The organism is Lentzea alba (assembly GCF_011067745.1).
Lineage (GTDB): Bacteria > Actinomycetota > Actinomycetes > Mycobacteriales > Pseudonocardiaceae > Lentzea > Lentzea alba.
The window spans coordinates 399939-515281 of record NZ_JAAMPJ010000004.1 but is presented as its reverse complement, the minus strand read 5'-3'; the positions used below and the strand labels follow the sequence as shown (position 1 = coordinate 515281).

107 protein-coding genes (2 of these 107 cut by a window edge) are annotated in these 115343 nt (G+C 69.4%); 46 read left to right on the top strand and 61 right to left on the bottom strand.

Going from position 1 to position 115343, the window contains the following annotated elements; all coding sequences use genetic code 11:
* Positions 1 to 937, bottom strand: partial view of a cysteine--1-D-myo-inosityl 2-amino-2-deoxy-alpha-D-glucopyranoside ligase gene (mshC, locus tag G7043_RS18120; RefSeq protein WP_166046825.1) — the 5' portion only. 302 nt of this gene lie to the left of the window's left edge; 937 of the gene's 1239 nt are visible here — the first part of the coding sequence; it begins with the start codon at positions 935 to 937; its stop codon lies off the left edge, out of view.
* Between the two features lie 134 nt (positions 938 to 1071).
* Here mshC and G7043_RS18115 point away from each other — a divergent pair, with 134 nt between their 5' ends.
* From G7043_RS18115 to ctaD, 5 genes are all read left to right on the top strand, one after another.
* Complete coding sequence (locus G7043_RS18115; RefSeq protein WP_166046824.1) at positions 1072 to 5334, top strand: glycoside hydrolase family 2 TIM barrel-domain containing protein; 4263 nt, start codon at positions 1072 to 1074, stop codon at positions 5332 to 5334.
* A gap of 72 nt (positions 5335 to 5406) precedes the next feature.
* Positions 5407 to 6273, top strand: coding sequence for a slipin family protein (locus tag G7043_RS18110; RefSeq protein ID WP_166046823.1), 867 nt, complete (start codon positions 5407 to 5409; stop codon positions 6271 to 6273).
* A 58-nt stretch (positions 6274 to 6331) separates the two neighbouring features.
* A complete protein-coding gene (locus tag G7043_RS18105; RefSeq protein ID WP_166046822.1) occupies positions 6332 to 10237 on the top strand; it encodes an AAA family ATPase in 3906 nt (1301 codons plus the stop codon).
* 279 nt (positions 10238 to 10516) lie between these two features.
* On the top strand, positions 10517 to 11842 hold the full coding sequence (locus tag G7043_RS18100) for an esterase/lipase family protein (protein ID WP_166046821.1): 1326 nt from the start codon (positions 10517 to 10519) through the stop codon (positions 11840 to 11842).
* A gap of 37 nt (positions 11843 to 11879) precedes the next feature.
* A complete protein-coding gene (gene ctaD / locus G7043_RS18095; RefSeq protein ID WP_166046820.1) occupies positions 11880 to 13643 on the top strand; it encodes an aa3-type cytochrome oxidase subunit I in 1764 nt (587 codons plus the stop codon).
* On the opposite strand, the gene G7043_RS18090 is transcribed toward ctaD, so the two are convergent.
* Positions 13644 to 14456 carry an SCO6745 family protein gene (locus G7043_RS18090; RefSeq protein WP_166046819.1) on the bottom strand — a complete coding sequence of 271 codons (813 nt, stop codon included), beginning with the start codon at positions 14454 to 14456 and terminating at the stop codon, positions 13644 to 13646.
* 173 nt (positions 14457 to 14629) lie between these two features.
* On the opposite strand from G7043_RS18090, the gene G7043_RS18085 reads away from it, so the two are divergent.
* Complete coding sequence (locus G7043_RS18085; RefSeq protein ID WP_166046818.1) at positions 14630 to 15166, top strand: DUF4240 domain-containing protein; 537 nt, start codon at positions 14630 to 14632, stop codon at positions 15164 to 15166.
* A 5-nt stretch (positions 15167 to 15171) separates the two neighbouring features.
* Complete coding sequence (locus G7043_RS18080; protein WP_166046817.1) at positions 15172 to 15690, top strand: DUF4240 domain-containing protein; 519 nt, start codon at positions 15172 to 15174, stop codon at positions 15688 to 15690.
* Here G7043_RS18080 and G7043_RS18075 read toward each other — a convergent pair.
* From G7043_RS18075 to G7043_RS18065, 3 genes are read right to left on the bottom strand one after another with little or no spacing between them, the layout of a single operon-like run.
* Positions 15658 to 16029, bottom strand: a complete 372-nt coding sequence (locus G7043_RS18075; protein WP_313887944.1) for a hypothetical protein — start codon at positions 16027 to 16029, stop codon at positions 15658 to 15660. The two genes, G7043_RS18080 and G7043_RS18075, sit on opposite strands and share 33 nt — an antisense overlap.
* A complete protein-coding gene (locus tag G7043_RS18070; RefSeq protein ID WP_166046816.1) occupies positions 16026 to 17954 on the bottom strand; it encodes a vWA domain-containing protein in 1929 nt (642 codons plus the stop codon). The genes G7043_RS18075 and G7043_RS18070 overlap by 4 nt, the downstream gene beginning before the upstream one ends.
* Positions 17951 to 19342, bottom strand: a complete 1392-nt coding sequence (locus G7043_RS18065) for a sigma 54-interacting transcriptional regulator (RefSeq protein ID WP_166046815.1) — start codon at positions 19340 to 19342, stop codon at positions 17951 to 17953. Before G7043_RS18065 ends, G7043_RS18070 begins: the two co-directional genes overlap by 4 nt.
* 155 nt (positions 19343 to 19497) lie before the next feature.
* On the opposite strand from G7043_RS18065, the gene G7043_RS18060 reads away from it, so the two are divergent.
* Both G7043_RS18060 and G7043_RS18055 read left to right on the top strand, forming a co-directional pair.
* Entirely contained in the window at positions 19498 to 19923 is a 426-nt protein-coding gene (locus G7043_RS18060) for a YcxB family protein (protein WP_166046814.1), read from the top strand.
* Positions 19924 to 19995: 72 nt separating this feature from the next.
* A complete protein-coding gene (locus G7043_RS18055; protein WP_166046813.1) occupies positions 19996 to 20793 on the top strand; it encodes a hypothetical protein in 798 nt (265 codons plus the stop codon).
* Here the strand turns inward: G7043_RS18055 and G7043_RS18050 are convergent.
* The 5 genes from G7043_RS18050 to fabG form a co-directional block, all read right to left on the bottom strand.
* Entirely contained in the window at positions 20790 to 21524 is a 735-nt protein-coding gene (locus G7043_RS18050; RefSeq protein ID WP_166046812.1) for an ABC transporter permease, read from the bottom strand. The genes G7043_RS18055 and G7043_RS18050 overlap by 4 nt on opposite strands.
* On the bottom strand, positions 21521 to 22243 hold the full coding sequence (locus G7043_RS18045) for an ABC transporter ATP-binding protein (protein ID WP_166046811.1): 723 nt from the start codon (positions 22241 to 22243) through the stop codon (positions 21521 to 21523). The genes G7043_RS18050 and G7043_RS18045 overlap by 4 nt, the downstream gene beginning before the upstream one ends.
* A 34-nt stretch (positions 22244 to 22277) precedes the next feature.
* On the bottom strand, positions 22278 to 23303 hold the full coding sequence (locus G7043_RS18040) for a ferrochelatase (protein ID WP_166046810.1): 1026 nt from the start codon (positions 23301 to 23303) through the stop codon (positions 22278 to 22280).
* A 128-nt stretch (positions 23304 to 23431) separates the two neighbouring features.
* The gene (gene fabI, locus G7043_RS18035; protein WP_166046809.1) at positions 23432 to 24199 is read right to left on the bottom strand and encodes an enoyl-ACP reductase FabI; all 768 of its coding nucleotides are present in this window, start codon (positions 24197 to 24199) and stop codon (positions 23432 to 23434) included.
* A gap of 46 nt (positions 24200 to 24245) precedes the next feature.
* On the bottom strand, positions 24246 to 24950 hold the full coding sequence (fabG, locus tag G7043_RS18030; RefSeq protein ID WP_166046808.1) for a beta-ketoacyl-ACP reductase: 705 nt from the start codon (positions 24948 to 24950) through the stop codon (positions 24246 to 24248).
* Between the two features lie 108 nt (positions 24951 to 25058).
* On the opposite strand from fabG, the gene G7043_RS18025 reads away from it, so the two are divergent.
* Positions 25059 to 27638 (top strand): FAD-binding and (Fe-S)-binding domain-containing protein, encoded by a 2580-nt coding sequence (locus G7043_RS18025; RefSeq protein ID WP_242642369.1) that lies wholly within the window; start codon positions 25059 to 25061, stop codon positions 27636 to 27638.
* Here G7043_RS18025 and G7043_RS18020 read toward each other — a convergent pair.
* Positions 27618 to 28907: an MFS transporter gene (locus G7043_RS18020; protein WP_166046806.1), complete on the bottom strand. Its 1290-nt coding sequence runs from the start codon at positions 28905 to 28907 to the stop codon at positions 27618 to 27620. The genes G7043_RS18025 and G7043_RS18020 overlap by 21 nt on opposite strands.
* 116 nt (positions 28908 to 29023) lie before the next feature.
* Here G7043_RS18020 and G7043_RS18015 point away from each other — a divergent pair, with 116 nt between their 5' ends.
* The 4 genes from G7043_RS18015 to G7043_RS18000 are packed head-to-tail and all read left to right on the top strand — an operon-like array spanning position 29024 to position 32381.
* Positions 29024 to 29683 (top strand): response regulator transcription factor, encoded by a 660-nt coding sequence (locus G7043_RS18015; RefSeq protein ID WP_166046805.1) that lies wholly within the window; start codon positions 29024 to 29026, stop codon positions 29681 to 29683.
* On the top strand, positions 29684 to 30988 hold the full coding sequence (locus G7043_RS18010) for a sensor histidine kinase (RefSeq protein ID WP_166046804.1): 1305 nt from the start codon (positions 29684 to 29686) through the stop codon (positions 30986 to 30988).
* Positions 30985 to 31848 carry a TAXI family TRAP transporter solute-binding subunit gene (locus tag G7043_RS18005; protein ID WP_166046803.1) on the top strand — a complete coding sequence of 288 codons (864 nt, stop codon included), beginning with the start codon at positions 30985 to 30987 and terminating at the stop codon, positions 31846 to 31848. The genes G7043_RS18010 and G7043_RS18005 overlap by 4 nt, the downstream gene beginning before the upstream one ends.
* Complete coding sequence (locus G7043_RS18000) at positions 31845 to 32381, top strand: dihydrofolate reductase family protein (RefSeq protein WP_166046802.1); 537 nt, start codon at positions 31845 to 31847, stop codon at positions 32379 to 32381. Before G7043_RS18005 ends, G7043_RS18000 begins: the two co-directional genes overlap by 4 nt.
* On the opposite strand, the gene G7043_RS17995 is transcribed toward G7043_RS18000, so the two are convergent.
* The 5 genes from G7043_RS17995 to G7043_RS17975 all read right to left on the bottom strand — a co-directional run bounded on the left by G7043_RS17995 (position 32378) and on the right by G7043_RS17975 (position 36605).
* Complete coding sequence (locus G7043_RS17995; RefSeq protein WP_166046801.1) at positions 32378 to 33343, bottom strand: VWA domain-containing protein; 966 nt, start codon at positions 33341 to 33343, stop codon at positions 32378 to 32380. The genes G7043_RS18000 and G7043_RS17995 overlap by 4 nt on opposite strands.
* Positions 33340 to 34221, bottom strand: coding sequence for a DUF58 domain-containing protein (locus G7043_RS17990; protein WP_166047086.1), 882 nt, complete (start codon positions 34219 to 34221; stop codon positions 33340 to 33342). Before G7043_RS17990 ends, G7043_RS17995 begins: the two co-directional genes overlap by 4 nt.
* 62 nt (positions 34222 to 34283) lie before the next feature.
* Positions 34284 to 35333, bottom strand: coding sequence for an AAA family ATPase (locus G7043_RS17985; protein WP_166046800.1), 1050 nt, complete (start codon positions 35331 to 35333; stop codon positions 34284 to 34286).
* 61 nt (positions 35334 to 35394) lie between these two features.
* Entirely contained in the window at positions 35395 to 35925 is a 531-nt protein-coding gene (mobA, locus tag G7043_RS17980) for a molybdenum cofactor guanylyltransferase (RefSeq protein WP_166046799.1), read from the bottom strand.
* Entirely contained in the window at positions 35922 to 36605 is a 684-nt protein-coding gene (locus G7043_RS17975) for a TetR/AcrR family transcriptional regulator (protein ID WP_242642368.1), read from the bottom strand. The genes mobA and G7043_RS17975 overlap by 4 nt, the downstream gene beginning before the upstream one ends.
* Positions 36606 to 36680: 75 nt before the next feature.
* Between G7043_RS17975 and G7043_RS17970 the strand changes: the two genes are divergently transcribed.
* Positions 36681 to 37589, top strand: coding sequence for an ATP-binding cassette domain-containing protein (locus G7043_RS17970; protein WP_166046797.1), 909 nt, complete (start codon positions 36681 to 36683; stop codon positions 37587 to 37589).
* On the top strand, positions 37586 to 38329 hold the full coding sequence (locus G7043_RS17965; protein ID WP_166046796.1) for an ABC transporter permease: 744 nt from the start codon (positions 37586 to 37588) through the stop codon (positions 38327 to 38329). The genes G7043_RS17970 and G7043_RS17965 overlap by 4 nt, the downstream gene beginning before the upstream one ends.
* On the opposite strand, the gene G7043_RS17960 is transcribed toward G7043_RS17965, so the two are convergent.
* Entirely contained in the window at positions 38316 to 39188 is an 873-nt protein-coding gene (locus tag G7043_RS17960; RefSeq protein WP_313887943.1) for an oxidoreductase, read from the bottom strand. The genes G7043_RS17965 and G7043_RS17960 overlap by 14 nt on opposite strands.
* Positions 39189 to 39215: 27 nt before the next feature.
* Between G7043_RS17960 and G7043_RS17955 the strand changes: the two genes are divergently transcribed.
* Positions 39216 to 39557 carry a DUF2203 domain-containing protein gene (locus G7043_RS17955; protein ID WP_166046794.1) on the top strand — a complete coding sequence of 114 codons (342 nt, stop codon included), beginning with the start codon at positions 39216 to 39218 and terminating at the stop codon, positions 39555 to 39557.
* Here G7043_RS17955 and G7043_RS17950 read toward each other — a convergent pair.
* Positions 39554 to 40456 carry a hypothetical protein gene (locus G7043_RS17950; RefSeq protein ID WP_166046793.1) on the bottom strand — a complete coding sequence of 301 codons (903 nt, stop codon included), beginning with the start codon at positions 40454 to 40456 and terminating at the stop codon, positions 39554 to 39556. The genes G7043_RS17955 and G7043_RS17950 overlap by 4 nt on opposite strands.
* A 90-nt stretch (positions 40457 to 40546) precedes the next feature.
* On the opposite strand from G7043_RS17950, the gene G7043_RS17945 reads away from it, so the two are divergent.
* From G7043_RS17945 to G7043_RS17935, 3 genes are read left to right on the top strand one after another with little or no spacing between them, the layout of a single operon-like run.
* Complete coding sequence (locus G7043_RS17945; protein WP_166046792.1) at positions 40547 to 41095, top strand: cysteine hydrolase family protein; 549 nt, start codon at positions 40547 to 40549, stop codon at positions 41093 to 41095.
* Positions 41092 to 41994, top strand: a complete 903-nt coding sequence (locus G7043_RS17940) for a GlxA family transcriptional regulator (protein WP_166046791.1) — start codon at positions 41092 to 41094, stop codon at positions 41992 to 41994. Before G7043_RS17945 ends, G7043_RS17940 begins: the two co-directional genes overlap by 4 nt.
* Positions 41995 to 42013: 19 nt before the next feature.
* Positions 42014 to 42574: a cysteine hydrolase family protein gene (locus tag G7043_RS17935; RefSeq protein WP_166046790.1), complete on the top strand. Its 561-nt coding sequence runs from the start codon at positions 42014 to 42016 to the stop codon at positions 42572 to 42574.
* On the opposite strand, the gene G7043_RS17930 is transcribed toward G7043_RS17935, so the two are convergent.
* A complete protein-coding gene (locus G7043_RS17930; protein ID WP_166046789.1) occupies positions 42558 to 43196 on the bottom strand; it encodes an epimerase in 639 nt (212 codons plus the stop codon). The two genes, G7043_RS17935 and G7043_RS17930, sit on opposite strands and share 17 nt — an antisense overlap.
* 33 nt (positions 43197 to 43229) lie before the next feature.
* Between G7043_RS17930 and G7043_RS17925 the strand changes: the two genes are divergently transcribed.
* Positions 43230 to 43673: a GNAT family N-acetyltransferase gene (locus G7043_RS17925; RefSeq protein WP_166046788.1), complete on the top strand. Its 444-nt coding sequence runs from the start codon at positions 43230 to 43232 to the stop codon at positions 43671 to 43673.
* Here G7043_RS17925 and G7043_RS17920 read toward each other — a convergent pair.
* The gene (locus tag G7043_RS17920; RefSeq protein ID WP_166046787.1) at positions 43654 to 44172 is read right to left on the bottom strand and encodes a TetR/AcrR family transcriptional regulator; all 519 of its coding nucleotides are present in this window, start codon (positions 44170 to 44172) and stop codon (positions 43654 to 43656) included. The genes G7043_RS17925 and G7043_RS17920 overlap by 20 nt on opposite strands.
* A 49-nt stretch (positions 44173 to 44221) precedes the next feature.
* Between G7043_RS17920 and G7043_RS17915 the strand changes: the two genes are divergently transcribed.
* From G7043_RS17915 to G7043_RS17905, 3 genes are all read left to right on the top strand, one after another.
* The gene (locus G7043_RS17915) at positions 44222 to 44698 is read left to right on the top strand and encodes a GNAT family N-acetyltransferase (RefSeq protein WP_207311287.1); all 477 of its coding nucleotides are present in this window, start codon (positions 44222 to 44224) and stop codon (positions 44696 to 44698) included.
* A 111-nt stretch (positions 44699 to 44809) separates the two neighbouring features.
* The gene (locus G7043_RS17910; protein WP_207311286.1) at positions 44810 to 47359 is read left to right on the top strand and encodes a glycoside hydrolase family 9 protein; all 2550 of its coding nucleotides are present in this window, start codon (positions 44810 to 44812) and stop codon (positions 47357 to 47359) included.
* Positions 47360 to 47450: 91 nt separating this feature from the next.
* Positions 47451 to 47888 carry a PLAT/LH2 domain-containing protein gene (locus G7043_RS17905; RefSeq protein ID WP_166046784.1) on the top strand — a complete coding sequence of 146 codons (438 nt, stop codon included), beginning with the start codon at positions 47451 to 47453 and terminating at the stop codon, positions 47886 to 47888.
* A 43-nt stretch (positions 47889 to 47931) separates the two neighbouring features.
* Here G7043_RS17905 and G7043_RS17900 read toward each other — a convergent pair whose 3' ends face one another.
* From G7043_RS17900 to G7043_RS17890, 3 genes are all read right to left on the bottom strand, one after another.
* Entirely contained in the window at positions 47932 to 49230 is a 1299-nt protein-coding gene (locus G7043_RS17900; protein ID WP_242642433.1) for an NlpC/P60 family protein, read from the bottom strand.
* A gap of 305 nt (positions 49231 to 49535) precedes the next feature.
* On the bottom strand, positions 49536 to 51050 hold the full coding sequence (locus G7043_RS17895; RefSeq protein WP_166046783.1) for a class I adenylate-forming enzyme family protein: 1515 nt from the start codon (positions 51048 to 51050) through the stop codon (positions 49536 to 49538).
* Between the two features lie 9 nt (positions 51051 to 51059).
* Positions 51060 to 51869, bottom strand: a complete 810-nt coding sequence (locus G7043_RS17890) for an SIR2 family NAD-dependent protein deacylase (protein ID WP_166046782.1) — start codon at positions 51867 to 51869, stop codon at positions 51060 to 51062.
* Positions 51870 to 51886: 17 nt separating this feature from the next.
* Between G7043_RS17890 and G7043_RS17885 the strand changes: the two genes are divergently transcribed.
* The 3 genes from G7043_RS17885 (at position 51887) to G7043_RS17875 (ending at position 55255) form a co-directional block, all read left to right on the top strand.
* On the top strand, positions 51887 to 52348 hold the full coding sequence (locus G7043_RS17885; RefSeq protein ID WP_166046781.1) for a hypothetical protein: 462 nt from the start codon (positions 51887 to 51889) through the stop codon (positions 52346 to 52348).
* A complete protein-coding gene (locus G7043_RS47640; RefSeq protein WP_207311285.1) occupies positions 52345 to 53868 on the top strand; it encodes a flagellar basal body protein FliL in 1524 nt (507 codons plus the stop codon). The genes G7043_RS17885 and G7043_RS47640 overlap by 4 nt, the downstream gene beginning before the upstream one ends.
* Positions 53869 to 53950: 82 nt before the next feature.
* Positions 53951 to 55255 carry an FAD-dependent monooxygenase gene (locus G7043_RS17875; protein WP_166046780.1) on the top strand — a complete coding sequence of 435 codons (1305 nt, stop codon included), beginning with the start codon at positions 53951 to 53953 and terminating at the stop codon, positions 55253 to 55255.
* On the opposite strand, the gene G7043_RS17870 is transcribed toward G7043_RS17875, so the two are convergent.
* From G7043_RS17870 to G7043_RS17860, 3 genes are read right to left on the bottom strand one after another with little or no spacing between them, the layout of a single operon-like run.
* Positions 55175 to 57961 (bottom strand): BTAD domain-containing putative transcriptional regulator, encoded by a 2787-nt coding sequence (locus G7043_RS17870; protein ID WP_166046779.1) that lies wholly within the window; start codon positions 57959 to 57961, stop codon positions 55175 to 55177. The two genes, G7043_RS17875 and G7043_RS17870, sit on opposite strands and share 81 nt — an antisense overlap.
* On the bottom strand, positions 57961 to 58593 hold the full coding sequence (locus G7043_RS17865; RefSeq protein WP_166046778.1) for a hypothetical protein: 633 nt from the start codon (positions 58591 to 58593) through the stop codon (positions 57961 to 57963). The genes G7043_RS17870 and G7043_RS17865 overlap by 1 nt, the downstream gene beginning before the upstream one ends.
* The gene (locus G7043_RS17860) at positions 58590 to 59300 is read right to left on the bottom strand and encodes an ATP-binding cassette domain-containing protein (RefSeq protein ID WP_166046777.1); all 711 of its coding nucleotides are present in this window, start codon (positions 59298 to 59300) and stop codon (positions 58590 to 58592) included. Before G7043_RS17860 ends, G7043_RS17865 begins: the two co-directional genes overlap by 4 nt.
* 19 nt (positions 59301 to 59319) lie before the next feature.
* On the opposite strand from G7043_RS17860, the gene G7043_RS17855 reads away from it, so the two are divergent.
* The 3 genes from G7043_RS17855 (at position 59320) to G7043_RS17845 (ending at position 61165) form a co-directional block, all read left to right on the top strand.
* The gene (locus G7043_RS17855) at positions 59320 to 59733 is read left to right on the top strand and encodes a hypothetical protein (RefSeq protein WP_166046776.1); all 414 of its coding nucleotides are present in this window, start codon (positions 59320 to 59322) and stop codon (positions 59731 to 59733) included.
* A 163-nt stretch (positions 59734 to 59896) separates the two neighbouring features.
* On the top strand, positions 59897 to 60625 hold the full coding sequence (locus tag G7043_RS17850) for a MarR family transcriptional regulator (protein ID WP_166046775.1): 729 nt from the start codon (positions 59897 to 59899) through the stop codon (positions 60623 to 60625).
* 105 nt (positions 60626 to 60730) lie between these two features.
* The gene (locus G7043_RS17845) at positions 60731 to 61165 is read left to right on the top strand and encodes a hypothetical protein (protein WP_242642366.1); all 435 of its coding nucleotides are present in this window, start codon (positions 60731 to 60733) and stop codon (positions 61163 to 61165) included.
* A 42-nt stretch (positions 61166 to 61207) separates the two neighbouring features.
* Here G7043_RS17845 and G7043_RS17840 read toward each other — a convergent pair whose 3' ends face one another.
* Entirely contained in the window at positions 61208 to 61873 is a 666-nt protein-coding gene (locus tag G7043_RS17840) for an alpha/beta fold hydrolase (protein WP_166046774.1), read from the bottom strand.
* Positions 61874 to 61967: 94 nt separating this feature from the next.
* Here G7043_RS17840 and G7043_RS17835 point away from each other — a divergent pair, with 94 nt between their 5' ends.
* Positions 61968 to 62816, top strand: coding sequence for an AraC family transcriptional regulator (locus G7043_RS17835; protein ID WP_166046773.1), 849 nt, complete (start codon positions 61968 to 61970; stop codon positions 62814 to 62816).
* 119 nt (positions 62817 to 62935) lie between these two features.
* Positions 62936 to 65755 carry an aconitate hydratase gene (locus tag G7043_RS17830; protein ID WP_207311284.1) on the top strand — a complete coding sequence of 940 codons (2820 nt, stop codon included), beginning with the start codon at positions 62936 to 62938 and terminating at the stop codon, positions 65753 to 65755.
* 51 nt (positions 65756 to 65806) lie between these two features.
* Here the strand turns inward: G7043_RS17830 and G7043_RS17825 are convergent, their stop codons facing one another.
* On the bottom strand, positions 65807 to 67837 hold the full coding sequence (locus G7043_RS17825) for an ATP-binding protein (RefSeq protein WP_166046771.1): 2031 nt from the start codon (positions 67835 to 67837) through the stop codon (positions 65807 to 65809).
* A 97-nt stretch (positions 67838 to 67934) separates the two neighbouring features.
* Between G7043_RS17825 and G7043_RS17820 the strand changes: the two genes are divergently transcribed.
* Positions 67935 to 68360 (top strand): DUF1761 domain-containing protein, encoded by a 426-nt coding sequence (locus G7043_RS17820; protein ID WP_166046770.1) that lies wholly within the window; start codon positions 67935 to 67937, stop codon positions 68358 to 68360.
* Here the strand turns inward: G7043_RS17820 and G7043_RS17815 are convergent.
* The 11 genes from G7043_RS17815 to G7043_RS17765 form a co-directional block, all read right to left on the bottom strand.
* Complete coding sequence (locus G7043_RS17815; RefSeq protein WP_313887941.1) at positions 68357 to 68788, bottom strand: PH domain-containing protein; 432 nt, start codon at positions 68786 to 68788, stop codon at positions 68357 to 68359. The genes G7043_RS17820 and G7043_RS17815 overlap by 4 nt on opposite strands.
* Positions 68785 to 69282: a 6,7-dimethyl-8-ribityllumazine synthase gene (gene ribH / locus G7043_RS17810; RefSeq protein WP_086665621.1), complete on the bottom strand. Its 498-nt coding sequence runs from the start codon at positions 69280 to 69282 to the stop codon at positions 68785 to 68787. Before ribH ends, G7043_RS17815 begins: the two co-directional genes overlap by 4 nt.
* On the bottom strand, positions 69279 to 70541 hold the full coding sequence (locus G7043_RS17805) for a bifunctional 3,4-dihydroxy-2-butanone-4-phosphate synthase/GTP cyclohydrolase II (protein WP_166046769.1): 1263 nt from the start codon (positions 70539 to 70541) through the stop codon (positions 69279 to 69281). The genes ribH and G7043_RS17805 overlap by 4 nt, the downstream gene beginning before the upstream one ends.
* Complete coding sequence (locus G7043_RS17800; RefSeq protein WP_166046768.1) at positions 70538 to 71158, bottom strand: riboflavin synthase; 621 nt, start codon at positions 71156 to 71158, stop codon at positions 70538 to 70540. The genes G7043_RS17805 and G7043_RS17800 overlap by 4 nt, the downstream gene beginning before the upstream one ends.
* A gap of 8 nt (positions 71159 to 71166) precedes the next feature.
* Positions 71167 to 72150 carry a bifunctional diaminohydroxyphosphoribosylaminopyrimidine deaminase/5-amino-6-(5-phosphoribosylamino)uracil reductase RibD gene (gene ribD, locus G7043_RS17795; RefSeq protein WP_166047078.1) on the bottom strand — a complete coding sequence of 328 codons (984 nt, stop codon included), beginning with the start codon at positions 72148 to 72150 and terminating at the stop codon, positions 71167 to 71169.
* 14 nt (positions 72151 to 72164) lie between these two features.
* Complete coding sequence (gene rpe, locus G7043_RS17790; protein ID WP_207311283.1) at positions 72165 to 72815, bottom strand: ribulose-phosphate 3-epimerase; 651 nt, start codon at positions 72813 to 72815, stop codon at positions 72165 to 72167.
* Positions 72816 to 72841: 26 nt separating this feature from the next.
* Entirely contained in the window at positions 72842 to 73339 is a 498-nt protein-coding gene (locus G7043_RS17785) for a flavoprotein (RefSeq protein WP_166046766.1), read from the bottom strand.
* 263 nt (positions 73340 to 73602) lie between these two features.
* On the bottom strand, positions 73603 to 75087 hold the full coding sequence (locus G7043_RS17780; protein WP_166046765.1) for an RsmB/NOP family class I SAM-dependent RNA methyltransferase: 1485 nt from the start codon (positions 75085 to 75087) through the stop codon (positions 73603 to 73605).
* Positions 75088 to 75253: 166 nt separating this feature from the next.
* A complete protein-coding gene (fmt, locus tag G7043_RS17775) occupies positions 75254 to 76180 on the bottom strand; it encodes a methionyl-tRNA formyltransferase (RefSeq protein WP_166046764.1) in 927 nt (308 codons plus the stop codon).
* 2 nt (positions 76181 to 76182) lie between these two features.
* Positions 76183 to 76731, bottom strand: coding sequence for a peptide deformylase (gene def / locus G7043_RS17770; RefSeq protein WP_086661814.1), 549 nt, complete (start codon positions 76729 to 76731; stop codon positions 76183 to 76185).
* A 47-nt stretch (positions 76732 to 76778) separates the two neighbouring features.
* Complete coding sequence (locus G7043_RS17765) at positions 76779 to 76928, bottom strand: hypothetical protein (RefSeq protein WP_166046763.1); 150 nt, start codon at positions 76926 to 76928, stop codon at positions 76779 to 76781.
* A 129-nt stretch (positions 76929 to 77057) separates the two neighbouring features.
* On the opposite strand from G7043_RS17765, the gene G7043_RS17760 reads away from it, so the two are divergent.
* Genes G7043_RS17760 through G7043_RS17750 form a run of 3 tightly spaced genes read left to right on the top strand, consistent with a single transcriptional unit; the run spans position 77058 to position 79310 of the window.
* A complete protein-coding gene (locus G7043_RS17760; protein ID WP_166047076.1) occupies positions 77058 to 77651 on the top strand; it encodes an RNA polymerase sigma factor in 594 nt (197 codons plus the stop codon).
* Positions 77651 to 78781, top strand: coding sequence for a hypothetical protein (locus G7043_RS17755; protein WP_166046762.1), 1131 nt, complete (start codon positions 77651 to 77653; stop codon positions 78779 to 78781). The genes G7043_RS17760 and G7043_RS17755 overlap by 1 nt, the downstream gene beginning before the upstream one ends.
* 10 nt (positions 78782 to 78791) lie before the next feature.
* Entirely contained in the window at positions 78792 to 79310 is a 519-nt protein-coding gene (locus tag G7043_RS17750; RefSeq protein ID WP_166046761.1) for a DinB family protein, read from the top strand.
* Between the two features lie 14 nt (positions 79311 to 79324).
* On the opposite strand, the gene ggt is transcribed toward G7043_RS17750, so the two are convergent.
* Positions 79325 to 81094 (bottom strand): gamma-glutamyltransferase, encoded by a 1770-nt coding sequence (gene ggt, locus G7043_RS17745; RefSeq protein ID WP_166046760.1) that lies wholly within the window; start codon positions 81092 to 81094, stop codon positions 79325 to 79327.
* 66 nt (positions 81095 to 81160) lie between these two features.
* Between ggt and G7043_RS17740 the strand changes: the two genes are divergently transcribed.
* Positions 81161 to 81625 (top strand): hypothetical protein, encoded by a 465-nt coding sequence (locus G7043_RS17740; RefSeq protein WP_166046759.1) that lies wholly within the window; start codon positions 81161 to 81163, stop codon positions 81623 to 81625.
* 56 nt (positions 81626 to 81681) lie between these two features.
* On the opposite strand, the gene G7043_RS17735 is transcribed toward G7043_RS17740, so the two are convergent.
* The 4 genes from G7043_RS17735 to G7043_RS17720 form a co-directional block, all read right to left on the bottom strand.
* Positions 81682 to 84015: a primosomal protein N' gene (locus tag G7043_RS17735; protein WP_166046758.1), complete on the bottom strand. Its 2334-nt coding sequence runs from the start codon at positions 84013 to 84015 to the stop codon at positions 81682 to 81684.
* A gap of 30 nt (positions 84016 to 84045) precedes the next feature.
* Positions 84046 to 85263: a hypothetical protein gene (locus G7043_RS17730; protein ID WP_166046757.1), complete on the bottom strand. Its 1218-nt coding sequence runs from the start codon at positions 85261 to 85263 to the stop codon at positions 84046 to 84048.
* 9 nt (positions 85264 to 85272) lie between these two features.
* Complete coding sequence (locus G7043_RS17725; RefSeq protein WP_166046756.1) at positions 85273 to 87219, bottom strand: phosphocholine-specific phospholipase C; 1947 nt, start codon at positions 87217 to 87219, stop codon at positions 85273 to 85275.
* 92 nt (positions 87220 to 87311) lie between these two features.
* The gene (locus G7043_RS17720) at positions 87312 to 88640 is read right to left on the bottom strand and encodes a S8 family peptidase (protein ID WP_166046755.1); all 1329 of its coding nucleotides are present in this window, start codon (positions 88638 to 88640) and stop codon (positions 87312 to 87314) included.
* A 136-nt stretch (positions 88641 to 88776) separates the two neighbouring features.
* Between G7043_RS17720 and G7043_RS17715 the strand changes: the two genes are divergently transcribed.
* The 3 genes from G7043_RS17715 to G7043_RS17705 all read left to right on the top strand — a co-directional run bounded on the left by G7043_RS17715 (position 88777) and on the right by G7043_RS17705 (position 92659).
* Positions 88777 to 89520 (top strand): hypothetical protein, encoded by a 744-nt coding sequence (locus G7043_RS17715; RefSeq protein ID WP_166046754.1) that lies wholly within the window; start codon positions 88777 to 88779, stop codon positions 89518 to 89520.
* A gap of 49 nt (positions 89521 to 89569) precedes the next feature.
* Positions 89570 to 92095, top strand: coding sequence for an AfsR/SARP family transcriptional regulator (locus G7043_RS17710; RefSeq protein WP_166046753.1), 2526 nt, complete (start codon positions 89570 to 89572; stop codon positions 92093 to 92095).
* Between the two features lie 66 nt (positions 92096 to 92161).
* Positions 92162 to 92659: a calcium-binding protein gene (locus tag G7043_RS17705; protein WP_166046752.1), complete on the top strand. Its 498-nt coding sequence runs from the start codon at positions 92162 to 92164 to the stop codon at positions 92657 to 92659.
* Here G7043_RS17705 and G7043_RS17700 read toward each other — a convergent pair.
* From G7043_RS17700 to pyrR, 13 genes are all read right to left on the bottom strand, one after another.
* A complete protein-coding gene (locus G7043_RS17700) occupies positions 92649 to 95540 on the bottom strand; it encodes a hypothetical protein (protein WP_166046751.1) in 2892 nt (963 codons plus the stop codon). The genes G7043_RS17705 and G7043_RS17700 overlap by 11 nt on opposite strands.
* Positions 95541 to 95624: 84 nt before the next feature.
* Complete coding sequence (metK, locus tag G7043_RS17695) at positions 95625 to 96827, bottom strand: methionine adenosyltransferase (RefSeq protein ID WP_166046750.1); 1203 nt, start codon at positions 96825 to 96827, stop codon at positions 95625 to 95627.
* Positions 96828 to 96865: 38 nt separating this feature from the next.
* On the bottom strand, positions 96866 to 98119 hold the full coding sequence (coaBC, locus tag G7043_RS17690) for a bifunctional phosphopantothenoylcysteine decarboxylase/phosphopantothenate--cysteine ligase CoaBC (RefSeq protein ID WP_207311282.1): 1254 nt from the start codon (positions 98117 to 98119) through the stop codon (positions 96866 to 96868).
* Between the two features lie 222 nt (positions 98120 to 98341).
* Complete coding sequence (rpoZ, locus tag G7043_RS17685; RefSeq protein WP_045313812.1) at positions 98342 to 98620, bottom strand: DNA-directed RNA polymerase subunit omega; 279 nt, start codon at positions 98618 to 98620, stop codon at positions 98342 to 98344.
* A 3-nt stretch (positions 98621 to 98623) separates the two neighbouring features.
* Positions 98624 to 99220, bottom strand: coding sequence for a guanylate kinase (gene gmk, locus G7043_RS17680; RefSeq protein ID WP_390827286.1), 597 nt, complete (start codon positions 99218 to 99220; stop codon positions 98624 to 98626).
* Positions 99217 to 99534 carry an integration host factor, actinobacterial type gene (gene mihF / locus G7043_RS17675; RefSeq protein ID WP_030471603.1) on the bottom strand — a complete coding sequence of 106 codons (318 nt, stop codon included), beginning with the start codon at positions 99532 to 99534 and terminating at the stop codon, positions 99217 to 99219. The genes gmk and mihF overlap by 4 nt, the downstream gene beginning before the upstream one ends.
* Positions 99535 to 99831: 297 nt before the next feature.
* Entirely contained in the window at positions 99832 to 100644 is an 813-nt protein-coding gene (gene pyrF, locus G7043_RS17670; RefSeq protein ID WP_166046749.1) for an orotidine-5'-phosphate decarboxylase, read from the bottom strand.
* On the bottom strand, positions 100641 to 103943 hold the full coding sequence (gene carB, locus G7043_RS17665; RefSeq protein WP_166046748.1) for a carbamoyl-phosphate synthase large subunit: 3303 nt from the start codon (positions 103941 to 103943) through the stop codon (positions 100641 to 100643). Before carB ends, pyrF begins: the two co-directional genes overlap by 4 nt.
* 1 nt (position 103944) lies before the next feature.
* Positions 103945 to 105087: a glutamine-hydrolyzing carbamoyl-phosphate synthase small subunit gene (gene carA / locus G7043_RS17660; RefSeq protein WP_166046747.1), complete on the bottom strand. Its 1143-nt coding sequence runs from the start codon at positions 105085 to 105087 to the stop codon at positions 103945 to 103947.
* A complete protein-coding gene (locus G7043_RS17655; RefSeq protein ID WP_166046746.1) occupies positions 105054 to 105542 on the bottom strand; it encodes a PH-like domain-containing protein in 489 nt (162 codons plus the stop codon). Before G7043_RS17655 ends, carA begins: the two co-directional genes overlap by 34 nt.
* A complete protein-coding gene (locus G7043_RS17650) occupies positions 105539 to 106819 on the bottom strand; it encodes a dihydroorotase (protein ID WP_166046745.1) in 1281 nt (426 codons plus the stop codon). The genes G7043_RS17655 and G7043_RS17650 overlap by 4 nt, the downstream gene beginning before the upstream one ends.
* Complete coding sequence (locus G7043_RS17645) at positions 106816 to 107748, bottom strand: aspartate carbamoyltransferase catalytic subunit (RefSeq protein WP_166046744.1); 933 nt, start codon at positions 107746 to 107748, stop codon at positions 106816 to 106818. The genes G7043_RS17650 and G7043_RS17645 overlap by 4 nt, the downstream gene beginning before the upstream one ends.
* Entirely contained in the window at positions 107745 to 108317 is a 573-nt protein-coding gene (gene pyrR, locus G7043_RS17640; RefSeq protein ID WP_166046743.1) for a bifunctional pyr operon transcriptional regulator/uracil phosphoribosyltransferase PyrR, read from the bottom strand. The genes G7043_RS17645 and pyrR overlap by 4 nt, the downstream gene beginning before the upstream one ends.
* A 257-nt stretch (positions 108318 to 108574) precedes the next feature.
* On the opposite strand from pyrR, the gene bldD reads away from it, so the two are divergent.
* A complete protein-coding gene (bldD, locus tag G7043_RS17635) occupies positions 108575 to 109063 on the top strand; it encodes a transcriptional regulator BldD (RefSeq protein ID WP_030471611.1) in 489 nt (162 codons plus the stop codon).
* A 4-nt stretch (positions 109064 to 109067) separates the two neighbouring features.
* On the opposite strand, the gene G7043_RS17630 is transcribed toward bldD, so the two are convergent.
* Genes G7043_RS17630 through G7043_RS17620 form a run of 3 tightly spaced genes read right to left on the bottom strand, consistent with a single transcriptional unit; the run spans position 109068 to position 111512 of the window.
* Positions 109068 to 109832: a helix-turn-helix transcriptional regulator gene (locus G7043_RS17630; RefSeq protein WP_166046742.1), complete on the bottom strand. Its 765-nt coding sequence runs from the start codon at positions 109830 to 109832 to the stop codon at positions 109068 to 109070.
* The gene (locus G7043_RS17625) at positions 109829 to 110647 is read right to left on the bottom strand and encodes an alpha/beta hydrolase (RefSeq protein ID WP_166046741.1); all 819 of its coding nucleotides are present in this window, start codon (positions 110645 to 110647) and stop codon (positions 109829 to 109831) included. The genes G7043_RS17630 and G7043_RS17625 overlap by 4 nt, the downstream gene beginning before the upstream one ends.
* A gap of 37 nt (positions 110648 to 110684) precedes the next feature.
* Positions 110685 to 111512, bottom strand: coding sequence for a sigma-70 family RNA polymerase sigma factor (locus G7043_RS17620; RefSeq protein WP_166046740.1), 828 nt, complete (start codon positions 111510 to 111512; stop codon positions 110685 to 110687).
* A gap of 87 nt (positions 111513 to 111599) precedes the next feature.
* On the opposite strand from G7043_RS17620, the gene G7043_RS17615 reads away from it, so the two are divergent.
* Positions 111600 to 112301 (top strand): SDR family oxidoreductase, encoded by a 702-nt coding sequence (locus tag G7043_RS17615; protein WP_313887940.1) that lies wholly within the window; start codon positions 111600 to 111602, stop codon positions 112299 to 112301.
* Here G7043_RS17615 and G7043_RS17610 read toward each other — a convergent pair whose 3' ends face one another.
* Positions 112302 to 112853 (bottom strand): cysteine dioxygenase family protein, encoded by a 552-nt coding sequence (locus G7043_RS17610; RefSeq protein ID WP_166046739.1) that lies wholly within the window; start codon positions 112851 to 112853, stop codon positions 112302 to 112304.
* A gap of 88 nt (positions 112854 to 112941) precedes the next feature.
* Between G7043_RS17610 and G7043_RS17605 the strand changes: the two genes are divergently transcribed.
* The 4 genes in view from G7043_RS17605 to G7043_RS17590 are tightly spaced (at most 51 nt apart) and all read left to right on the top strand, a layout consistent with a single transcriptional unit that may run on beyond the window.
* Positions 112942 to 113583, top strand: a complete 642-nt coding sequence (locus tag G7043_RS17605; RefSeq protein WP_313887939.1) for an HD domain-containing protein — start codon at positions 112942 to 112944, stop codon at positions 113581 to 113583.
* 51 nt (positions 113584 to 113634) lie between these two features.
* On the top strand, positions 113635 to 114276 hold the full coding sequence (locus G7043_RS17600; protein ID WP_166046737.1) for a TetR/AcrR family transcriptional regulator: 642 nt from the start codon (positions 113635 to 113637) through the stop codon (positions 114274 to 114276).
* Positions 114273 to 115139 (top strand): crotonase/enoyl-CoA hydratase family protein, encoded by an 867-nt coding sequence (locus tag G7043_RS17595; protein WP_166046736.1) that lies wholly within the window; start codon positions 114273 to 114275, stop codon positions 115137 to 115139. Before G7043_RS17600 ends, G7043_RS17595 begins: the two co-directional genes overlap by 4 nt.
* A gap of 6 nt (positions 115140 to 115145) precedes the next feature.
* On the top strand, positions 115146 to 115343 hold the beginning of the coding sequence (locus tag G7043_RS17590) for an AMP-binding protein (RefSeq protein WP_166046735.1). The gene runs 1452 nt beyond the window's last position; 198 of the gene's 1650 nt are visible here — the first part of the coding sequence; the start codon lies at positions 115146 to 115148; its stop codon lies off the right edge, out of view.

Here is a 115343-nt window from a genome sequence, read left to right as displayed (position 1 = left end):
TGGCGTTCGGGTCGACCTTCTCGGCGCGCAGCTTCGAGACGAAGACCAGGTTGCCGCGCGACTTCGACATCTTCTCGCCGTCGAGGCCGATCATGCCGGCGTGCACGTAGTGGCGGGCGAACGGGTGCTCGCCGGTCTGGGCCTCGGCGTGCGCGGCCGAGTACTCGTGGTGCGGGTAGATCAGGTCGGAGCCGCCTCCCTGGACGTCGAAGCCCATGCCGAGGCGGTTGTGGGCGATGGCGCTGCACTCGACGTGCCAGCCGGGGCGGCCCTCGCCCAGCTCCGAGGCCCAGGACGGCTCGCCGGGACGCTTCATGCGCCACAGCAGTGCGTCGAGCGGGTGGCGCTTGCCCGGGCGGTCCGGGTCGCCACCACGCTCGGCGAACAGCGCCCGCATCGTCTCCTCCGAGTAGTTCGACTCGTAGCCGAACCGGCCGGTGGCGTTGTACTCGAAGTAGATGTCCGGGTACTCGGCGTCCTCGACGCGGTAGGCGTGGCCGTCGGCCACCAGCTTCGCGACGACCTCGACGATCTCCGGGATCGCCTCGACGATGCCCACGTAGTCCTGCGGCGGCAGGACGCGCAGGGCCTCCATGTCCTCGCGGAACAGGGCCGTCTCGCGCATGGCCAGCACGACCCAGTCGTCCTGGTCGCGCAGGGCCCGCTCGAGCAGCGGGTCGTCGACGTCGGTGACGTTCTGGACGTAGTGCACGTTGTGGCCGTTGTCGAGCCACACGCGGTGCACGAGGTCGAACGCCAGGTAGGTAGCGGCGTGGCCGAGGTGAGTCGCGTCGTACGGCGTGATCCCGCAGACGTACAACCTGGCGGTGTCTCCTGGAGCCGTGGGACGCACTTCGCCCGTAGCCGTGTCGAACAGCCGCAGCGGGCGGGGGTCCCCCGGAACCCGCGGCACAGGAATCGATGACCAGGTCTGCATGTGTTCGACACTAACGCGTGCCGCCGAGTGGAGTGCGGTTTCCGGCTGTTGGGACGACCACCCCGATCGGACCAGGACAGAAAGATCGGACATTCGTTGACGACGTTGTCAGCGCGCCCCTAGCTTCCGAAGGCATGCTTCGTGTCGTCGTGGCCACGGTGGTAGCACTCTCGATCTCCCCTGCGACCGCGCAGGCCGCACCCCTGGATGCCTTGGCGTACCTGGAGAATCCCAGAATGACCGGGGAGAACCAGGAGCCGCCGCACCCGGACCTGAAGCCCGAACGCCGCCTGAGCCTGAACGGCGAGTGGCGCCTGCGGATGTTCGACAAACCCGAGGACGTCCGGGAGACCCCCGACGGCTGGCGGACCGTCAAGGTGCCGCACACGTGGCAGACCGACTTCCTCGACCACCCGATGTTCCGCAACATCCCCACCGAGATGTACCCGGACGCCCCGCCGGCCATCCCGCGCGACGTCAACCCCACCGGCGTCTACGAAAAGACGTTCGACCTGCCGCAGAACCGGGACCGCACGTTGGTCAGGTTCGAGGGCGTGACCAGCGGATACTTCGTCTGGGTCAACGGCAAGTACGTCGGCTACGACCAGGGCGGTTACACGCCCGCCGAGTTCGACATCACCAGCAAGCTCAAGGCCGGCCGCAACACGCTGAAGGTCCAGGTCCACCGCTGGGGCTCCGGCTCCCACCTGGAGGACTACGACCAGTGGCGGTTCTCCGGCATCTTCCGCGAGGTCTGGCTCTACTCGACGCCCCGGACCTACCTGAGCGACGTCACGATCAGGACCGACCTGGACGCCCAGTACCGCGACGCCACCATCAGCACGGACGTCGAGATCGGTGGTCCTCAGGAGGGCCACACCGTCCGGACCAGGCTTTTCGACCCGCAGGGCCGTGAGGTCCCGGTCGTCGACGGCAAGGTCGCGAACCCCCTGAAGTGGACCGACGAGACCCCGAACGTCTACGAGCTCCGGATCGAGCTGCGCAAAGACGGTCGCGTGATCCAGACCGGCAAGCAGCCCGTCGGGTTCCGCAAGATCGAGATCATCGACCGGCAGCTGAAGATCAACGGCAAGCGCGTCCTGTTCCGCGGCACCAACCGGGCCGAGACGAGCGTGCACGGCAGCCGCTACGTCACCCGCGCTGACCAGGAAAAAGACGTTCAGCTGATGAAGCGGTTCAACATCAACGCGGTGCGCACCTCGCACTATCCGAGCGACCCGTACTTCTACGAGCTGGCCGACCGCAACGGCCTGATGATCGCCGACGAGGTCGAAGTCGAGACCCACCACCACGACGGCTGCCCGGACAACTGCCTCGCGGAACGCCCGGAGTGGCAGGACGCGTTCCAGGACCGGTTCGTCGCCATGATGCAGCGCGACAAGAACCACCCCAGCGTGATCATGTGGGACACCGGCAACGAGGCAGGCCTCGGCAAGGCGCACCACACGATGGCCGAGTACGCCAGGAAGAACGACACCCGCCCGCTGTACCACCAGCCGAACTCGCCGGACGGCGACGCGCCGTTCGCGGACGTCTGGGGGCCGCGCTACCCGTCGCCCGCCAGTCTCGAAGCCAAGGCGAAGACGACCACCAAGCCGATCATCATGGGCGAGTACGCGCACGCGATGGGCAACAGCCTCGGCAACTTCAAGGAGTTCTGGGACGTCGTGCGCGCCTATCCGCAGGTGCAGGGCGGCTTCATCTGGGACTGGGCCGAACAGAACATCGCGCTTCCGCTCTACACCACCCCGGACGACGCCAACGGCATCATGAGCTGGTTGTCCGGCAAACCGTCCCAGGTGGACGGACCACACGGCAAAGCGCTGCAGCTCAGCGGACTCGACGACTTCGTGGAGGTCTACCGCGACCGCAAGCTCGACGAGGTCAGCTCCGGTCTGACGCTCGACGCCCAGGTCAAGCCCGCCGCGTGGACCGGCGACTTCACGGTCATCTCCAAGGGCGACCACCAGTACGCGCTCAAGATGGCCAACCGGACCACGCTGCAGTTCTTCATCCACAGCGGCACCTGGCGCACGGTCGAGGCCCAGGTCCCCGCCGACTTCTACGACAACTGGCACCGCGTCACCGGCACGTTCGACGGCACCAAGCTCCGGTTGCTGATCGACGGCGAGGAAGTCGCCACCACCAACTACACGGGCACGATCGACTGGTCGCACTGGCCGGTCAACATCGGCCGCAACGCCGAGACCATGCAGGAGAACGTCCAGACCCGCATGGCGCACGGCGTGATCGACCAGGTCCGCGTCTACCACCGCGCCCTGTCCGACGCCGAACTGGCGCAGGACCCCAAGAAGACCGCCGTGCTGGCGCTCGACTTCGAGAAGCTGGAGGACAAGGGCCGCCACCAGTCCTACGGCGCGGGGACCGGTGGCGTGGACGGCGTGGTGTGGGCGGATCGCCGGCCGCAGCCGGAGGCCACCGAGCTGATGGCGGTCCACTCCCCCATCCGGTTCTCCTTCGCGGACAACAAGCTGACGATCGTGAGCGAACGCCAGTTCACCGGCACCGACGACCTCGAACTGCGCTGGCAGGTCCAGGACAACGGCCGCACGATCGCCCAGCACCGCGGCAAGCTCCAACCCGGCACGCTCCCGTTCCCCGACTACACGGCGGCGACCGAGCGCTGGTTGACCGTCCGCGCCACCGACCGGCAGGGCAACGACGTCGGCGTCGGCCAGTTCCCGCTGGGCGGCACGCAGATCGCCGGCCTGCACACCGAGGGCTTCCCCGGCAGGCTGACGACCACCCAGAACGACCACGAGATCGTGGTGTCCGGCAAGGACTTCCGGTACGTGGTGAGCAAGAGGTCCGGCACGCTCACGTCGATGCGCGTGCGCGGTGCCGAGTTGCTCAAGACCGGACCGGAGCTGGACGCGTGGCGGGCCCCGCTGTCCAACGAGTTCATGAGCGAGGACAACTCCTGGTATCGCAACGGACTCGACCGCCTCACGACCACGCCGTCGAGCGTCACCGTCACCCAGAACGCCACGGACACGGTCATCACCGCCAAGTCCACCGCGCAGGCCGTGCAGAACGCGTCGTTCGGCCAGACCTTCACCTACCGGATCACCGGTGACGGCGAGATCAACGTCGGCCATCGGGTCGCGGCACGGGACAAGATGCGCGACCTGAGCTATCTGCCGAACATCGGCTTCACGCTGAAGGTGCCGCAGGACTACCGGAAGTTCACCTGGTACGGCCGTGGTCCCGGCGAGAACTACGACGACCGCAAAGCGGGTAACCCGGTCGGCGTCTACCAGTCCACTGCGGACCGGGAGTTCAACGACTACTACAAGCCGCAGGACTACGGCAACCACGCGGACACGCGCTGGGCAACGCTGTCCAACGGCCGTGCGGGCCTGCTCGTCGCGGGCGACTTGGACGTCCGTGTGTCGCAGTACGACGACTTAGACCGGGCGCCATACCCGTTCGCGCTCAAGAAGAACGACGGCTGGAACACCCTGCACACGTCCCATCGCGTCTCAGGTGTCAGCGAGACGTTCCACGAGCCGTTGCCGCAGTACCAGGTGGAGGCGGGCAACGAGTACGCGTACTCCGTGCTGCTGCGCCCGCTCACGCCCGTGGAGGCCGCAACGGGCAAACTAGGCCGTCACGTCGACTGCGGCCCCACGGCACAGCTCAACGCCACCGACACCGCTCTCGAACCGGGTGAGCAGGTCGAGGCCGAGCTCGTGGTCACCCAGCCGTGCCCCGGAACGATGACGGCCCGGCTGAGCGCGCCGGAGAACTGGTCGGTCTTCCCCACGACCGTCGACCTGACCAGCGGTTCCGCGAAGGTGACGGTCAAGCGCGAGGGCGGCGCGACGGGCATCCGGCCGGTGTTCGTCGAGGTCTCCACGGGCAAAGGGACCACGACCCTCACCAAGGACTTCACCGCCACGCCTCCCGCGCCGACCGGAAACGCGGTGGTGTCGGGGCTGGAGTTCCTCAACGAGAGCAACGGCTGGGGCCCGGTCGAACGGGACCGCAGCAACGGCGAGCAGGCCGGCGATGACGGCAACCCGATCAGCATCCGGGGCGCGAGGTTCGACCGGGGCGTCGGCGCGCACGCCGACTCCGAGTTCCAGGTCTACACGGGTGGGAAGTGCTCGACCCTGGCCGCCACGATCGGTGTCGACGACGAGACGGGCGGTAGCGGCAGCGTCCGGTTCGAAATCCTGAAAGACAACCGGTCGGTCTACCAAAGCCCTGTGCTGACCGGACAGAGCGCAGCCGTGCCGATCAGTGTGGACACGAGTGGAGCAACGGTGCTGACGTTCCGGGTGACCGATGGAGGTGACGGCAACGCGCACGATCACGCCGACTGGGCAGGTGCGGTGCTGAGCTGCGGATAGCTGGAGCAAATTGTCGGACCCCAGGCGTACCGTTGGGGATCAAGGGCATTCGCCGGTCGAAGGGCGGGTCTCATGATCGTAGAAATCCTCGGCGGACTGGTCGCGCTCGGAGGCCTGAGCCTCGCCATGAGCGCCAGAGTGATCAAACAGTTCGAACAGGGACTGGTGTTCCGGTTCGGCAAGCTCCAGCAGGGCGTGCGCGGGCCGGGGCTGACGATGCTGATCCCCGGGGTCGACCAGCTCCGGAAGGTCAACCTGCAGATCGTCACCCTGCCCGTGCCGGCGCAGGACGGCATCACGCGCGACAACGTCACCGTGCGCGTGGACGCCGTCGTGTACTTCAAGGTGCAGGACCCGGCGAAGGCCGTCATCAACGTCGAGGACTACCGGTTCGCGATGCTGCAGGTGGCGCAGACGTCGTTGCGGTCGATCATCGGCAAGAGCGAGCTCGACGACCTGCTGTCCAACCGGGAGCACCTCAACCAGGGCCTGGAGCTGATGATCGACACCCCCGCGCTGGCGTGGGGCATCGACATCGACCGGGTCGAGATCAAGGACGTGGCGCTGCCGGAGAGCATGAAGCGCTCGATGTCGCGGCAGGCGGAGGCCGAACGCGAACGCCGGGCCCGGATCATCACCGCGGACGGCGAGCTGCAGGCGTCCAAGAAGCTCTCCGAGGCCGCCGGGACGATGGAGGCCACGCCCGGCGCGCTCCAGCTGCGGCTGCTGCAGACGATCGTGGAGGTGGCGGCGGAGAAGAACTCGACGCTGGTGCTGCCGTTCCCGGTGGAGCTGCTGAGGTTCCTGGAGAAGAACACCAACATCGAGTTACCCCAGAGTGATTCAGCCAAGGGTGATTCGTCCCAGGGTGATTCGGCCAAGGGTGATTCGGCCCAGACTGAATTACCGCGGCGTGATTCGCCGGATTCACCCATGTGAGTTACCCCAGGTAACGCCCATCTGCGCCGGACGACGTGTGTGCAGGGGGTAGTGACGCATGCAGGAAAGGGTCAGAGGCAGGTTCGTCGGCATCGGCGTCGGCTCCTATGAGCTGGTGCAGCCGCTGCAGCACGCCGTGAGCGACGTGCGGGAGCTGCGCGCCCTGCTCAAGGGCTACGAGGGCGACCCGCTGACCGACCCGACCGAGGCCGACGTCCGCGCGCACATGAAAGGGCTGCGCACGCAGCCGCAGGACGGCGGCGCTCTGGTGGCGTTGTGGAGCGGGCACGCGATCCCGGTCGCGAACAACCTCAGGCTGCTGGCCAAGGACAACGACGGCGTGGTCGACGGCATCATGCTGCACGAGTTCGCGCTGTGGTGTGCCGCGTCGGGCGCCCATCAGGTGCTCATCATCATCGACGCCTGCTACTCCGGCGCCCAGCTCGACGAGGCCGTCCGCACGGTCGCGGCCGTGCAGGAGGAACTGCTGGCCGGCCAGGTGCACTGGGCGGGCGTGCTGGTGTCGTGTTCGAGCGTCGAAACGGCCCGTGACGGCCTGTTCGGCGGGAAACTCCGCAAGCTGCTGCGTGCGGGGCCTACGGCCGATGAGGACGCACGGCGGTGGAGCGACCGCACGGCGTTGGTGGACGGTGGCGCGGTCGGCACGGCGTTGCTGAACACGTGGGACAGCGATGTGCAGCGGCCGCGCTTTATGCAGTACGGGTCTGCACAGCCGATGCTGCCCAACCCGCTCTATGCGGCGAACACGGTCGTGAAGCATCTTTTGCTCGCCGCGCGCGGTGGTGACTCGGCGGACAACCGTTCGTGGTTCACCGGCCGCACCGCCCAGGTGGACCGCGTGGTCGGCTGGATCAAGTCCGGCGTGCCGGGTCTGCGGGTGGTCACGGGCTCGCCCGGCACCGGCAAGTCCGCGGTCGTCGGCCGGGTGGTGAGCCTGTCCAACCCGGCGGAACGCGACCTGCTGCTCACCGCGGGTCCGTCGTTCCGGCACGCCGACCCCGGCCCCGACTCGGTCGACGCGGCCGTGCACGCCCGCGCGATGGACGCCGACCGGGTGGCCGACCTGCTCAGCCGCCAGCTCGTGGGCGCCGGGCTCGTCCCCGAACCCGACGGGCCCCGTCGGGGCGCCGCCGAACTCGTCGGTGTCGTCAGCACGCTCACCTCGCCGCCGGTGCTCGTGATCGACGGCCTGGACGAGGCCCGCGGCGAGTCGTTCTCGATCGCCACCTCGCTGCTGACCAAGCTCGCGAACCACGCCGTCGTGATCGTCTCGACCCGGCAGGCGCACCGGGTCGCGGGTGGCGCTCCCCTGCTCACCGAGCTGTCGCCGGTCGAGGTGCTGAACCTCGACGAGGCCGACAACGAGGCGGACGTCCGCGACTACGTGGTGGCACGGCTGGGCCCCCAGGCTCCGCAGTCCACTGTGGACGAACTGGCGAAGCTGCCGTTCCTGACCGCGTGGATGATCACCGATCAGGTGCTGGCCGACGCCGGGAACAGTTTCAGCGCGGACCTGAAGCTCTCACTGGACGCGGCGTTCGACCGTGAACTCGCGAAGGTACCGTCTGCGCGTGCGCTGCTGACCGCGCTGACGTGGAGCTACGGCGCGGGCTTCCCGGAAGCCGAGTGGATCGCGGTGGCGGAGGCGTTGTCCGGCGAGGAGTTCGGCCGTGACGACATCACGGCCGTGCTCACCGAACTGGGCCGTCACGTCGTGCAGGACGGTGAGGAAGGCACGGCGGTCTTCAAGCTGACGCACCAGACGTTCGCCGACCACCTGCGTCCGCAGTTCGCGCCGAGCCGGGACGCGGTGTTCGCGCCGGACGCCGAGAAGGTGGCGTGCGCGCTGATCGAGCTGTACCGGCAGCGGATGGAGGCGGGCGTCCCCCCGAACGTGCCCGGCTACCTGTGGAAGTACGCGTGGCGGCACTGCGGGCACGCGGGCACGCGGGCGTTGGACGGGTTGCGCGCGCTCGCGGGGATGAACCGGATGTTGTTGCCGGACATCGCACTCGCGGCGACGACGGCGGCCAACGAACTGATGCACTGGGGCCGCGGCGACGAGGCCATCGCGCCGTTGGAAGAGGCCGCCGAACACTTCCGCGCGCTCGTGCCGACGACCCGGATGTACCTGGCGGACCTGGCTTTCGTGCAGAACCTGCTCGGGCGGCGGTTCCGCGAGGCCGGACGGCTCCAGCAGGCCGTCGCGCCCGCCGAAGAGGCCGTGGTGCGGTATCGCGAGCTGGTCGCCTCGACCCCGACGACCGCAGAAAGCCTCACGCACAAACGCCTTGCGCAACGCATCGCGAAGACGACGACGCACGGCGGTGACAACCCGACGTACGCGGCACACCTCAGTGGTGCACTGGTGGATCTGAGTGATGTCTACGCGATGTTGGGACGACGGCATGAGGCGTTGTCCACGGCTCGTGACGCCGTAGCGGCCGTTGACACAGATGCTCCGCTCGCGCGCGCGATGACGTGCCTTGCCAACCGGTGCAGCGAAACCGGCCGGCGTTACGAGGCCATGCAACGCTCCAAGCAGGCCGTCGAGCTCTTCTACTCGTTGGCCCAGACGAACCCCGTGTTCCTCGCGGACCTGGTCAGCGCGTTGGTCGAGCTGAGCCGCGACTACGTCGCGCTGGGCAGGCTGTCCGAGGCCGGCCGCATCACCCAGCAGGCCGCCGACATCAGCGGCACGCTCGGCCGGCACGCCGCCTTCCGCCCGCAGCTGGCCGACGCCGCGCTGAGCCTGAGCGTCGCCTACAGCACGATCAACCTGCGGGCGGAGGCGCTCGACACCGCGCGCCAGGCGGCGGACCTCGCGGACGGGCTGCGGATGCACAGCCAGGCGCTGCACAACCTCATGCGCCGCCAGCGCGACGCGGACAAGCCCCGCGAGGCGTTGGCGACCGGACTGCGGACCGTCGAAGTCTGCCTGGAGAACAGCGACCGGCTGTCCACGCTCGCGGCGGCGTTGTTCACGCTCGACACCATCTGCGCGGGGTTGAAGCAGCCCGAGATCGTCGACGAGACCTGGGAACGGGTGACCGCCCGGTTCACCGGCCCGCACCTCGCGACGCTGCTGATGCTGCGCGCGGCGGCCACCAGGGCCGGTGATCCGGCGGCCGCGAAGTGGTTGTGCCAGGCGCTGACCCACGTCGGGCAGTCCCGCCAGGCGATCCACGACGTGCACGACATCGCCCGCCGTCACTACGACTCGGGTCCGTGGCCTTGGGACACCTCACCGGACTGGCTGACGGTCGACCGCACGCTCTTGCAGACCGCACGGCGGTGGGTGTTCGCACGGTCGTACGCCGACGAACGCGCAATCCTGCTCGAACACCCCGAGCTGCTCTCGACGGACGCGGACGTCGCGGTCACCGAGGCGTTGTACGGCACAAGCCTGATCGAGGCGCAGGTCCTCCAGTCGCGGCGGACGACCGCGCAGCAACAGGGCGTGCCGCTCGCGTACCGGCCGTGGCTGCTCGCGAGCCTCGCGGACGAGTTCGTCGACGCCACGCCCGCCCGCCGCCGCGAGCTGCTGGCGACGCGCCGGGAAGAGCTGCTGGACAAGGAAGTCCTGCGCAACATCCACGACAACAAGCCCGTGCACGCGCTGCTCATGCTGGCCGACGAGGACAGCGACGTGGTCGACCTCGTGCTGGACGCGCTGGAAGACCCCGCACGGGTCACCGAGATCCTGCGCGCACTGGCGGCGAGCGCGTCACCCCAGGCACTCACCCAGGCCGTGACGGCGTTGGAGCCGCACGCGCTGGCGGGGCTGTACAAGGTGGTCGCGCGCGCTCGGGCCGGTGACGGACGTCTGGCGTTGCCCGCCGCGAACCAGCGTCTGGCGTGGATCCGTGAGCTGACCTATCTGGTGCCCGCGAACCTCAAGCTGCTCACTCTCATCCGCAAACTCGCTGAGGAGTCCTGTTGACCTCTCTCCCAGCTGCTGCAAGGAGATTCACCCCTCATGGGGTGAATTTTCTGCTTCACCACTCGTTGCCGACCCGCTTTCACGGCGAGGGTCGGAGTACCGACCATCGGTCTTGCACAAGCTCCACAGACTTCACGTCCCGCCAGCCCGGCGGTAGACCGATCCACAGCTTGGTCATCGCCCGAACCGACCAACCGAGCACACCCGACGGCTTCTCGCTCTCGGTGCGAACACCCGCCTCTTGCCCTGCTCCGCAGGGCTATCGACGAAGGAGTCCTGATGAGTGATCTCGTCGTCGTCCTGCCGGGCATTCTCGGCAGCACCTTGCGCGACAAGGACGGCGTGGTCTGGGAGGTGTCCGGCAAGGCCGCTCTGCGCGCTGTCCTGTCGCTGGGCCGCAGCCTGCAACGGCTCAAGCTGCCGGCGGGCATCGGTGACGAACACCCTCAGGACGGCATCGAGCCGGTCGCGCTGATGTCGGATCTGCACGTGATTCCCGGCATCTGGTCACCGTTGAAGGGCTACGACCGGGTGACCAAGCGGATGAACTCGCTCGGCTACACCGTCGAGAAGGGCAACCTGATCCTCTTCGCCTACGACTGGCGGCTGTCGAACCGCTACAACGGCGCGTTGCTGGCTCGACGCGTGGACGAGGCGTTGGACCGGATCGGGCCGAACGCCAAGGTCAGCTTCGTGTGCCACTCGATGGGCGGGCTGGTCGCACGGTGGTGCATCGAGCAGTGCGGGATGGCCGAGCGGACAGACAAGCTGATCACGATGGGCACGCCGTACCGCGGTGCGGCGTCGGCACTGGAACAGCTGGTCAACGGCGTGCGCAAGGGGCTCGGACCGTTGGCGGTCGACCTGACCGAGTTCGCCCGGTCCATGCCGTCGCTGCACCAGCTGCTGCCCGAGTACGCGTGCATCGAGTCGCCGTCCGGGCTGGTCAAGACGACCGAGACCACGTTGCCCGAGCTGAACACCAAGATGGTGGAGGACGCGGCGGCGTTCCACGGCGCGTTGACCGACTCGTTCGCCGACCGCACGTACGCGATCCTCGGCGGTAAGCAGCCAACGGCCACCACGGCACGCATCGCCGACGGCAAAGTCAGCTGCTATCGGACGTACGAGGGCAACGACCTGTACGGCGATGCGACGGTTCCGGCTGTGGGTGCGGCTCGACGGGGTCTGGCGTTGTCGTCGAACACGCTGCACCGCGTGACGGAGCAGCACACGTCGTTGCAGGACAACGCGGCAGTACTGGACGCCGTCGAGTCGTTCCTGACCGCCAAAGAGATCATCCCCCGGAACGTCACGGCCACGGAACCGCAGGTCAGCGTGCCCGACCTGGCGTTGGTCAGCGAGGATCTGGAGGTCACCGTCGAGCTGAAGAACACCACCCCGCGGGCGTTGAAGGTGGCCTTGCTGAACGAGCAGGGCAAACAGGTCGAATCGCGCAGCCCGGCGATCTCCGAGACCATGGACATCACATTCGGCGGATTGCCCCCCGGCGCGTACTACGTGCAGGTCAGCGGCATTTCAGTCGGCGCTCCGGTGGTCCCGGTGACCTCCGCGGTGCTCGTCATGGATTGCCCCGTGGTCTGACCGGGAGGACGATTGTCGTCTGCACGGAGGAGGCGCGATGACCACGATCAAGCCAACGCCAGTAGTGCCCCATCCGGGGGCGGCGCGTGCGCGGCCGAAGGGCTCGTACTTCCTCTCGCTGTTCAAGACCACAGATCCCAAGCAGATCGGGATCATGTACCTGACCACGTCGTTCGCGTTCTTCATGATCGGCGGCGTGATGGCGCTGCTGATCCGCGGCGAGCTGGCGCGGCCAGGTCTGCAGTACCTGTCGAACGAGCAGTACAACCAGCTGTTCACCATGCACGGCACGATCATGCTGCTGCTGTACGCGACGCCGATCCTGTTCGGGTTCGCGAACTTCATCCTGCCGCTGCAGATCGGCTCGCCGGACGTCGCGTTCCCGCGCCTGAACGCGTTCTCGTACTGGCTGTTCCTGTTCGGCGGCACCACCGTCGTCGCCGGGTTCGTGACGCCCGGTGGCGCGGCGGACTTCGGCTGGTTCGCCTACACGCCGCTCTCGTCCGCCGTGCACTCGCCGGGCGTCGGCGCGGACCTGTGGATCATGGGTCTGGCGGTGTCCGGCCTCGGCACGATCCTCGGCGCGGTCAACATGATCACGACGGTCGTGACGCTGCGGGCGCCGGGCATGACGATGTTCCGGATGCCGATCTTCACCTGGAACATCCTGGTGACGTCCGTGCTGATCCTGCTGGCCTTCCCGATCCTGACCGCGGCGTTGATGGGCCTGGCGGCGGATCGGCACCTCGGGGCGCACGTGTTCGACCCGGCCAACGGCGGCGTGATCCTGTGGCAGCACCTGTTCTGGTTCTTCGGCCATCCCGAGGTCTACATCGTCGCGTTGCCGTTCTTCGGGATCGTGACCGAGATCTTCCCGGTGTTCAGCCGCAAACCGCTGTTCGGCTACAAGGGCCTGGTGTTCGCGACCCTGGCGATCGCGATGCTGTCCGTGGCCGTGTGGGCGCACCACATGTACGCCACGGGTGCGGTGCTGCTGCCGTTCTTCGCGCTGATGACGTTCCTCATCGCGGTGCCGACGGGCATCAAGTTCTTCAACTGGATCGGCACGATGTGGAAGGGACAGCTGACGTTCGAGACGCCGATGCTGTTCTCGATCGGCTTCCTGGTCACGTTCCTGTTCGGCGGCCTGACCGGCATCCTGCTGGCCTCGCCCGCCGTCGACTTCCACGTGTCCGACACGTACTTCGTGGTGGCGCACTTCCACTACGTGCTGTTCGGCACGATCGTGTTCGCCACCTACGCCGGCATCTACTTCTGGTTCCCGAAGATGACCGGGCGGATGCTCAACGAGCCGCTGGGCAAGCTGCACTTCTGGACGACGTTCCTCGGCTTCCACGGCACGTTCCTGGTGCAGCACTGGCTGGGCAACGAGGGCATGCCGCGCCGGTACGCCGACTATCTCGCCTCCGACGGCTTCACGACGCTGAACATGATCTCGACGATCAGCTCGTTCCTGCTCGGCGCGTCCGTACTTCCGTTCGTGTTCAACGTGTTCCGCTCCTACCGCTACGGCGACCCGGCACCGCAGGACGACCCGTGGGGTTACGGCAACTCGCTGGAGTGGGCCACGACCTCGCCCCCGCCGCGGCACAACTTCAAGGAGCTGCCGCGGATCCGTTCCGAGCGCCCGGCGTTCGAGCTGCACTACCCGCACATGGTCGAGCGAATGCGGGACGAGGCGCACTTCTCGTTGGTGCATCCCGGAAAGCACAGGGCCGGCAAGGATGAAGTCACCGAGAAGGCGCTCGCCTCGACAGAACGGGACGGGCCGACCGAGTAGTCAGCGCCGGCCGGGAATCATCCCCGCGTCGACGACGGCCTTGCTCAACGGCGTGGCCAGTTCGACGAACCGCTGCTTCTCCTGGTCCGACAACACGTCGTAGGCCGGCGCGGCCATGCGGTCCGTGTCGTCCTCGATGCCCTGCCGCAACTCGCGCCCCTTCTCGGTGAGGAGCTCGTCCTCACCGATGAGCCCGCGCTGCTGCAGATCCGCCACCGTCGCGGCCCACTGCTCCTCGGACCACGCACGCGTTGTGCGCAGCACCTGAGCCGGGAGGTCACCCGTCCCGACGTGCAGGACGAGCGCCTCGATACCGGTGATGTTGTGCCTGAGCAACGCCGCGAGATGGCCGTCGCCGCGGAACTCGCGCAGCAGGGTCTGAGCGTGGAACAGCTGCAGCCGGGTCTCGTCCGGCCACGGCAAACGCGCGTGGGCGGCGAACAACGGCCGGCCGCTCAACGTCTCCTTCGCCCGCTCAGCAGCGCGCCTGGCGAGCTCGGTGATCTCCTTGAGGTCGTCCGGCAGCACCTTCTTGAGCGCCTCGTCCGCTGCCTCCCACCGCAGCTCCAGCATGCGCTGCGGCGTGACCTTCTCCCATGCCTGCGGAATGCGCGCCCGCACGATCGCGGGGTTGAAGTTGTAGAACGTCGCGATCACGACCTCGGCGCTCGCTTCCCCGAGCGCGGCCGCCCGTGACGCGAAGTACCCGCCGAACCGGTCGAGCCCGGCACTCGTGTACCGCGACTCCGCCTCCGGGGCGAAGTAGATCATTCCGTGCACGGCCTCGAGCGAACGAAACAGAGTCCTGATCATGTTCCCAACCTAGTACGAGCCGGGCCGGGGACGTCCAGGAAAGTCGGCGCCTTGCAGCGTGCGACGGACCGCAGTCAGTCAGTCACAGCCAGTTGAACAGGTGCACGCGCAACTTGCCTGCCCGGCCGTCGACAGGCCAAAAATTGTCAGACCCGCCTGCCAAGCTCAACGGCGTGGACTCGACAACGTTCTGGACCCTCATCGCCGACGCCCGCGCGAGCGTCCCCGACCCCACCGACAGCGAAGCGGTGGCCACCGCCGCCTCGACCCTGCTCGCCGCACACCCACCTGCCGAGATCGTTGCGGCCCAACAGGTCCTGTGGGACCTCCTGGCCGAGTCGTACCAGAACCCGTTGTGGGCGGCGGCCTACCTGATCAACGGCGGCTGCTCGGACGACGGCTTCGACTACTTCCGCGGCTGGCTGCTGACCCAGGGCCAGGAGGTCCACGACTCGGTCCTGGCATCGCCGGACTCCTTGGCCTCGCTTCCGGTCGTGATCGCCGCCGCCGAGTCCGAAGTGGAGCTCGAGTGCGAGGAGGCCCTGTCGATCGCCTGGAACGCCCACCTCAAGGCCACCGGCATGCAGCTGCCGCAGGACGCGTTCCGGATCCGCTATCCCGAGCTCGACCCGGAGTGGGAGTTCGACTTCGACGACGGCGAGGAACTGGCCGCGCGCCTGCCGAAGCTGGCCGCGCTCTACGAGGTCTGACCGCCGTGGACACCTTCTGGGCCCTGATCGAACAGGCCCGCGCCGACGCCAACACCTGCTGCGACGTGGTCGCGAACGCCACCGCCCAGCTCACGTCCCGGCCCGCGGCCGAGATCGTGGCGACCCATCAAGCCCTGTGGCGCCTGATGGACGCGTCCTACCTGCACCCGCTGTGGGCCGCCGCCCACGTGATCCGGGGCGGCTGCTCCGACGACAGCTTCGACTACTTCCGTGCCTACCTGCTGACCCAGGGCCGGCACGTCTTCGAGTCGGCCGTGGCCGACCCTGACTCGCTGGCCGACCTGCCCCTGCTGCCCGACGAGTACGGCGGCACCGGCGTCTGCGAGGACATGCTCTCCGTCGCCTGGGACGCGCACCGGGCGGTCACCGGCGCGGACCTCCCCGACGAGGCCTGGGAACGCCGCGAACGCCTGCCTCTCGACCCGTCCTGGGACTTCGACTTCGAGGACGCGGCCGAGATGCGCCGCCGCTTACCCCGCCTGTCGGCGATCCACCTGGACTGAACAAGCGAGCACGCCGAACGCCACGTGGTCCAGCCACTGCGGAACCCTTGGCAACGAACGGATCTGGACGTTGTGGCGCCCGATCACCTCCAGGTCGAGGGCGGCGATCAGCAACCCGGCCACCGCCCCACCGACCACACCACGCACTCGCAGCCGTGTCAGCACGAACATCCAGAACGCCGACACCCCCAGGTGCACGACAACGCCGGCACGAACACCACCACCGACCAACGACCCGGCGGCCCGTGTAGCGCGCAACGGCGAGTCGCCGACCGCCAGTGCGTGCGCGGTCGACGGCACGCCGCTCAGCACGACGGCGAGCACGAAGCGGCGTATCACCGACGCTTGCGCCGTGACTTCAGGTAGTCGCTGACCACGGCCGCACCAAGCCCTTCCTCGTCCGGCGACACCACGCGCCCACCACCACGCCGGGCCACGATGTCGACGAACTGCGCCAGCCGGGGATCGTCCCCCAGCTTGAACACCGAGATCGTCGCACCGAGCCGGGCCAGCGCGTCGACCTCGTTCAGCGTCTTGGTCAGCGTTCGCGGCAGCGGCGGGTAGTTGAACTCCGCGTCGCCGTCAGGTTCCAGGTGCGCGGTCGGTTCACCATCGGTGACCACCAGCACCACGGGCTGAGCATCGGGATGGCGGCGGACGTGGCGCCCCGCCAGCAACAACGCGTGGTGCAGGTTCGTGCCCTGCTCCCACACACCCTCAAGAGCCGTCAGCTGGCCGATGTCCACGGCCTCGGCATAACGCCCGAACGTCACCAACTGCAGCGCATCAGTGCGGAAACGGGTGCGCACGAGGTGATGCAGCGCCAAGGCCGTGCGCTTCATCGGCACCCAACGGCCGTCCTGCACCATCGACCAGGAAGTGTCCACGCACAACGCGACAGCCGCACGCGTTCGGTGTTCGGTCTCCGACACCTCCAGATCAACGACGTCCAGGGACATCGAGCCGGAGCGCAGCACGGAGTTGCGCAGGGTGCGCGGCACGTCCCAGGGTTCGGTGTCGCCGAACTGCCAGGGCCGGGTCGACCCCATCAGCTCGCCCGCGGCGCCGGCGGACACGGTGTCGCGCGAGCCCTGCGACGACCGCAGCTGGTCCACGACGCCGCGCAAAGCGGTCTCTCCCATGCGCCGCAACGCTTTCGGGGTCAGCCGCAACGACCCGTCCGGCGCGCGTTCCAGGATGTTCTGCTGCCGCAGCGCCTTCTCCAGCTCCGCCAACCGGCGGGCGTCGACGGAGGCCGACGAGCCCAGCTGACGTTCCAGCGCCTCCAGGTCGATGTCCTCCAGGCGCGCACCCGGATACGACTGGGACAGCTGCTCGGCCAGGCCGTCCAACTCGGCCAGGTCCGCCATCGCCTGCGCGCCCTCGCCCAGCCCCAGCGGGTCCTGGCCGCGGAAGCGAGCCGAGGACGTCCAGTCCTCACCCGGCCGCAGCTGTTGCAGCAACGAGTCCAGAGTGGACAGCTGGGAGCCGATTCCGCCGAAGGCCTGTTGCGACAGCGCCGAAAGCTCGGCGCGCTGGGCGTCGGTCATCGAGTTCATCATGCGCTGCGCGGCGGCCGAACGGGCGGCCAGGGCGTCGATGAGCTCGTCGACGTTGCGGGGCTTCTCCGGGAAGAACTCGCCGTGCTTGCGCATGAACTCGTCGAACAGGCGCGGCGTGTCCGGGGAGCCCGAAGCGTGCGCCTCCAGCAACGAGTTGAGGTCGCGGAGCATGCGCTGGATGCGCTTCACGTCCTCGGAGTCCACGTTGGACAGTGCTTCCTTCATGCCCTGGAAGCGCTGGTCCAGCAGTTCACGGCCGAGCAGGTCGCGGATCTGTTCGAACGCCTCGCGGGCCTCCGAGGAGCGCCAGTCGTACGAGGACAGCTCGGACACGGCCGCGGCGGTACCGGGCGGCAGGGCGTCGAGCTGGGCCTCGCGGAAGCGCGCGTCGTCGGACGGGTCCGGGAACAACGCGCGGCGCTCGGCCTCGACCGCCTTGTCGAGCAGCTGGCGGACCTCGGACAGCGTGCCGTCCAGACGGTGCCGGCGCTGGATCGACGCACGGCGCTGCCACAGCCGCGAGGTCAGGTCGTCCAGACCCCGCGTGCCGTCCACACCGCGCCGCAGGAGCTCGCGCAACGCGGACGACGGGGACGCGCCTTCCATGATCTCGCGGCCGAGCTCGTCGACGGCCGCGCGGAGGTCGACCGGCGGCGCCAGCGGGTCGGCGCCGCCTCCCCAGCGTCCGTAGCGATACCTCATCCGTACACCGATCGGTCGTCGTCGGAGGAGGTGTCCTTCGACAGGTGGCGAGTCAGGTAGAGCGACTCCAGGGCCAGTTCCACGGCGGAGGCGATGCGGCCGACGGGGTCCTTCGGGCCCGCGCCCATCCGTGCCGCCACCTCGTGCAGGATCGGCAGCTCCGGCAGGGCCGCCAGCAGGTCACCGGCGTGCACGCGGTCACCGGTCGCGACCGGGTGACCGTCCGAGACGACCTCGGCCAGCGCCCTCAGGTTCAACCCCGCCAGGCGGGCACGGGCGGTGTCGGCGATCGAGCGGCGCAGCAGGTGCACGAGCACCTCGTCCTCGCGCCCCTCCTCCCCCGCCTCGAACTCGAGCTTGCCGCGCAGCACGTCCGGCACTGACTCCAGGTCGATCGGACGGGCGATCGCCGGGGTCTCACCGATCAGCGCGGACCGGCGCAGTGCCGACGCCGCAACGGTTTCCGCCGCCGCGACGGCGAACCGCGCGGAGACTCCGGAACGCTGGTCGATCGAGGAGGACTCCCGCAGGTGGCGGACGAACCGGGCGATGATCTCCAGCAGGTGGTCGCCCACCTCGGCGACGAGGTCGGCTTCCTGGCGGACCAGGTCGACCTCGGCGTCGATCTCCAACGGGTAGTGCGTGCGCACCTCCGCGCCGAAGCGGTCCTTGAGCGGCGTGATGATGCGGCCGCGGTTCGTGTAGTCCTCCGGGTTCGCGGTCGCCACGAGCAGCACGTCCAGCGGCAGCCGCAGCGTGTAGCCGCGGACCTGGATGTCGCGCTCCTCCATGACGTTCAGCAGCGCGACCTGGATGCGTTCGGCCAGGTCGGGCAGTTCGTTGATGGCGATGATGCCGCGATGCGCCCGCGGCAGCATGCCGTAGTGGATCGTCTCCGGGTCACCGAGCGAACGCCCCTCGGCGACCTTCACCGGGTCGACGTCGCCGACCAGGTCGCCGACGGACGTGTCGGGCGTCGCGAGCTTCTCCGCGTAGCGCTCGTCGCGGTGCCGCCACACGACCGGCAGGTCGTCGCCGAGCTCGGCCGCGCGCCGGCGGGACTCCGGGGTGATCGGGTCGAGCGGGTGTTCGCCCAGCTCGGAGCCCTCGATCACGGGCGTCCACTCGTCCAGCAACGTCACCAACGTGCGCAAAAGCCGCGTCTTGCCCTGACCGCGCTCGCCGAGCAGGACCACGTCGTGGCCGGCCAGCAGCGCGCGTTCGAGCTGAGGAAGCACCGTGCGGTCGAAGCCGACGATGCCGGGCCACGGGTTGCGTCCTTCGCGCAGGGCCGCGAGGAGGTTCTCCCTGATCTCGGTCTTGACGCCGCGCGGCAGGTGCCCGGCGGCGCGCAGTTCGCCCGCCGTGCGGGCCAGGTTCTGGGTCACGCAGACGACGCTACGCACCGAATCCGGACCCGTCGATGTGGAGCAACTCCAGGCGGCGGCGCTTCTCGTACAGCAGAATGCGGGGCGATATGAGTGACAGCGTTGATTTCAAATGGGCGCCCTCCCCTGCCGACTGGCGGGCCAGCCTGCGGGCGATGGTGCCGATGTTCCGGTGGGCGCCGTGGTTCGCGGTCGTGCTCGGCGTGTTCTCGTCGGTCCTGCTGTTCGGGTTCGACGGCATGGTGCCCGCGGCCGTGTTCGGCCTGGTCTGCGCCCTGGTCATCGGGTTCATGGAGCCGGTCGCGGTGTGGTGGCGCTTCTCGTCCGACGAGATGATCAGCCGGACCGTCGTCGGCAGCGCGGACGACCAGTCGTTCCGGATGGCCGTGGGCAACTCGGTGCGCGAGGAGATCGTCTGGGAGGAGCTGCCGGGCTGGACCGAGACCAGGCAGGGCTTCGTGCTGGAGACGCTCGACGAGGGCGCGGCGTCGCTCTCGGTGCCGCACCGCGCGTTCGCGTCCGATGAGGACATGGCGTCGTTCCGCACGCTCCTGGAACAACACATCGGTCCGGCCCGCTGACCGTCGAATCAGGTGTCTCGGATCGGGCACACCGGGTGGGGCATGTGGGGCGAGGCCACGTAATCTCGTCGGGTGTCCTGTGCAAGTGCCACGCTGGTCGTGTGGACGTCGGGATGGCTGCACGGTCTGGCCGCCTCCGACGACGTCCTCGACGCCCTGCACACGTGGGCCGAGCAGCACGAGGTGGTGGCCGACGACGACGGCACCGCCACGGCGCTCGACCTCCCCGGTCCCGACGAGGCCCCGGTGGGCCCCGCCCTGCTGCTGGCCGCCCTGCGGCGCGCGGGCGCCACTTCCGCGCGTCTGGCGTTGCCGGTACCCGGTGACGTGCGCGGACTGGGTGGCAAGGGGCCGCTCTCGACGTGTGCGCTGCGGTCCGGCGAGGCGCTGGTGATCCCGTCCGTGCACATCGGGCTGGTGCCGAAGATCGTGGCGGACGGCGTGATGCGCTGGACCGTGTTCGACCTGCCGTCGTCCAACGGCCTGGAGCACATCCCGATCGGCGAGGCCGAGCACGGCCTGGGCGCGGCACTGCGCGAGGCGACGGCCGCGCTGGCGTCCCTCGACGTGGCCAAGCACCGGCCGAACGTGCGCAAGGAGATCGCCGACCTCGCGACCGCGAACTCACACCTGCCGTGGCCGGCCGCGATGCCGCCGCGCGCGTTGCGGGTGCTGCAGCGGGCCGCCGAGGTCGACGCGATCGTGCAGGTGGCCAGGTCGGACTCCCCCGGCGGCGCGATGTCGGCGTCGGCGATGTCGGCGCGGACCGACGCGCTCAAGCCGTTGTCGGAAGCGGTGCGGCGGGCCCGGTGCGCGGCGGTCGACGAGGCCGTGCGCGTGCTCGCGGACACCGGAGCCGGGCGCCACTAAGGCGTGCGCCTCCTCAGCGTCACGGCGCCCAGCACGAGCGCGAGGAGTCCGCACGCGGCCACGATCGCGAGGTTGCGCACCAACTCGCCGGTGATGTCGGACGACGTCGTCACGGCCGTGAGTGCGTCCACCGCGTACGACAAGGGCATGACGTTCGACAGCCACTCCAGCACGGGCGTCATCGACTCACGCGGTGCGAACAGCCCGCACAACAACACCTGCGGCATGACGAACAACGGCATGAACTGCACGGCCTGGAACTCAGTGCGTGCGAACGCGCTCGCGAACAGGCCCAACGCCGTGCCCAGCAGCGCGTCCAGCCCGGCGATGACCACGAGCAACCACACCGAGCCGCCGATCTCCAGGCCGAGCCACGACAGCGAGATCCCGACCGCGACCAGCACCTGGACCAGCGCCACGATCCCGAACGCCAGCGCGTAGCCGAACAGCAGGTCCAGCTTGGCGATCGGCATCGTCATGAGCCGTTCCAGCGTGGCCGTGGTGCGTTCGCGCAGGGTCGTGATCGACGTGACGATGAACATGATCGCGAACGGGAAGACCGCCAGCAGCGCCGGTGCGGCGCGGCTGAACGCCTGGTCGGAGTTGAAGACGAACCGCAGCAGGATCAGCAGCAACGACGGCATGAGCACCATCAACGCGACGGTGCGGCGGTCGTGGCGGAACTGGTTAAGGATGCGCGCGGTCGTGGCCAGCAGGATCGAGGTGTTCACGCCGCCTCCTTCGCCCGGACCAGCGAGAGGAACGCCTGCTCCAGGTCGCTCGTGTCGGTCGCCGACAGCAGCGCGGAGGGCGTGTCGTCGGCGAGGAACGCCCCGTCACGCATCAGCAGCAACCGCTCGCAGCGCGCGGCCTCGTCCATGACGTGGCTGGACACCAACAGCGCGACCCCGCGGTCAGCGAGCACGCGGAACAACATCCACAGCTCGTCGCGCAGCAACGGGTCGAGCCCGACGGTCGGCTCGTCCAGCACCAGCAACTCGGGTTTGCCGAGCAAGGCCACCGCGAGACTCGTCCGCGACAGCTCACCGCCGGACAACGACGACACGAGCTGCTCCTCGTGCCCGCCGAGCCCCACCTCGTCGATCACGCGCCGCACGTCGGACCGGGGAGCCCGCAGCACGGCGGCGAAGTACCTGAGGTTCTGCCCGACGGTGAGGTCGGCGTAGACGGACGGGCTCTGCGTCGCGTACCCGATCCGGTTGCGCAGCCCGGGACTGCCGGCGGGCGCACCGAGCACCGTGACCTCGCCGGACTCGACGATCTGGACGCCGACGACCGAGCGCAGCAGCGTGGTCTTGCCGCAGCCGGACGGGCCGAGGAGCCCCGTGACACTGCCCCGCGGGATCGTGCAGCTCACGTCCCGCAGGACCAGACGATTGCCCCGGCGGACCCGGAGCCCGGTGACCTCAACGGCCGCGGAACTGGTCATGAGACCAATTCTGCGCCCGTTGAAAAATCGCTGTCTAGCTTCGGACGGGCCTCTTGGCCGGTTCGCAACACAACGGCGCACACAGCGCGCCGTTCACCGTGCAGCCCGCCGCCGTGAAGTCCGACAGCTTCCGCATCGGAGCACCAGAGGTGTGTTCCGCGACCAGTTCGGTCACCAGCTCGGCGAACCGCGGGTCCGCGTTCGGGGTGGCGGCGCGGGCGAACTCCATGCCCAGCTCCTGTGCCCGGTCGCGGGCCTCGGTGTCGAGGTCCCAGACCACCTCGAGGTGGTCGGACACGAACCCGATCGGGCACACCACGACCCCGGTGACGCCCTTGGCGTGCAGCGCGTCGATGTGGTCGACGACGTCGGGCTCCAGCCACGGGATCTGCGGCGGCCCGGACCGCGACTGCCAGACCACGTCGTACTCGGTGATCCCCAGCTCGGCGGCGACCAGCCGGGAGGCCTCGACGACCTGACGCGAGTAGCGGTAGCCGCCCTCGGACGGCGGCCCGGCGGCCTTGTCGGCGGACACCGGCACCGAGTGCGCGGTGAAGACGAGCCGGTAGGAACCGGACAAAGAAGAAGCCGCGGCCCGGACACCGTCCGCGAACGCCGCCACGAACAGCGGGTGGTCGAAGAACTGGCGCAGCTTCACGAGTTCCGGACCGTCCGGCACGGCCTGCAGTGCCCGCACGATGTCCTCGTCGTACTGCCGGCACGCCGAATAGCCGCCGTACGCGCTCGTCGGGAAGACCAACGCCCTGCGAACGCCGTCGGCCTTCATCCGCGCGACGGTGTCCTCGACCATCGGGTGCCAGTTGCGGTTGCCGAAGTAGATCGGCAGCTCGAACCCGCGGGCCTTGACCGCCTCGATGGCTTCGAGGTTCAGGCGGTTGATCGGCGACACGCCGCCGAAGTGCTGGTAGTGGGCCTCGACCTCGTCCAGCCGCTCCGGCGGCACGCCACGTCCGCGGACCACGTTCTCCAGGAAGGGGCGGACGTCCTGGGGACCTTCCGGACCGCCGAAGGACAGCCAGAGCAGCGCATCGAAACTCACCGCTCCATCCAATCAGACGCCTGATCGCCCCACACGACGAGCCGCCCTCGCCGTCACAAACGACACGCGGGGCCCTTTCGTACTACGAGACAGTACGAAAGGGCCCCGCGTGCGGCAGCCCAGGCGGGCTAGAGACCGAGGAAGTGCACGCCACCGTCGACGAACACCATCGAGCCCGTGGTGGCCGGGAACCAGTCGGACAGCAGGCCGCACACGGACTTCGCGACCGGCGTCGGGTCGTCCACGTCCCACGAGAGAGGAGCCTTCTCGCCCCACATCTTCTCCAGCTCGGCGAAGCCGGGGATGGACTTCGCGGCCATGGTGCGCACCGGGCCGGCCGAGATCAGGTTCACGCGGATGCCGTCCGGGCCGAGCTCACGCGCCATGTAGCGGTTGATCGACTCGAACGCCGCCTTCGCCGCGCCCATCCAGTTGTAGGCGGGCCACGCCTGGCGGGCGTCGAAGTCCAGGCCGACGACCGACGAGCCGTGCGACAGCATCGGGCGTACGGCCTGCACGAGCGCCTTGTACGAGTACGCCGACACGTGCATCGCGACCGAGACGTCCTCCCACGGGGCATCCATGAAGGGCGCGCCGAGGCAGCTCTGCGGGGCGAAGCCGATGGCGTGCACGACGCCGTCGAGGCCGTCGACGTGCTCACCGACGCGCTCGGCCAGCGTGTCCAGGTGCTCGGGGTTCTGCACGTCGAGCTCGACCACGGGCGCGGGCTTGGGCAGGCGCTGGGCGATGCGCTGCACGAGGCTCATCCGGCCGAACCCGGTCAGCACGACCTCGGCGCCCTGTTCCTGGGCGACGCGTGCGACGTGGAAGGCGATCGACGCGTCGGTGATCACACCGGTGATCAGCAGTCGCTTGCCTTCGAGCAGTCCGGTCACTTGATCCAACCCTTTCCCGAGAAGAAGAACAGAAGTCTGAAGAAGCTCAGTGGCCCATGCCGAGGCCGCCGTCGACCGGCAGCACGGCACCGTTGATGTAGCCGGCCTCGTTCGCGGCGAGGAACGTGACGGCGCGCGCGATCTCGTCGGCGGCACCGTAACGACCGGCCGGGATCTGCTGCAGCGCGGCCTCGCGGACGGCCTGGGGCAGCTCGTTGGTCATGTCCGTGGTGACGAAGCCGGGCGTGACGACGTTCGCGGTGATGTTGCGCGAGCCCAGTTCCAGGGCGATCGAGCGCGCCATGCCGACCATGCCGGCCTTGGACGCCGCGTAGTTCACCTGGCCCGCGCCGCCGGTGAGGCCCACGACCGACGAGATGAAGACGATGCGGCCGAACTTCTTGCGCAGCATGCCGCGGGAGGCGCGCTGGGCGAACCGGAACGCGCCGGTCAGGTTCGCGTCGACGACCTGGGTGAACTGCTCCTCGCTCATGCGCAGCAGCAACGTGTCCTGGGTGATGCCCGCGTTGCACACCAGCACCTCGACCGGGCCGTGCGCCGCCTCGACCTCGGTGAACGCGGCGTCGATCTCCTCCGAGTTCGTCACGTCGCACTTCACGCCGAGCAGGCCTTCGGGAGCACCGGACCCGCGGTGCGTCACCGCGACCTTGTCGCCCTGCGCCGCGAACGCCTGCGCGATCGCGAGGCCGATGCCGCGGTTGCCTCCGGTGACCAGAACGGACCGACTCACTAGCTCTCCTGAGAATCGCTGCTGGTTGACCGGGTGAGGCTATCGGCTACCGGCAGGTAGTCCGGCATCGGCGGAGCCATGTCACATCCATCCAGGCATGATCGGGTGATGCGGGCCTTTCTCGACCGACTCCGCCGTGACGTGGACGGCGACGTCCTCGACGACCCGGCCAGCCGGGCCCTGTACTCGGCGGACGCCTCGAACTACCGGCACGTGCCACGGGTGATCGTCCGTCCACGCACGACGGACGCGGTGGTCGCGGCCGTCGGGCTGGCCGCCGAACACCGCGTGCCGATCACCAGCCGCGGCGCCGGGACGTCCATCGCGGGCAACGCGTGCGGCACCGGTCTGGTGATCGACTTCAGCCGGTACCTGAACTCGTTCGAGATCTCCGGCGACCGCGCATTCGCCCAGCCGGGCGCGGTGCTCGACCGGATCAATGCGAACGCCGGCGACTTCCTCTTCGGGCCGGACCCGTCCACGCACTCGCGTTGCACGATCGGCGGGATGATCGGCAACAACGCGTGCGGCGCGCACTCGGTGAAGTGGGGCAAGACCAGCGAGAACGTCGCGAACCTGCACGTGCTCACGGCGGACGGCCGCACGTTCGAGACCGCGAACCCGCCCGAGTTCGCCCTCCCGTCCTTCGACCCGGAGTGGTTTCCCGGGCTCAGCCGCCGGGTCAGCGGGTACGCGCTGGACGCCCCGACGCTGACGCAGCAGCTGGTCGGCACCGAGGGCACCTGCGTCGTGCTGCTGGGCGCGGAACTGCAGCTGGTGCGCAGGCCGGAACGCCGAGTCCTGGTCGTGCTCGGGTTCGCGGACACCTACGACGCCGCCGACCAGGTCACCCAGATCGAGGACGCGCTCGCGGTCGAGGGCATCGACGAGGCGTTGGTGCGCAACGTCCGAGTGCGTCCTGACCTGCCGGAGGGTCGCAGCTGGCTGTTCGTCGAGGTCGAGGACGACCCCGAGCGCGTCGCCAAGATCACCAAGAACTCGATGATCATCCACGATCCCGTGCAGCAGCGGGCGCTGTGGCGGATCCGGGAGGACGGCGCCGGGCTCGCGACCCGGATGCCGGACGGCGGCGAGGCGTGGTCGGGCTGGGAGGACGCGGCCGTGCCACCGGAGCGGCTCGGCACCTACCTGCGCGAGTTCGATCAACTGCTGGCGCGCTACGGCCGCCGCGGCATCACCTACGGCCACTACGGCGAGGGCTGCCTGCACGTCCGGATCGACTTCGACCTGGCCGCCGGCCACCGCGCGTTCCTGGAGGACGCGGCCGATCTCGTGGTGAGCCACGGCGGCAGCCTGTCCGGCGAGCACGGCGACGGCCAGGCGCGGTCCGAGCTGCTGAGCCGGATGTACCCGCCCGCGGCGATCAAGGCGTTCCAGGACTTCAAGCACGCCTTCGACCCGGCGAACCTGCTCAACCCCGGCCGGATCGTGCAGCCGGTGAAGCTCGACGACGACCTCAGGGTTCTCGTGGCACCGCCGAGGATTCCGACGCGCGCGGAGTTCGCGAGCGACACCCGGCGGTGCGTCGGCGTGGGCAAGTGCCTGAACACCAAGGGCGGCGTGATGTGCCCGAGCTACCGGGTGACGCGCGAGGAGAAGCACTCGACGCGCGGCCGCGCGCACCTGCTGTTCGAGATGCTCGCGGGTGACGTGATCAAGGACGGCTGGCGCTCGCCCGAGGTCGCCGAGGCGCTGGACCTCTGCCTGGGGTGCAAGGGCTGCAAACGCGACTGCCCGGTCGACGTCGACATGGCGAGCTACAAGGCGGAGTTCCTGCACGAGCACTACAAACGCCGGCTGCGACCGCGCTCGCACTACGCGATGGGCTGGCTGCCGACCTGGCTGAAGTACGGGCTGGTCAACAGGTTCACGGCGAAGTTCGGCAGGTTCGCCGGGATCACGCCGGAACGCGCGCTGCCCACCCCGACCACGCCCCTGGTCCGTCAGCTGCACCCCCTCGGCGAGGGTGACCCGGTGCTGTTGTTCCCCGACACGTTCACGAACTTCTTCGAGCCGGGCATCGGCCTCGACGCCGCGAACGTGCTGGCACATCTGGGAAACCGCGTCGAGATCCCGTCCGCGAACGTCTGTTGTGGACTGACATGGCACTCGACCGGCCAGCTCCCGAAGGCCCGCCGGGTCGTCGAACGCACGGCACGGGCGTTGCTGCCGTGGACTCGTGAAGGTGTTCCGGTGATCGGTCTGGAACCGAGCTGCACGGCGTTCCTGCGCGCGGAGGCCCCGAAGCTGTCGGACGACCCGGCGGTACACGCGCTCGCCAAGGCCACGAGGACCTTCGCCGAGCACGTCGGCCCGAAACTGCCGTCACTGGAAGGGTCCCGGGACGCCGTCGTGCAGACCCACTGCCACCAGTACGCGGAACTGGGCTTCGAACCCGACCGCGAGGTGATGGCGAAGGCGGGCCTGCGGCCGAAGATCGTCGAGGGATGTTGCGGCCTCGCCGGGAACTTCGGCTTCGAGCGAGGCCACTACGACGTCTCGATCGCGTGCGCGGAACAGGACCTGCTACCGGCGTTGCGCGCCGACGCCGACGCGTTGGTGATCGCGGACGGCTTCAGCTGCCGCACGCAGATCCGCCACACCACCGATCGCAGGCCCGTTCACCTGGCCAGCGTGCTGGCCGCCCTAATCGCGGTCGAGGACTGAGTCCTTCGAGGTCTCGCGCATGAACCCGTACACCAGCAACGAGATCAGCACGCACCCGGCGACGTAGTAGAAGAACACCTCCTCCATGCCGGCCTGCTTGAACCACAACGCCACGTACTCGGCCGTGCCGCCGAAGATCGCCACGGTCAGCGCGTACGGCAGCCCGACGCCCAGCGCGCGGATGTTCGTCGGGAACAGCTCGGCCTTCACGATCGCGTTGATCGACGTGTACCCGGTGACGATCACCAGCCCGCCGAGCATCAGCAGGAACGCCGGGAACGCCTCGGAAGTCTTCGCCAGCGTCGACAACAGCGGCACCGTGGCCAGCGTGCCGAGCACCCCGAACCCGAGCAGCAGCGGACGGCGGCCGATCCGGTCGGACAACGCGCCCGCGATCGGCTGCAGCACCACGAACACCAGCAGCGCGGCGAAGTTGATCCAGCTGACCGTCGCGGCGTCGATCTTGCTGGTGTTCACCATGAACTTCTGCAGGTAGGTCGTGAACGTGTAGAACGCGACCGTGCCACCCAAGGTCAGACCGACGACGAGCAGGCACTCCTTGGGGTGCCGCAGCAACGCCCTGAACGTGCCCTTCTCCGGATTCTCCTTCTGCTTCTCGAAGTTCTCCGACTCGTCCATCCCGCGGCGCAGCCACATCACGACGATCGCGCCGGTCGCCCCGATGACGAACGCGATCCGCCAGCCCCACTCCATCATCTCGGGCTTGGACAGGAACTGCTGCAACACGATCTGCACGCCCAGCGCCACCAGCTGACCGGCCGTCAGCGTCACGTACTGGAAGCTGGAGTAGAAACCGCGCCGCGCGGGAGAGGCCACTTCGGACAGATAGGTCGCCGAGGTCGCGTACTCACCACCGACCGACAACCCCTGCAACAACCGCGCGAGCACCAGCAGAACCGGCGCGGCCACCCCGATCGTGGCGTACGACGGCGTCAGCGCGATGATCAGTGAACCCAACGCCATCAGCGTCACGGACAGCGTGAGCGCGGCCCGCCGGCCGTGCCGGTCGGCGTAGCGGCCGAGCAGCCACCCGCCCAGCGGCCGCATCAGGAAGCCGACGGCGAACACGGCCGCGGTGTTGAGCAGCTGCGCGGTCTGGTCGCCCTTCGGGAAGAACGCGGCCGCGAAGTAGATGCTGAACGCGGTGTACGCGTACCAGTCGTACCACTCGATCAAGTTGCCGACTGATCCGCGCAGCACGTTCGCCACCACTCGGCGTTCGCTGCTCTTCTCCTGAACCACTGTCATGCCCGACACCATCTCGGCGCGCGGACACCCGTCACAACCTGGGCAGAGTCATCTTTACAGTCACTTAGGCGCGTCGCCACGCGCAGGAAACAGACGTCATGGCCGATACTGCTCGAATGCGGGTGCTGTTGGTCGAAGACGACGACGGTGTGGCGAACGCCCTGGTGGAGGCACTGCGGGCGAACGGGCACCGGCCCGCGCGCGTGCGCAGAGGCGCCGACGCGTTGATCGCCCACCGCGACGCGGACGTGGTGCTGCTCGACCTCGGCCTGCCCGACCAGGACGGTCTGGAGGTGCTGCGCAAGCTCCGCAAGATCGACCCGGTGCCGGTGCTCGTGCTGACCGCGCGCGGCGACGAACGCACGGTGGTGCGGGGACTCCGGCTCGGCGCGGACGACTACCTGGTCAAACCGGTGCGGCTGGCCGAGTTGCTGGCCCGCATCGACGCGGTGGCGCGCAGGAGTGCGGCGCGGTCGCAGGAACCGGACGACGTCGTGCGGGTGTCCGATGTGGAGATCGACCTGCAGAGCCGCCAGGTCCTGGTCGGCGGGCGGGAGATCTCGTTGACCACCAAGGAGTTCGACGTGCTGGCGGTGCTGGCCAGAAGGCCTGGCACGGCGGTCAGCCGGCAGCAGCTGATGGACGAGGTGTGGGGCAACGCGTTCGTGGCGGTGTCGCGGACCCTGGACGTTCATCTGACGCAGCTGCGCGCCAAGCTCGACCGGCCGGGTTTGCTGCACACGATCCGCGGTTTCGGCTACCGGCTCGGTGAATAGATGCGGCAACGGCTTCTGTTGGTGCTGCTGCTCTTCTCGCTCTCGGCCGTGACCGCGTTCGCCTTCCCGCTGCTCATGAGCACCGCCTCCGAGCGCACCCAGCAGTTCGTGATCAGCCGCACGGCCGACATGGACCGCTTCGCCACCCTGCCCGCCGACGCCGTGGTGTCGGAGGCGTTGCGGCACACCGAGATCTACGGCGAGGAGATCGTGGTCGTCGACGCGGCGGGCGAGCCCGTGGTCGAGGCCGGCATGAAGGTCGCCGAGGTCTCGGCCCAGATCGACGCCGCCCTGCGCAACCAGCCCGCCGCGCCCGTGCCGACCGTGCTGCCGTGGAGCGGCGGCGACGTCCTGTTCGCCCGTCCCGTCGGCACCGGCACGAAGGTCGCGGGCGCCGTGGTCATGCGGGCCTCGACCCGCGTCGCCGCCCTGGACGTGGCACGCCGGTGGGCGTTCGTGCTGGCCGGAGCGTTGCTGGCGGCCTGTGCCTGCGTGCTCCTGGCGCTGGTGGTGGCACGGTGGTTGCTGCGGCCGTTGAAAGAACTCGACCGGGGTGTCCGGGCGGTCGCCGAGGGCCAGCGACGGACGCACGTGGCCGACACCGCGGGACCGGCCGAGCTGCGGGCGTTGTCGGAGTCGTTCAACCGCATGTCCGATGCCGTCGCGGAGGCCGCCGACCAGCAACGACGGCTGATCGCCGACGCCTCGCACCAGCTGCGCAACCCGATGGCGGCGTTGCGGCTGCGAGTGGACATGCTGCCGCAGAACGGTTCCCTGCTCACCGAGGTCGAACGCCTGGAGTCGTTGCTGGACGGACTCCTGGCGCTGGCGTCGGCGGAGAGCACCGCCACCGAACGCGCGGCGGGCGGCGTCGAACCCGAGCTCGCCGACCTGCAGGTCGTGGCGCACGACCGGGTCGACGCGTGGCGCGCGGCGGCTCAGGCCGAAGGCGTCACGATCTCCGTCGACGACCGGGCACCCGGACTCGTGCGGTGCGCGGTGTCGGATCTGGCGCAGGTGCTGGACGTGTTGCTGGACAACGCCATCAAGTACGGCGGGTCCGAGATCACCGTGGTGTGCGACCGGGCGACGCTGACCGTGCGGGACAACGGCGCCGGACTGTCCGAAGAGGACATGGAGCGAGCCACGGAACGGTTCTGGCGCGGTGACGACTCCCAGCGCGGCACCGGCCTCGGGCTGGCGATCGCGGACCGGATCGTGACCGCGCACGACGGAACCCTGACACTGCACACCGATGGTGGACTGGTCGTGACGGTCGAGCTGCCGAAGGAGCCGTTGTTGTGAAACGCCGGACCTTCCTGCTGGGCGCGCTGGTTCTCACCGCGTGCGGGACGAGCGAACCCAGCGGCACCATCAGGATCGCGGGCGGTGAGCCCGGCGGCTTCTACCACGACTTCGCCGCCCTGCTGTCCCGCCTCTCCCCCAGCCCGCTGACCATCACCCCGATCCAGACCGGCGGCAGCGCCGACAACCTCGAACACCTCCGCGAAGGCACCGCCGACCTCGGCCTGACCCTGAGCGACAGCGCCCACCTGGAGTCCGGCCTCGTCGCGCTGGGCCGCGTCTACGAGAACTACCTGCAGCTCGTGGTCCTCGCCGACTCCCCGTACCGCACCGCCGCCGACCTGATCGGCAAACCGGTCTCGCTGGGCGCCGCCGGCTCCGGTGCCGCGCTGCAGGGCGAACGGCTCGCGCTGGGCGTGCAGGAACAGCACTACCCGCTGCGCAACGCCGTCGACGCCCTGAAAGCCGGCGAGATCGCCGCGCTGCTGTGGTCCGGCGGCGTCCCCACTCCGGAACTCGCCAAGGCCAGCGGCATCCGGCTGCTGCCGCTCGACACCTACCTGCCGAGGCTGCGGCAGGACTACGGCAGGGTCTACGAACGTGTCGACGTGCGCATGGGCGTGTACGGCTCGCCGGTCGACGTCCCCACGATCGGCACCCCGAACCTGTTGGTGTGCCGGCCGGACCTGAGCGACGACTACGCGGGCGCCGTCGTGCGGCTGCTCGTCGCCAAGGCCGCCGAACTCGTGCCGGAGCAGGCGCTCGGCACCCAGTACCTCGACGTGCGCAGTCTCATCGACACGGGCAAAGTGCCGTTGCATCCAGGTGCGGCGGCGGAATACCGGAGGCTTCACGGATGATCATCACGATGGCGTCGATCTCGCTGGACGGCTTCATGGAGGGGCCGGACCACGACATCAGCTGGCACCAGGTCGACAACACGATGCACGAGTACTTCAACGTCGAGCTCGCCCGGATGAGCCGGTTCATCGACGGCCGGCGCAACCACGAGACGATGCTCGAAGCGTGGCCGCACACCGACGACCACCCCGAGTGGCCGAAACCGATGCACGACTTCGGCCGGATCTGGCGGGAGATGCCCAAGATCGTCTACTCGCGGACGCTCGACGAGACGGCCGAGTGGAACACCGTGGTCAAGCGCGAGATCGACCCGGACGAACTCCGCGCGCTGCCCGGCGACAGCATGGTCGGCGGCGCACAGCTGGTGGGGTCGTTCTTCGAGCTCGACCTGATCGACGAGGTCCGCCTCTACGTCAACCCGGTCGCGCTCGGCAGCGGCACGCCGTTCTTCAAGCAGCCGAAAGCCCTGGCGCTGGGGAGCACCAGGGCTTTCGACAACGGTGTCGTGGAGCTGATCTACGGCAGGCCCTAGGGAAGTCTCTGCCCCAGCAGGAGAGCCGCCGCGGCCGCGAACATCGCCGTCATGGTGCCGAGCAACAGCCACGGCTTCGACGCGTCCGCCTGCTTCTTCTCGTAGCCGATCTGCTCGCCGAGCGTGTCGTACACCCGGCGCAGCTCCTCGGCGGAGGCGGCCTTGAAGAACTCGCCACCGGAGAGCTTCGCGATCTCCTTCATCGAGTCGTCGTCGACCGGCACGGACTGCTGCCGGCCCTCGATGTCGACCACGCCGTCCTCGGTGCCGAACGAGATCGTGGAGATCGGGATCCCGGCCTTCTTCGCGTCCTCCGCCGCGTCGAAGGCCTTGCGGGTGCCGACGGTCTCCTTGCCGTCCGTCATCAGCACGATGCGGGCGGGCGGCGGGCCCTCGGCGCCGCCGACGACCTTGCCGAACGAGTCGATCGACGCCATCGCGGCCACCAGCGCGTCACCGGTCGCGGTCGACTGGGCGAGCTTGAGCCCGTCGATCGACTGCGTGACGGCCGCGCGGTCCGTCGTCGGCGCCACCAGCACGGTGGCCGAGCCGGCGAACGAGATCAGGCCCAGGTTGATGCCAGGGGTGAGGCCCTCGGCGAACGACTTGGCGGCCACCTGCGCGGCCTCCAGCCGGGACGGCTTCACGTCCGTGGCCTTCATCGACAGCGACACGTCGACCACGAGCATCACGGTCGCCCGGTTGCGCGGCACCCGTTGCTCGGACGTCGGCCCGGCCAGGGCCACCGTCAGCAACGCGAGCGCCGCCAGCAGGAACGCCGCCGGGACGTGCCGCGACCAGCGTTCCCGTTTGGGTGCGACCTTCTCCAGCAGCTCCAGGTTCGTGAACCGCAGCACCCGCTTGCGCCGGATCCGTTGCGCCACCACGTATCCGGCGGTGAGCAGCGCGACGCCGATCAGCAGCAGGAACCACCACGGGGCGACGAAGTTCGAGAAGCTCACGCGACACCCCCAGACCAGCGGCGCTTGCGCGCCACCACGAAACGAACGGTGTCCGCGATCCAGTCCGAGTCGGTGCGCAGCACCAGGTGCCCGGCGCCCGCACGCCGCAGCCCCGCCGCCACCTCGGCCCGGTGTTCCGCGGCCGCCGCGTTGAACTCCTTGCGCAGCAACGCCGACGCGGTCACCTCGCGCTGCCGTCCGCTCTCCGGGTCGGACAGCACGACGGTGCCGACCTCGGGCAGGTCGACGTCACGCGGGTCCACGACCTCGATGGCGACGAGCTCGTGCCGTGCGGACAGCGCACGCAACGGCCGCTGCCACTCCATGCCGCCGAGGAAGTCCGAGACCACCACGATCAGCCCACGACGGCGCGGCGGACGGCGCAGCTGCTCCAGCAGTGCGGCCAGGTCGCCGCGCGTGCCCTCGCCCGCGCGGGGGATCTCGGCGATCTTGCGGATCATCCCGCGCGCGTGGGCGAGCCCGCCCCGAGCGGGGATCCGCAGGTTGTCCGCACCCGTCGACACGGCCGCGCCGATGCGGTTGCCGCCACCGCGGGTCAGGTGCGCGACCGCCGCCGTGGCGGCGATGACCAGGTCGCGCTTCTCGCAGGCCGCGGTGCCGAAGTCGAGCGACGGCGACAGGTCGATCGCCATCCACGTCTCCAGCTCGCGGTCGGCGACCGTCTCCCGGATGTGCGGCACGGTGGTGCGAGCGGTGACCGCCCAGTCCATCCGGCGCACGTCGTCGCCGGGCTGGTAGGCCCGCGCCTCACCCGGCTCGGAACCCGGCCCCGGCACCAGGCCGAGGTGGTTGCCCTGCAGCAGGCCGTCGAGGCGCCGCCGCACGTCGAGCTCCAGCATGCGCAGTGCGGCTTCCATCCGGACGCCGTGCAGCACGGGCGGCGCCCACGAGGGGCGCTCCTCGGCGGTCTTGTCCCGACTCACTGCCTACCAGCCGCAACCGGCTGCTGCGGACGGGCCGACACCTGCGGCAACGGCACGATCTGCAGCACGCGCGTGATGATGTGGTCGATCGGCACGCCGTCGGCCAGCGCGTCGTACGAGAGCACCAGGCGGTGGCGCAGCACGTCCGGGACGACGTCCACGACGTCCTGCGGCAGCACGTAGTCACGACCGCGGACCAGCGCGAGGCCACGCGCGGCGGCGATGATGCCGAGCGACGCACGCGGCGAGGCACCGTAGGCGACCCAGCCGGCGACGTCGGTGAGGCCGTGCTCGCCCGGCGCGCGGGTCGCGATCACCAGGCGCACCACGTAGTCGACGAGAGCGTGGTGGACGAAGACCCGCGACGCCACGCCCTGCAGGCGCACCAGTTCCTCGGGCGAGAGGACCTGGCTCGGCACCGGCGCCTCGACGCCCATGCGGTAGACGATCTCGCGCTCTTCCTCGGCCGTGGGGTACTCGACCTGGATCTTGAACAGGAACCGGTCGCGCTGCGCCTCCGGCAGCGGGTACACGCCCTCGTTCTCGATCGGGTTCTGCGTCGCCAGCACCAGGAACGGGTTCGGCATCGGGAACGTCTTGCCGCCGATGGACACGTGCCGTTCGGCCATGACCTCGAGCATCGCCGACTGCACCTTGGCGGGCGCGCGGTTGATCTCGTCGGCGAGCACGAAGTTCGCGACGACCGGGCCGAGCTCGGTGTCGAACGCCTCGCTGGACTGGCGGTAGATGCGGGTGCCGAGGATGTCGGCGGGCACCAGGTCGGGCGTGAACTGCACGCGCGAGAACGAGCCGCCGACCACGCGGGCGAACGTCTCGACGGCGAGCGTCTTCGCGACACCCGGCACACCTTCGAGCAGCAGATGGCCCTTGGCCAGCAGACCCACGAGCATCCGCTCGACGAGCCGGTCCTGGCCGACGATGACCCGCTTCACCTCGAACACGGTGCGTTCGAGCAGCTGGGCGTCACGAGCCGGGGTGACGGGCGCCGATGCGTTCGGCGTTGCCTCGGCGGCGGGCTCGGTCACGTGCGGGCCTCCATGCGGAACAGGGTTTACCGATTGTGGAACAGTCTTACTCCTCGCCTGTTCAACCGCTGTGAAGGGTGTCCAGGTCGGCGGGTGTGTCGACGTCGCGCGCCTCACCGGGCAAAGCGGACACTTCGACGGGGTCGAGCCGGAGAAGAGTCTTGCGCAGCGGCAGGTTCCGCGGCTCTTCGGGGAGGGCTTCGCGCAGCTCGGCTGCGTTCCAGCAACCGATCAGCCACTGCACGCGATCGTCCTTGAGCACGGCGTTGCGGCCGGCGGCGCGCAGTCTCGTGATGGTGTCTTTGGTGAGACCGGGCTGATCCACGGCGAGCACCACGACCCAGTCCTCGGTGATCTTCTCCAGGCCGGCGGCCAGACCGGCGAGCGGACCACCGCCGGGCGGGTCCTCGCGCGCCCAGACGACTCCCGGAATTTCCTTCTCCGGTCCCACAACGACTTTCTGCGCGGCATCGTCCACAACGGACAGCACGTGGTCGAGCAACGTCGCGTCCCGGTAGGACAGCGCCGCCTTGTCGACGCCACCGAGCCGTTCGCCCTTGCCGCCGGTGAGAATGATCACCGCGTACGTCATGAGCGCCCCCTGATGTGTGCCGCGACGCCTTCCAGGAACAGGTGCAGGCCGAAGTCGAAGTCCGCCCCGATGTCCTCCACGTCGAGGACGTCGTCCATGTCGAACACGCCGGCGTCGACGACCTTGGCGAGCGAGGGCATCCTGCGGGGGTCGACCACCTCGCGCAGCATCTGCCCGTACTGGTGGTTGAACCGCGCCGGGTCCTCCTCGAAGCCCTTGGCCAGGGTGAAGTTCAATCGCGCCTCACCCTGCACGAACGTCGACAGGCCCATCACGACACCGATCTTCTCCCCCGGCTCCAGCGGCAGACCTTCGAGGGCACTGAGCGCGCTGTCGAGCCAGGCGAGGTTCTTCGGGCCGGCCGGCGGGCCGCTGATCGGGATCTGCAGGAACCACGGGCGCCTGCGGATGGCCGTGAGCACCGCTTTCGCCCAGAACCCGAGCTGGTCGCGCCAGTCACCGTCCGGTAGCGGAGGCGGTTGTTCCATCGCCGAGTCCCACATCAACGCGAGCAGCTCGTCCTTGCTCTTCACGTGCCGGTAGAGCGCCATCGTGGCGTTGCCCATCTCCGCCGCGACGCGAGCCATCGAGACGGCGGCGAGCCCCTCGGCGTCCGCGATCGCGATGGCTGCCCTCGTGATGTCGGCGGCGTCGATGGTCGGCTTGCGCCCCCTCTTCATGACACTAGTCAAACAGATGCGTATGTCGTACGCTAATTCAGGTTTTGCGTATGAGATACGCATAAAGGGGGTTCGATGATCGTCGAGACAGAGGATCTGACGAAGAGGTACGGCTCGCAGACCGTGCTCAAAGGCCTGGACCTGAAGGTGGCGGAGGGGTCGGTGCTCGCCCTGCTCGGGCCGAACGGGGCCGGCAAGACCACCGCGATCCGCATCCTGAGCACGCTGACCAGGCCTGATGGCGGTTCGGCGCGGGTGTGCGGGTTCGACGTGGTGCGGGAGGCCGCCGCGGTGCGCGGCGTGATCAGCCTGACCGGCCAGTACGCGGCCGTGGACGAGGAACAGACCGGCCGGGAGAACCTGGCCATGATCGCTCGGCTCCGACGTTTTGCCAGGTCAACGGCTCACGCAAGGGCGTTGGAGTTGCTGGAGCGGTTCGATCTGGTCGACGCGGCGGACCGGCGGGTGCGCACCTACTCCGGCGGCATGCGGCGGCGGCTGGACCTCGCGATGAGCCTGGTCGCGCGGCCGCGGCTGCTGTTCCTGGACGAGCCGACGACCGGCCTCGACCCGGTGAGCCGCACGACGATGTGGGACGCGATCGGCGACCTGGTGCGCGACGGCGTGACGATCTTCCTCACCACCCAGTACCTGGAGGAGGCCGACCGCCTCGCCGACCGGATCGTGGTGCTGCACAACGGAGAGGTCGCCGCGGACGGCACCGCGGACGCGTTGAAGAACTCGGTCGGCGGCACTCGCCTGGATCTGACTTTCGGATCTTTTGAGGACGCTTCGCGCGCTCAGGCCGTGGTCGGTGGAGTGGTGGACGGACTGAGGTTGAGCGTGCCGTCCGACGGCAGCGCGGCACATCTGCACCGGGTGCTGGACGATCTGCTGGCGGCACGGGTGAGCGTCTTGCGGGTGTCCACGCACCGCCCGACGCTGGACGACGTCTTCACCTCGTTGACAGCGGTGGCCGCATGACCGCCTCGCTGACGATGGCCGGCCGCAGCATCCGGCTGAGCCGCCGCAACCTCGACCTCGTGATCATGGCGATCATGTTGCCGGTGCTGCTGATGGCGTTGTTCGTGTACGTCTTCGGCGGCGCGATCAGCGCAACGGCGTCCTATGTGGACTACGTGGTGCCCGGCATGGTCGTGCTGTGCACCGGCTACGGCGCCAGCTCCACCGCGATGTCGGTGGCCGACGACATGAAGAAGGGCGTCGTCGACCGCTTCCGCTCGATGCCGATCAGCAGCTTCGCCGTGCTCACCGGCCACGTCACCGCGTCCGTCGCCCGCAACGCCGTGGCCACGTTCGCGGTCGTGCTGGTCGCTCTGCTGATGGGCTTCCGGCCGTCGGCCTCGCTGGGCTCGTGGGTCCTCGCGATGGGTCTGCTGCTGCTCTACGTGCTCGCGCTGTCGTGGCTCGCGGCCGGCGTCGGCGTGATCGCGCGGACCGTCGAGTCCGCGAGCCTGCTGGGGTTCTTCATGCTGTTCCTGCCGTACCTGAGCAGCGCGTTCGTGCCGGTCTCGACCATGCCCGCGTGGCTGCGCGTGGTGAGCGAACACCAGCCCATCACGCCGGTCATCGAGACCGTGCGGGCGCTGCTGAACAGTCAGCCCGCGTCGTCCGGCTGGCTCGCGCTGGCGTGGTCGGGCGGCTTGTTGGTGGTGGCTTTCGGGTGGGCGACCTGGTTGTTCAGCCGGATCAGCCGTCGTTGAGGTGCAGCGCGTCGAGGCGGGCGAGCTCCTCGGGGGTGAGCCGGAGCTCGCCCGCCTCGACGTTCTGCTTCAGGTGCTCCGGGTCGCCCGTGCCGGGGATGACCAGCACGTGCGGTCCCCTGGCCAGCGTCCAGGCCAGCCGGACCTGGGCGGGCGAGGCGCCGTGGGCCCGCGCGATCTCGGTGACCTCGGCGTCCTCCTGCTGCCCACCGGCCTCCCTGGCGGCCCCGGTGAGCGCGAAGAACGGCACGAACGCGACGCCGCGCTCACCGCACACGCCGATGAACTCGTCCTGCTCCGGGTGATGCCCCAGTCCGTACGAGTTCTGCACGCACACGACCTCGGCGATCCGCTGCGCCTGGTCGAGGTGGTGCGGCTTGACGTTCGACAACCCGAGGTGCCGGACCAGCCCGTCCTGCCGCAGCCGCGCGAGCTGCTCGAAGTGGGCGCTGATGTCGTCGAGCCCGCTCACCCGCAGGTTGACCACGTCGAGGTGGTCCCGCCCGAGCTGCCGCAGGTTCTCCTCCACCTGTCCGCGGAGCTGCCCCGGCGTGGCGAGCGGCAGCCACTCCCCCTGCGGCGTGCGGCTGGGCCCGACCTTGGTGACGATCACCAGGTCCTCACGATACGGCGCGAGCGCACTGTTGATCAGCTCGTTCGCGGACCTCGTGGCGGAGAAGTAGAACGCGGCGGTGTCGATGTGGTTGACGCCCAGCTCGACCGCTTTGCGCAACACCCCGATCGCCTGCGCGCGGTCCCGCGGTCTCGCCTCCGGGTCGAACGCGCCTCCCTGCTGCGGCAGCCGCATCGCGCCGAAGCCGACCCGGTTCACGGTCAGGTCACCCAGTCGCCACGTCACCCCGACCACTGTGCCAGCCTTGGTGTCGTGGATCTGTTCACCCTCGACGAAGCCAAGGCCGAGCTCGCCCGGTTGCTGCCGGTCCTGGACGAGATCGTCCGCCTGCGCGCCGACGCGGCCGAACTCGGCGCCGGTTCCTCGTCGCTGGGCGGCCTGCCGGAGTTCAAGGCCGCGCAGGCCCGGCTGGACGAGCTGCTGGAGTCCGTCCAGAAGACCGGTGCCGAGCTGAAGGGCTTCGCGCCGTTGCTCGTCGACTTCCCCTCCTCGATGGACGGTGTGCCGGTGTTGTTGTGCTGGCTGGAGGGCGACCGGGAGCTCGGCTGGTACCACCGGGCCGATCTGGGGTTCGCGGGCCGCCGCCGGCTCTAGGGCGCGAGGAAACCCGCGACCAGCAGCACACCGATCAACCCGGCGATGAGCCCCAGCGCCACCAGGTAGTGCTTCGCGGTCGAGCGACCGGGCATGCGGTGCAGGATGATCCCCGCCGCCAGCGTCAGGGCGCCCGCGATCGGCGCCAGCGCCCGCCACGCCTTGTCCCACGTGAACGGCAGGTAGTCGTCCGCGCCGTACAGCGACAGGATCAGCGCGGGCAGACCGAGCCCGGCGGCCGCGGCGGCGGCGAGCATGTTGAACCGTTGCTGCGCCTCGCCTTCCTGCGCGACGGCGAACGTCGACACGCTGCTCAGCAACGACTGCAGCCGGGTGAGCTCGTCGCCGAGCTCGGCGTCCATGACCTCGCAGTGCCGCACCACCCCCGGGATCTTGACCTCGCGCAGCGCGACGCGGGCGTGGTCACGGGCGCGGCTGAACGCGATCGACAGCTCCAGCAGCTGGGCCATCACCAGCCGCAGCGCGGTGTTCCTGCGCTGTGCCAACAGGTCCGCCACCTGGCGTTCCATCTCGTACCGAAGTCCCCGCAGCTGGGCGACGGCGTTGCGCGACCCCTCGGTGACGGCCTTCGCGATGACGCCGGCCTTGCCGTTGTCGGGAACCAGGTGGCCGGGGTGCTTCAGCAGCTCGGCCACGTCGTCACCGTCCCACTTTTCCCGGTGCCAGCCGCCGTTCTCACTCCAGGCCGCGCGGACCGACACGTCGATCCGCGTGCCGTCGGTGCACGCCTGCCCGACGAGAATCCGGCGCACCTCGCCGTTCGTGACCCGCACGAACGGCACGCAGTCCAGACTGTCCAGGGCGTCCACCACCGCCACCGTCACCTGAACGCCCAAGCCTGGGTCCGCAGGATCGCCCGCCAGCACGCGTAAGTCCACGTCGTGATCTTCGCACGGTGACCGGATCCGTCCGTTGTGCGTCCTGGTCGTGCCTGTCCACCCGCCTCGGTTCCGGCGAGGCTTGGGGACATGAAGCGAGCATTGATCGTCATCGACGTGCAGGAGTCGTTCCGCCAGCGCCCCAACTGGGCGGACTCGTCCAACCCGGACATCGTCGGCAAGGTGAACCAGCTGGTCGACCTGTCCCGGGACGCGGGTGACCTGGTGGTGTGGGTGCTGCACTCCGAGCCCGGCAGCGGTGACGTGTTCGACCCCGCGCTCGGGCACGTGCGGCTGATCGACGGGCTCAAGCCGCTGGACGACGAACAGATCCTGACCAAGACGTCGCACAACGCGTTCACCACGACCAACCTGCAGCAGACGCTCACCCAGCACGGCGTGCGCGAGCTGCTGATCAGCGGCATCCGGACCGAGCAGTGCTGCGAGACGACCACACGGGTCGGGTCGGACCTCGGGTTCGACATGACGTTCGTGACGGACGCGACCGCCACCACGCCGTTGCCGCACTGGCGGACCGGGAAGGTGCTGGGCGTCGAGGAGATCATCGAGCGGACCGAGTACGTGCTGGCGGGTCGGTTCGCGCGGATCTCGGATGTCGCTACGCTGACCGGATCGTGACCAGAGTCGTCTTCCTGCTCGTTCCTGGAGTGCACCTGCTCGACCTCGCGGGGCCGGCGCAGGTGTTCTCCAGCGCGGCCGACCTCGTGGACGGCTACGCGCTGTCGTACGTGGGTGACTCGGACTCCGTGCTCAGCCATCAGGGCGTACCCCTGGGTACGTCGTCCGAGCTGCCCTCTCTCGACGTGCACGATCTCGTGTTCGTGCCGGGGTGGCGTTCGCCGAAGATCGTCGGTACCGGGCCGTTGAGCGGTCGGGCGTTGGAGTGGTTGCGCGCGCACCACGCCAACGGCGGCACGGTCGCGAGCGTGTGTGCCGGTGCAGAGATATTGGGGCGCGCCGGTTTGCTCGATGGCCATCGGTGCACGACGCATCATGAACTGCAGGAGGAACTCGCACGGCGCTACCCGGCCGCACGGGTCGTGCGTGATGTCCTGTTCGTGGAAGACAACCGGGTCGTGACGTCCGCCGGCATCGCGAGCGGCATCGACTTGGCGTTGCACCTCGTTGCTTTGCGCCACGGCCCTTCCGTAGCCGCCGCCATCGCACGCACGATGGTCGTCTACGCGCGCAGGAACGGCGACGACCAGCAAGCCAGTGTGCTGCTGCGGTACCGATCGCACGTCAACGAGACGGTGCACCGCATCCAAGACGTCATCGAGTCACGCCTTACGGACCGTCTGTCGTTGGCCGAACTGGCCGTGGCAGCTGGATGCAGCGAACGAACCGTGACGCGCTTGTTCGGCCGTGCGACGGGCATGACGCCGTTGAAGTACCAACAGGCGTTGCGCGTCGAACGAGCCGAACACCTCATCGGTCAAGGCGCCACCGTCGAGACGGCAGCGCGCAACGTCGGCTTCGAAGACGCCCGGATGTTGCGCCGGCTGCGTTCCCGCTGAGCGGCCTAAGCTGGCGCGCGTGACGACTCTGGCGAACCGCCCCAACACCGCGTTGCTGGTGATCGACGTGCAGAACGGCGTGGTGAACCACGCTCACAACCGCGATGAGGTCGTCGCCAACGTGGCCACCCTCGTCGACAAGGCCCGCGCGGCCGGCGTCGACGTCGTGTGGGTGCAGCACAGCAACCCCGAACACATGCCCAAGGGGTCGGACGGCTGGCAGTTCGTTCCCGAGCTCGAACTCGCCGACGGCGAACCCGTGGTGCACAAGACCTACGCCGACTCGTTCGAGGCGACCGACTTGGAGGAAGTGCTGGCGGGCAAGGGCATCGGCAGCCTCGTGGTGTCCGGCGCGCAGACCGACGAGTGCATCCGCTCGACCCTGCACGGCGCCATCGTGCGCGGCTACGACGCCAAGCTGGTGAGCGACGCGCACACCACCGAGGACCTGTCCGAGTGGGGCGCGCCCACGCCGGACAAGGTCATCGCGCACACCAACCTCTACTGGGAGAACCACACGGCGCCGGGCCGCGAGGCGGGCGTGGTCAAGACGGCGGACGCGTTCAAGCCAGCCGGTTGATCTCGTCGCTGCGCAACAGCTTCGGAGCCGCAGCCCCCTTGGCCAGCGCCACCATCGCCCGGCCGAGGTTCTCCGTGGTCGTGACGTACTTGGGAGCCACCTTCTTCAGCAACGGGAACAGCCACGACGACCACGAGTAGAGGTAGCGGTAGATCCGGGTCCGCGACGTGATCCCGTTGCGCGGCTGGATGAATCCCGGCCGCACCACGAACACCGGCCGGTCCAACGCCAGCAGTTCGTTCTCCGTGCGCCCCTTCACCCGAGCCCACATGGTGTTGCTCTCGGCGTTGGCGCCCTCACCAGACACGTACACGTACGTGCCACCAACAACACGCGCGGCCTCAAGCGCGTAGTCGTGCGTCACGGGCGTGTACTCGGCTTCGGTCAGACCCGCCGACGTCACGCCCATGCAGTAGAAGCAAGCGTCGGCGTCGGCCAACTGAGCGGCGATCGGTGTCAGGTCACCGAAGTGCGCGTGCACGACGTGCTGCTGCTTCGGCTCGGTCGTGGCCAGAGCGGACCGCCCCACCGTCACGACCGAGTCGACCTCCGGGTCGAGCAGACACTCGCGCAGCGCGCCCTGGCCCACCATGCCGGTCGGACCAAATACGACAATCTTCACGCCACCAAGCTAGTTCCCCACCACACTGAACGCATGAAACGGACCCTGTACCGCCGCGCGCCGGGCCCGGTGCCCGAACTGCCGCAGAACCTCCGCACCGTCAACGACGAGGACGACGCCGCTCTCGCCGACCTGATGGAACGCGCCTACGCCGGCACCATCGACGAACAGCTCGGCGGCAACAGCGACGGAGCGGTGGAAATCGCGGGCTGGCGGCCGAACGCCGTGCCGGACGCGAGCTTCGTCGTCGACGAGAACCAGCTCGTGGCCGCCTCGCTGATCTCCAGGCACGACAACGAGTTCTGGCTCGGTTACGTGATCACGCACCCGGAGTGGAAGGGCCGCGGCCTCGGCACCGCGGTCGTCGCGGCCTCTCTGCGTGCCCTCGACGCCCCGGTCCTCGCCGCGGTCACCGACGGCAACACGCCGTCGGAGCGACTCCTCACCGCCCTCGGTTTCACTCCAGTGCCGCGCTGACCCGCTTCTCGTCCCCGGTCGCCAGCAGATCCAGCAGGGCGCCCCGCAGCAACGCCAGCTCCCGAGTGCGCGCGGCCAGTCCGGCAGGCGTGTCGCGCACCTCCTCGGACTGAGCCGAAGAGAGCACCTCCAACCAGTCCTCCACGGTCGCGCGCGCGAAGCCGGCCCACGGCCCGTTCGGCTCTACGAGAGAGCGTGCGTACGCCTCCAGCCACAGCGTGAGCAACGGCCGATGAGCGGGCGCCGACAGCCATTCCCACAGCCGTGCGACCACATCGGGTCCGGTGCCGATGTCGGCGAGCAACGCCAGTTCGTCGGCCCGCGCCCGCGCCAGCAACGCCTTGACGAGCCCGTCCTTGCTGCCGAACAGGTAGAGCAGCACGCGCGTGCTCGACCCGATCGCCGCCGCCAGCGGCCGCAGCGACACGTCGGCCAGCCCGTGCGTGAGCACGTAGCGGTAAGCGGCTTCGAGCAGTTCGGTCTCCCGCGCGGACGCCATGCGCGCTATCTTCGCATTACTGAAACAGTCGTGTCAGTGGGAGGCGACCATGCTGATCCGCCCTCTGGGCAAGCCGGGTGCCCTGGGCTGGGTCGTGCAGGCGCACGGCGAGCTCTACGCCGCCGAGCACGACTGGGACACCTCGTTCGAGGCACTGGTCGCCAAGATCGTCGGCGACTACGCGGCCGGCCACGACGACACGAAGGAAGCCGCCTGGATCGCCGAACTGGACGGCCAACGCGTCGGATGCGTGTTCTGCGTCCGAGAAGACGACACGACCGCAAAGCTGCGCGTGCTGCTCGTGCACCCGAACGCGCGTGGCCACGGCGCGGGCAACAGGCTCGTCGACACGTGCATCCAGTTCGCCAAGAACACCGGTTACGAACGCATGGTGTTGTGGACGGTCGACGGCCTGACGTCAGCCAGGAAGATCTACGAGGCGCACGGGTTCGAGTTGATCGAGAAGACTCCGCAGCACAGCTTCGGCCACGACGTGATCGGCCAACTGTGGGCTCGCACTCTCTAGATCGGTCAGGACAAACGACCGAACGGGGCTTGTCCGCGTCGGCGCGATCACCCTATGGTCCTCTGGGAGCGCTCCCAGAAAGCCGTCAAAGCGGACGGAGGACCTCGCGACATGAGATCGACACGGCTGGCCGCGGCCCTGCTCGCGGTGCTGTCAGCAACCGCACACCCCGCTGCCGCCACGGCTGCGGCGGACTACGAGCGGCTGCTGAACGGAGCGTTCGACACCGGCACCGCTGATCCCTGGTGGAGCAGCGCGGGTGTGACCAACAGGGTGACCGACGGGGAGCTGTGCGCCTCGGTCACCGGCGGCACCACGAACCCGTGGGACGCCCTGATCGGCCAGAACGGCGTCCCGTACGAGACCGGGCAGTCCTACACGCTGTCGTTCGACGCCCACGCCACGACCGCGCAGAACGTCGTGGCCGCGGCCGGCGAGAGCGTGAGCCCGTACCGGGGAATCGCCAGTCAGACCTTCGCGCTCACCACAGCCAAACAGCACTTCACCTTCACTTTCACCTCCACGCTGGACTTCCCGGACGCCGGCAACGGCCAGCTCGCCTTCCAGCTCGGTGGCCAGCCGTCCGACAACACGATCTGCGTGGACAACGTCTCGTTGATCGGTGGCGTGAAACCGCCCGGTGGCGTGAACCCCAATCCCACCAAGAAGGTCCAGGTGGACCAGGTCGGCTATGCGCCGGGCCTGCCGAAACGCGCGACGCTCGTCTCCGCGGAGACCACGCCTCAGACGTGGACGCTGAAGGACTCCGCCGGCACGGCCGTGGCCAGTGGCAAGAGCACGCCCAAGGGAGCGGACACGGCGTCCGGCGACTCGGTGCACCTGATCGACTTCTCGTCGTTCGACACCCCGGGCACCGGCTACACGCTGTCGGTCGGCGCCGACACCAGCTTCCCGTTCGACATCTCCGCCGACCCGATCAAGAAGCTGCGCTACGACTCGCTCGCGTTCTTCTACCACCAGCGCAGCGGCACGCCGATCGAAGCGCAGTACGTCGGTGACGAGTACGCGCGCCCCGCGGGTCACGTGAACGTCGCGCCCAACAAGGGCGACAACGACGTGCCGTGCCGGGCCGACATCGCCTGCGGCTACACGCTCGACGTGCGCGGCGGTTGGTACGACGCGGGCGACCACGGCAAGTACGTGGTCAACGGCGGTATCGCCACGTGGCAGCTGCTCAACTCCTACGAGCGTGCGGTCCGAACCGGTGACGCCTCCGCGTTCGCCGACGGCACCATGAACATCCCGGAGCGGGCCAACGGGGTGCCGGACCTGCTCGACGAGGCGCGCTGGGAGGCCGACTTCCTGCTGAAGATGCAGGCACCGGACGGCATGGCGCACCACAAGATCCACGACGCCAACTGGACGGCCCTGCCCACCCGCCCCGAGCTGGACGACCAGGTCCGCAGGCTGTCGGCGACCAGCACCGCGGCGACGCTGAACCTGGCGGCGGTCGCGGCGCAGGGTGCCCGCCTGTGGCGAGGCATCGACGCCACCTACTCCGCCACGCTGCTCACCGCGGCCCGCAAGGCGTACACGGCGGCCAAGGCGAACCCGGCCAAGCTCGCCGACCCGAACGACGGCACCGGCGGCGGCGCCTACAGCGACGACACCGTCAGCGACGAGTTCTACTGGGCCGCGGCGGAGCTGTACACGACCACCGGAGACGCCGCGTACCGCGCCGACGTGACCGGCTCACCGCACTACCGGGCGGCCGGCCTAAACACGGACGGTTTCTCCTGGGGCGGCACGGCGCCGCTGGGTGACATCACGCTCGCCTTGGCCCCCAACGGTTTGCCGGCGGCGGACATCGCGGCGATCAAGTCGGCGTTCGCGACGGTGGCGGACCAGCACCTGGCGTACATGGAACGGATGGGCTACGCCACGCCGTACGAGGGCGCAGACGGGTACGTCTGGGGGTCGAACTCGACGGTCCTCAACAACGCCCAGGTGCTGGCTCTGGCGCACGACTTCACCGGTGCCGCGAAGTACCGCGACGGCGTGTTCGAGGCGCTGCACTACGTGCTCGGCCGCAACCCGCTCAGCACCTCGTACGTGGCGGGCTACGGCGAGCAGGCGATGCGCAACGCGCACCACCGGTTCTGGGCGCACCAGTCCGACCCGACCCTGCCGACGGCGCCGCCGGGCTCGTTGTCCGGTGGCCCCAACAGCTTCCTGCAGGACCCGGTGGCCGCCCGGCTGCTCGTCGGCTGCCCGGTGCAGAAGTGCTGGGTCGACGACATCGGCGCCTACTCGGTCAACGAGGTCGCGATCAACTGGAACTCCGCGCTCGCCTGGGTCACCGGCTGGGCGGCGGAGCAGGTCGGCCGGCCGGGCTGCGAGGTGAGCTACAACGCCCACCGGTGGCATCAGGGTCAGACGGTGAACGTGACCGTCAAGAACACCGGCAAGACCGCGTGGGCGGGGTGGAAGCTCGCGTTCACCTTCCCCGGCCCCCAGCAGATCACCGGAGGCTGGTCCGCGCACTGGCACCAGACCGGGCATGACGTGACGGCGACCAACCTGCCGTGGAATCACACCGTCGCACCGGGAGGGTCCGTCCACATCGGATTCACCGCCTCCGGCAGCGGCGCCGACCCGACCGCGTTCACCGTCGACGGAAAGGCGTGCCGCACCGGCTGAGCAGCGGATTTCACGATCACCGCACAGTCGTGCAATCGCCGGTCGGCACTGTTCTCCCTCGTAACACCGCCCAACCAAGAGGGGAACAGGCATGAAGCTCGCAGCTCGTGCGATCGTCGGCTTCACGGCCGCCGGACTGGCGGCCATGATGGGGATGAGCACTGCCCAGGCCGCGGCCGGCAACTACCACATCGAGGTCCGGACCTGCGACGTCAAGGACGCGGGCACGGACTCCCGCGTCGAGGCGCGGGTGAACGGTTCCACCACCTCGTCGGGCTGGATCCTCCTCGACAACCCCGGCGACGACCGCGAGCGCGGCCGCACGGACGTCTACGACAAGACGCTGTCCGACCTCGGCACCATCAGCTCGATCGACATCTACTTCGCCAACAACGACGACAGCCCGCACTGGTGCCTCGAGGAGATCACCATCCGCAGGCCGGACGGCGTGACGACGATCCACCCGTTCCACAACTGGCTCACTCGGGTGTACCCGAAGACGAGCCCGCTGCGGATCAACGCTGCCTGAGCAAGTCTCCCGGTGACCCGTCCGCACAACGGGTCACCGGGTTTCACAGCAAGCGGGTCACGTACGGCATGATCCCGCCGTACCGCACCGGCGAAATCCGCACCACAGCACCGGAATGCGGTGCCTCGACCATCATTCCGCCGCCCAGGTACAACGCCACGTGCGTGCCGCCGCCCGGACCCCAGAAGATCATGTCCCCCGGCGCCATCTGCGACAGCGGGACCTTGCGGCCGGAGTTGTACTGGTAGCCGCTGTAGTGCGGCAGGTACACGCCGACGCCGGCGAAGGCGTACATCATCAGGCCGGAGCAGTCGAAGCCGATCTTGCGGTAGTCGCCGTACGAGTCGGCCACACCACCATCGCGCACGCCGTACGTCGGGCCGTTGTAGTTGCCACCGCCCCACGCGTAGATGACGCCGCGTTGCGACAACGCCCGGTTGATCACCGTCTGCACGCGGTTGCCTGACGGGGCGGGAGCAGCAGCAGCCGGCCGTCCGGGTGGTGGCGCCGCAGCCGCCGCTTGGGCCGCCGCGGCACGACGGGCGTTCTCCTCGTCCTCGCGCTTCTTCGCCTCGGCCCACTGGTCGTACTGCTGGCGTTGTGCCTGGAGTCCGTTGACCTGACCGCGCGCGGCGTTCAGCTCGCGTTCGACGGCGTCCTTGTCGGACTGGAGCTGCGTGGTCGCCGCGGTCTGCGCGGTGTGCGCGTCAACGGCCACCTGCTGAGCCTGGTCGGCGACCTTCCTGGCCTCGTCGGCGGCGGCCTGCTTCGCCTCGGCCTGGTTGAGCGCCGCGCGGGCGGCGGAGTCGAGGTTCGCGGCGGTGCCCTGGTCGCGGGTCACCTGGTCCAGGCGGTTCAGGCTGGCCGCCGACACCGCCTCCAGCATCTGGGCGCGCGCCAGCAGGTCCTCCGGCGACTTGGCGCCGATGTAGGCGGAGAAGGAACCGACGGTGCTGCCCTGCGCGTACGAGGCGGCCGCGAACTCGTCCAGTTCACGACGACTCCGCTCCACCGCGGCGCTGGCCGCGTCGGCCTGGACGCGCGCCGCCGTGGCCTCGCGGCGGGCGGCCTCGGCCGCCGAGATCGCCGCCTCCAGGTCCACACGGGCCTTGTTGGCCAGCTCGCGTTTGTAGGAGACCTCGTCCATCAGCTCCTGCAGGCGTGACTCGGCCTGCGTCAGCCGACCGGTCAGCTCGCCCACGCGGGCCGCCTTCGCGTCTGCCTCGGCCCGCGACGCCGAGATCTCCGCGTCGCTCGGGTTCGGCGGAGGCGGCGGCACGGCGTGGGCCGTCCCGGTCAGGAAGGCCGCCATCAGCACCACCACGGCGGAGAATCGTGTCAACACCTGACATCACCTCCGACCGCATTAGACCAATCAGACTCATTCGGCGCATCCGGAACTAACGCACCGTCAACCACACGTGTCACAGTGGAACACGCGCGGTGGTCCTTTTGGGACGATCGGAGTCCGGCGTGTCGCCGGAGTGGCCTAACGGCCGACCGAGCAGGCTGCCAGAAGCTGTGCCCGTTACCCGGCCAGACCAGTGCCCACCCCAGCCCCGCCCTCATTTTTCCGGGCGAAAGGGACGGGGTGCTTCTCGGCGCCGGCCGGCACGGAGGTTTCGGACAGCGCTTCCGGCCAGGTGCTCAGTTGACGCCGCGGTCCCTTCCTGCCCAGTACGGCTCGCGCAGCTTGAACTTCTGGATCTTGCCGGTCGCCGTGCGCGGGATCGAGTCGCGGAACTCCACCGACGTCGGCGCCTTGTACCCGGCGAGCCGCTCCTTGCAGTGCTTGATCAGCTCGGCCTCGGTGACCTCCGCGGAACGCACGACCAGCGCCTTGATCGTCTCGCCCCACTTCTCGTGGGGCACGCCGATGACCGCGACCTCGGCGACGGCCGGGTGCGAGAACAGGCAGTCCTCGACCTCGATGGACGAGACGTTCTCACCGCCGGTGATGATCACGTCCTTCTTGCGGTCCGAGATCGTCAGGTAGCCGTCGTCGTCGAAGTAGCCGCCGTCGCCGGTGCGGAACCAGCCGTCCTCGATGGCGTCGGCGGTCGCCTCCGGGTTGTCCCAGTAGCCCTCCATGACCACGTTCGACCGCGCCAGCACCTCACCGGTCTGGGAGATCCGCAGCTGCGCGCCCAACGCCGGCGCGCCCGCCCGTGACTGCTTCTTGGCCTTCTCCTCACCGGTCGGGCCGGGCTGGGCGCGGTTGAACGTCAGCAGCGGCGCCGTCTCGGTCAGGCCGTAGATCTGCAGGAACTCCCACCCGAGCTCCTCGGTCACGCGCTGGATCGTGCGTGACGGCGGCGGCGCACCAGCACACACGATCCGTACGCGGTCACGGCCGGGGATCTCGCCATCCCACGTTGCGGCGGCGTCCAGCACGGAGTTCCACACGGCCGGTGCACCGCACATCAGCGTCACGCCGTGGTCGCGCACACGGCGCAGGATCTCGGCGCCGTCCACCTTGCGCAGCACCACCTGCGGCACACCCAGACCGGCCAGACCGAACGGCATTCCCCAGCCGTTGCAGTGGAACATCGGCAGCACGTGCATGTACACGTCGCCCTCCCACGCACGTGTGTGCATGGCGAACGTGACGGCGTTGAGCCAGATGTTGCGGTGCGTGAGTTGCACACCCTTAGGCCGCGCAGTCGTTCCGGACGTGTAGTTGATGGTCGCGGTCGCGTCCTCCGAGGGCGCGCTCCACGGCCGTGGCTCCACATCGAACCGAAGCAGCGACTCCGACTCCTCGCCCAAGGTGAAGCGGTGCCGTGCTGTCACGTCGTCCAGCGACAGTTCCGGATCGACGAACAACGCCGACGCACCGCTGTGCTCGACGATGTACTTCACCTCGTCGGGCCGCAGGCGGAAGTTCACCGGCACGCAGATCCGCCCGCTGCCGGGCAACGCGTGCAGCAGCTCCAGCATCCGCGCCGAGTTGTGGCTGACGACGGCGACCCGCTCGCCCTCGCCGACGCCCAGTGCGTCGAACCCCGCCTGCCACGCGCGCACGCGGGTCGCCATCTCCGCGTACGTCGTCGTGTCCACCGGCTTGGCCGGCTGGTCGGGTTCGTCGATGGTCGCCGTCGTCGCTCCGAACGCGAACGACGCCCGGTCCAGGAAGTCCGTGGTGATCAGCGGTACGCGCATGAACCGACCCTACGACCAGGTGCTCGGATCTCCCCAGGACGAAAATCGGCCTCCCCCGGATGGGGGAACGGAGCTGAGGTCGGGCAGCACCTCGCCGACGGGTTCGTGCAGGACAACGGCCGCCAGCGAGTCGTACGGCGTCGGTTCGGCGTTGCAGATGATCACCTCGGCGCCGGCGCGCGCGGCCAGCGGCACGAGTCCCGCGGCGGGCTGCACCGACAGTGACGTGCCGGCCACCAGCAGCACGTCGCAGTCCAGCGCGGCGAGCCGGGCGCGCCGCAGGACCTCCGCGTCGAGCTCCTGCCCGAAGGAGATCGTGGCGGACTTGAGGATTCCTCCGCAGCGCGCGCAGTCCGGCTCGGCCTCACCGTCGGCGACGCGCTTCAACGCGTCGCGCATCGGGCCGGTGGCACCACAGGCCAAACACACCGTGGCGTGCAACGTGCCGTGCAGTTCCAGCACCCGATGCGGATCGGAGCCGGCTTTCTGGTGCAGGCCGTCGATGTTCTGGGTGACGACGGTGCGCAACCGGCCGGACCGTTCCAGTTCCACCAACGCCTTGTGCGCGGCGTTGGGCTTGGCCGTCCACACCGGACTGTCGAGCCGCGTCCGCCAGGCGAGCCTGCGCAGTTCGGGATCGGCGAGATAGGCGTCCAGGGAAGCCGCCTTGCCCGCGTCGGCGTCGCGCGTCCACAACCCGTCCGGCCCGCGGAAGTCCGGGATGCCCGAATCGGTGGAGACTCCGGCGCCCGTCAGCACGGTGATCCGGTGCGCGGACGCGACCAGCGCCCGTGCCGCTTTGCACGCGTCGGAGGGCATCGGTTCACACTAGTCGGGTGCGCAGCGCAGTGGGAGCCGCCATCGCGGCCGGGATCATGGCAGTGGGCCTCGTCACTTCGATCGTCGGGACTTTCCTTCCCTGGCTCAAATCCGGATCGACCACGAGGGACAGTTACGAAGTGCTCTCGCTGCGTGATCTGGCCGGGTTGGACGGGGTGGCGGGCAGCGTCGTCACGTCGATCTGGGTGGGTCTCACGCCCCTCGCGATGGTCGTGGTGGCCCTGTACGTGGTCCGATTTCGACGGTTTGCCGCGTGCGTCGGCCTTCTCTTTGGCACGATCAGTGGAACCGTGGCCCTACTAGCCACAGTCCAAGGGGATAGCAAGGGTGCATTGGTCGGAATCAGCATCGCCGGACCGGTGGTCACCCTTGCCGGTGCCGTACTGACGATCGTGGGGGCGATCACGGTGCTCACCTCCAACAGGCGCAGCGCAGTGATAACGGGAGGGAATCCGTGAGCTACCCAGGTGGTGGCGGCGGCCAGTGGCAGCCGCAGAACAACCCGTACGGGCAGCAGCAGCCCCAGCAGGGCGGCTACCCGCAGCAGGGCGGTTACCAGCAACAGCCGCAGCAGGGTGGCTACCCGCAGACCGGCCCTCAGGGCTTTCCGCAGCAGCAGCCGGGCGCGTACCCGCAGACCGGACCGCAGGGTTTCCCGCAGCAGGGTTTCCCGCAGACCGGGCCCCAGGGTTTTCCGCAGCAGGGCTTCGAGCAGCAGCCGTTCGGCTACGCCCCGATGGGCGGGGAGCCGCCGAAGAAGAAGCGCACCGGCCTGGTCATCACGGCCGTGGTCGCCGTGCTGCTGCTCATCGGCGGCGGTGTCACGTTCTTCGCGCTGAAGAAGTCCGACCCGGCGGCGAACGCGGGCCAGGACACCCCGGCCGTCGCGGCGAAGAACCTCATCGAGCAGCTCGGCAGCGGTGACGTCGTCGGCATCATGGCGTCGCTGGCGCCCGCCGAGGCCGCGTTGTCGAAGGACTACCTGGACTCGATGACGAAGGAGATGAAGCGTCTCGAGATCCTGAAGCCCGACGCCGACCCGAACAAGATGTCGGGCGTCGAGTTCAAGAGCGAGAACATCAAGTTCGACGAGGCCAAGGCCGAGAAGATCAACGACCACCTCACCATCAACAAGCTGGTCGAGGGCAAGATCACGATCACCTCGGACGTCTCGAAGATCCCGCTCACCGACAAGCTCGTCGACGCGATCGGCGACAAGGTCAGCCTGACCACGTCGAAGACCGAGACGATCGACATCACCGCCGAGGTCCAGAAGCGCGGCACCCCGATCGGCATCGCGTCGATCAAGGTCGGCGACAAGTGGTACCCGAGCGCCTTCTACACGATCGCCAACGCGGTCCTGGAGGACGAGAAGCTCAAGTGGCCGCAGCAGGGCTTCGCACCGGAGGGCGCGAGCTCGCCGGAGGACGCGGCGAAGAACCTCGTCAACGCCGCGCTGGACAGCGACCTGAAGAAGGTCATCACGCTGCTGCCGCCGGACGAGGCCGGTGTGCTGCAGGACCTCGGCCCGCTGTTGCTGGAGCAGGCCGGTAAGCAGAAGCCGACCGGCGCCAAGCTCAACGCGCTGGAGACCGACGTCAAGGACGTCACCGGCGGCAAGCAGGTCACGGTCAAGAAGCTGTCGGTCACCGCGGAGGGCGAGACCGTCACGATCACGCGCGACGGTGACTGCTACGCGGCCGACGTGCCCGGCCAGGGCCCGCAGAAGCTGTGCGCGGACGAGATCACGCAGCTGATGCAGCAGCAGGGTGGCGGCAAGATCCCCGCCGCGGCGGTCGAGGTCATCGGCCGGGTGGCGGCGTCGGTCATGAAGACCGGTGTCGGCGTGGTCGCGACCGAGGTCGACGGCAAGTGGTACGTGAGCCCGATCCGCTCGTACTACGAGCTGGCGCTGACGGTGTTCCGCGGCTTCGAGCCGAAGGACGTCGACGCGCTGATCGAGCTGCTCAAGAAGTAAGTTCTCGCTGCTCACCAGGCCCTGTCACGGCGCAACAGCGCGGTGACAGGGCCTTGGCAGTCCACGGGCCGACGCTTCGGTCATGGACACTCAGGTTCTGATCATCGGCGCCGGCCCGACCGGCCTCACCCTGGCCCTCGACCTCGCCCGCCGCGGCGTCGGGTTCCGCATCGTCGACGCCTCGCCCGCGCCGTTCGCCGGCTCGCGCGGCAAGGGCCTGCAGCCGCGCAGCATGGAGGTCTTCCACGACCTGGGCGTCATCGAGAACGTGCTGGCCGCCGGCCGGTTCCACCTGACCATGCGCGCCTACGACGGCCGCGAGGTGCTGCGCGAGTGGGACGTGCACGAGGGCCGTCACCCCACGGTCGAACGCCCGTACGCGAGCACCATGCTCATCCCCCAGTTCCGGGTCGAGCAGATCCTGCGGGACGCGCTGCCCGCCGGCACGGTCGAGTACGGCACGCCGCTGACGTCGTTCTTCCAGGACGACGACGGAGTCACCGCGGTCATCGGTTCGCAGACCGTGCGAGCGAAGTACCTGGTCGGCTGCGACGGCGGGAAGTCGTTCGTGCGCAAGCGTCTCGGCGTGCAGTTCGTCGGCGAGACCCACGAGGACCAGCGGATGCTCGTCGGCGACGTCCGGGTCTCCGGGCTGGACCGCGATCACTGGCACAGCTGGGGAGGCCGCGCCGACCAGTGGCTCGCCCTGTGCCCGTTGCCCGGCACCGAACTCTTCCAGTTCCAGGCCAGCGGCGTCGGCGAGCCGTCGCTGGAGCTGTACCGGCAGATCGTCCGCGAACGCACCGGCCTGGACGACGTGGTCGTGCACGACGCGACGTGGATGTCGTTGTACCGCACCAACATCCGCATGGTGGACCGGTTCAGGGTCGGCCGCGTGTTCCTTGCCGGTGACGCCGCGCACGTGCACTCTCCCGCCGGCGCGCAGGGCATGAACACGGGCATCCAGGACGCCTACAACCTGGGCTGGAAGCTCGCGATGGAAACGCTGCTCGACAGCTACGAGGCCGAACGCAAGCCCGTCGCCCAGTGGTTGCTCGGGATGACGACCGCGATCATGATGTCCGGCAACCCCTTCGAGCGCCGCGGCGACGAGACGCTGCAACTCTCGTTGTCGTACCGGACCGAGGACGGGCCCGGCCTGCGGGCGGGTGACCGCATGCCCGACGGGATCACCGACCAGGGCCGGATCTTCGATCTGTTGCGGGGCCCCGGCTTCGTGACGCTGGACCTCCCCGACGGCCCGGTGCTGGTCCGCCCGGACGGGTACGTCGCCGCGATCGGCCGGTCAGCGATCGACGCCTACTTCGGCGCGAATCCGGTCACGCAGCTGCACCACCATCGGGTCGCGGCTGGGGCCGCCGCGTAGCCTCTCCGCCTCGTCCAGGGCGTTCCCGGCACCGTCCGGGTCGCCCTGGGCGAGCAGCCAGTCCGCGTACCACTCCAGCACCATCGCGCGGGCCGGTCCGTCCGCGCTCGTCCGGACGGTGTCGAGCGCCTTCTCGTGTTCCTCCCCCGCCTGGTGGAGACGTCCGAGCCGGGTCAGCGCGAGTCCGAGTCCGGCGTGGACGGTCGCCCGGAACTGGCTCGCGGGCGAGTCCCGCGTGGTGGTGAGCGCCTGCTGGTAGAGCTGCACGGCTTTCTCGAAGTCGCCCTCGAAGTACGCGATCTCACCGTAGGCCTGCGCGATCCGCGCCTGGTCCAGGTCGAGCTGCGGCGCCGGCACCAGTTCCAGATCGGCCCTGGCCCCGGCGAGGTCGCCCATCCTGACCTTGATGCGCGCGGTCTGCATCAGCACCGACATCGGCACCAGCACGCTCTCCGGCTCGCCCAGTTCCGCGGCCACCTGCCTGGCCTCGGACACCGCCTGGAAGCCCTCGGCGAACGCACCCCGGTTGATCAACACCATGACCAGGCACGACAGCCCGAACACCACGGCCCACCGATCGCCGACGGCCCGGAACCCCTCCAGCGCCTGCCGATAGGCGGCCTCCGCTCGCGGCGCCGCCCCTTCGCTGAACTCGCCCGCCACCACGCCCCGGATGAGCGCGGAGAACGCCCGCATCCACTCGTCCTCGGACCGTTCGAGCCGATCCGCGAGCCGTGTGAGCCGCTCACCCAGCTCGGCCTCACCCCACACCTGCCCGCTGGTCAGCATCAACGCGCACAACGCCGTCGGCACGTCCTCCTGCCACAGCCGTTCCGCCGCGGCCAGCGCCCGCGGCGTGCCGAGCGCGACCAGCACCTGCGACAGCGGGTCGTCCGGCGTGAGCGGCGCCCACCGCCTGATCTCCTCGAACCGCTTGGTCATCACCAGCCAGTGCCACGTGCGGGCAGCCATCATCCGCCGCGCGAGCTCGTGGTCGTGCCGCACGGCCCACGCCTGCGCGGCGTCGAAGTTGGCCCGTTCCGCGTCGAAGACCTTGAGCGCTTCGAGCTGTTCCGGCCCGCGCAGCAACGGTTCGTGCTGCTCGGCCAACGCCACGTAGTAGGCGGCATGGCCGGCGGGATCGACCTGCCCCTGCTCCAACGCGTACTCGCGCACGGTCTCCAACAACCGGTACCGCTCACCCGCACGCACGACCAGCGACTTCTCGACGAGCGCCGACAACAGGTCCTCGGTGTCCCAGAGATCCTGATCTTGTCGGGGGTCCTGAGTACGTTGAAACGCAGGGGTTCCCAGCACGGGGGTACCCCTGCGCGAGCCTGCCCCGCACACCGCGTGCACCGCCGCAGCCGTTGTCCCGCCGGCAAAAACCCCCAGCCGCGCCAGCAACGTCCGCTCGGCGTCGTCCAGCAGCTCCCAGCTCCAGTCGATCACCGCCCGCAACGTCCGATGCCGCACCGGCCCTGTCCGCGCACCTCGGTCCAGCAACCGCAACCGGCTGTCCACCCGCGACTCCAGCTGCGCCGCCGACAACGACCGGGCTCGCGCCGCTGCCAGCTCCACCGCCAGCGGAATCCCGTCCAGCGCGGCACAAACCCGCCGCACCACCTCACCGTCGAAGGCCGTGCCGACCCGAGCGGAGAACAACCGGACCGCGTGATCCAGGTCCAGCGGCGCCACCGGAACCACGACCTCGCCGGGAATCCCCAACGGCTCCCGCGAGGTCGCCAGCACCGAAGCGGCAGGCGCCGAAGCCAGCAACCGCTCGCACAAGGAAGCCGCGGCCGTGACCACGTGCTCGCAGTTGTCCAGCACCACCAACGACGACCCGAGCCGCGAGAACACCGGCGTGGCCAACGGATTCGGTCCCAGCGCCGCGTCCAAAGCAGCCAACGGTTCAGCGGCGGAGTCCAGCTCGACGAACCAGGCCTGCGCGACCGAGGCCGCGTACGTCAGCGCCAGCCGCGTCTTGCCCACCCCGCCGAAGCCGGTCAACGTCACCAACCGGTTGTCCCGCAACAACGACGACAACCGCGCCAGGTCCTCGTCCCGCCCGACGAACGAGCCCACCGACGCCGGCAGGTTCCCCCGGACCGCACGCTCCTGCAGCACGGTCGCGTGGGCAGCCGCCAGCACCGCACCGGGATCCACCCCGAGCTCGTCGGCCAGCGCCGACCGAACCCGTCCGAAGACCTCCAGCGCGTCCGACCGTCGCCCGGCCGCGTGCAGCGCCAGCATCAACCGGGCCTGCACGTCCTCCCGCAACGGATGCGCGGCCGCCAACGTCTCCAGCCCGGCCAGGTCGTCGCGCAGCAACGCCAGCCGCACGGCCTCGTCCACCGCGAACGGCGCCTCCTCGAACGCCGGCCCGCGCCACAACGACGCGTCCCGGGTCCGCGAGAACTCCTCGACGTCGGTCGACGCCTCCAGCCGATACCCCAGCGCGTGCGACGACACCACCGAGGCACCGAGCGTCCGCCGCAACCGCGACACCAGCGACTGCAACGAGGCAGGACCGTCGACCGGTGGCTCGTCCGCCCACAGGTCCGCGATCAACCGGTCGGCGGCGACGACCCGGCCCGGCTCCATCGCCAGCCGGATCAGCAACCAGCGCAGCCTCTTCCCGCGCACCTCGACGGGCACGCCCTCGACCAGGACCTGAAGCGGCCCGAGCACGTTGACCCGCATCAGGCCCGCCGCGCACCCACGACGACGGCGGCCGACACCAACGCGACCCCGACGACCCCGGCCCACAGCACGGACAGCGAACTCCGGTTGTGCCCCAACGCGTCCAGCACCCACCCGAGCGGAGTCGCCCGCCCCAGCGGATACGTCAGCACGACCACACCGAACACCGCGAGCACGGTCCGTCCGATCGAGTCGAACACCGGCCGCGCGAACATCAATCCCACTCCGACGCCCAGCAACGCACACACAGTATGCGCGCCGAGTCCGACAAAAAACTGACCGGCCGTGTACGGGTGGGGGTTCGTCACCACCGGCCACACCGCGGCGAGCAACGCCATCGCGAACGCGAACAACACCGCGACGAGAGCCGCAGCCGTGAGCACCCGCGACCACCCGCCGGCCGACACCACCGTGATCTCGCGCCGCACCACGTCCTCGGACGTCGCCACCACCACGGCCATCCACGCCGCGATCGGGTAGAGCAACGCCGCCGAACCCGAGTAGGCCTCCAGCGGCTGCCCGGCGTCGCTCGCGAACAACATCCCCAGCACGCCGAGGAACACCAGCAGGGGCGCCAGATACCGCTGTCCTCGCAGGACGTCGGCCGCGAGGTACCGCACCAGGGAGATCACCGCACGCTCCGCACCGAACAGCCGAGCCGCAACGCCTCGGCCAGCACCTGATCACTCCGGTCCGGCGCCACCACCACCCGCGCCGACGACCCTCGCGACAACACCGACCGCACACCCTCCAGCGCTTCCAACGCGTCGAGCCCCACCACGCGGCTGAGCTCGATCGTCACGTGCCCGCCGGCGAGGTCGACCCTGGTGGCCGACGCGAGATGGCCCTCGTGATCGGACACCAGCGCCGTCCGATCTTCCAGCAGCGACACCAGTTCAGTGGCGGCCGCCGGGTCGAGGCCGGTCCACGGCTCGTCGAGCACCAGCACGTCGGCAGCCAGGAACGCCTGTGCCAGCGCGACCTTCTGCGCGTTGCCCTTGGACAGCTCCGACATCGGCGCCGTCAACGACCCGACGAACCCCAGCCGTTCCAGGACGTCGTTCGCCGCGGCCCCGCGGACGCGCCCCATGTGCGCCAGGTACGACGACGCGGACATCTTGACGTCAGACGGAAAACGCTCCGGCACGTAACCGACCGACGCGGGCCGCACCACGCGTCCGGTCGACGGCTTCAGCACCCCGGCGGCGATCTTGAGCAGCGTCGACTTGCCGGTGCCGTTCGCGCCGGTCAGCACGACCAGGCCGGAGACTTCCAGGGTGAGGTCGCGCAGCACCCAGGGTCCGTGCCCGTACCGCTTGGAGACCTGATCGAGAAGCACCCCGCCAAGATAACCACTCATGACACTCTTACCGCTCGCAACGGCGTACATCTGGCTCGGCATGGTCGTCGCGATCTCGATCGAGGCGCCGCTCAAGTTCCGCGCTCCCGGCATCACCCTGCCGCTGGGGCTCGGCATCGGGCTGATCGTGTTCCGCGCGCTGAACCGAGCCGAGGCCGTGCTCGCGGCGGCGACCGCGGCGACGTTCGCGTTCGCCCCACGGCCGGTCGCCGCGACCGTGCTGCTGGTGGCCCTCGCGGTCACGCTGCTCGTCCAGGTGTTCGTGGTGCGGCCGCGGCTGGAGGCGAGGGCCCGGATCATCATCGACGGAGGGACACCTCCCCGGTCCCGCGCACATCTGTCCTACATCGCGCTCGAATGCGCGAAACTGCTGATGCTGGCCGCCTTCGGAATCATTCTCATGTTCCACTGAATCGCACACTGCGTGAAACCTCTTTTATCCGCAATGAATACGGCTCCGCACATTTCACTCGATCGAGTGAAGTAAGGCGACAAACCGTTACCTCTGCAACAAGGATGACTGATCTGAAGCGCGAAATCTGAAGTCGCGCGGTTCAGTTCGACTTTGATTGCGGGTGACCACCCTGAACAGCGGGACCGAATTGTCCTTCGACTTGCTCGCGGGCGCATTGACCGGACGCGACACCGCACGCGCCACGGGCACGTTGCACGTCATGGGAAATCCCGGCGGGCGAATCCACCTGAGGGACGGCGGAATAGTCGCCGTCGAAAGCGCCGGTTCACCCGGCCCGGACGCGTTGTTGTCGCGTTCGGGACGAATCAGCGAAGGGCGCATCGGCTCCACCGCCTTGCAGGTCATCGCCATGATGGCCGCGCACGACGCCGCGTTCACCCTCGTCGCGGGCGACATCGAGCGCTGCGTGCTCACCGCGGATGCGCTCGACGTCGCGATCCCGATGAACGTCCCGGTCGAGCCCGTGCGCCTGCTGCAGGAGACGTCGCGCCGGCTCTCCGCCCTGTCCGCGCTGCCCCACCCGCTGTCGCCGCACCGCGAACGGGTCGCGCCGACCCGCGCCCTGCACCAGCTCGACCAGGAGCTCAGCCCGGCACGCAGGGAGATCCTCGTGCACGCGTCCGGCAGGCGTTGCGCGAGGGACATCGCGTTCGTCTGCGGGCGCAGCGTGTACGCCGTGACGATCGAGGTCTGCCGGATGGTGGGCGACGGCCTGCTGACCGTGGTGTCCGGCACGTCCATCAGCGGCGACGACGTGCCGCTGCCCCGGTCGCTGAGGCGTCAGCTGTTACCCAGATTGTTCAAACAAGGAGAGAGGAAAAGGCCTTGAACCGCGAGATTTCCGCACTGGCCTCTTTCCGACGCCAGGAGTCAATAACCGCTGTCGAACACATCGACCAAGTACTGTCCGCCGCCGCGTGAAAAGAAGAGTGCATTGACCAGTCAAGGGTTGAACCAGAAAGCGTTGTCCGACCAGATGGTCGCGATGGTGAAGCACCTCAAGCAGGACGTGCCGGGCTGCGTTGCGGCCGGTGTGGTCGACATGGCCACCGGCATGCTGCTGTCGTTCGAGACGACCGACAGCCACCCGTCCGAGGTGCTCGACCTGCTCGCGGGAGCCACGCTCGACCTCTTCCAGGGCCGCACCGTCACGATGATCGAGAACATCTTCAAGGAGCGGCGCGGCATCGCCAGTGCCGAGCACTACTTCCAGGAGATCCTGGTCAACAGCAGCAACCTGACCCACCTGTTCATCCGCAACAACCACCACGAGGACGTCGTCGCCGTGGTGGTGTGTCCCAAGTCGGTCAACATCGGCATGCTGTTCGCGTCGGCCCGCCGGGTCGTCAAGGACCACGGCGGAGCTTGATCCGCCCTTCCCGGGGTGGCCCGGCGGTCCTCCGGCGCCGGGCTACCCCAGCACCTCGGCGACCTCGCACACGAGATCGGCGAGCTCACCGCGCCGGGAGAGGAACGGCGAGTGGCTTCCCGGCAGGTACCGCACGAGGTCCTGGCGTGCCAGCCGGTTCGTGAACACCTCGGGGAAGATGCGGTCGTCCGAGCAGAGGATCGCGGCGGTGGGCAGCTTCTGCCAGGCCGCCCCGGTCACCGGCTCCTCGAACACCCGCGCGCTCTGCGGCCGCAACCGCTCGACCGCCCACGTCGCCAGCGCGTCCGGCACGTCGGCGAACAGCAGGTCCCGCGCGGGTTCCGGCACGTCGAGCAGCTTCGTTCCCGGCTCGTACCAGGTCCCGCCCAACACCCCCGCGACGCTCTCGCCCGGCTCCAGCGCGTGCGCGGCCAGGTAGACGAGCCGGTCGGCGGAGCCCGCGGCCTCCCCCACCGGCACACCGGCGTACGAATGCGCCAGCACGGTCACCGGCCCGTCCAACGCCCGCAGCGCCTCGCGCACCGCCTCGGCGTCCTCCCGGACACCGCAGGCCGGAGATCCGGACGTGCTCGGCAGGTCCATCACCGACGTGGCCCACCCGCGCGAGCGCAGTTCGGGAACGAGGTGGTCCCAGCACCACGACCCGTGCCAAGCGCCGGGCACGAGCAGCAGGTTCCCGCGGTCCATCAAGATCTCCTTCAGTCCGTTGCACGTACGCTAACCAGGCAAGATCAGGAGAACCATCGTCGCGAGTCCGCCGTCCTGTCGAGAGAGTCCGAACGTGAACCCGCTGGAGCACGTCCTGTCGGCGCTGAGCGTCAACTGGGCGGTGGCGACGCCGTTGCACGCGGGCGGACGGTGGGCGCTGCACTTCGTCGGGCGGCTGGACCTGCGGGTGGAGGTGGTCGCCAGAGGCCGGGCGCACATCACGGTCGGGGACGAGAGCTTCTGGGCCGAACAGGGCGACTGCTACGTCATCGTGGGACGGCGGGCGTACCGCATCGCCGCGGATCCGGACACGCCGTCGGTGTTCGCGGCACCGATCTACGAGGACGAGACCGGCACACCGCACGACACGGCACACGTCGGCGAGGGCCACGACACGACGCTGCTAGGCGCGGGCTTCACCTGCGAACCGGAAACCGCGCGGCTCCTCGAAGTCCTGCCGCCGGTCGTCCGTGCCCGCAGCACCACGGCCCAGGCCACCATCGAACTCATCAGGAACGAGATCGACGGCGGCAGCCGGATGATCCTCGACCGCCTCACCCAGGTGCTGCTGCTCCAGGTCCTGCGGGACCACGCGCTGAGCGCGGAGCTGCACCCCCAGCTCGGGCCGGCCCTCAAGGCGTTGCACGACAACCTCGGACACCCGTGGACGGTCGGCGAGCTGGCGCAGGTCGCCGCTATGTCGCGGTCCACGTTCTTCTTGCGGTTCAAGGAAACCGTGGGCATGACACCGCTCGACTACTTGCTCCGCCTGCGCATGCACGCGGCCGCACGCACGCTCAAGGACACGAAGGACACGGTCGCCTCGATCGCCGCGGCCGTCGGCTACGGCACCGAAAGCTCGTTCAGCGCCGCGTTCAAGAGGTTCACCGGCCGCTCCCCCGGCGAGTACCGCGTGACTTAGGGCAACCTGGGTTGAAGCGGATAACAGGACACGCGTACTGTTTGGGGTCGAGGGGCAGTGGTCGACCCGGTGAGGAAGACTCTCCCCGTACCCCGAACTGACCACCGCGCTGTCACCAGATGGAGTTGCAAGTGACTAGTAAGGACAGCTTCGGCGCCCGCGGCACGCTCAACGTCGGCGACTCCTCTTACGAGGTGTTCCGGCTGAGCGCCGTGGAGGGCGCAGAGCGTCTTCCGTTCAGCCTGAAGATCCTGCTGGAGAACCTGCTGCGGACCGAGGACGGCGCGAACATCACCGCCGACCACGTGCGCGCTCTCGCCAACTGGGACCCGGCCGCCGAGCCGAACACCGAGATCCAGTTCACGCCGGCCCGCGTCGTGATGCAGGACTTCACCGGCGTGCCCTGCGTCGTCGACCTCGCCACGATGCGTGAGGCCGTCACCCAGCTGGGTGGCGACGCCGAGAAGGTGAACCCGCTCGCTCCCGCCGAGCTCGTGATCGACCACTCGGTCATCGCCGACATCTTCGGCCGCCCGGACGCGTTCGAGCTGAACGTCGACCTGGAGTACCAGCGCAACCGCGAGCGCTACCAGTTCCTGCGCTGGGGCCAGACGGCGTTCGACGAGTTCAAGGTCGTCCCGCCCGGCACCGGCATCGTGCACCAGGTCAACATCGAGCACCTCGCGCGCGTCGTCATGGTCCGGGGCGGCCAGGCATACCCCGACACCCTCGTCGGCACCGACTCGCACACCACGATGGTCAACGGCATCGGTGTGCTGGGCTGGGGCGTCGGCGGTATCGAGGCCGAGGCCGCGATGCTCGGCCAGCCGGTCTCCATGCTGATCCCGCGCGTCGTGGGCTTCAAGCTCTCCGGTGAGCTGCCCGCTGGCGCCACCGCCACCGACCTCGTGCTGACGATCACCGAGATGCTGCGCAAGCAGGGCGTCGTCGGCAAGTTCGTCGAGTTCTACGGCGAGGGCGTCGGCGCCGTGCCGCTCGCGAACCGCGCCACCATCGGCAACATGTCGCCGGAGTTCGGCTCCACGGTCGGCATCTTCCCGATCGACGGCGAGACCATCGACTACCTGCGCCTGACCGGCCGTTCCGAGGAGCAGATCGCGCTCGTCGAGGCCTACGCCAAGGAGCAGGGCCTCTGGCACGACCCGTCCCGCGAGGCCGTGTACTCCGAGACGCTGGAGCTCGACCTGGCGACGGTCGTCCCGTCCATCGCCGGCCCGAAGCGCCCGCAGGACCGCATCGAGCTGACCAACGCCAAGGAGTCGTTCCGCCAGGCTCTGGGCGCCTACGTCGCGCACACCGAGTCCGCGGAGCTGTCCGGCGTGGACGAGGCCGTCGACGAGTCCTTCCCTGCGAGCGACCCTGCCGCGATCCACGAGGGCGGCAACGGCTCGGGCACGCCGAAGGTGTTCCAGTCCGCCGCCGAGGGCGCGACCGGCCGCGTGTCGAACCCGGTCAAGGTCTCCCTCGACGGCAACGAGTTCGAGCTGGACCACGGCGCTGTCGCGATCGCCGCGATCACGTCGTGCACCAACACCTCGAACCCGTCCGTGATGCTGGGTGCCGCCCTGCTCGCGAAGAAGGCCGTCGAGCGCGGCCTCGAGCGCAAGCCGTGGGTCAAGACGACCCTGGCGCCGGGCTCGAAGGTCGTCATGGACTACTACGAGCGCGCCGGCCTCATGCCGTACCTGGAGAAGCTCGGCTTCCACCTGGTCGGTTACGGCTGCACCACCTGCATCGGCAACTCGGGCCCGCTGCAGGAGGAGATCTCGGCGGGTGTGCAGGAAGGCGACCTCGCGGTCGTCTCGGTGCTGTCCGGCAACCGCAACTTCGAGGGCCGGATCAACCCGGACATCAAGATGAACTACCTCGCGTCCCCGCCGCTCGTGGTGGCGTACGCGCTGGCCGGTTCGATGGACAAGGACATCACCACCGAGCCCCTCGGCTTCGACACCGACGGCAAGCCGGTCTACCTCTCCGAGATCTGGCCGTCGCCGGCCGAGATCGCCGAGGTCATCTCGACCTCGATCTCCGCGGAGGGCTTCACCAAGGGCTACACCAACGTGTTCTCCGGCGACGAGCGCTGGCAGTCGCTGCCCACGCCGACCGGCAACACGTTCGAGTGGGACACCGAGTCCACCTACGTGCGCAAGCCCCCGTACTTCGAGGGCATGGAGATGGAGCCGAAGCCGGTCACCGACATCGCGGGCGCTCGCGTCCTCGCGCTGCTGGGCGACTCGGTCACCACGGACCACATCTCCCCCGCCGGTTCGATCAAGGCCGACTCGCCCGCGGGCAAGTACCTGACCGAGCACGGCGTGGAGCGCAAGGACTTCAACTCCTACGGCTCCCGCCGCGGCAACCACGAGGTGATGATCCGCGGCACGTTCGCGAACATCCGCCTGCGCAACCTGCTCCTCGACGACGTCCAGGGCGGCTTCACCCGCAACTTCCTCGAGGCCGACGCCCCGCAGACCACCATCTACGACGCGTCGGTGGCCTACGCGGAGGCCGGTGTCCCGCTGGTCGTGCTGGCGGGCAAGGAGTACGGCTCGGGCTCGTCGCGCGACTGGGCGGCCAAGGGCACCTCGCTGCTCGGCGTCCGCGCCGTCATCGCCGAGTCCTACGAGCGCATCCACCGCTCGAACCTGATCGGCATGGGCGTCCTGCCGCTGCAGTTCCCGGCGGGCGAGAACGCCGCGTCGCTGGGCCTCGACGGCACCGAGACGTTCGACTTCGCCGGCGTCACGGAGCTGAACAACGGCACCACGCCGTCGACGGTGCACGTGACCGCGACCAAGGCGGACGGCGCCAAGGTCGAGTTCGACGCGGTCGTCCGCATCGACACGCCCGGTGAGGCCGACTACTACCGCAACGGCGGCATCATGCAGTACGTGCTGCGCAAGATGGTCCGCAGCTAGTCACTTGTGACGACGAAGGCCGCACCTGGTTACCGGGTGCGGCCTTCTCCGTTACCGCACCTGGGTTTCGAGGTTTCCCCGGACGCGGATGGCGTCGGCGATCCGGTGCTGTGCCTCGTACAACTCCAACGCTTGCCGCCAGGCGATCCGAGCCAGGTCATACCGTCCCAGCGCACTTTCGGAACGTGCGATGCGTTCGTACGTCCCGGCCACACCGTGGCTGAACCCGTGGGCGTTCAACTCTTCGGCCACCTGCCGGTAATACCGCACCGCCAGCGCGTGGTCACCCTCTCCGGCCGCGATGTCGCCGAGAACCTCGAGCCCTGCGTCGGTGCTGCGTTCGACTCGGCCGAGAGCACGGTTGATCTCCAACGCCGCCTCGGCGTGCCCGCGGGCCTCCTCGATCCGGCCGAGGCTCACCTCCAGCATCGCGACCAGGTTGAGCAAGGTCACCTGCTGAGGCGGCAGGCCCAGCGTTTCGAACAACCTGAGGGATTCGCGGGCGTGGTCGAGGGCCTCCTCGTTCCTTCCTCCGTTCAGTTGCATCGCCCTGGCGAGCAGGTAGTGCGTCTGCGCCTGTCCCGGCACGTCGGCTGATCTCACGGCCAGTTTCAGCGCCGCCTCGAGATGCGCCTTGGCGTCGCCGTGGTCTCCGAGATGAATGCACGCGTTGCCCAGCAGGCGGCGGGCATGGACCAGGACGACGGGATCCTCCAGGCGTTCCGCCGCGGCGAGACCCGCTGACCACGCTTGGCGGCTCTCGGGGAAGTGACCACGCATCTGGTGGAACGTGTCCATCACCCATGCCAGCCGCCAGGTGACTTGATCGGTCGTGACGCCCTGGATCGCGAGCAGGTTGCCGTGCTCCGCGGCGAACCATCCCAGCGCCTCGTCCGGATCGGTGATCGTGAGCGGGCCGCTGCCGGGTAGCGGGTCGTCGATCTCGATCGGCCGGCGCGTCGGGTTGAGCGACCGGTGTGCGCCGAAGCCGGTGTGCAGGTAGAAGTTCGCCAGCCGTCTCATGGACGCCTCGACGTCGGTCTCGGGCATCTCGGCGGCGCAGAGCCGGACGAGGTCGTGCATGCGGTAGCGGTCCGTCTCGTGCTGCTGGACGAGATGGAGGTGCTCGAGTTCGTCCAGCAGCAGGGCGGCCTCTCCCACGGGCGTCGCGAGCAGGGCGGCAGCACCGGGCACGCCGAGGTCCGATCCCGGGACGCGACCCATGAGCCGGAACAGCTTCGCCGCCAGGGGCGACAGCACCTGGTACGACCAGGACAACGCCGAACGCACGTCCGCGTGCTTCTCGCCGCTGTTCAAGGTCTCCAGCCGCCGCTCGCGCAGTTTCCGCGCGAAGCCGGCCCGACTGGCGTTGGGACGCAACGCGAGCTGAGCGGCCACCACGCTGAGCGCGAGCGGCAGGCCACCGCAACAGTCCAGCACCTCGGCCAGTGCTGACGGTTCCGCCTCACCGACCCGCGCCGTCAGCAGTTCCCACGCATCGGCGGGATCCAGTACGTCCAGCGCGACCGGCTCGGCGCCGTGGCCGCTGATCAGCCCGGTGAGATGCCGCCTGCTCGTGACGAGGACGGTGCAGGCCGAACCGCCTGGCAGCAACGGAACGACCTGCTCCGACGACGCGGCGTTGTCGAGGACGATCAGCATCCTGCGTTGTGCCACCAGGCTTTGGTACAGGCCGTACCTCGCCTGCAGGCCGCCGGGCAGCGGTGTCACCCCGAGTGCACCGAGGAAGCAGCACACCGCGGTGTCCGGCGACATCTGCTCGGTACTCGGGTCGAACCCACGCAGGTTCACGTACAACTGCCCGTCCGGAAACTCCTCACTGTGCTGTTCCGCCCAGCGCCAGGCGAGCCACGTCTTGCCGACGCCACCCGCACCGGTGATGAGCACCAGTTCCGCCGCGCGGATCCGCCGCAGCTCGGTCTCCCGGCCCACGAACCGGCCGCGCACAACGGGAACCTGGCGCGGCACGAGGCGGGACTCGTTGCGCACGTGCACGTCGCCGTGCACCGTGCCGATCTGGACCACGTCCCTCATCGAGGACGAGTTCGCCTCGTTGCGCATCAGCTCAGCGTAATGGTTTGTGGGCGAATGAGGTTCTGGTAACAGTGGACGTTCAGCCCGCGATGCCAAGGCATCCTGATCACCGCGGGAGACCCTCATGCATTTGACCGTGCTCGGCGACCTGAACTGGTTGGCCGTCATAGTGGCCACGATCGCGTACTTCGCGTTAGGTGCCGTCTGGTACGCGGAGTTCGCCTTCGGCAAGGCCTGGCAACGCGCCGCCGGCTGGGACCTCAACCCGCCGGAGAACGCGGGCGCCGGCATCTACGCCGTCCCGCTCGTCACCTGTTTCACCGCCACGCTCGCCACCGCGATGGTCGGCGCCGCGTCCGGCACCGACAACATCATGGAGGGCATCCTGCTCGGCCTCGTCGTGGGCGTCGGCATCGCGCTGCCGGTGATGTTCGTGACCGGCACGTACGACATGACGAAGCCCGCGCCCAAGACCTTCGCGGCCATCGGCGCGGGCTATCACATCGTCGGACTCGCCCTGGCTGGAGCGATCCTCGGTCAGTGGACCTAGTTGCGCGCTGCCTTGTGCAGCTCACGCAGCGCACGCACGGACGAGACGGCGTACTCCCGGTCCACGGCCTGCACGGCCATGACGGAGACGTACTCGTCCTCCGGCAGCTCCAGACGAGCCCACGCGGCGCCGTCCGGGAAGCTGACCGACAGCACGTCCTGCCAGTCGAAGTGGTGGGACGTCACGACGTTGCGCACGTCGACCCCGGAGGCGTCGGCGGTGACGCGCGGACGGGTCAGCAGCAGCACCCCACCCGCCAGCAGGAAGCCCAGGACGATCATCGCGACCTGGTCGGAGGTCCGGAAGATCACGCCGGTCGGGGTGTTTCCCAGCAGCAGCCCGACGACGGTGAAGACGCCGACCAGGCCGATCGCGCACGCCCACGCGACGCGGCGGATCTTCTTGGGGCGCAGGACGATGGTGGTCACTCGAAACCCCGCTCGGTCCAGGGCTGACGCAGGCCGCGCAGCACCAGTGCCGTGTCGATCGCGGCGACGGTCGCCTCGTACCCCTTGTCCTCCACCGAGTCCGGCAGGCCGGCCCGCGCCAGCGCCTGCTCCTCGGTGTTGGTCGTCAGCACGCCGTTGCCGACCGGCGTCGACTCGTCGAGCGCGACGCGGGTGAGCCCGTCCGTCACCGAGTCGCACACGTACTCGAAGTGCGGGGTGCCGCCGCGGATCACCACGCCCAGCGCGACCACGGCGTCGTGGTGGCGCGCGAGTTCCTGCACCACAACGGGAAGCTCGATCGCGCCCGCCACGCGCACAACGGTGGTGTCGACGCAGCCGGCGTCCTCGGCGGCCTTCAGGGCACGCTCGACGAGCTGGTCTGTGATCTTGGTGTGCCAGCGCGTCGCCGCGATGGCGACGCTCAGGCCCTTGCCGTCGAGCCGGGTCTGCTCTGGACGGCCCTCGCCGCTCATTCCTGGTCCTCCGTAGCGGAAACAACGGCCTCGTACTGCTCCAGCTGGTGCAGCTCGTGGCCCATCCGGTCGCGCTTGGTGCGCAGGTACCGCAGGTTCTCCGGGTTCGGGGAGATCGGCAGCGGCACCCGGTCGAGCACACGGAGACCGTAGCCAGCCTCGAGTCCGACGCGTTTCGCGGGGTTGTTCGTCAGCAGGCGCATGGACTTGATGCCGAGGTCCACGAGGATCTGCGCGCCCGTGCCGTAGTCGCGCGCGTCGGCCGGAACGCCCAGCGCCAGGTTCGCGTCGACGGTGTCCGCGCCCTGGTCCTGCAGCTGGTAGGCCTGCAGCTTGTGCATCAGGCCGATGCCGCGGCCCTCGTGCCCGCGCATGTACAGCACGACGCCACGTCCTTGTGCCGCAACGGCTTCCAGCGCCGCGTCCAGCTGCGGGCCGCAGTCGCAGCGCAACGAGCCGAACACGTCACCGGTGAGGCACTCGGAGTGCACGCGCACCAGCACGTCCTCGCCGTCACCGATCTCGCCGTACACCAGCGCGACGTGCTCGATGCCGTCGAGCGTGCTGTCGAAGCCGACCGCGGTGAACACGCCGTGCGCGGTCGGGATCCGGGCCTCGGCAACGCGTTCGACCTGGGTCTCGACCCGGCGCCGGTACGCGATCAGGTCGGCGATCGTGATCAGCGCGAGGTCGTGGTCGGCCGCGAACACCTCCAGCTCCTCGCGGCGGGCCATCTCCTCCTCGACCTTCTGCGACACGATCTCGCAGAGCACGCCGGCGGGAGACATTCCCGCGAGACGGGCGAGGTCGACGGAGGCCTCCGTGTGGCCGGGGCGGCGCAGCACACCGCCGTCCCTGGCGCGCAGCGGAACGACGTGGCCGGGCCGGTTGAAGTCGGTGGCCTTCGCGGTCGGGTCGGCGAGCAGCCGGATCGTGCGGGCGCGGTCCGCGGCCGAGATGCCGGTGCTGATGCCTTCGCGCGCGTCCACCGTGACCGTGTACGCGGTGCCGCGCTGGTCCTGGTTCGTGTGGTACATCGGCGGCAGGTCGAGGCGGTCGCAGTCGGAGTCGGTCAGCGCGACGCAGACGTACCCGGACGTGTAGCGGACCATGAACGCGAGCAGCTCCGGCGTCGCCTTCTCGGCGGCGAAGATCAGGTCGCCCTCGTTCTCCCGGTCCTCGTCGTCCACGACGACCACCGGCCGTCCGGCGGCGATGTCCTTGATCGCGCGCTCGATGTCCGCGAACTCGGTGCTCACTGGGCCTCCTCGCCCGCAATGGCCCGCAGGTGCGGGACGGCCAGTCGTTCGACGTACTTCGCCAGCACGTCGACCTCGAGGTTCACGTGCGAGCCCGGCAGGCGGTGCCCGAGCGTGGTGAGGTCGAGCGTGGTCGGGATCAGGCTCACGGAGAACTGGTCCTCCGAGACGTTCACGACGGTCAGCGACACGCCGTCGACCGTGATCGAGCCCTTCTCCACGACGTAGCGGGCGAGCTGGGGCGGCAGTCCGATGTGGACGATCTCCCAGTGCTCCGCCTTCTCCCGCGCGAGAATCGTGCCCGTGCCGTCGACGTGGCCCTGCACGATGTGGCCACCGAGGCGCTGGCCGACCGCGGCCGCGCGCTCCAGGTTGACCTTGTCGCCCTCCGCGATCTTCGCGAGGCTGCTGCGCACGAGCGTCTCGCGCATCACGTCGGCGGTGAAGGTGCCGTTCTCGACCTCCACGACGGTGAGGCAGACGCCGTTCACCGCGATGGAGTCGCCGTGCTTGGCGTCGCTGGTCACGATGGGCCCGGCGATGCGGAGCCGTGCCGCGTCCGGCAGGTCCTGCGTCGCGACCACGTGGCCGAGTTCCTCGACGATCCCGGTGAACACCGCTCCTCCTAAGTTTGCGGAACCGCGCTGATCCGCAAGTCCGGTCCGCTCATGGTGACGTCTTCGACGGTCAACCGGACAGCGTCCGTGATGGTTGACACGCCCGCGTCCAGCACCGCCGCGGGACCGTTCCCGAGCAGCGCGGGCGCGATGTAGGCGAGCACGCGGTCGATCCTCCCAGCCCTCAGGAACGCACCGGCCACAGTTGCACCACCTTCGAGCAGCACGTCCACCACACCCCGGCCCGCAAGCGTGGTGAGCACCTCGTCCGGGTCGTGCGTGCGCAGGTGTAGCGCGGTGTGCTGGAGTTTGGCTCCATCCGGCAGGTCGCTCATGCCCACGACCACAGGCAACGGCTGGTGGGGCAACGGCATTCCGTCGTCGTCCCTGGCCGTCAGCGCCGGGTCGTCCTTCTTGACCGTGTTCGTGCCGACGATGATCGCGTCGAGCTTCGCGCGCAGGTCGTGGACCTGCTTGCGGGAGGTCTCCGAGCTGATCCACTGACTGGTGCCGTCCTGGGCCGCGATCCGGCCGTCGAGCGACGCCGCGTACTTCCACGTGACGTGCGGACGTCCCGTGCGCGCGTAGTGCAGCCACGCCCGGAGGGGCCCGGTTGCGACTTCGTTCTCCAGAAGGCCGCTCTCGACCGTGATGCCGGCTTCTTCGAGGCGTTTCGCTCCGCCCGCCGCCCTAGGGTTCGGGTCGCTGACGGCGTGGATGACGTGCTTGATGCCGGCTTCTTGCAGCGCCTCGGTGCACGGCGGCGTACGGCCGTAGTGCGAACACGGCTCAAGGGTGACTACCGCCGTGCCGCCACGAGCCCTGGTTCCAGCTTCTTTGAGCGCCATGACCTCGGCGTGCGGCCCGCCGATCGGCTGGGTGCCGCCGAAGCCGACCGGATGACCGTGCTCGTCGAGGACGACGCAGCCGACCGGCGGGTTGGGGCTCGTGGTGCCCCGCACCCGTTCGCTCTCCGCGATGGCGAGCACCATCGCGCCCTCGGGCGTCACCTCGCGCCGGCTGCCTGAGCGCGCAGTGCCTCGACGGCCTTGCCGGGCTCGGCGGCGTCGTACACGGCGGACCCCGCGACGAAGCAGTCCACCCCGGCCTGCGCGGCCTGTTCGATCGTCTCGGCGTTGATGCCGCCGTCGATCTCCACGAGCAGCTTGAGGTGCCCGGTGTCGACGAGGCGACGCGCCTGGCGCACCTTCTCCAGCACGTCCACCATGAACTTCTGGCCGCCGAAGCCCGGCTCGACCGACATCACCAGCAGCGTGTCGTAGTGCTTGAGCACGTCGACGTACGGCTCCAGCGGCGTGCCGGGCTTGATGCTCAGCCCCGCCTTCGCACCCGCCGCCTTGAGGTTCTTGGCCAGCTTGATCGGATCTTGCGCGGCCTCGACGTGCACGGTCACGTTGTACGCGCCCGCCTCGGCGTACTCGATCGCCCAGCGGTCCGGGTCCTCGATCATCAGGTGGCAGTCGATCGGGATGTCGGTGACCTTGAGCAGCGACTTCACCACCGGCAGGCCGAGCGTCAGGTTCGGCACGAAGTGGTTGTCCATGACGTCGACGTGGATCCAGTCCGAGGTCGGCACCGCGGCGAGCTCGTCGGCGAGCCGCGCGAAGTCGGCGGACAGGATGCTGGGGGCGATCATCGGCGTGTGGACCACAAGGGTGAAGTCTAGGTGTCCAGCAGGTCGAGCAGCCTGCCGGGAGCCTCGTCAGTGACCACCACGACACCCGCTCCGGTGAGCGTCTTCAGATGTGTGTCCCACATCGGATGGCGACGCTTGTCCGCGTTCGCCTGGGGCATGACGACGACCTTGCAGTTCTCGACCCCGATCGCCTCGTTCAACGCGGTCAGCGCCTGGTTGTCGCCGATGCCCAGGGCCAGCTTGGCCACCGAGTTCGCGCTGGCAGGCGCGAAGATGAACGCGTCCGGTGTCGGGTAGGGCTTGGGCTGGCTCGGCAGCCGCGGGTGCCACCGGATCTCGAGGTCGGTGAGCGCTTGGAGCTTCTCCAGTTCGTTCGCCTCCTCGAACCACGGGACGACCGCTGGCGTGAGCGTGATGGCCAGGCGCCATCCGCGTTGTGCCGCGGGTGCGGCCAGCTCCGTGCGGAACCACGTCTCCACGCCACCGCAGCCCGATGCGACCAGTCCGAGCAGTCCCCGTGTCATCTCGCCGATGTTAGGCGGACGATCCCAGGTGGACGATCATCGGGGAGCCGCGCGGAACCGTCGGCATGGCTTTGCCTGAGCATCCACTCGATCAGGGCACCGGCCTCGCCACCGAACACTCTCGGCCATCGTTACTCCGGGAATCGACCTAGACGCAGGCCGCCGCACGTCACGGATCTGGGTGACGTCGCCATGAACGTCACCCACCGTGTTACGCCGAAGATCCCGTCGAGGTCCTCCGCCGCTTCGGCCGCCGGAACCTGTCAGACCCCGTCGCTAACGTCCTTCCCGAGCGCTCGAACTGGGCGTCGCAGCACCGCGCAGAACATCGCGTCGGTGCCGTGCAGATGAGGCCAGAGCTGAACGTGCGGTCCTTCCCCGAGGTCCGGAACTCCCGGGAAGAGCTCCCGCGTGTCCAGCACTTCGGCCCCGGTCCGCCGGGCGACGTCCGTCACCACCCCTACGGTCTCCGAGAGATGAGGTGAGCACACGACATAACCCACGACGCCGCCAGGACGCACCAGTCGCAACGCCTCGGTGAGCAGCTCGCGCTGCAGCTTCGTGAGCGTGCCGACGTCGGCGGGCTGGCGCCTCCACCGCGCCTCCGGGCGCCTGCGCAGTGCACCGAGACCGGTGCAGGGCGCGTCGACCAGTACGCGGTCGAACGCCCCTTCGACGAAGTCGGTCTCGCGGCCGTCGGCCACGTGCACGGTCACCGGCAGGCCTGAGGTGATCTTGCGCACGAGCTCGGCGCGGTGGGGTGCCTTCTCGACGGCGATCAGCTCGCCGCCTTCGATGCCGACCAGCGCGGCGAGCAGGGCGGCCTTGCCACCGGGGCCCGCGCAGAGGTCCAGCCAGCGGTCGTCCGTGCCTCCGTCGTCCCCACCCTCGATCGGCGCGCGGGTCAGGGCGAGAGCGCAGAGCTGGCTGCCCTCGTCCTGGACGTGGGCGAGGCGTTCCCGGACGGGCTCGAGATCGCCCGGGTCGCCCGCCCCGGCCTCCAGGTGCACGCCGTAAGGCGAGTACGGCGCCACGTCGCCGCCGGTGATGGCGGCGAGCTCGTCGGCGCTCACCTCGCCAGGACGTGCCACCAGGTGCACGGCCGGCCGCGCGTCGTCGGCCTCCAGGGCGCGCTTGAGCGGCTCGTCCCGGCTGCCGAGGGCTTCCGCGAACGCCTGCGCGATCCAGCGCGGGTGGGCGTGCGCGAAGGCCACGTTGCCGATCGGGTCGGTGTCCGGATCGGGCGCGAGCTCGTCGACCCACGCCGCCTCGTCCTGTTCCGCGACCCGGCGCAGGACGGCGTTGACGAAGCCCGCGATCCCGGACCCGAGCTCGGCCCGGACGAGGTCGACGGTGGAGGCGACCGCCGCGTGCGACGGAATGCGCGTGCGCAACAACTGATAAGCACCAAGCCGCAACGCGTCGAGCGCCGAACCGTCCACTTCGGACAACGGCCGATCCGAGCAGGCCTCGATGACGGCGTCGAGCAGGCCCTGTGCCCGCGCCGCACCGTAGGTGAGCTCGGTGGCGAGTGCCGCGTCACGGCCGGTGATGCGGCGATCCCGCAACAGCTGCGGCAGCACGAGGTTGGCGTACGCGTCGCGCTGCCGCACCGCCCGCAACGTCTCCAGCGCGGCCAGGCGGGCCGGGTCCTCCACGGGCGGCCGGGAGGGCCCGGTGCGCCGGCGCGGCGGATGCGGCCTGCGTGGACGGGACGGCTTGGAGGCTCCTCGCGAGTAGCCGGTCATGCGACTTGCTCCCCTGCTCCGGCACGGACAACGCGCGCCAAGCTCGTACCGGTCGGCGCGGCGATGGCACACGCCCTCGTCCCAGCGTGGTTCATGACAGCGTGGTTCGTGACAGCGCGGTTGATGACAGCGTGGTTCATGACGGCGCGGTTCATGGCAGGACGGCTCATGCGATCCGCTCCCCCGCCTCGATGCGCACCCCGCGCGCCCAGTCGGTGGCGGCCATGCGCTTCTTGCCCTGCGCCTGGACGTCGCCGAGGACGACGGCGGTCGTGGCCGTGCCCACGAGCACGCGCTTGCGTTCGACCTGGATCTCCCCGGCCGGCAGCGTCACGTCGTCCACGGGCGTCACGGGGCCGAGCTTGAGGCGCTCACCCCGGAACTCGGCCCACGCGCCGGGCTCCGGCGTCACCGCGCGTGCCAGGCGGTCGACGGCCACGGCGGGCGCGGTGAAGTCGAGGCGCGCGTCCTCGACGGCGATCTTGGCGGCGTAGGTGACGCCGTCGGCAGGCTGGTCGACGGCGCGCAGGGTGCCGTCCTCGATGCCGTCCACAGTGGACAGCAGCAGCTGGGCGCCCGACTCGGACAGGCGCGTCAGCAGGTCGCCGGAGGTGTCGCGGTCACGCACCTTCTCGGTCACCACGCCGAACACCGGGCCCGCGTCGAGCTCGCGCACGATCCGGAACGTCGAGGCGCCCGTGATGTCGTCGCCGTTGCGCACGGCGGCCTGCACCGGCGCGGCGCCGCGCCAGGCGGGCAGCACGGAGAAGTGGAGGTTGACCCAGCCGTGCTTCGGGACGTCGAGCGTCCGCTGCGGCAGCAGGTTGCCGTAGGCGACGACCGGGCAGAGGTCGGGTTCGAGGGCGCGCAGGCGGTCCAGGAACTCGGGCTCGCCGGCCTTGAGCGGCGTCAGGACCTCGATGCCGTGTTCGTCGGCCAGAGCGCCGACCGGGGAACGTTCGAGACGGCGGCCCCTGCCGGAGGGGGCGTCGGGGCGGGTGACCACGGCGACGACGTCGTGGCGGGGAGAGTCGATGAAGGCGCGCAGCGAGGGCAGGGCGACCTCGGGCGTACCGGCGAACACGAGTCGCATGGTCAGCTGGACCTGCCGAAGAGTGGGTGCGGGCTCTGCTTCAAGGTGGGGACCGTACCGTCGAACCACTCGGCCTGCCGGATCTCCCTCATCGCCACCTTGCGCGTCTCGGCGTCGAGGCGGTCGAGGAACAGCACTCCGTCGAGGTGGTCCGTCTCGTGCTGGATGCAGCGGGCCAGCGTCTCGGTGCCTTCGACCTCGACGGGCTCACCGTGCATGTTCCAGCCCTTGGCCACGACGTGCAGGTGGCGCTTGCAGTCCCACGACATGCCGGGGATGGACAGGCAGCCCTCGGGCCCGTCCTGCATCTCCTCGCCGACCACCTCCCACGTGGGGTTGACGAGGTGTCCCGCGAAGCCGTCGCAGTGGTAGGTGAACACGCGCAGTCCAACGCCGAGCTGAGGCGCGGCGAGTCCCGCTCCGCCCGCGTCCTGCATCGAGTCCCACAGGTCCTTGACCAGGGTGCGCAGTTCCTTGTCGAAGTCGGTCACCTCGACAGCGGCGGTGCGCAGCACGGGGTCTCCGAACAGGCGGATGGGTTGGACGGTCACGCAGTGCTCCTCGTGGTGGACTGGAGGCCAGTCTACGAGGAGCGCGGTCAGTGCTCGGACGCGCTGCCGAGGAAGATCACGCCCACCAGCGCCACGAGGAAGTGGCCGGTGAACCGCAGCGCCGTCAGCACGGGGCGGAACAACGCGGGGAAGTTGAAGTGGGCTGCCGGGGCTCCGGTAACAGTGTGCGTCGTCATGCCACGAACTGTGCCGTTCACGCAGGTCAGCCCGCATCGGCTCGCGGTATCGAGGCTGCCTCGGCCCGAGGTAGGAAGATCGGGTGCAACACTCGGCCGGAAGGTGGACACCTCCAGGTCATGAGGCTGATGCGACCGAGCTGGGAGGGGGCGGCCGCTGTGCCCGACGACGCCCCGTCGGACGCCGAACTGTGGGCACAGGGCGACGAGCACGCGTTCGGTGAGCTCTACGACCGTTACGCCGAGGCGGTCTGGAACCACGCCTACCGGCTGACCGCGTCCTGGTCGACGGCGGAGGACCTGACGTCGGCGACGTTCCTCACAGCCTGGCGGCGCCGCGCCGGGATGACACTGGTGCGCGACAGTGCGCTGCCGTGGCTGTTCACCGTGGCGGGCAACCTGGCGCGCTCGGAGTTCCGCCGCAAAGCCAGGTTCACCCGCCTGCTGCTCCGCGTGCCCCACGACGACGTGCAGCGCGACCACGCCGACGACGTCGCGTCGTCCCTCGACCACGAGGCCCGCCTCAGCCAGGTGCTGGAGGCCGTCGAACGTCTCCCCCGCGCCGAACGCGAGGCCGTGGAGCTGGTCCTGCTGGGCGAACTGACCGCTGCCGAGGCTGCCACCGTGCTGGGCGTGGCCGAGGTGAGCGTCCGCTCCCGCATCTCCCGCGCCCGCACCCGTCTGCGCAAGATGCTCGCCGACGACATCCTGGAGGTGGAGTGATGACCATCAACCTGCCGCCCCGCCGAGTTCTGCCCGCGGACGTCAAGGAGCGCATGCGTCCGCACTTCACCGAGACGCGGAGCCGCCGCAACCACACCCCACTCGCCGTGGCCGCGGGCGTCACGCTCCTCATCGCGGGTGGCATCGCCATCACCCAGCCGGCCACGCACGACCTCGACCCGGCGCGCGACCGCGTCGTCACTCCGTCCGGCCGGGATGTCGCCCGCTGCCGCACCGCCCTGAACGACAAGAACTGGTCCTCCACCCAGATGGTCGTCTTCGGGCTGCGCAAGGTCCTCGTCGGCACGGACGGCCGCTTCTGCGAGCTCACCGCTTCTCGCGCCGGCGTCGCACCGCAGGGCTTCCAGCCGACCCAGGTAGACGCGGGCTCGATCACCTACAGGTCCGCCAACGTCATCGCTGGTGTGCCTCCCTTGGGCACGCGAACGGTGAAGGCGCGCGAGACCGTCTCCGGCAGGCCCAAACACTCCTCCAGCGGCGTAGTCACACCTGATTTCTTCATCGTCCACAGCCCGGCCGCGATGCTGACCAACGAGCTGGTCTTCGACGAGAAGACCGTCCCCGTCCAGCGGTTCACGTCCTGGTCGGAGAACGGGGTCACGGACAGTTTCGAGAGCGACGACAGCGACCCGTGGGCATCCGTCAACGTCCTCGCCAGATGCGTCGACAACGCCTTCAACAACAAGGTGACCGTCGACGAACTCCGAGGCTGGGAGCCGTTGCTGGTGTCCGGCCTCGAACAGCACCGCGGAATGTTGCTCGCCCACCGCGGCCACCGGGAGTGGGCGACCTGTCCGTTCACCGAGACCCGCTCGGACAGCCTGTCGCTCATCAGCACGACATCGCGCGACCCGGACTCCTCGCTGGTCATCGACGGCCACCAGTCCGGATCCGAGTTCATCGTGACCGGACGCACCACCAGAGCCGCGAAAACCGTCGAGGTGTCCGACAGAGGCGGTACCCCGGTGACGGTGAACGTCGCCGACGGCCACTTCATCGTCACGTTCCCGGTGTCCATCGGGGACGACTGGATGATGTCTCCCGCCCGCCTGCGCCTGGTGGCGCGCAACGCCGAGGGTGAGATCGTCTACGAGGGCGGCATCAGCTAAGCATGAGCCCATGACGTGGACGGCACCCGAAGTCGAACTGATCGACGAACCACTGCTCGGCGAGGAACGCCCGATGCTGGAAGCGTGGCTCGACCGCCATCGAGCCACCTTCCTCGGCAACTGCGCGGGACTGTCCGGCGAACAGCTCGCCACGGTCTCCACACCGCCGTCGAACCTCACCCTGCTGGGCCTGATCCGCCACCTGACCGACGTCGAACGCGTCTGGTTCCGGAAGCGGCTGGCTGGCGAGGACGTCAAGCCCCGCTACGGCGAGCCGGGCAACTGGGACGACGCCTTCGGGAACCTCGACCCGGCGCGGGCCGAGGCCGAGTACGCCGCTCTCCTCGCCGAAATGGCCGAGGCCCGCGCGGCGGCAGCCACGCGGGACCTCGACGACACCTTCGTCCACGAGCGAGTGGGCGAGATTTCCGTGCGCTGGCTCTACATCCACCTGATCGAGGAGTACGCGCAGCACAACGGCCACGCCGACCTCATCCGTGAACGCGTCGACGGACGCACCAACAACTAGCCGCGGGAGAAGGCTCAGCCCACCTTCACCACGCGGGCGGCACCTCCGCCGCGTCGCGTCGGTTCGGCCACGGCACGCCAGCGGCCGTCCTTGGCACGTTCGACGGCCGTGGCGGCGCCGATTTCGGCGTTCTGGCTGAACTTGTGGCCGATCGCCTGCAGGCCCGCGGTGGTGGCGGCGGCGATGAACTCCGCCTCGGCCGGGGTCGTGGCCGCGTTGCGCTGGGAGGCGCGCGGGGCCGCTACGGCGTCACGCAGGGACATCTTGCGGTCCAGGCGCCCGGTCAGGATCTGGGTGACCGTGGTGATGATGGTCGAGCCACCGGGCGAACCGACCGCGAGGACCACCTTGCCGTGGTCCAGGACGATGGTCGGAGCCATGGACGACCGCGGGCGCTTGCCGGGGCCCGGGAGGTTCGGGTGCGGGACGCCGGCGGTCGGGGCCACGAACTCGAAGTCGGTGAGTTCGTTGTTGAGCAGGAAACCCCGGCCCGGGACGACGATGCCGCTGCCGCCCTCCGCCTCGATCGTGAGGGTGTAGGCGACCACGTTGCCCCAGCGGTCGGCCGTGGTGAGGTGCGTGGTGCGTTCGGCGTCCTCACGCAGCGACGAGAGACCGGCGGTGGCTTCACACGGCTTGGGATTGCGCGGGTCGGCGGCCGGCTGCGGGGCGGGCAGCACGGCGTCGGGCTTGATCAGGCACGCGCGGCTGTCGGCGAACTTCTGCGAGAGCAGGCCGTCGGTCGGCACGGTGGAGAACGCCGGGTCGCCCACCCAGCGCAGGCGGTCGGCGAACGAGAGCTTCGTCGACTCGATGAAGCGGTGCAGGTACTCGACGTCGGAGGCCTTCGAGAGGTCGGTCGACTCGAGGATGTTCAGCGCCTCGCCGACGGTCGTGCCGCCGGACGACGGCGCCGCCATGCCGTAGACGTCGAGGCCGCGGTAGCGCGTGCGCGTGGGGTCGCGGCGTTCGACCTGGTAGCGGGCCAGGTCCGAGATCTCCATGGCGCCGGGGCGGATGTTGCGGGTCGTGCCGGGCACGACCGGTGGCTGCTGGACGGTCTTCACCAGGTCACGGCCGACCGCGCCGCCGTAGAGCGACGCGAGCTCGGTGCGGGCGAGCTCGCGGTAGGTGTCAGCGAGCTGCGGGTTGCGGAACGTGCTGCCCACCGCGGGCGGCTGGCCGCCGGGCAGGTAGAGGTCGCGCGTGGAGGTGAAGTCGGCGAAGCGGGCGGCGTTGTTCGCGATCTGCGAGTTGAACGTCCGGTCGACGACGAAACCGCGCCGCGCCAACGCTTCCGCGGGCGCCATGGCCTCGCGCAGGTTCAGCGTGCCCCACTTGCGCAGCGCCTGCTGCCACGTCTTGGGCGTGCCGGGGACGCCGACGGACAGGCCGCTGGTCATCGCCTCGGCGAACGGGAGCGGCTTGCCGTTCTCCACGAACAGCTGGTCGGTCGCGCTGCGCGGCGCGGTCTCCCGGCCGTCCAGAGTGGACACACGACCGGTGCGGGCGTCGTAGTGGACGAAGAACCCTCCACCACCGATGCCGGCGCTGAACGGATCGGTCACACCGAGCGCGGCGGCGGTGGCGACGGCGGCGTCGACGGCGTTGCCGCCGCGGCGGAGCACGTCGATGCCGATCTGGGACGCGTCGGGGTCGACGCTGGAGACGGCGCCGCCCCAGCCGACCTGCTCGGGCACGCGAGGCGGTGGTTCCGCCGCACCCGCGTGAGCGGGAGCGACCACTACGACGGAGAGCGTCAGTGCGGCAACCGTTCGCAACATGGGAAACTTCTACTCCGTTGCGACCAGATGGCAACACTCCTCTTGATGAAGGCCTAAGGTGCGGGTGTGTCGATCGATCTTGACCGGTTGCGAACGGATTTCGCGAACACCCCGCTCGACGAGGCCGACCGCGAGGAGGTGCTGCACCTCCTCCTGCGCGAACGCCGCGAGGGTGACGCCGACCTGCTGCGCCACCTGCTGGCCGCCGAGACGGCCGCCCACCGCGAGGGCTGGGGCCTGAGCGAGACGATGGTCCTCGCCGCGCTGCTGCTCGCCGAGTGCGGCCGCGAGGAGGACGTCTGGACGTTGTGGGAGGCCAAGAACGCCTCGTTCGACACGATGGCGGGCCTCGACGGCTTCCTGCTGTTCCCGGCGGGCATCTCGGGCACGACGGCACACGTGATCGCGAGCGAGAGCCACCCCGAGCGCGCCGACCTGATGACGTACATGAGCGAGTACCTCGAGTACGAGAAGCTCACCGACGAGGAGATCCGCGAGCACATCGCGGAACTGCGCTCCCACTACGTCTAGGCCGTGTCCTGCAAGTCGGTTCGATGAGAGTCACGGGCGAGAGGCCCGGAGACGGCCTAGAGCACCTCCAACGGGTCGAGCTTGATCCGCACCAGCTCCTGCTCCTTCCGCGCCGTCCGCACGGCCTGCGCCTCGGCGAGCACGGCGGCCAGCTGCCGTCCCTCACTGCGCGCGACCCGCACCAGAGCCCGCTCCTTGGTCTCGTCGTCCCCGAGCGGCACGGGGCCGAGGACCTCGCCGGTCGACGGCAACCGCAGCTCGTCGAGCAACGCGTTCACCGCGTCCGGGGTGCCGTCGACGGTCGCCATCCGCACCGCCGGCGGGAACCCGAGTTCCGTGCGGGCGGCGAGTTCGGTGGCGGCGTGCCACACCGGGTCCCAGCGGACGAGGGCCTGCACCGGTGTGAGCGCCGAGTCCGCGATGACGACCACCCGCCCGTTGCCCGGCCGCACCAGGCCGGCGGCCGTCATCCAGCGCCGCAACGCCTCCTCGGACGCCCTGAGGTCGGCCCGGCCCAGCAACGCCCAGCCGTCGAGCAGCAGCACCGCGCCGTAACCGCCCTCGGCCACGGGTTCGGCGCCGGGTGTCGCCACCACCAGAGAGGGCTTGCCCGGCACCTTGGTCAGCACCTCGTCCGCGCCGCTGGTCCGCACCGGATACCCCGGGAACGCCCGCCCCAGCTCCTCGGCCGTGCGCCGAGCACCGATGATCTGCCCTCTCAGCCTGCGGCTCCCGCAGGTCGGACACCGGAACCCGGCCTCCGTCGCCGCGCACCACCGGCAGTACGCGGGCTTCGGCGCCCCGTCCTGGGTGCCGCCGGGAAGCGCCAACGGCCCCGCGCACCGACGACACCTCGCGGGCCCACGACATTGCCCGCACGCCAGGGCAGGCACGTACCCACGCCGCGGAACCTGGATGAGGACCGGCGAGTCGGTGAGGGCGAAACGCGCCGCGTCGAAGGCGATGGACGGCAGACGGGCCGTGCGCGCGGCCGGGTCCTTGACGTCCTGCCAGTCGTTGTCGCCAACCGACACCACCCGCGGCGCGATGGCGCGCAGGGTCTCGCGCGAGGCCACGATCTCGTGCGCCCAGCCCGTCTCGACGAGCAGCTGCGCCTCCGCCGTGCGCGCGAACCCACCGATCAACAGCGCCGCGCCGGACATGTGGGCCCGCTGCACCAGCACGTCGCGCACGTTCGGGTACGGCGACCGCTGCTCCACGTGGAGGTCGTCGCCGTCGTCCCAGACCACGAGCAACCCGGGGTTCCTGACCGGGGCGAACGCGGTGGCCCGAGTCCCGACGACCACCTGCGCGACCCCACGGCGCACCGCCAGCCAGCGCTTGTAGCGCTCGGACGGCCCCAGGTCGGCGGAAAGGGTCACCACGCCTTCGATGAGCCTGCCGCACGCCTCGGCGACGCGGGCGAGGTCGCGGTGATCGGGCACGACGATGACAACGCCCCGCCCGCCGGACGCGACCGCGGCCGCCGCCTCGGCCAGACGGGCGGGCCAGTCCTCGGAGGGCAGGGCCTGCCAGACGGCGTGGGCAGGACGCCCTTCGCGGAGGGCTTCCAGGTACTTGGGACCGCGGGGATAGCGGGACCAGGCGTCGGCGGGCACGGGCGGCAGCTGGGAGCGCGCGGGGGAAGCCGAATCCTCAGGGGAAGCCAGGTCTGCGGTGGAAGTCGGCTCGGCAACGGACGCTGAACGCGCCGGTGAAGCTGGGCCCTCCGGCGGGGTGTCGGCGGAGCCAGCGGTAGCAGCGGACACCGGTGCGGCTGAGGCGTCTGCGAGCTCGGCGGCAGGAACCGACGGCAGGCCGGTCGGACCCGCAGGCTGGACGGCAGGGTCCGGCGGCGCGGCTGCGGGGTCGTCCTTCGCGGGCTCGTCTGTCGACGTGTCCGCCGGAGCAACCGCCGTCTGTTCGGAGAACGGTTCGGCGGCGGTCCGCTGCCCCACCCAGGCCGGGACCTGGGGCAGCGGGGGCGGCTCCGGTGAGGCCGCCGCTTCCGCTCGGGCGTGGCGGGGCGGGATGGCCAGGCGCAGCACGTCGATCATGCCGCCCGCGTACCTGTCGGCGATGGCGCGGGCCAGAGCGGCGATCTCCGGGGCCAGGACCGGTTCGGGGGACACGACCTTTTCGATGAAGGCCAGTTTCTTGCCGTACTCGGTGGTCTCGGTGCGCTCCAGCAGGTAGCCGTCCACCAGCTGGCCCGCGAAGCGGACGCGGACGCGGCAGCCCGGGACGGCCGCCGTGTCCAGTTCGGACGGAACCGAGTAGTCGAAGGGGCGGTCCAGGTGGGCCAGCGGCACGTCGACCACGATTCGGGCGACCGGCAGCGACGCCGCGGGGACTCGTTCCCCTCGTCTTGCTCCGGTCTTCGCGCTCATGCCTCCTGGTGTATCAGACGGCACCGACAGTCACGCGTTGCGCCTCACCAAACCTGTGAAGCCCGCCACGAACAGGGTGGCGAAGGCCCAGGCCAGGATCTGGAGCAGCCACGTGGTGGCCAGCACGAACTGGCCAGAGGCCGAGGAGTCGACCGTGCAGCGGGTCGCATCCACCTTGACCAGTGGTGTTGCCACGTTCAGGGCGTAGCCGACCTGTTCGACGACCGTGCAGCGGACCGCGCCCGACAGCAGGACGACGCCCACCGACACGGCCAGCACCCCGGCGAGCCACACCAGCGCGAGACCGGGCCGGTACCCGTGGCCGACGGTCACGCCGCGGACGAGATGCCAGGTGCGGCCCCACCGCGAGAGCTGGCCGCGACGACGCAGATCACGTTGCTGGGCAACGCGAATTCGGCGCACGTCGCGTTCGTGTCCGGCGGCCTGATGAGCTGCGGCCAGCTGAACCCACGGCTGTGTCGAGTAGTAGGGCGTGCGCGTCGCCAGCAACGACATCCATTCGTCCACAGTGGCGTCACGCGGTAAACCCTCATACACCAACCCTTCGAGCTGGACGTCGCCGTCGATGCCGCCGAACGGCATCAGCAGGTCCTTGCCCACCCGGACGTGCCGCAGGTCGAGGGCGACGCCCGGCGAGCTGAACCGGCCGTCCCTGAGCACGAGTTGCCCGTCCACGCGGGCACCGCGCATCCGGACCGCGGCGTACTGCCCGGCACCCGAGACGTGGCAACCGCGCGACAGGAAGATCGCGGACCCGACCTGCGCGTCCACCAGGTACAACGAGGATTCCATGCGCGACTCGCGGCACGTCAGCACGTCGGCGATGCGCGCACCCACCAGCGACACCAGGCCCTTGGCGTGGAAGCCCTCGTCCAGGTAGACGCTGCCGCCGATGCGCATGTTCAGGCCGTCGAACGACTCCGCGGCGCTCAGCCGGGCCCCGCTGAGCCGCAGGTTGTGGTCCACGGTCAGGCCGCGCGCCAGCACCGCCGGGGCGACCAGCCGACGCAGGTCCAGCCGCGAGAAGTGCGCACGGTTGACCAATATCGGCTCTTCGGTGGTGCAGTCGTGCAGCGACAACGGCCGTTTGACCACCAGGTCCCGCAGGTCGAGCTGACCGAGGATCCGCGCGCCGGTCACCACCAGGCCGGCCGGATCCAGCGCGTCGGCGTCGATCAGCAGACGCCGGATCTCCGCCGCCTCGATCTCGTCCCCCGTGATCTCCACGGGCACACGTTAGCCGGAGATCGACTCTTGACCGTTCTCGATGTGACCGCACAGGCGACGGCGGAACCGCGGTTCCTCCTCCACCGTCACCGTCAGGTCGTACCAGCCCGAGTTCATGACGGTGAGCCACGGGATCACGTGCCGATGTCCTGGTCTCACCGGGTATCGCCGCCGCCCCAGCACGAACGTCAGACGCGTCGTCCCAGTGTTCTCGAACGTCAGCGTGAGCACACGGCTGTATCCGCGCACCGACGACGACACTCGCGCACGGTCAGAAGACGAGCCGGCGAACTCACGGCGGAAACCGTTAGGGCCGAGCAACACCAGATCGTGGTCACCGGCGACCTCAAGAGAGGTAGACGAGGCAACGTCGAAGTGCTGCGGCACCGCGAACTGCCCCGAGTACGGGTACAGCGCGAAGTGCGCGGAGGCAGACCCGGAGTTAGACATCTCCAACGTAGAGCCGCGCAACGACGCGTCAGGCTGGTACGGCAGAGCGCGCGCACGCCGCCGTCCGGCCTCCTGCTCGGGCATCTTCTGCGACGATGGGGGCGCGGGACGCCAGCGCGGGGAAGCGGGCGGCACGGCGGCGGGCTCGCCCACCTCGGGCCACGTGCGGCGCCGGTCGAAGTCGAACGCCGAGGTCAGGTCACCCGTGACGGTCCGGCGCCACGCGGAGATCTCCTCCGAACGCACGCCGGTCCACCGCTCCAGGAACTGCGTCATGGACGTGTGGTCGAACACCTGCGAACACACGTAACCGCCAACGGACCACGGCGAGACGACGGTCATCGGCACGCGCGCGCCGAGCCCCAACGGCCGGTCACCCACGTACTCATCAGTCACCGACAACGGCGGGCGCGGCGGCGGCACGTGGTCGTAGAAGCCGTCGTTCTCGTCGTAGGTGATGAACAGGACGGTCGACTCCCACACGTCCTGGTTGGAGGCCAACGCGTCGAGCACCTGGTAGGTGATCGAGGCGGACGCGGCGGGCGACGACGCGCCGGGGTGCTCGGAGTCCACAGAGGACGGAACCAGGTAGGAGACGGCGGGCAACCGACCGGCGTTCACGTCGGCCCGGAACGCCTCGCCCAGCCCACCCGGCTGGACGCGGTGCAATCCCCGCTCGTACAAGGACTTCTCGGCGGCGGACAACCGGGACAGATCGATGGAACCGATCAGCGCGGGGTCGCCGGTCCCGTACAGCTTGTCCAGGGACTTGAACCCGGCGGGCAACACCTTGCGCGCGATCTCCTTGAACCGCACGTAGAACTCCAGGTTGTTGTCCTGGAAGTTGTCCCACTCCTGGTACACGCGCCACGACTTCCCCGCCGCCTCAAGGCGTTCGGGATACGTCTTCCACGTGTACCCGGTGTGGGTGTCCTCGCTGTAGGCCGCGTTGCCGGTCGCACGAGCACCAGAAGGCTCGAACCCGGTGTACCCGGACACCCAGTAGTTCCGGTTCGGCGATGTAGAAGACGGCACCGAACAGTGGTACGCGTCGCACAGCGTGAAGGTGTCCGCCAGTTCGTAGTGGAACGGGATGTCCTGCCGCGTGTAGAACGCCATCGTCGCCGCGGTCTTCGCCGGCACCCAGTTGTCGTTCCACCCGCCGCGCAACGCCGAGTGCCCGCCGTTCCAGCTGTGGTCCAGGTCGCCGATGTAGTGGATGTCGCGCCCGGACGCCGCCTCACGCACCGGGAACGGCAGCACGCCCGACTGGTTGAACACACCCTTCAACGCGTTGCGGTCGGAGAACCCGCGCACGCCACGAAGGGTTCCGTAGTAGTGGTCGAACGAACGGTTCTCCTGCATCAACAGCACGACGTGCTTGATCGCGCGCAACCCTCCCGCACGAGGCTCACGGGCCAACGCGGCGTACACCGACGGTGGCAGCAACGTGCCGGCACCAGCAGCAGCGACGGCAGCCATGAACCCACGACGAGAGAGCGACATGAGAGGAGTTTCTAGTCTCTGGACGTGTCGCGGAACAGACCCGCGGATGAACAAAGGCCCCGGATTCACCGGGGCCTCGTTCACACTCACACTCAGGGCGCGGCGATCGCGGCAGCGACACTCGCACGAGCGTCCAGCCTGCCCTTTCCGCACTGACCAGCGACGGCGTGCGGCTTGGCCTTCAGGTAGAACCACGCCTGCGCGGGGGTGAACATCGCCTTGCCCTGCTGCACCCGAGCGTGTTGCATCAACGCCACCACACCGGCGACGTGCGGGGACGCCATGCTGGTGCCCTGGTAGTGCTTGTAGATCGAGGCGGCCGGCACGGTCGCGCCGCTGTTCAACGTCGACAGCACACCGTTCGCCGCCAGGGGTGACGTCTCGCCACCCGGCGCGCAGATCTCGACGGTCGCGCCGAAGTTCGAGTACGACGTCTTGTTCGTCTGCCGGTCGGTGGCCGCCGTGGTGATCACGCCACCGCAGTTCGCCGGGGTGAAGCCCGCGGCGTTCACGTTGTCGTTGCCCGCCGCGACGATGACGGTGGCTCCGTGCGTGTTGCGCACCGTGTTGAGCACGTTCTGCAACATCGGCGGGCAGTTGGCCGACGGGCCGCCGAGCGACAGGTTCAGGATCTTCGCCGGGTGCGGGTTCGCCGGAACGCCGGCCACAGCCCCACCGGCCGCCCACAGGATGCCCGCCGCGATGTCGGCCAGCGTGCCACCGCACGTGCCGAGCACGCGCACCGGCACAACCTTGGCCGACGGCGCGACGCCCGTGCCACCGGTCGCGTTGTTGCGCAACGCCGCCACGGTGCCCGCGACGTGCAGCCCGTGCCAGCTCGACGGCCGTGCCGCCGAACCGGCACCGCACTGCCCGGCGAGCCGCCAGTCGCCCTGGTCCATCGGGTTGGCGTCGCGGCCGTTGCCGTCCTTGGCGAACCCGGCGTTGCTGATGAAGTCGTAGCCACCGAGGTAGTTGGCGGTCAGATCGGGGTGCCAGGTGCGGCCGGTGTCGATCACCGCGACCCGCTGGCCCAGTCCGGACGGCCCCTGGTCCCACGCCTGCGACAGGTCGATGCCACCCGGCTGCTCCCAGTAGTGCCACTGCTGCGGCCACAGCGGGTCGTTCGGCACGGCCGTCGACTCCAGGACGATGTTCGGCTCGGCGTACTCGACGTCACCGCGCGCCATCAGCACCCGGATCGACTCCGCGGCGTCGCGGGAGGCGAGCACCTCGGCGCCGTCGACGGCGTCCGCGACGGCCCTCGTCCGCGACTTCTCCAGCGCGTCGGATCGCGACGCGCCCTCGCGGAACTTGACGATGATCTCCTGCTCCGGTTCCTCCTGGGCGGCCGCTGTGGTCAGCGGCATCGCCGTCAGCGCCATCACGACGCCGAGCAGAGCTGCCATGCCGGTTCTCATGGTCTTCCTCCCCTTCCCACTTCAGTGACGCCGAGAAGGAGAGACCCGCGCGGTTGTGTCCCGGATGCGGTCGCCACAACCGATCCACAACAGCTCCCGCGTACTCACGTGCACAACGTCTTCAAGGGGGACTCAGATGCTTCAACTCGTCGTCGCAGCAGCCCTCGCCGCGTCTGGAACCACCGCCGCACCGGAGCCCGTGACCACCGCGCGGGTCGAGGCCGGCAGGCTCGTCGTCACCGGGGCGCCTGCCCGCGCCAGCCAGATCCACGTCTCCGGCACCACCATCAGCGATGCCGGCACGATGCGGGCCGGTACCGGATGCACGCGCCTGTCGGCCTCACGCGTCCACTGCGCGCAAGTGCAGAAGGTCGTCATCTACCTGGGCAACCGCAACGACACAGTGCTCTACGACAGCGCCGTGCCCACCGAACAGCACGGTGGCGACGGCGACGACTCGTTGCAGGGCGGTTCCGGCGCCGACACGCTCCAGGGCGGTGACGGCGACGACACGATGAGCGGCGGCACCGGACCGGACCACCTCTACGGCGGTGACGGCGACGACGTGCTGGACGAGCCCTCGACCGACGCGGGCGGCAACGTCCTGCAGGGCGGCTACGGCAACGACAAGATCGACGGAGCCAAGCTGAACATGCGCGACCGCGCCGATTTCAGCGATCACGTCGAGGGCATGACCATCGACCTGGCGGCGGGCACCGCGACCAGGCCGGGCGAGACCGACGAGGTCAAGAACGTGCAGGACGTCTACGGAACCGCGGGTGACGACACGTTGAGCGGCAACGCCTGGCCCAACAAGATGTACGGCCTCGGCGGCAACGACACGTGCACGGAGGGTTTGTACGACATGTGCGTTCAGTGAGTTCGCTCGTGCGATGTATCAGGGTTGGCCATGAGACATCCGCTCGTTCGTGGAGGTTTTGGACGTCCGCCTGCTCGGGCCCCTTGAAGTCACCGGGCCAGGCGGCGTGCTGCGCCTCGCCGGTACGCGCCAGCGCTCCCTCCTGGCGCTGCTGGCGATGCGCGCACCCTCGGTGCTCCCCGCAACGCGTCTCATCGACGCGTTGTGGGGCACCGAGCCTCCACCCACGGCGTTGCGCACGCTGCACAGCCACATCGCGCGCGTTCGTTCGGCGTTGGCGGCAATCGGGCTCACCGACGTCCTGGTCACCACCAGCACGGGCTATGCGTTGCGGATCGATCCATCACGCGTGGACGTGACACGCTTCGAGCGCGCGCCCTCACCCCGTGCGGCACTCACGCTGTGGCGCGGCGATCCCCTCGCCGACTGCGACGTCTCCGAATGGGCATCCGCCGAGATCACCCGGCTGCACGAAGCACGCCTTTGCACCGAAGAAGCGCTGGCACAGCAGGAAATCGGCCGCGGCGCCTACGGAACCGCGGCCGCCCAGCTCGAACGGCTCGTCGTCAGCCATCCGCTCAGAGAACGCTTCTGGGAGCTGCTCGCCGACGCACAACTACGTGGCGGCCGACGCGCGGACGCGTTGAGCACGGTCCGACGAGCCCGCACCGTGCTCGTGCAAGAACTCGGCGTTGACCCCGGACCAGGCTTGCGCGCGATCGAAGCTCAAGCCCTCACGTGTCCCCCGTCGGACGAGAACGCCGGTCTGGTCGGACGGCAGCGCGAGACCCAGGACGTCGTGCGGCTGCTGGACAAGACGCGGCTCGTGACGCTCACCGGCCCGGCCGGCTGCGGCAAGTCCCGGCTCGCCCAGCACGTCACGCCGTCCTCCACAGTGGTCGATCTGACCTCGGCGAACAACGTCGACGACGCGGTCGCGGCAGCGTTCACCATCACCACACGCGAGCTCAGCACTCTCGGCAACACCTTGGTAGTGCTGGACAACTGCGAACACCTGCGCGCCCAGTGCGCCGCGTTCGCCACCGCGCACCCGAGACTCCGTGTGCTCGCCACGAGCCGTGAACCCCTTAAAGTGCCGGGCGAGGCCGTCTACCCGATCCCGCCGCTCGCCGTGCCCGACCCGGACGTCCCACGCTCCCTGACCGAACTGGCCGCCTACGACGCCGTGCGGCTGTTCCTGGACCGCGCCGCGCACTCCTACACCGACGCGGACGCACCGGCGATCGCCCAGCTCTGCGCCGCGCTGGACGGCCTGCCGCTGGCGTTGGAACTGGCCGCCGCCCGCACCTCCGTCCTCACCCCGGCCCAGATCGTGCGCCGGCTGCGCGACAGGTTCGGCCTGCTGGGACCGCTGCACGCCGCCATCGCCTGGAGCCACGACCTGCTGACGTCCTCGGAACGGACGCTGTTCGCCGATCTCGCGGTGTGCGCGGGAGGTTTCCCGGCAGACCTCGTCGAAGCACTGGCCAGCTCGCTCGACGCACTGACGGGCCTCGTCGCCAAATCGCTCGTGCGGGTCTCCCGTGTCGCGGGCGAAACCCGTTTCTCGATGCTGGAGACCGTGCACGCGTTCGCGATGGAACAGCAGTCGAGTGCACACGCCCGTGCGGCGGACTTCTTCTTATGTCTGGCCGAACGCGCTGAGGCCGACCCAACCGGCACGCTGCTCAACGAGTTACGCGTGGAGCACGCCAACCTCCAGCGCACCATGGACTGGTTCACCTCATCAGGTGACGCGGACAAGATCCTTCGTCTTGTCGTTGCGCTGCAACGATATTGGCACCGTGCGGGCAACTATCGCGAAGGCCGGCAGTGGCTGAACATCGCGCTGAGAGGCTCAGGACCGTTGCGCGGCAAGGCTTTGGCTTCAGCAGCAGCACTGGCGTTGCTGGAATGCGACTACGCCGAGGCCGTGCGCTACGCTCGGGACGGGCTGGAGACCGACCCCGCCCTCGCCGGAAGGCTGCACCGGCTGCTGGGCTCGGTCGCACGGGAACGCGGCAACTACGAAACGGCGCTGCACCACTATCAAGAAGCTGCGCGCGCGTCGAACCCGGTGGATGCCGTCTACGCCCGTCAGCTCGCCGGTGCCACGTCCTGGCTCGCTGGTGACCTCGACATCGCCGAGGCCGACCTTCAGGCATCACTGAAGTCACTGCGACAACTGGGTGATCGACGTGGCGCCACGTCGTCGCTCGCGTACCTCGGCGCCGTCGCCTGGTACCGGGGCGACGCGGCGAAGGCGCGCGAACTGCTGGACGAAGCGCTGGACACGTTCGGTGAACTGGAGTTCAAGGAGGGCATCGCCTGGGCACTCAACCTGCTCGGCGTCGTCGAGCACGGCACCGGCAACCCCGGCACCGCGCGGTCGTTGCTGGAACGCAGCCTCACGCTGCACCGCGAACTCGGTGACCGCTGGCGCCAAGCCAGTGTGCTGGAGGCGTTGGCGGGCGTCACGCAGAACCGGTCACTGCGAACGGAGGCGGCGGCGATCCGTGCTGAGATCGGCGCACCCGTTCCGACCGTGGAACGCGACCTGGCGCGCTCTGGTTAGCGCTCGGGCAACGCACCGTTGTGACTCTTCTTCCGTACGCACCACACGGACAAGGGGAGGACAACCATGAAACTCAGCATTGCCGCCGCGGCGCTCACCATCGGCCTGTGCACCGCCGGTGTCGCGGCCGCCGACGAGGTCCCGCCGGAGTTCCAGAACAGACCCACGCCCGCCGACTGCTACAACGCCGTGCCCACGATCGAGGTCGAAAAGCCCGGGCTGGTGACCTTCGGCGGCGTCGGCCCTGACGTGATCGTCGGCACCCCTGGGCCGGACGTCATCTGGGGCATGGGCGGCGACGACATCATCATCGGTCTCGGCGGCGACGACGAGCTCCACGGCGGCGCTGGCAACGACCTGATCTGTGCCGGCGCGGGCAACGACAGGGTCCAGGGCGGGCCCGACCACGACACGGTCTACGGCGAACCCGGCGACGACCGGATGCGCGGCGGCGACGGAATGGACCTGCTGTCCGGCAACGCCCACCTGGAGGGCGACGCGGGCGACGGTGAGGCCGGCTTCGACTTCTGCACGGCGTCCACGGAGGTCCAGGTCAGCTGCTGACCGACTGCCGCAGCAGGATCTCCGTGGCGGGATCGGGGCGTACCCCGAGCTGCCGCAACGAGTCCAGCACGCGCGCACGGGTCCGCACAGTCCTTTGTGGATTCCGTGCGCGCAGCGCGGCCGCGAGCGCGAGCCGGTGACCGCGCGGCTCGAACGGTTCCAGCGCCAGCGCGCGGTCGGCCAGCCGCCCCGCCTGGGCCGGATCCGCGGTGACGAGCCGCAGTTCGCCCAACGCCAGCAGGTTGTGCACGTGCCTGGCCCTGATCTGCGCGATCTCTGCCTCGCACAGGTCCATCAGCTCGGCGAGCGGTTCCCCACGCCACAGCGCGACCGCCTCGTCGAGCCGATCCGCGTCGCTGAGCTCCTGGAACGACCACAGGTCCACGCTCAGCACGTCGCTGCGGACGAGACGAATCGTGTCGCCGTCGCTGCGCAGGCAGTAGCTGGCCTCGCCGCCGGCGCGTTCGGGTTCCAGGAGCCGTCTGAGGTGAGTCATCGTCACGCGCAGGTTCCGCGCGGCGCTGGCGGGATCGAGTTCGGGCCACAGCAGGTCCATCGCCTGGTCCCGGTTGAGCACCGGTCGCAGCACGAGCAGGCCCAGCAGCTGACGGACCCGTGCGCGGCGCAGTTCGGGAGCGTCCGTCGCGACACCGTTGCGGGTGACGCGCATCGGCCCGAGCACCTCGATGCCGATCGGGTGGTCCGGCGGCGTGGGCACGGTAGCGAGCAGTTTGAGGGCGCCGCCGGCGAGGTCCGGGTCGCGGGCGAGTTCGCGGAACCGGCGGTGCGCCGCCGGACCGACCCGTTCCGCCAGCCAGGTGCCCAGTTTCGTCCTGCCCGTCGCGGCCAGGCGGGTGGCGAGCTCCGCCGACCACGGCAGCGGGAGGAAGCAGAGAGCGTGCGCTTCCGGCAGGTCCGTGCGGGGATCTCCGTTCCTGGCGTTGATGAACGCGCGTGCGGCCGCTCGTGCCTTGTGGTGCGACGGGCCCAGATCCGTGTTGTCCCACCGCTCTCTGAGCTCGTCGCTGAGCACGTAGCCCAACGTCAGGAATCGGCGCAGGTGCCGCTCGGCGAGCTTGATGTCGGCGGGCCACCGCGCCAGGTGCTGTTCGTAGATGTCGCGGGCCAGGTCCTCCTCACCGCGCACGACGGCCACCGCCGCTTGCGCCGCACAGGCCAGCACCGCGTCGCGCGGATTGTCCTGGCCGGCGATCACTTCGGGTGTGGTCTCACCGAACGACGCGGCGATGACCGTGTGCAAAGCGCGCGCGACGAACTCACCTCGCGCGGTGCTGTCCGCGTTTCCCGCCTGGAACTCGACAGGTTCGCCGTCGAACCAGCGGGCCGCGGCGGCGTGATGGCTCGCCAGGTCGTCGTCCAGCATTCGTTCGGCGAGCTCGGCGGCGTCCTGACCGCGGCCGCACATCGACAGGCAGTGGACGTGGAACCGGGTCGTGGACACCGACAGCGCCTTCGGCACCTCGGTCGTGGGTGCCTGGGCGAAGTGGACGAGTGCCGCCTCCGGGTCGCCCGCCAGTTCGGCGAGCACCCCGGCAACGCTGTGCCGCAACAGCCTCAGCACGGGTGACGATGCCGTCAGCTGTTGCGCCCGTTGAGCCACCACCGCGAGCCTGGGCAGGTCTCCCCTGGAGTGCGCCGTGATCACGGCCTGCCCCAGTGCCACCGCCGCCGCGTCGTGATCGCCTGTTTCGAGCATCTTGGCGCAGGCGCGGTCCACCAGGCAGTCGATCGACGGGTCGGTGAAGTCGCTCGCGTGCATCACCGCGGCTTTGAGCAACAGGAACGCCGGTTCGTCGGCATGTTGGTGCGGAACCGCCTCCAGCCAGCGCCGGGCGGTCGTGCGGGGCAGCACCGACAGCGTGGTGCGCACCAACTCGATCGCGAGGTCGCCGAGCAGGTGCCAGTCGCCTGCCCGGCAGGCCACCCGTCCGGCTCCGGCCAGTTCGCCGCGCGCCACCAGCACCTCGACCGCTCTGGCGCGCAGATGATCTGTCGGCACCAGCCCCGCCCACAGGTCGTGGGCGCGGTATCTGCCGTCGTCCAGGCGGGTGACCAGCGGAACCGACCTGGCGAGGTGTTCCAGGCCGGCGGGCGCCCCGGCGACCGCGCTGGCTTCCTCCTCGGTCGCGCAGCCCAATGTCACCAGTGCGGCCAACGCCGTGCGGGTTCGTTCGGTGAGTCCGCTCACCACCTCTTCCGCCGCATATCGCCACGAACCGGCGGGGCCGGCGGTGAGGGACAGTCTGATGAGGGCGGGCCAGCCGTTCAGGTCCTCGTCGAGCTCGCGGCCGAACCTCCTGGCCAGTGCGGCTGTTTCGGCGTCGGTGAAGGCCAGGTCGGCGGTTCCGATCGCGGCCACCTCGCCGGCCGCTTCCCTTCTGGCCAGCCGGAGAGCCGGTACGTCCCGGCCGGACAGCACCAGGTGCGCGGTGTCGGGCAGGGCGCGGGTGACGGCTTCGAGCAGTGTCGCCCCCGGTGAGCCGTCGGGGATCTCGTGCACGTCGTCGAACAGCAGGCAGACGTCGAGCGGGGCCTTGCGGTAGAGGGCCGCGAGGACCTCGCGGGCGGTGGGTTCCTGGCCGGGGTCACCGGTTAGAGCGTCGAGGATCGCGCGTGCGAGCCGGGTCGCGTCCTCGTGGTCCGGCCCGCAGGTGACCCAGGCGTCGATGCCGCGGGGTTCGAGCAGGTTCGCGCGGACGGCTTGGGCCAGGGCGGTGGTCTTGCCGAACCCCGGCCCGGCGACGACCAGCGTGACCGGACGGGTCCAGCGCTGGCGCAGCCGGTCGACCAAGCGCAGGCGGGGCAGCTCGACGTCGAGCGGCCGCGGCACCGCGTGCAAACCGGTTGTGTTGTCCCCCACGGTGGGCGGAGACCCGCGGAGCGTCCGAAATACGCGAAACGGCCCGCCTCCCCGAAGGGACGCGGGCCGTTCGGTGAACGACGATCAGGCGCCGGCGGCGTTGCGCAGGGCGTCGGCGCGGTCCGTCGACTCCCAGGGCAGGTCGACGTCGGTGCGGCCGAAGTGGCCGTACGCGGCGGTCGGAGCGTAGATCGGGCGGAGCAGGTCGAGGTCGCGGATGATCGCGGCGGGCCGGAGGTCGAACACCTCGGTGATGGCCTGCTGGATCTTCTGCGGGTCGACCGTCTCGGTGCCGAAGGTCTCGACGAACAGGCCCACCGGGGCGGCCTTGCCGATGGCGTAGGCGACCTGGACCTCGACGCGGGTGGCGAGGCCCGCCGCGACGGTGTTCTTGGCGACCCAGCGCATCGCGTACGCGGCGGAGCGGTCGACCTTCGACGGGTCCTTGCCGGAAAAGGCGCCGCCGCCGTGGCGGGCCATGCCGCCGTAGGTGTCGACGATGATCTTGCGGCCGGTCAGGCCCGCGTCACCCATCGGGCCGCCGATGACGAAGCGGCCGGTCGGGTTGGTCAGCAGGCGGACGTTCGTGGTGTCGAGACCCAGCTCGTCGATCTCGGGGGCGACCACGTGCGTGCGGAGGTCGACGCCGAGGAGCTTCTCCAGGTCGATGCCATCGGCGTGCTGCGTGGAGATGACGACCGTGTCGAGGCGCACCGGCTGGTCGCCCGCGTACTCGATGGTGACCTGGGTCTTGCCGTCCGGACGCAGGTACGGGACGGTGCCGTCCTTGCGGACCGCGGTCAGGCGGCGCGACAGGCGGTGGGCCAGCGCGATCGGCAGCGGCATGAGCTCGGGCGTGTCGGTGCACGCGTAACCGAACATCAGGCCCTGGTCGCCCGCGCCCTGCTTGTCGATCTCGTCGTCCGCGCCCTCGACGCGGTTCTCGAACGCGGTGTCGACGCCCTGCGCGATGTCGGGGGACTGCGCGCCGATGGCGACGTTCACGCCGCACGAGTGGCCGTCGAAGCCCTTCGCCGACGAGTCGTACCCGATCTCCAGGATCTTCTCGCGGACGATCGTGGGGATGTCCGCGTAGGCCTCGGTGGTGACCTCACCAGCGACGTGGACCTGCCCCGTCGTGACCATCGTCTCCACCGCGACACGCGAGCGCGGGTCCTTCGCCAGCAGCGCGTCGAGGATCGAGTCGCTGATCGCGTCGCAGATCTTGTCCGGGTGTCCCTCGGTCACCGACTCACTGGTGAACAGCCTGCTGCTGTGCTGGCTCACGGACACTCCTTCTTCACGGGTTGGACTAGGCACGAAGTCTACTGAGACTGCGTAAAGCGAGCGGTAACCGCGTCCCACACTGCGGACGCCACTTGTGTTTTCGGCCCGTGCGGTATAGGCGTCTCGGCGCCGTCCGGCGACAGCAGCCAACCGGCGTTGTCCTCCTGCTCGAACGCCAAGCCGGCACCGACCGCGTTCACCACCAGGAGGTCGCAGCCCTTGCGCCGCAACTTGGCGCGGCCGTAGTCGAGCACCGACGTGGTCTCGTCGCCCGTCTCCGCCGCGAACCCGACGATCACCTGGCCGGCGCGACGTGCTGAGACGAGCTCGACGAGGATGTCGGGGTTCTTGGTCAGCGCGATCGGGTCGGGATCACCGTCGGTCTTCTTGATCTTGTGGCCGGTCAGCGACACCGGCCGGAAGTCGGCCACCGCCGCGGCCATCACGACCACGTCGGCGTCCGCCGCGACCTTGTGCATGGCGTCGCGCAGCTCCACCGCCGAGCCGACCCGGACCAGGTCGACCCCGGCGGGCGTGGCCAGGTCCGCGGTGTTGCCCGCGACCAACGTCACCCGCGCGCCGCGCTGGGCGGCCACCCGTGCGAGCGCATAGCCCTGCTTGCCGGACGAGCGGTTGCCGATGAACCGCACCGGATCGAGTGGTTCTCGCGTGCCTCCGGCGGAGATCGCGACGTGCACACCTTCGAGTGTCCTCGCGAGAGCGTCGGATTGCACCAGCAGCAGGCGGGCCAGTTCGACGATCTCGGCGGGCTCGGGCAGACGGCCCTTGCCGGTGTCCTTGCCGGTCAGCCGCCCGGACGCGGGTTCGGCGACGATCACACCGCGGCTGCGCAGCAGCTCCACGTTGTGCTGGGTGGCCGGGTGCTCCCACATCTCGGTGTGCATCGCCGGCACCAGCAGGACCGGGCAGCGCGCGGTCAGCAGGGTGTTCGTCAGCAGGTCGTCCGCGAGGCCGTGCGCGGCCTTCGCGATGAGGTTCGCCGTGGCCGGTGCGACCACCACGAGATCGGCGTTCTGCCCGAGCTTGACGTGCGGCACCTCGTGCACGTCGTCGAACGGGTCCGCGGAGACGACCTCGCCGGACAGCGCCTCGAACGTCGCGGCACCCACGAACTTCAGCGCGCCCTCGGTGGGGATGACGCGCACGGAGTGACCTGACTCGGTCAGCCGCCGCAGCACCTCACAGGCCTTGTACGCGGCGATGCCCCCGCCAACCCCAAGAACGATCTTGGGCTTGATGGGGGCATCAGCGTCATGCGAAGCGGAAGTCAAAGATTCTCCTGTGAGGAACGACCGGCCGGGAGTGCACACCTCTCACGAGGAGGAACCCCGCTCACCGGGCCGGAGCACCCGTGCCTCGACGAAGAGAACCCCGCTCGGGGGTCCGGGGGCTTGCCCCCGGCGTGGGGCGTGGGGGCTCGGCCCCCACAAGACACGGGGTCAGGCGGTCGGTCTGCGCTTTCCGCAGACACACGCCTCCCGCGTCTTAACCCCTCACTCGCCCTCGGTGTGCTCAAGGAGACCAGCGTGGATCTCCCGGAGCGCGATCGACAGCGGCTTCTCGCGCGGGCCCGGCTCGACGAGCGGGCCGACGTACTCGAGCAGGCCCTCGCCGAGCTGCGCGTAGTAGTCGTTGATCTGGCGGGCACGCTTCGCTGCGTAGATCACCAACGCGTACTTCGAGCTCACCTGCTCCAGCAGGTCGTCGATCGGCGGGTTGGTGATGCCCTCCGGGGAACCGGTCAGGTGACCGAGCTCGGTGTGGGTGATCACTCGTCAATCTCCTGAAATTCGTGGTCCGACCATCAAGGATAGCAAGTCGGCCGCGGCCGACTGCACGTCGGCGTTCACGACGACCTCGTCGAACTCCTTTTCGGCCGCCATCTCCTCGCGGGCGATGGCCAGCCGGCGTTCGACGACGTCCGGATGTTCGGTGCCTCGGCCCGTCAGCCGGTCGACCAGGTGCTCCCAGGACGGGGGCATCAGCATGACCAGCTGGGCTTCGGGCATGGCCACGCGGACCTGCCGCGCGCCCTGCAGTTCGATCTCCAGGAGCGCGGGACGGCCCGCGGCCAAAGCTTCTTCGACGGGCCGGCGAGGGGTTCCGTAGCAGTTGCCGGCGAACTCGGCGTGTTCGAGGAACTCGCCGGCCTCCACCATCTGCTGGAACTTCTCGCGGTCGACGAAGTGGTAGTGCACTCCGTCGACCTCGCCCGGCCTCGGCTTCCTGGTGGTCGCCGAGACGGAAAAGTAGACATCGGGTTGCTGCCTGCGCAGCTCCGCCAGAACGCTGGACTTGCCAACGCCGGACGGCCCGGACAAGACGGTGAGGCGGGAACGGGCAGCGCCCGTTCCCGCCTCGGTGCCAATCACTCTCCGCTGAACTCGGAGAGCAGGGCCTTGCGCTGACGGTCACCGAGACCGCGCAGGCGACGGCTGGGAGCGATCTCGAGGCGCTCCATGATCTGCTGCGCGCGCACCTTGCCGACGCCCGGCAGGGCCTCGAGCAGCGCGGACACCTTCATCTTGCCCAGGACCTCGTCGCTCTCGGCGGCCTTGAGCACGTCCGTCAGGGTCGTGCCGCCGCGCTTGAGGCGCTCCTTGAGCTCAGCCCGAGCGCGACGAGCGGCAGCAGCCTTCTCCAGCGCTGCGGCTCGCTGCTCCTCGGTAAGCTGGGGAAGAGCCACGATTTCCTCCGTGGTGTGGATTCTTTTCGGATCGGTGCCGCGAACATACCGACCGCAATTGCCTGAGTACAACGCGACCCAGTCAGGTAAATCTGCAGCGGCCATGAGTGATGCGGCGGGTGGTAGTAGTACCAACACCCTCCGGCGGCCTGATCACTGCCCTCCGGCAACTCGTCGCACACGCCAGGTGTGCTATGAGGCCGGTGACCAGCGGGGCAGCCGGTGGGCTGGACCCTACCAACACATGTTTCCCCAGGTGAGCGCGCCACACCCCAAAAGTTGTGGCGCGCCCCTGCCCTAGAGGCTCTCCTGAACCCTTCGCACGGCGCTGACCAGCGACGATACGTCCGGGCCATGCCTGAGAACATCTCGCGAAGAAGTCGGAAAGACGTTGCGCATGTCGGGCCCGAAGAGGCGTTTTAGATCAGCCACCGAGCCACCCTGAGCACCGAAACCGGGGGCCAGGATCGGTCCGTTGAACCCGGAGAGGTCCACATCCGTTTCACCGATCGTGGCACCCACGACGAGACCAACATCGCCGCACGGGGAAATGCCGGAATTCCGAGCGGTGGCGAAATCGATGATCGTCCGCGCCACCGTTCGCCCGTCCGGAGCAACCGCGTGCTGGACCTCGGCACCCTCCGGGTTCGACGTCAGCGCCAGCACGAACACGCCCCGGCCGGTCGCCCGCGCCGTGTCGAGCGCGGGCTGCAGCGTCCCGAAGCCGAGGAACGGCGACAGCGTGACCGCGTCCCCGGCCAGCGGCGAGCCCTCGCCCAGGTACGCCTCGGCGTACGCGGCCATGGTCGAGCCGATGTCCCCGCGCTTGGCGTCCACCAGCACCAACGTGCCGGAGTCGCGCAGGTCCGCGATCACCCGCTCCAGCACGGCGACCCCACGCGACCCGTAGGCCTCGAAGAACGCCGCCTGCGGCTTGACCATCGCCACCTTGCCGCCGAACGCCTCCACGGCCGTCAGGGCGAACCGTTCGAGGCCCTCGGCGGTCCGGGACAGGCCCCAGGCGTCCAGCAGCGACGGGTGCGGATCGATCCCGACGCACAGAGGTCCGTGCGCCGCAACGGCTTTCGCGAGCTTGTCCCCGAACGTCACGCGTCTCCCCTCAGCGCGGCCTGAAGTGCCTGCAGCGGCTGCACCCCGATGTCACCGCGGATCAGCGCCTCGATGCCGTGCACGGCCGCGGCGGCGCCCTGGATCGTGGTGACACAAGGGATGTCCTTCGCCACAGCGGCGGTGCGGATCTCGTACCCGTCCACCCGCGGGCCGCTGTTGCCGTACGGCGTGTTGAAGATCATGTCGATCTCGCCGGCCAGGATCATGTCGACGACGTTGCCGTCGCCCTCGAAGTGCTTGCGCACCTCGGTGCAGTCGATCCCGTTGCGCTTCAACACCTCCGCCGTGCCCGCGGTCGCCAGGATCTGGAACCCGAGGTCGGCCAGGCGCTTGACCGGGAAGATCATCGCGCGCTTGTCGCGGTTCGCGAACGACACGAAGACCTTGCCGGACGTCGGCAGCGAGCCGTAGGAGGCCGTCTGCGACTTCGCGAACGCCTTGCCGAACGACGAGTCGATGCCCATGACCTCGCCGGTGGACTTCATCTCCGGGCCCAGCAACGAGTCCACGCCGTGGCCCTCGGGGGTGCGGAAGCGGTGGAACTGCATGACCGCTTCCTTGACCGCGACCGGCGCGTGCTCGGGCAGCCGGGCACCGTCGCCAGTGGCCGGCAGCACGCCCTCCGCGCGCAGTTCCGCGATCGTGGCGCCGAGCATGACCCGCGAGGCGGCCTTGGCCATCGAGACCGCGGTCGCCTTGGACACGAACGGCACCGTGCGCGACGCACGCGGGTTCGCCTCCAGGACGTACAGGACGTCGTCCTTGAGGGCGTACTGGACGTTCAGGAGCCCCTTCACGCCGATGCCGCGCGCGATGGCCTCGGTGGAACGGCGGACGTTCTCGATGTCCGACGCGCCGAGCGTGATCGGCGGCAGCGCGCAGGACGAGTCGCCGGAGTGCACACCGGCTTCCTCGATGTGCTCCATCACACCGCCGATGAACACCTCGTCGCCGTCGCACAGCGCGTCGACGTCGATCTCGATGGCGTCGTCGAGGAACCGGTCGACCAGCACCGGGTGCTCGGGCGTCACCTCGGTCGCGCGGGCGATGTAGCCCGACAGCGACTCCTCGTCGTACACGATCTCCATGCCCCGGCCGCCCAGGACGTAGGACGGCCGCACGAGGACCGGGTAGCCGATCTCGTCCGCGATCTCCTTCGCCTCGTCGAACGACGTGGCCGTGCCGAACTTCGGCGCGGGCAGACCGGCGTCGGTCAGCACCTTGCCGAACTGGCCGCGGTCCTCGGCGAGGTGGATCGCCTCGGGCGTCGTGCCCACGACCGGCACACCGGCGTCGGCCAGGCGCTGCGCCAGACCCAGCGGCGTCTGACCGCCGAGCTGCACGATCACGCCCGCGACCGTGCCGGAACGCTGCTCGGAGTGCACGACCTCCAGCACGTCCTCGAACGTCAGCGGCTCGAAGTACAGGCGGTCCGACGTGTCGTAGTCCGTCGACACCGTCTCCGGGTTGCAGTTGACCATGACGGTCTCGTACCCGGCCGCCCGCAACGCCATCGCCGCGTGCACGCACGAGTAGTCGAACTCGATGCCCTGCCCGATGCGGTTCGGACCGGAGCCCAGGATCAGCACCTTCGGCTTCTCCCGCTGCTCGGCCACCTCCGTCTCGGCCTGGGGGTCGAGCTCGTACGCGGAGTAGTGGTACGGCGTCTCGGACTTGAACTCCGCCGCGCACGTGTCGACGGTCTTGTAGACCGGCCGCACGCCCAGACGGTGCCGCAGCAAGCGCACGCCGTCCTCACCGGCGAGTTCCGGCCGCAGCACGGCGATCTGCCGGTCGGACAGACCAGCGCGCTTCGCCTTGCGCAGCAACGGCTCGTCCAGCACCGGAGCCTCCAGCAGCTCTCGACGCAACGTGCCGAGCCAGGCGATCTGCTCGATGAACCACGGGTCGATCCCCGAGGCCTGGTAGACGTCCTCAATGGACGCACCAAGACGGAGAGCACGCTCGACCGTGTACAGGCGGCCGTCATGACCGCGCTTCAACTGCTCCAGGACGGACTCCAGAGTAGTGCCCTCCGGGTCCGGCTGAGTCCAGAAACCGACCGATTTCGTTTCCAGCGAACGCAGTGCTTTGCCCAGAGCTTCGACGAAGTTGCGGCCGATCGACATGGCCTCGCCGACCGACTTCATCGTGGTCGTCAGCGTCGGGTCCGCACCGGGGAACTTCTCGAAGGCGAACCGGGGCGCCTTCACGACCACGTAGTCGAGCGTCGGCTCGAACGACGCCGGCGTCTCCCCCGTGATGTCGTTGGTGATCTCGTCCAGCGTGTACCCGATGGCGAGCTTCGCGGCGATCTTGGCGATCGGGAAGCCGGTCGCCTTCGACGCCAGCGCGGACGACCGCGACACCCGCGGGTTCATCTCGATGACGACCATGCGCCCGTTGTCCGGGTGGATGGCGAACTGGATGTTGCAGCCACCGGTGTCGACGCCGACCTCGCGGATGACCTGGATGCCGACGTCGCGCATGTGCTGGTACTCGCGGTCGGTCAGCGTCATCGCGGGCGCGACCGTCACCGAGTCACCGGTGTGCACACCCATCGGGTCGATGTTCTCGATCGAACAGATGACGACCACGTTGTCGTTGCGGTCGCGCATCAGCTCGAGCTCGTACTCCTTCCACCCGAGCACGCTCTCCTCGATGAGCACCTCGGTCACCGGAGACTCCTCCAGGCCGATGGCCGCGAGGCGCTCCAGCTCCTCCTCGGTGTGCGCCATGCCGGAACCGAGGCCGCCCATGGTGAACGACGGGCGGATGACGACCGGCAGGCCCAGCTCGGCGACGGTCTTGCGCACCTCGTCCATCGTCTTGCAGACGGCCGAACGCGGGACCTCGGAGCCGATCCCCCGGACCAGGTCCTTGAAGATCTGCCGGTCCTCACCGCGCTGGATGGCGTCGATGTCCGCGCCGATCAGCTCGACGTTGTACTTCTCCAGCACCCCGCGCTCGTGCAGCGCGATGGCCGTGTTCAACGCCGTCTGGCCGCCCAGCGTCGCCAGGATCGCGTCCGGGCGTTCCTGCGCGATGACCTTCTCCACGAACTCGGCCGTGATCGGCTCGATGTAGGTGGCGTCGGCGAACTCGGGGTCGGTCATGATCGTCGCCGGGTTGGAGTTCACCAGGCTGACCCTGATGCCCTCCTCCCGCAGCACCCGGCACGCCTGAGTGCCGGAGTAGTCGAACTCGCAAGCCTGACCGATGACGATCGGCCCGGAGCCGATGACCAGAACGTGCTTCAGATCTTCGCGTTTGGGCATGTCAGCGGCCGCCGTTCATCATGGTCACGAACTCGTCGAACAGGGGCGCGGCGTCGTGCGGACCGGCCGCGGCCTCGGGGTGGTACTGCACGGAGAACGCCGGGGCGTCGAGCAACCGGACGCCCTCGACGGTGCCGTCGTTCGGGCAGTAGTGCGACAACACGGCGCGGCCGAACTCGGAGGAGAACTCCTCCCCCGGCGTGCCCTCCAGCGCGAACCCGTGGTTCTGCGAGGTGATGGCGACCTTGCCGGTGGCCACGTCGATCACCGGGATGTTGATGCCGCGGTGGCCGTAGCGCATCTTGTACGTCCCGCGGCCGACCGCGCGGCCCAGGATCTGGTTGCCGAAGCAGATGCCGAACAGCGGCAGCTTGCGACCCAAAGCCTCGCGCGTCAACGCGATCGCGTGGTCCTGCGTCGCCGGGTCACCAGGACCGTTCGACAGGAACAACCCGTCCGGGCTGACCTTCAGGATGTCCTCGAACGAGCTGGTCAACGGCAGCACGTGCACCTCGATGCCGCGCGCCGCCATCATCCGCGGGGTGTTCGACTTGATGCCCAGGTCGAGCGCCGCGACGGTGAACTTCTTCTCGCCGATCGCCTCGACGACGTACGGCTTCGACGTGGTCACGTCGACCGCGAGGTTCGCGCCGAGCATCTGCGCCGAAGCCTTCACCTGCTCGACCATCGACGCGTCGTCGGACAGGTCGGAGCCGGAGAACACCCCGGCCCGCATCGCGCCCTGCTCACGGATGTGGCGGGTCAGCGTGCGGGTGTCGAGACCCGCGATGCCGACGATGCCCTGGTTGGCCAGTTCCTCGTCCAGACCGCGCTTGGACCGCCAGTTCGACGGCGTGCGCGCGGGATCGCGGACCACGTACCCGGCGACCCAGATCTTCGACGACTCGTCGTCCTCGTCGTTCCAGCCGGTGTTGCCGATCTGCGGCGCGGTCTGCACCACGATCTGGCGGTGGTAGGACGGGTCGGTCAGGGTTTCCTGGTACCCGGTCATGGCCGTGGAGAACACGACCTCGCCGAGCGAGACGCCGGTCGCTCCGTACGCCTCACCGCGGAAGACACGACCGTCTTCCAGCACCAATGCCGCGTTCGTCACGCCTTGCCTCCCACTAGAGCTGCTACCCATTCCTCGTACACGTCTTTGTCGTCACCACGGAAACCCGTGTCGAACAGATGGCCCTGGTTTTCCCACTGGACCACCAGCAATCCCTCTTCGCTGAACATGACCTTCCCGGCGAGCCCGCGGTCGGTGCGGGCGTCCCGGATGGACTCGGCGGGGATGAAGATCGGCGACGCGCCGGTCCGGTCGATCGCGATGCCTTCCGGCACCAGGCTCAACGTCGCCTCGGAGCGGTACCCGATGTCGCCGACCTGGATGCGGTCCTGCCAGTTGCCCGCGTTCGTCGTTCCGATGTAGACGCCCGTCGTCGCCAGCGAGACCGCACCGAGCTTCGACGGCGTCGCGGGGAACGCGGGCAGGTCGGCCTGCTTGCGCTGGCGTCGCTTCCAGCCGTGCCACATGCCGTACACACACAGCGCGAAGAACGCGAAAACCAGCACAACGAGCAGTACGCGGGTCATTCGGCAATCCTTCCCGCCAGTGCGGTGACCCGGCCACGCAAGATGGTCGCCGTCACCGCGCCGGGCAGCTCCATGCCCTCGAACGGGGTGTTGCCCGCGATGCTCGCGAGCTCCGCGCCGTTCACCGTCCACGTCGCGTCCGGGTCGACCAGCACGAGGTTCGCGGGCTCACCGACCGCGATCGGACGGCCCTGGTCGGTCAGGCCGGCGATCTCGGCGGGCTTCTCGCTCATCACCCGCGCGACCCCGCGCCAGTCCAGCAGGCCGGTCTTCACCATCGTCTCGACGACGATGCCGAGCGCGGTCTGCAGGCCGAGCATGCCGGGCCGGGCGGCCGACCACTCGCAGTCCTTGTCCTGGATCGCGTGCGGGGCGTGGTCCGTGGCGACGCAGTCGATGGTGCCGTCCGCGAGCGCCTGCCGCAGCGCGTCGACGTCGGACTGCGTGCGCAGCGGCGGGTTGACCTTGTTCACCGGGTCGTAGGTCGAGAGCCGGTCGTCGGTCAGGATCAGGTGGTGCGGGGTGACCTCGGCGGACACCTTGGTGCCGCGCGCCTTCGCCCACTTCAGGACGTCCGCCGTGCCGGTGGTGCTGACGTGGCAGACGTGCAGTTTCGCGTCGACCTGCTTCGCGAGCAGGCAGTCGCGGGCGACGATCGACTCCTCGGCCGCCGCGGGCCAGCCCTGCAGGCCGAGCCGCGACGCGTTCTCGCCCTCGTGCGCCTGGGCGCCGATGGTGAGGCGTGGTTCCTCGGCGTGCTGGGCGATCACGGCGCCCAGCGCCTTCGAGTACTCGAGGGCGCGACGCATGATCAACGGGTCGTGCACGCAGTGGCCGTCGTCCGAGAAGACCCGGACTCGCGCCTTGCTGTTGGCCATCGTGCCGAGCTCGGCGAGCTTCTCGCCCTTGAGCCCGACGGTCACGGCACCGACCGGGTGGACGTCGACCAGGCCGACCTCCTGGCCTCGGCGGGCGACGTGCTCGACGATCACCGCGTTGTCGGCGACCGGGTCGGTGTTGGCCATCGCGAAAACGGCCGTGTAGCCACCAAGAGCGGCCGCTCGCGAACCCGTTTCGATGGTCTCGGTGTCTTCGCGACCCGGCTCACGCAGATGGGTGTGCAGGTCCACGAAGCCCGGCAGCAGAACCGCGCCGTTGCCTTCAATCACTTCGGCATCGGAATCCGTGCCCTCTGCGATCACGCCGTCGCGGATCAGCAGATCGATCGGTTCCCCCTCGCCGTAGGGCCTAACTCCCTTGAGAAGCAAGGGTTTCACGCGTTTTCCTCCTCGTGGGCGAGCAAGTGGTACAGCACGGCCATCCGCACGTGGACACCGTTGCGGACCTGCTCGGTGATGGCGGCCTGCGGGCTGTCGGCGACGACGGAGGCGATCTCCATGCCGCGCAGCATCGGGCCGGGGTGCAGCACGACGGCGTGCTCGGGCAGCAGCTTCAGGCGGCGTTCGTTGAGGCCGTAGGCGATCGAGTACTCGCGGGCGCTCGGGAAGAACCCGCCGTGCATCCGTTCGGCCTGCACGCGCAGCAACATCACGGCGTCCTGCGAGGCGAGCTCGGCGTCGATCTCGTGCGAGACCGTGACCGGCCACTTCTCCACGCCCGTGGGCAGCAGGGTCGGCGGGGCGACCAGCGTGACCTCGGCGCCGAGCGTGGTGAGCAGGTGCACGTTCGACCGCGCCACGCGGCTGTGCAGGACGTCGCCGACGATCGCGACGCGGCGGCCGTCGAGGCTGCCGAGGCGGTCGCGCAACGTGGCGGCGTCGAGCAGCGCCTGCGTCGGGTGCTCGTGCATGCCGTCGCCCGCGTTCACGACGGACGTGTTCGTGTGCTTGAGCCAGCCCGCGAGCCGGTGGGCCGCACCGGACGCCGGGTGCCGCACGATCACGCAGTCCGCGCCGGCGGCCTGCAGGGTGAGCGCGGTGTCCCGCAACGACTCGCCCTTGCTGACGCTGGAACCGGAGCTGCTGACGTTGATCACGTCGGCGGACATCCACTTGCCGGCGATCTCGAACGACACCCGCGTCCGGGTGCTGTTCTCGTAGAACATGGTGATCACGGTGCGTCCGCGCAACGTCGGCAGCTTGCGGACCTCGCGGCCGAGCAGCGCCTGCTTCAGGCGGTCGGCGGTGTCGAGGATCGCGATGGCCTGGTCGCGGTCGAGGCCGTCCGTGGAGAGCAGGTGCTTCACTTCAGCACCACTCCGTCGCGGCCGTCGAACTCGTCGAGCATGACCACGACGTCCTCGTTCTTGGACGTCGGGAGGTTCTTGCCCACGTAGTCCGCGCGGATCGGCAGTTCGCGGTGGCCGCGGTCGACCAGCACGGCGAGCTGCACCGCGCGGGGACGGCCGTGGTCTCTGAGCGCATCCAGCGCGGCGCGGATCGTGCGGCCGGAGAACAACACGTCGTCGACGAGCACGACCAGCTTGTCGTCGATGCCGCCCTCGGGCAGCTTCGTCGTCTCCAGCGGCCTCGTCGGGCCGCGGCGGAGGTCGTCGCGGTAGAGCGTGATGTCCAGAGTGCCTTCGTGCACCCGGCGGCCGGAAAATTCGGCGATCTTAGCGGCCAGACGGCGCGCGAGAGGGGCTCCCCGGCTGGGAATACCCATCAAGACGACGTCGGGTGCGCTCGGTGCATCGAGAGCGGTCTTCTCGATGATCTGATGGGCCATTCGGGCGACAGTGCGCGCGACGTCACCGGCCGACAGGATCTCGCGATCCCCGGCCGGATCCGTCGCGCCACGTTGACGTGACGCCACGGCTGGACCTCCTTCCCCGCCTCACTGGACGGGTCCTTAAAGGACGTCGGACACCCGGTTACAGCCGGGCTGACCTGCACCGTATCACCTACGGACGGTCAGCCGTCCGAGTGGTGTCGCCCGCGTGGCGAGCGTCTCTCCCTGAGATCAGCTTGACCTGTCGACCACGGCGAGTAATCATTACTCTGCGTATCGATCTAAGCCTCCCCGCAGCACGCCCGTACTGCTGACGGGGCGAATGAACGGAGAACCGCCACATGGGCGACTACGCCAAGGCGCTGGGGGCCAAGCTCCGCGCTATCCGCCAGCAGCAGGGCCTGTCCCTGCACGGCGTCGAGCAGAAGTCCGGCGGTCGCTGGAAGGCCGTGGTCGTCGGCTCCTACGAGCGCGGTGACCGCGCGGTGACCGTGCAGAAGCTGGCCGAGCTGGCCGACTTCTACGGGGTTCCCGTCGCCGAGCTCCTGCCCGAGGGCCGCGTGCCGTCGGGTGCCGAGCCGGCCACCAAGATCGTGATCAACCTCGAACGGCTCCAGCAGCTGCCGGTCGAGAAGGTCGGCCCGCTGGCCCGCTACGCCGCGACCATCCAGTCGCAGCGCGGTGACTACAACGGCAAGGTCCTCTCCATCCGCACCGAGGACCTGCGCTCGCTCGCGATCATCTACGACATGACGCCGGGCGAGCTCACCGAGCAGCTCATCGACTGGGGGGTGCTGCCTCCCGAGGCCCGCCCCGCGAAGGAAGACTGAGCGCTCACGCTTCTGGAGCAGTGGCTCCCTCACGTCCTGTTAGTCGCCCTGAGGACGTCGAGGGGGCCACTGCTGCATTCAGGGGGTCCAGCGTCGCCGGTCGGGTGGCGTCGGCGGCCGTCGAACCCCGCAGCAACTCGGTCAGATCGTGACTCTGCGCATGGTCACGCGTGGTGGCCGCCGCGATGATCCGGTCGAGGCGGAACCCACGTCCGGCCCGCCGGGTGCGGCACCACGCGATGAGGTACCACCGGCCGTTCGCGGTGAGCAGTCCGGCTGGTTCCACGACCCGATCGCTCTCCCGTCCGGACGCGTCGGTGTAGGTCAGGCGCAGCGCGGTGTTCGTGGCCACGGCGTGGTCGACCGCGGCACGGACCCCGGCGTCGGTCCGCGACGGCAGTGCGACGATGCGCGCGGCGAGTTCACCAGCCGCAGCCAATGCCGCACCGTTCATCACCGCCGCGATCTTCTGGAACGCCGTGCGGGCGTGCGCGCCTTCGGCCGTGGCCAGCGTGAGAGCCAGCGCCGACGCCTCCTCCGGGGTGAAGCGGATCGGTGGCAGGGTCATCGCCGGGTCGATCGACCACCCTCCACCCCGTCCCGGAGTGGTCCGCACCGGAACGCCGGCCTCCATCAAGGCCTGCAGATCACGTTGCACGGTCCGGGTGCTGACTTCGAGCCGTGTGGCGAGCGTTGCGACCGTCAACAACCTCGGTGCCGCCGCACGCAACTCCTCCACCAGCGCGTACAGCCGGGCAGTGCGGTTCACAACGCTGATCCTGCCAAGAAGTCCCGCTCGCGACGCAGTTCCCGTTCGGTGACGGTCAGCGGATACAGCGTGAAGCCGTGCATCGCGCCCGCGACGACAGTGAGCTGCACGGGTGCCTTCCACCGTTGAGCCAAGGACAACGAGTCGTCCAGCAACGGGTCCTCGGTCCCGACGACGATCCTGGTGGGAGGCAGGCCGGTCAGGTCCGCGAACAGCGGGGAGATCGCCGGGTCACGGCGCTGTTCGGCCGTCATCCCCGGCGTGAACAGCTGTTGGCTGGGTGTCCCCTTCGACAGGTCGTACGCACCGAACACGAGGTTCGTCGCCCGGAAGACCCCGGGCACCCGGAGCAGGGTCAACACGCTCAGGTGCGCGCCCGCCGACTCGCCGCCGATCAGCAGCCTGCTCGTGCCGAACTCGGCCTCGGCGTGCTCGGCCAGCCACCGCGCGACCGTCTCGCAGTCGTCGGGCGCGGCGGGGAACGGGTGCTCGGGAGCCAGGCGGTACTCGACGCTCACCACGGCCAGCCGCGCCTCCTCGGCCAGCCTCCACAACCGCTCGTCCTGCCCGTCCGCGGAGCCGAACGACCAGCCACCGCCGTGCACGTGCAGGTAGACGCCGTCGACGCGGTCCGGTGTGAACACCCTGACCCCGACGCCCGCGACGACGCGGTCCCGGCCCTGCGGCAGCCGGACCGGCGGGGTGTCGCCACCGAGCCGGTTGCGCCGCAGGACCTCCAGCGGAGCCTCGCGCGGTTGGAACTTCCTGGTGAACTCGAGGGTTTCGGCGAGGCAGTCCTCATCGGTGAGCTTCATGCCGCGGACGTTCGCACCCGTCCGCGACACCGTCCTGTCACCCTTTTCGAGTGAGCCGCGGCACAAGTGCGGCCAGCTGTTCCTTGTCCTGGATCACGTGGATCGCGGCGATCTGTCCGTCGCGAACGGTGAAGGCCATGACCGAGAACAGCACGCCGTCGACCCAGCTGACGAAGCCCGCCTCGCCACCGATGAGCGCGAACTGGACCTCCGCCGTCGTGGCGAACTTGCGGAACGTGCTGGCCCGGCCGGCCACGGTCCGGCCGCCGATGACCTCCAGGGCACCCGCGCGCAGCACGACGTCCGGGTGCAGCACGGACACCAGTCCTTCCAGGTCGCCTTCCTTGGACGCCTTGAGGAACGCCTGCACCACTTCCCGCTGCTTCGGCAGGTCGACGTTGGGCTGCGGCCGGTCCTGCACGCGTTTGCGAGCACGGGACGCGAGCTGGCGTGTGGCCGTGGGCGTCTTGTCGATCAACGGCGCGATGTCGTCGAACGGCACAGCGAACATGTCGTGCAACACGAACGCCAACCGCTCATCGGGCTTCAACGTGTCCAGCACGATCAACATCGCCAGCCCGACCTCGTCCTTGGCCACGGCCTGCTGCTCGGGCTCCTCCCGCGTGTCGATCACCGGGTCCGGCATCTCGAACGCGTGCTCTCGCCTGTCGCGCAACATGTTCAGGCACACCCGGCCGACCACGGTGGTGAGCCAGGCCGCCGGGTTCTCGACCTCGCTCGTGTCGGCGCGCTCGACCCGCAGCCACGCCTCCTGCAGCGCGTCGTCGGCCTCGGCGAACGAGCCCAGCATCCGGTGAGCGATCGCCCGCAACCGCGGGCGCTCCTGCTCGAACTGCGCGATCAACACTTCCCCCTGTGGCCTGACGCACACCCTGTCACGTTCCCGAGCGCCGCCGGGTCGACCGGGCAACGACTCACTTGGAGGGTAATCGTGAAGATCCTCGTCACCGGCGGCACCGGCACTCTCGGCCGGCACGTGGTGCCCCTGTTGCGCGCGGCCGGCGCGGAGGTCACGACGCTGAGCAGGCACGGCGACATCGCCTGCGACCTGATGGCGGGCGACGTCCCCCGGATCGACGCCGACGTCGTGGTGCACCTCGCCGGCGGTCAGAAGGGCGACGACATCGCGACCCGCAACCTGCTCGCGGCGTGTGCTGGCGTGCGCCACTTCGTCTACATCTCAGTGATCGGCGCGGACACCGTGCCGCTGACGTGGCTGCGCACCAAACTCGCCTGCGAGGAGGCGATCGCCGGCTCGGGCATCCCGTTCACGGTCCTGCGCGCCGCCCAGTTCCACGACCTGACGCTGACGATGGTGCGCGGCCTCGCGAAGCTACCTCTGGTGCCGGTGCCGGGCATGCGCCTGCAGCCGGTCGACACACGCGACGTGGCCGCGCGCATCGTGGAGCTCGCCCTCGGTGCGCCCGCCGGACGCGTCGCGGACATCGCCGGCCCCGCGATCTACGACGTGAAGCAGCTCGTGCGGGACTACCTGACCGCTGCGGGCAAACGTCGTCTCACCGTGCCGGTGCGGCTGCCGGGCAAGGCCGGAAAGGCTTACCGGGACGGGCAGAACCTGACCCTGGACGGCGACCACGGCACCCGCACGTGGGAGGAGTTCCTGGCCGGCTGATCACTCCGGCGTGTTCCAGCCCGAAACGAACCACCGCACGGCCCCCGTTTCCGGGTCGTACAAACGGCGTTCGATGGCACCGATGTCCGCTCCGTAGACGTGGATCCCCACGGTCGGTACGTCACCAACGGCCGCAACGGCGTGTACGTCGTCGTCGGTCGTGCAGCACACGGTGACCTGTCCGCGTTCCCACACCTGGTCACCCAGCGGGACCAACGGCTCGCGCGCGTCAGCGGCAGGTTTGGCGTAGCGGTACTCGCGTTCAGCGCCCGCGTAGATGCCGACGACGCCCCACGTCTCGTGGCCGTGCACGGGCGTGCGCTGGCCTGGACTCCAGACGACTGCGGCCAACGACCAGCTGCGGTCGGCCGCGATGTGCAGTGGGTAGTTGACGTGGTGTTCGGCCGACGGCCGGGTGAACTCGGACGGGAGCCGGTAGTCGCCGGCCAGGAGGTCGGACAGCAGCTCGCCCACCCGTTTGGTGATCTCGTGTTCGTCGTCGGTGGTGTCGAGGACGCGTTCCACGTCGTCGATGAAGGTCTGCGGCGTCATGACTTGAGCGTGGAGCAGGCGCGGTATGACGTCCAATGCCAATACCTCGCACAATTCATCGACGTCGTTGATGAGTCATGCTGGCAAGGTGACCACTTCTGACGCAGAGCTGCTCGCCGACCTCAACCCGCTGCCGTCCGGTCTGGACACCCGGCTGCGCGACCACCTCACGTTCCTGATCGAGGTCGACAAGCTGAAGACGATCCTGCGCCAGTCCCCGCTCGCCGCGGCCGAGCGGCGGGAGAACGACGCGGAGCACTCGTGGCACCTCGCACTGATGGTCATGGTGCTCGCGGAGTACGCCGACGAACCGATCGACGTCGGCCACACGATCAAGCTCGTGGTGGTGCACGACCTCGTCGAGATCTACGCGGGCGACACCCCGATCTACGACACCGAGATGGGCAAGAGCCAGGTGGAACGCGAGGAGGCCGCCGCGGACCGGTTGTTCGGCATCCTGCCCGAGGACACGGGGGCGCAGCTCCGGGCGCTGTGGGACGAGTTCGAGGCGCGGACGACGCCGGAAGCGCGGTTCGCGAAGGCCATGGACCGCCTCCAACCGCTGCTGCTCAACTGGATGGCCAAGGGCGGCACCTGGCGGACCCCCGGCGTCACCGCGGACGCCGTGCGCAGTCGCAAGGCGGCCATCGGCGAGGGTTCGACGAAGCTGTTCGAGGCCGCCATGCACCTGATCGACGAGGGCGAGCGCCGAGGCTGGGCCCGCAGCTGAGGCGACCACCGCGCGGTTGACAGTCAGGCCTGACGGTGAAATGGTCCGGCCATGGCATCTGACGCTCGACCTTCCGGGCTGCGCGCCGCGCAGCGGGAAGCCACGCGGCAGCGCATCGTGCAGGTGGCGGTGGAGCTGCTGATCGACCGCGGGCCGGCCGCGACCACGACGGTGGAGGTGCAGCGGGTCGGCGGGTTCAGCCGGGGCGCGCTCCTGCACCACTTCCCGACCCGCGAGGCGATGCTGGGCGCCACGATCCGCGAGTTGATGGAACGCAACGAGGCGGCCGTGGCGCAGGCTTCGGCCGAGGTGTCCCCGGAGCTCGATCGCGTGACTCGCGCGGTCAGGGTGCTCGGCGCCTCCATGGTGCGTCCGGCGTTCGTCGCCGAGCTGGAGCTGTGGGCCGCCGCCCGCACCGACGACGCGCTCCGGGAAGTGCTGCGCCACGAGGAAAAGCGGGCCCGCCGCGACCTCTACCGCGTGGTCGACGAGGTGTTCGGCGAAGACCTCGTGGCGAGCGAGCGCTACCCGCTGGTGGCATCGATGACCGTGCAGTTCCTGCGCGGTCTGGCGATCTCCGACGTGCTGCGCGGCGAGCGGCGCGGCACCGAACGGCTGCTCACGCAGTGGGCGGCGATTGCGCGGGCCGTCCTCGACGGCCGCCCGCTGGACGTGGACGGGAGCGACACGTGAACGAGCTGATCAGCTACGAGGTGCGGGAACGCAAGGCGTATCTCACCCTGAACCGGCCCGATCGGCTGAACGCGATCACGGCCGAGCTGGCCCGCCTGCTGGGCGAACTGGTCGACCGGGCCAACGAGGACTCCGAGGTCAGGGTGATCGTGCTGCAGGGTGCCGGGCGGGCGTTCAGCGCGGGCTACGACCTCAAGCAGTACGCCGAACAGGGCGACCTGACGCAGCCGCCGGTCTGGGATCCGATCAAGGACTACCAGCACATGAAGCGCAACACGGACGACTTCTTCAGCCTGTGGCGCTCGCTGAAGCCGACCATCGCCAAGGTCCACGGGTACGCGGTGGCCGGTGGCAGCGACATCGCGTTGTCCTGCGATCTGGTGGTGATGGCCGAGGACGCGCGGATCGGCTACATGCCCGCCAGGGTGTGGGGCTGCCCGACCACGGCGATGTGGGTCTACCGGCTCGGTGCCGAACGCGCCAAACGGATGCTGCTGACCGGCGACACCATCGACGGCACCACCGCCGCGGCGTGGGGGCTGGTGCTGGAGGCCGTTTCCGCCGCCGAGCTCGACGACGCGGTGGAGGCGCTGGCCGACCGCATCGCCGGCGTGCCGATCAACCAGCTCGTCATGCAGAAGCTGATGATCAATCAGGCGTACGACAACATGGGGCTGCACGGAACCCAGGTTCTCGCCACGCTGTTCGACGGGATCACCCGTCATTCGCCGGAGGGGCGCTGGTTCCAGGACTTCGCCGCGCAGCACGGATTTCCCGCGGCGGTGCGGTGGCGCGACTCCGGCCGGCCGATCCCCGACGGTGGCGGACCGGTGCCGACCGCGGCCGAACTCGGCGAGGTGTGACCGGCGATGGCTCCCACCGACCTTGCCCACCTGCCCGCCGACACCAGCCGGCCCGTGCAGGACCTGACCACCGGTGACCTGCTGCGCCAGGCCGCCGCCGACTCCCCCGGCCAGATCGCGCTGATCGAGGTCGCGCCGGCGGACGCACCGTCGTTGACCGGCGCGGATCGCACCGACCGGACGTGGACCTACCGGCAGTTGCTC

Coding starts and splice junctions, on each gene's coding strand:
- ctaD (WP_166046820.1), top strand. CDS start 11,880: ATGACCACGATCAAGCCAACGCCAGTAGTGCCCCATCCGGGGGCGGCG.
- G7043_RS17600 (WP_166046737.1), top strand. CDS start 113,635: ATGGCATCTGACGCTCGACCTTCCGGGCTGCGCGCCGCGCAGCGGGAA.
- G7043_RS17915 (WP_207311287.1), top strand. CDS start 44,222: ATGCTGATCCGCCCTCTGGGCAAGCCGGGTGCCCTGGGCTGGGTCGTG.
- mobA (WP_166046799.1), bottom strand. CDS start 35,925: ATGACGTACGCGGTGATCATTCTCACCGGCGGCAAGGGCGAACGGCTC.
- G7043_RS17715 (WP_166046754.1), top strand. CDS start 88,777: ATGCTTCAACTCGTCGTCGCAGCAGCCCTCGCCGCGTCTGGAACCACC.
- G7043_RS17820 (WP_166046770.1), top strand. CDS start 67,935: ATGCATTTGACCGTGCTCGGCGACCTGAACTGGTTGGCCGTCATAGTG.
- G7043_RS17975 (WP_242642368.1), bottom strand. CDS start 36,605: ATGAAGAGGGGGCGCAAGCCGACCATCGACGCCGCCGACATCACGAGG.
- G7043_RS17735 (WP_166046758.1), bottom strand. CDS start 84,015: ATGAGCGCGAAGACCGGAGCAAGACGAGGGGAACGAGTCCCCGCGGCG.
- G7043_RS17725 (WP_166046756.1), bottom strand. CDS start 87,219: ATGTCGCTCTCTCGTCGTGGGTTCATGGCTGCCGTCGCTGCTGCTGGT.
- G7043_RS17925 (WP_166046788.1), top strand. CDS start 43,230: ATGAAACGGACCCTGTACCGCCGCGCGCCGGGCCCGGTGCCCGAACTG.
- G7043_RS17610 (WP_166046739.1), bottom strand. CDS start 112,853: ATGACGCCGCAGACCTTCATCGACGACGTGGAACGCGTCCTCGACACC.
- G7043_RS18060 (WP_166046814.1), top strand. CDS start 19,498: ATGGTGCCGATGTTCCGGTGGGCGCCGTGGTTCGCGGTCGTGCTCGGC.
- G7043_RS17760 (WP_166047076.1), top strand. CDS start 77,058: ATGCGACCGAGCTGGGAGGGGGCGGCCGCTGTGCCCGACGACGCCCCG.
- G7043_RS18105 (WP_166046822.1), top strand. CDS start 6,332: ATGCAGGAAAGGGTCAGAGGCAGGTTCGTCGGCATCGGCGTCGGCTCC.
- G7043_RS18045 (WP_166046811.1), bottom strand. CDS start 22,243: ATGACCAGTTCCGCGGCCGTTGAGGTCACCGGGCTCCGGGTCCGCCGG.
- G7043_RS17655 (WP_166046746.1), bottom strand. CDS start 105,542: ATGACCCGCGTACTGCTCGTTGTGCTGGTTTTCGCGTTCTTCGCGCTG.
- ggt (WP_166046760.1), bottom strand. CDS start 81,094: ATGTTGCGAACGGTTGCCGCACTGACGCTCTCCGTCGTAGTGGTCGCT.
- G7043_RS18070 (WP_166046816.1), bottom strand. CDS start 17,954: ATGAGGTATCGCTACGGACGCTGGGGAGGCGGCGCCGACCCGCTGGCG.
- G7043_RS18000 (WP_166046802.1), top strand. CDS start 31,845: ATGATCATCACGATGGCGTCGATCTCGCTGGACGGCTTCATGGAGGGG.
- carB (WP_166046748.1), bottom strand. CDS start 103,943: ATGCCCAAACGCGAAGATCTGAAGCACGTTCTGGTCATCGGCTCCGGG.
- G7043_RS17965 (WP_166046796.1), top strand. CDS start 37,586: ATGACCGCCTCGCTGACGATGGCCGGCCGCAGCATCCGGCTGAGCCGC.
- G7043_RS17890 (WP_166046782.1), bottom strand. CDS start 51,869: ATGCCCTCCGACGCGTGCAAAGCGGCACGGGCGCTGGTCGCGTCCGCG.
- ribD (WP_166047078.1), bottom strand. CDS start 72,150: ATGGTGCTCGCCATCGCGGAGAGCGAACGGGTGCGGGGCACCACGAGC.
- G7043_RS17840 (WP_166046774.1), bottom strand. CDS start 61,873: ATGGACCGCGGGAACCTGCTGCTCGTGCCCGGCGCTTGGCACGGGTCG.
- G7043_RS17720 (WP_166046755.1), bottom strand. CDS start 88,640: ATGAGAACCGGCATGGCAGCTCTGCTCGGCGTCGTGATGGCGCTGACG.
- G7043_RS18100 (WP_166046821.1), top strand. CDS start 10,517: ATGAGTGATCTCGTCGTCGTCCTGCCGGGCATTCTCGGCAGCACCTTG.
- G7043_RS17910 (WP_207311286.1), top strand. CDS start 44,810: ATGAGATCGACACGGCTGGCCGCGGCCCTGCTCGCGGTGCTGTCAGCA.
- G7043_RS18010 (WP_166046804.1), top strand. CDS start 29,684: ATGCGGCAACGGCTTCTGTTGGTGCTGCTGCTCTTCTCGCTCTCGGCC.
- G7043_RS17895 (WP_166046783.1), bottom strand. CDS start 51,050: ATGCGCGTACCGCTGATCACCACGGACTTCCTGGACCGGGCGTCGTTC.
- G7043_RS17755 (WP_166046762.1), top strand. CDS start 77,651: ATGACCATCAACCTGCCGCCCCGCCGAGTTCTGCCCGCGGACGTCAAG.
- G7043_RS17780 (WP_166046765.1), bottom strand. CDS start 75,087: ATGACCGGCTACTCGCGAGGAGCCTCCAAGCCGTCCCGTCCACGCAGG.
- fmt (WP_166046764.1), bottom strand. CDS start 76,180: ATGCGACTCGTGTTCGCCGGTACGCCCGAGGTCGCCCTGCCCTCGCTG.
- G7043_RS18020 (WP_166046806.1), bottom strand. CDS start 28,907: ATGACAGTGGTTCAGGAGAAGAGCAGCGAACGCCGAGTGGTGGCGAAC.
- G7043_RS17870 (WP_166046779.1), bottom strand. CDS start 57,961: ATGCGGGTCAACGTGCTCGGGCCGCTTCAGGTCCTGGTCGAGGGCGTG.
- G7043_RS17625 (WP_166046741.1), bottom strand. CDS start 110,647: ATGAAGCTCACCGATGAGGACTGCCTCGCCGAAACCCTCGAGTTCACC.
- G7043_RS18090 (WP_166046819.1), bottom strand. CDS start 14,456: ATGATCAGGACTCTGTTTCGTTCGCTCGAGGCCGTGCACGGAATGATC.
- G7043_RS17765 (WP_166046763.1), bottom strand. CDS start 76,928: ATGACGACGCACACTGTTACCGGAGCCCCGGCAGCCCACTTCAACTTC.
- ribH (WP_086665621.1), bottom strand. CDS start 69,282: ATGAGCGGCGAGGGCCGTCCAGAGCAGACCCGGCTCGACGGCAAGGGC.
- G7043_RS18115 (WP_166046824.1), top strand. CDS start 1,072: ATGCTTCGTGTCGTCGTGGCCACGGTGGTAGCACTCTCGATCTCCCCT.
- G7043_RS17825 (WP_166046771.1), bottom strand. CDS start 67,837: ATGCGCAACGAGGCGAACTCGTCCTCGATGAGGGACGTGGTCCAGATC.
- G7043_RS17750 (WP_166046761.1), top strand. CDS start 78,792: ATGACGTGGACGGCACCCGAAGTCGAACTGATCGACGAACCACTGCTC.
- G7043_RS18015 (WP_166046805.1), top strand. CDS start 29,024: ATGCGGGTGCTGTTGGTCGAAGACGACGACGGTGTGGCGAACGCCCTG.
- bldD (WP_030471611.1), top strand. CDS start 108,575: ATGGGCGACTACGCCAAGGCGCTGGGGGCCAAGCTCCGCGCTATCCGC.
- G7043_RS17855 (WP_166046776.1), top strand. CDS start 59,320: ATGACACTCTTACCGCTCGCAACGGCGTACATCTGGCTCGGCATGGTC.
- G7043_RS17705 (WP_166046752.1), top strand. CDS start 92,162: ATGAAACTCAGCATTGCCGCCGCGGCGCTCACCATCGGCCTGTGCACC.
- G7043_RS17990 (WP_166047086.1), bottom strand. CDS start 34,221: ATGGAAGCCGCACTGCGCATGCTGGAGCTCGACGTGCGGCGGCGCCTC.
- G7043_RS18110 (WP_166046823.1), top strand. CDS start 5,407: ATGATCGTAGAAATCCTCGGCGGACTGGTCGCGCTCGGAGGCCTGAGC.
- carA (WP_166046747.1), bottom strand. CDS start 105,087: ATGGGTAGCAGCTCTAGTGGGAGGCAAGGCGTGACGAACGCGGCATTG.
- G7043_RS17970 (WP_166046797.1), top strand. CDS start 36,681: ATGATCGTCGAGACAGAGGATCTGACGAAGAGGTACGGCTCGCAGACC.
- G7043_RS17905 (WP_166046784.1), top strand. CDS start 47,451: ATGAAGCTCGCAGCTCGTGCGATCGTCGGCTTCACGGCCGCCGGACTG.
- G7043_RS18025 (WP_242642369.1), top strand. CDS start 25,059: ATGCGGGCCTTTCTCGACCGACTCCGCCGTGACGTGGACGGCGACGTC.
- G7043_RS17785 (WP_166046766.1), bottom strand. CDS start 73,339: ATGACACGGGGACTGCTCGGACTGGTCGCATCGGGCTGCGGTGGCGTG.
- G7043_RS17830 (WP_207311284.1), top strand. CDS start 62,936: ATGGAGTTGCAAGTGACTAGTAAGGACAGCTTCGGCGCCCGCGGCACG.
- G7043_RS17945 (WP_166046792.1), top strand. CDS start 40,547: ATGAAGCGAGCATTGATCGTCATCGACGTGCAGGAGTCGTTCCGCCAG.
- G7043_RS17875 (WP_166046780.1), top strand. CDS start 53,951: ATGGACACTCAGGTTCTGATCATCGGCGCCGGCCCGACCGGCCTCACC.
- G7043_RS17920 (WP_166046787.1), bottom strand. CDS start 44,172: ATGGCGTCCGCGCGGGAGACCGAACTGCTCGAAGCCGCTTACCGCTAC.
- rpe (WP_207311283.1), bottom strand. CDS start 72,815: ATGATCGCCCCCAGCATCCTGTCCGCCGACTTCGCGCGGCTCGCCGAC.